This window comes from Streptomyces sp. NPDC093568 (assembly GCF_044764945.1).
Lineage (GTDB): Bacteria > Actinomycetota > Actinomycetes > Streptomycetales > Streptomycetaceae > Streptomyces.
Genome location: NZ_JBIWJD010000001.1, coordinates 1137041 through 1251040, shown reverse-complemented (window position 1 = coordinate 1251040; position 114000 = coordinate 1137041). Strand labels below are relative to the sequence as shown.

Here is a 114000-nt window from a genome sequence, read left to right as displayed (position 1 = left end):
AGACGTCGGTGCTGTACTGGAGGGCGCCGCGAAGGCCGCCCGGGGTGCCGGTCGTGCTGTGGGACTCGGCGAAGGAGAAGCCGAGGTCGAACTTGACGCGGTGGGTCTCCACCGGCTCGTGGTGGACGGTGAGTCCGGGGAGCTTGGCGATCTCGTCCAGGGCCTCGACTGGACCGGCGTTGTTGAGGTTCAGCATGGTCTGGAAGAGGGGGTGCCGGGACAGCGAGCGCTCCGGGTTGACCGCCTCCACCAGCCGCTCGAACGGCAGATCCTGATGCGCGTACGCCGCCAGGTCCGCCGCACGCACCCGCTCCAGCAACTCCGCGAACGTCGGATCGCCGGAGGTGTCCGTCCGCAGGACGAGGGTGTTGATGAAGAAGCCGACCAGGTCGTTCAGCGCGTCGTCCGTGCGGCCCGCGATCGGCGTGCCCAGTGGGACGTCCGTGCCGGCGCCCATGCGGGTGAGGAGCGTCGCCAGGCTCGCCTGGAGCACCATGAACAGGCTTGTGCGGCTGTCGCGCGCCACGCGGGTGAGGCGCTCGTGCAGCTCGGGGGGCAGTTCGAAGGTGATGACGTCGCCGCGGTAGGAGGCCACCGCGGGACGCGGGCGGTCGAACGGCAGGGACAGTTCCTCCGGCAGGCCCGCCAAGGCCTTCTTCCAGTGGGTGAGTTGACGAGCGGCCTCGCTGTCCTGGTCGTCCTCGGTGCCGAGCACCTCCTGCTGCCAGAGGCTGTAGTCGGCGTACTGCACCGGCAGTGGCGCCCACTGCGGGGCCGCGCCCCGCACCCGGGCCTCGTACGCCGTCGTCAGGTCGCGGGCCAGCGGGGTCCGGGACCAGGCGTCGGTCGCGACGTGGTGGGTGAGGAGCAGCAGGACGTGTTCGTCGGCGGCGACCTCGAACAGCGAGACCCGCAGCGGCGGTTCGGTGGCGAGGTCGAAGGGGTGGCTCGCCGCGTCCGTGAGGTCGGCGTGCAGACGGGTGGCGTCGGTGCGGACGACGGTGAGGGCCGGACGTGCCTCGTCGAGCACGATCTGGTACGGGCCCTCGGCGTCCTCGGCGAGGACCGTACGCAGGGTTTCGTGCCGTGCGGTCAGGTCGGCGAGGGCGTTCTCCAGGGCCGTACGGTCGAGAGTGCCGGACAGGCGCAGGGCGACGGGCGAGTTGTAGGCGGCGCTGGGTCCCTCGAAGCGGTGCAGGAACCACAGCCGGCGCTGGGCGTGGGACAGCGGGAGCCGGGCGGGGCGCGGCCGCACCGCGGTGATCGGGGTGCGGGCGACGCCGTTGCCGGTGTCGAGGGCGCCGGAGAGGCCGGCGACGGTGGGGGTCTCGAAGAGCTGGCGGATGGCCAGTTCCGCGCCCAGGACGGTTCTGATGCGGCTGACCAGCTTGGTGGCCAGGAGAGAGTGGCCGCCCAGGGCGAAGAAGTCGTCGTCGATGGTCAGCGACCCGATGCCGAGCACCTCCGCGAACAGGGTGCAGAGGATCTCCTCGCGGGGTGAGCGTGGTGCTCGGCCGATGCCCGTCTGCGGCCCGTAGTCGGGTGCCGGCAGGGCACGGCGGTCCAGCTTCCCGTTCGGGGTGAGCGGGAAGGCGTCGAGGGTCACGAACGCCGACGGCACCATGTAGTCGGGGAGTCGGTCGGCGGCGAGGGAGCGCAGGGCGTCGGCGGTCACGGGGGTGCCCGCGGTGGCCGCGTAGGCGACGAGGCGTTTGTCGCCGGGCTGGTCCTCGCGGAGCAACACTGCGGCCTGGGTGACGTGCTCGTGTCCGGCGAGGACGGCCTCGATCTCGCCCAGTTCGATGCGGTAGCCGCGGAGTTTGACCTGTCCGTCGCCGCGGCCGACGAACTCCAGCTGGCCGTCGTGGTTCCAGCGCAGCACGTCGCCGGTGCGGTACATGCGGGAGCCGGGGGGGCCGTAGGGGTTGGCGACGAAGCGCTCGGAGGTCAGGGCCGCGCGCTGCCAGTAGCCCCGGGCGAGGCCGGTGCCCGCGATGTAGGCCTCGCCGGGGACGCCGGGCGGCACGGGCCGCAGCCCGCTGTCGAGGACGTACAGCTGGGTGTTCCAGAAGGGGCGGCCGACGGGGACCGGGCCGCTCGGCGCGGGCGTGCCCGCGGGGACGCGGTACTGGACGCTGTTGACGGTGGCCTCGGTGGCTCCGTACACGTTGAGGACGTCGGCGCCGGGGCGGCGGGCCCGCCAGCGGTCGGCGACCTCACCGAGGAGGAGTTCACCGCCGAGCATGATCAGCCCGCTCGGGGAGGCCGCGGCGGGCAGTGCCTCCAGCAGGGCGAGAACGCTGGGGGTGCCCTTGAGGAACGTGGCCTCGGGGCCCTCGGCGGCCCGCTCGTCGAGGTCGGCCACGCGTACCAGGCCGCCGGAGACGAGGGTCGTGTAGAGGGCGGTGACGGTGAGGTCGAACGAGATCGGCGAGTGCAGCAGCGAGGTTCCGGTCATCTCCGGATAGGCGTTGCGGGCCCACTGCAGATAGGCGCCGAGCGACCGGTGTTCGATCACCACGCCCTTGGGGCGTCCGGTGGAGCCCGAGGTGTAGATGACGTACGCGGGGTGGGCGGGCAGCAGGGTCACGGCGGGTGCCGTGTCGGGCCGGCCGGCGAGGTCGGCGGTGAGGGCGGCGTCGTCGAGGAGGAGACGCGGTGCGTCGGAGTCCGGTATTCCCGGGGCGAGTTCGCGGGTGGTGAGCAGCAGCGCCGGATCGGTGTCGGCGAGCATGAACGCGATGCGGTCCGCGGGGTAGTCGGGGTCCACCGGCAGGTAGGCGGCGCCGGTCTTGAGGACGGCGAGCAGCGCGACGACGGTGTCGCAGTCGCGGGGCAGGGCGATGGCGACGAACCGCTCGGGTGCGGCACCGTGCTCCGCCAGCAGCCGGGCGAGCCGGCTGGAGCGGGTGTCGAGTTCGGCGTAGGTGAGGGTACGGTCGCCGCTGGTGACCGCGGGGGCCTGCGGGGTACGGGCCGCCTGGGAGCGGAACAGGTCGAGGACGGTGGTGTCCGCGACTTCGTGCGCGGTGTCGTTCCACTCCCGCAGCACGCGGTCGCGTTCCTGGTCGGTGAGCAGGTCGAGGCGACCGGTGGGCTGGTCCGGGTCGGCGACGAGGGCACGCAGGACCCGGACGAATCGGTCCAGGATCCGCTGAGCGGTGGCCTCGTCGAAAACGTCGGGGCGATGGTTCAGCCGGAACGTCATGGTGTCGCGGGCGGACGCGATCAGCAGCAGCGGGTAGTGGGTGGCCTCGCGGTTCTTGCCGGGGGCCAGGCTGATCGCCGCGCCGATGCCGGTGCCGGCGGTGCCGGAACGGTTGACGGGGTAGTTCTGGAACACCATGGAGGTGTCGAAGAGTTCGCCGTGCCCGACGGCGCGCTGGATCTCGGCGAGGCCGAGGTGCTGGTGCGCGGTGAGGGCGGCCTGTTCCTGCTGGACGCGGGCGACGAGGTCGGCGAGCGGTTCGGCGGCCCGCAGCCGCACCCGCGAGGGCAGCGTGTTGATGAACAGGCCCACCATGCGTTCCACGCCGTCGATCTCCGGCGGGCGTCCGGAGACGGTGGTGCCGAAGACGATGTCGTCGCGTCCGAGGTGCTTGCTGAGGGCGATCGCCCAGGCGGTCTGCACCACGGTGTTGAGGGTGACCCCGCGACCGCGGGCGATCTCGGCGAGCGCCGCCGTGTCGTCCTGGGACAGGGACGCCCGGACCTCGGCGCCGGCCACGGCCGTGTGGTCGGCGTCCGGGGCCACGAGAGTGGGCTCGACGAGGTCGGCGAACGTGTCGCGCCAGGCGGTGCGGGCGGCGTCCCGGTCCTGGTTCTCCAGCCACTTGAGGTAGTCGCGGTAGGGGCGCACGCGGGGCAGGGCGCTGTCGTCGCCCGAGGCGTCGTAGAGCGCGAAGAGGTCGCCCATGAGGACGGGCAGGGACCAGCCGTCGAGCAGGAGGTGGTGGTTGGTCAGGACGAGGCGGTGGTGGGCGGTGCCGAGCCGGAGCAGGGTGAAGCGCAGCAGCGGGGGCCGGGCCACTTCGAAGCGGGTGGCCCGCTCGGCGGCGATCAGTTCGGCGGCGGCATCGGCGCGTTCGGCCTCGGGGAGCCCGGTGAGGTCCCGCTCGTTCCAGGGCAGCCGCACCTCCCGCATCACCAGCTGGGCCCAGTCGCCGTTCTTGCGCTGGCGGAAGGCGACTCGCAGGTTGGCGTGCCGGGCCAGCAGCTTCTCGGCGGCGGTCCGCAGGGCCGTGGTGTCCAGCGCGCCGTCGATGTCGAACGACATCTGGACGACATAGGGGTCGAGCTCGCCCTCGTCGTAGACGCTGTGGAAGAGCAGGCCCTCCTGGAGCGGGGCCAGCGGCAGGATGTCCTCGATCTTCCGCGCGGTGCGACTCACTTGCTGGCCTCTTCTTCCTTCTCGAAGTCGTGCGGTTCGTCGTCGAAGTCGTCGAAGTCGTCGAACAGGTCGTCCAGTTCCTCCTCGAACGCCTCGATCTCGTCCTGGCCGATCGAGGACAGCGAGACGTCGGAGGGGGTGAGGCCGCCCGCGTGCGGGTTCTCGGAGTGGGTGACCAGGGCCCCGAGCGCCTGGAACCACAGGTCGGCCAGCTCGCGCACCTCGGACTCGTCGAGGATTCCGTCGGCCCACGTCCAGAACGCGACGAGCTCGGAGCCGTCCGGGCCGTCGTGGGTGCGGGCGTTGAGCTCGAGCGGGTGGGCGAGCGGCAGGTGCGGGGGGTCTCCGGCGACGGCGTCGACGCCGGTGACCGGGGTCCAGTCGGCGGCCCGGTCGCCGGTGGCGGCGGTGAAGCGGCCGAGGTAGTTGAACGCCACATGGGGCGCGGTCAGGCCGTCGAAACCGGGTGCGGTGGCCGGGTTGAGGTACCGGACCAGGCCGTAGCCCATGCCCTTGTCGGGGATGGACCTGAGGTGTTCCTTGACCCGTTTGACCACGGCGCCGGCGGCCGGGCCGCCGGCGAAGGCGCGGGCGAGGTCGGTGCCGTCCGTGCCGAGCCGTACGGGGTACAGGTTGGTGAACCAGCCGATGGTGCGGGACAGGTCGGCGCCCTCGACGAGATGCTCCTCGCGGCCGTGGCCCTCCAGGTCCAGCAGCACGCTCGGCCCACCGTGCCGCCAGCGCGCCCAGGCGAGGGCGAACGCGGCGAGCAGGACGTCGTTGACCTCCGCGTGGAAGGCGGCGGGGACCCGGGTCAGTACGGCGTCCGTGATGTCGCCGGGCAGGGTCATCGTCAGCCGCCCGGCCGTCGCCTGGACGTCCCGTGCCGGGTCCAGCGGGCGCCGGCCCAGCGGGGGTCCGGCGGAGCGCTGCACGTCCTGCCACCAGGCCACGTCGGCGACCCAGGCGGACTTGGCGGCCTCCTCGGTCAGGCGTGCGGCCCAGCGGCGCAGCGAGGTGCCCACCGGCTGCAGCTGTGGTTCGCGGCCGGCGGCGAGCGCCTCGTAGGCCTCGGCGAGGTCGGGGATGAGGATGCGCCAGGACACTCCGTCGACGACCAGGTGGTGGACGATCAGGAGCAGCATTCCGGGGGTGTCCGGCCCGCGGTCGAACCACACGGCCTGCACGACCCGGCCCTCGGCCAGGTGGAGCCGCTCGCAGGCGGCCGCTCCGGCGCTCTTCACCAGGGCGTCGAGGTCGGCGTCGGCCAGGCCGGCGGCGTCCACGCGCCGGACGAGGTCCGTGGCGTCGACGGCTCCCGGTCCGCGGATCTCCAGCCGCCGGCCGGGGGCGGGCGTGAGGCGGGCGCGGAGGGCGTCGTGGTGGTCCAGCAGGGTCTGGACGGCCTGGGTGAGCGCGTCGGCGTCGAGTGCGGCCGGTACCCGCAGGACGGCGGACATGTTGAACGCGTCGAGGTCGTCGGTGCGGGCGAGCAGCCAGTGCTTGATCGGCGTCAGAGGCACCTCGCCGATGCCCGCGCCCGGCTCCTCCACCACCGTCCCGCTGCTCTCGGTGACCACCTCGGCCAGCGCCGCCACCGTCCGCTGCTCGAACACATCACGCACCGACAGCTCCAGACCGGCCCGCCGCGCCCGGCTCACCAACTGGATCGACATGATGCTGTCGCCACCCAGGTCGAAGAACCCGTCGTCGACACCGACCTCCGCCAGCCCCAGCACCTCCGCGAACAGCCCGCACAGCACCTTCTCCCGCTCCGTGCGCGGTGCCGCGGCCGTCGGATCGGTGCCCGTGTCGGGGGCGGGCAGGGCCCGCCGGTCGAGCTTGCCGTTGGCGGTGAGGGGCAGTTCTTCGAGGACCACGACGAACGACGGAACCATGTAGTGGGGCAGCTGCTGTTCGAGGTGGGCGCGCAGCGAGCGGCCCAGTCCCGTGTCGTCGGCCCCGCCGTCGGGCACCACGTAGGCCACGAGCCGGGTCGGACCCCCGTTGTCCGCACGGGTGACGACGACCGCGGTGTCGACGGCCGGGTGGTCGCCGAGCACGGCCTCGACCTCGCCGGGCTCGACGCGGAAGCCGCCGATCTTGACCTGGTGGTCGGCCCGGCCCAGGAACTCCAGCTCACCGCAGTGGTTCCAGCGCACGATGTCCCCGGTGCGGTAGAGGCGGCTGCCGGGCTGCCCGAACGGCGAGGCGACGAACCGTTCCGCCGTCCGGTCGGGGCGGCCGAGGTAGCCGCGGGCCAGCTGGGCACCGCCGATGTAGAGCTCGCCGCGCACTCCGGGCGGCACCGGGCTCAGCCCGGCGTCCAGCACGTACACCGAGGCGTTCCACAGGGGTTGGCCGATGGATGCGGCCGAAGGCCACTCGTCGGTGTCGTCGGGGAGGGTCGCCGTGGTGGCCGCGTGGGTCTCGGCCGGGCCGTAGATGTTGTGTGCCATCCGCCGCCAGTCGCTCGCGCAGAACTCGCGCAGCTCGTGGCTGAGCCGGAACTGCTCGCCGCCCTGGAAGAGGTCGGTGAGGGAGTCGAGTTGCTCGCCGGTGTCGGCGGCCGCCGCGAGAAGGGCGTCGATCACGAGCGTCGGCGCGAACAGCTCGTTGATGCCGTGCTGGGTGATCCACCGGGCCAGTTCGTAGGCGTCACGACGGATGTGTTCCTGCGGGATCACCAGGGTCTTGCCAACGATCAGCGCCTGGAGGATCTCCTGCACGGCGAAGTCGAAGGAGACCGCGAGGAACTGTGCGGTCCGGGTGCCGACGCCGCCGCAGTAGGTGCCGGTGTGCCAGGCGAGCAGGTTGACCAGCGAACTCATCGGCATCACCACGCCCTTGGGGGTGCCGGTGGAGCCGGAGGTGTAGACGACGTAGGCGGGGTGCCGCAGATCCGCCGGGCGGGCCCGGTCGGCGTCGGTCAGGTCGGTGTCCGGGGCCGCGGCGAGCGCCCGGACCGTCTCCTGGGCGTCGAGGACGACGTCCAGGGCGAGACCGTCGCCCAGCGCCGGGCGGGTGGCCGTGTCGGTGATCACGACCCGGGGTACGCAGTCGTCCAGCACGGCACGCAGCCGCTGCTCGGGGGCCGCGGTGTCGAGCGTGAGGTAGGCGGCGCCCGCCTTCAGGGCCGCGAGCAGGGCGATCACCAGATCCGGCGACCGGGGCAGGGCGATCGCCACCACGTCCTCGGCGCCCACGCCCGAGGCGGCCAGGAGGTGCGCCAGCCGGTTGGCGCGGGCGTTCAGCTCGGCGTACGTGAGGGTGGTGTCCTCGCTGATCAGCGCGGTCGCCCGGGGCTCGACGGCGGTCTGCCGCTCGAAAAGCACCGGCACCGGCTCCGGGGACACGTCGTGCGCGGTGCGGTTCCACTCCTCCAGGACCCGCCACCGCTCGGCGGGCGCCATCACCTCCAGCCGGCCGATCGGCCGCCCCGGGTCGGCGACGACGCCTTCGAGCACGCGCAGCAGCCGGTCGGCGAACTCGCGCGCGGTGCCGTGGTCGAACAGGTCGGCGTTGTACTCGACGGCCGCCCGCAGTCCCTCGGGTTCGCCCTGCGGGCCGTACCGCTCGTCGAAGAAGAACGCCAGGTCGAACTTGGCGCGGCCGGTCTCCGGTGCCTGGACGTCCACGGTGAGGCCCGGCAGGCGCAGGACGTCGAGTGCCTCCTGGTTGTTGTCGAAGCCGAGCAGGACCTGGAAGAGCGGATGACGGGCCAGTGACCGGGCCGGGCTGAGCACCTCGACGAGCCGCTCGAACGGCACGTCCTGGTGCCCGTACGCGCCGAGGTTCGTCTCCCGGACCCGGCCGACCAGTTCGGTGAACGTCGGGTTGCCCGAGGTGTCGGTCCGCAGCACCAGCGTGTTCACGAAGAACCCGACGAGGTCCTCGACGGCCTCGTCGGTACGGCCCGCGACGGGGCTGCCGATGGGGATGTCGGTGCCCGCGCCGAGCCGGGTGAGCAGCACGGCCACGGCGGCCTGCGTCACCATGAACAGACTGGTGCCGGTCTCCCGGGCGAACGCGGCCAGCCCCGCGTGCAGTGCCGCGGGCACCTCGAAGGGCACCCGGCCACCGCTGTGGGACTGGCGGGCCGGGCGGGGCCGGTCGGCGGGCAGCTCCAGTTCCTCCGGAAGCCCCGCCAACGCGGTCTTCCAGTGGGCGAGTTGCCGGGAGATCTCGCTGTCCGGGTCGTCCTCGGAGCCGAGCACCCCGCGCTGCCACAGGGTGTAGTCGGCGTACTGGACGGGCAGCGGCGTCCAGGCGGGGGCCTCGCCGCGGGTGCGGGCGGTGTAGGCGAGGGACAGGTCACGGGCCAGCGGGCCCATGGACCAGCCGTCGCCGGCGATGTGATGCACCACCAGGACGAGGACGCGCTCCCCGTCGTAGGCGGAGAACAGCCAGGCCTTGAAGGGCAGTTCGGCGGTGAGGTCGAAGGGGTGGGACGCCGCGGCGCGCACCCGGTCGTCCATCTCGGCGGGGGCGACGTCGGCCTCGGTCAGCTCGGTGACCGCGTGCTCGGCCGGCAGGACGATCTGCCGCGCCCCGTCGGCGTCCTCGGTGAACAGGGTGCGCAGCGACTCGTGCCGGGCGACGAGATCGGTGAGCGCCTGGCGCAGGGCAGGCCGGTCGAGCGCGCCCTTCAGCCGCAGGGCCACCGGGATGTTGTAGGTGGCGCTCGGTCCCTCCAGGTGGTTCAGGAACCACAGGCGTTGCTGCGCGTACGACAGCGGGATACGTGCCGGACGTGCCACCGGGGTGACCGAACGGCGGGCGCCGGCGGCCTCGTCCAGCGCGTCGACGATGCCGGCGACCGTGGGGTTCTCGAAGAGGCGGCGGATGGAGAGCTCCACGCCGAGCACCGCGCGGATCCGGCTGAGCAGCCGCACCGCGGACAGCGAGTGGCCGCCGCGGTCGAAGAAGTCGTCGTCGATGCCCACCGAGGCGACGCCGAGCATTTCGGCGAAGACGGTGCACAGGATCTGCTCGCGCGGGCTGCGCGGCCCCCGGGACCGCGCGGGCCAGACGCCCGCCCCGCCCGTGTCCGCGCCGCCGGCCCCGTCGACGAGCCGCAGCTCACCGGCCGACCAGCGGGCGGACCGGCCGGTGCGGTACATCCAGTCCGCGTCGCCGAACGGGCACGGCAGCCACTCCTGTTCCGCGTCGCCCCCACCCGGCCCGGCCCCCGTCACATACAGGTGCCCCACGACGCCGGGCGGCACCGGACCCAGAGCGTCGTCGAGGACGTACACACGGGCGCCCTCCGCCGTCCCCGGCAGGGGCAGGCCGGCCAGTGCGGCGGCCACGGCGGGCCGGGACGCGTCGCTCCACCCGTCGAGCACGGCCGTACGCTCGGCCGGCTCCAGGAGATCGACCGCGCCGATCGGCCGGTCGGCACCCTCCGCCATGGCGGTCAGCAGGCGTACGAAGCGGTCGGCCACCGAACGGGCCGTGCTCCGGTCGAACAGCTCCGCGGAGAACTCCAGGTCACCGATGACACCGGCGGGCCGGCCCGCGCTGTCGAAGCGTTCCGTCAGCTCCCAGTTGAGATCGAACTTGGTGTCCTCGATCGGCAGCCGCTCCAGCTCGACGGCCACCCCCGGCAGCTGGGCCACCTCGGCGACCGTGGCCCGCGGGTCGGTGTTGTGCAGGGTCAGGCACACCTGGAAGAGGGGGTGCCGGGCGAGCGAGCGCTCCGGATTGACCGCCTCCACCAGCCGCTCGAACGGCAGGTCCTGATGGGCGTACGCCGCCAGGCTCCGCGCCCGTACCCGGTCGACGAGTTCGGTGAACGTCGGTTCGCCGGACGTGTCGGTACGCAGCACCAGAGTGTTGGCGAAGAACCCGACCAGTTCCTCCACCGCCGCGTCGGTACGGCCGGCGATCGGCGACCCCACGGGAATGTCGGTGCCCGCGCCGAGCCTGGTCAGCAGGGCGGCCAGACCCGCCTGCAGCACCATGAACAGACTGGAACGGGTCGTACGGGCCAACTCGGTGAGCGCCTCGTGGAGTTCGCCGGACAGCCGCAGGCCGACCTGACCACCGCGCTGCGTCACCACCTCGCTCCGGGGGCGGTCGAACGGCAGCTCCAGCTGGTCCGGAAGCCCGGCCAACGCCTCGGTCCAGTAGGCGAGCTGGCGGGAGATCTCGCTGTCCGGCTCGTCCTCGGAGCCGAGTACCTCCCGCTGCCACAGGCTGTAGTCGGCGTACTGCACCGGCAGCGGCGCCCACTCCGGAGCCGCACCCCGCGCCCGGGCGGCATACGCCGTCGCCAGATCACGGGCGAGCGGACGCATCGACCAGCCGTCACCCGCGATGTGGTGCAGAAGCAGCAGCAGGACGTGCTCGTCGTCCCCGACCTCGAACAGCGTGGCCCGCACGGGCGGTTCCGCGCCCAGGTCGAAGGGGTACCGCGCCTCGTCCGTGAGGCGGGCACCGAGCCGGTCCTCGTCCACGGCGACGACGTCGAGCCGCACGGCCACCTCGTACGGCTCCAGGATGACCTGGGTGAAACCACCCTCGTCCTCGGCGAAGACGGTCCGCAGGCTCTCGTGCCGCGCGACCACGTCCACGAGCGCCAGCCGCAGCGCCTCCCGGTCCAACGGTCCCGTCAGCCGCAGCGCACCTGGAGCGTTGTACGCGGTACTGCCGTCCTCCAGCAGGCTCAGGAACCGCAGCCGCTGCTGGGCGTACGAGACGGGGATACGGTCGGGCCGCGGTCCGACCGTGAGACCGGGACGCCGTGCGGGAACCGCGCCCCGCTCCAGCGCTGTGGTGATGCCGGCGACGGTGGGGGTCTCGAAGAGCTGCCGGATGGGCAGTTCGGCGCCGAGGACGGTCCGGATACGGCTGACCAGCTTGGTCGCCAGCAGGGAGTGGCCGCCGAGCCGGAAGAAGTCGTCGTCGATGGTCACCGCGTCGACGCCGAGGACTTCGGCGAGGAGGGTGCAGAGGATCTCTTCCCGGGGGGTGCGGGGGGCTCGGCCCTCGCTCGCGTCCCGGTCGATCTCGGGTGCCGGGAGGGCGCGGCGGTCGAGCTTGCCGTTCGGGGTCAGAGGGAGGGCGTCGAGGGCCACGAACGCCGACGGGACCATATAGGCGGGGAGGTGAGCGGCCGCGTGCGCACGGAGCTCCTCCTCGGACACGCCGTCCGCCACCACGTAGGCGACCAGGCGCTGGTCTCCGGGACGGTCCTCGCGCACGACCACGGCAGCCCGGGCCACGCCGGAGTGGGACATCAACACGGCCTGGATCTCGCCGAGTTCGATACGGAACCCACGGACCTTGACCTGATCGTCGACCCGGCCCACATAGACCAACTGGCCATCGGCGGTCCAACGGGCGACGTCACCGGTGCGATACATCCGCGCACCCGCCGGACCGTACGGATCGGCGACGAACCGCTCCGACGTCAGATCCGGACGGCCGTGATACCCACGCGCCAGCACCACACCCGCGACATACAACTCACCCGCCACACCCGGCGCCACCGGACGCAACCACTCGTCCAGCACATACGCACGCGTGTTCCAGAACGGCCGCCCGATCGGCACCGCACCCGACGGCACCTCCACACCCGGCAGGATCCGGTAATCGGTGCAGTTGACCGTCGCCTCCGTCGGACCGTAGGCATTGACTACGGTCACGTCCGGATGCGCCGCCCGCCAGGACGCGAGGGCCTCGCCCAGCAGGGCCTCACCACCCGTGATCAGCGTCCCCGACGGCGACACCTCCCCGGGAAGCGCCTCCAGCAGACCCAGATGCGACGGCGTGACCTTCATGAACGACGGCTGACCGGCAGCACCGGCATCCTCGTCCAGCTCCGACAGCACCACACGGCCACCACTGACCAACGGCGTGTACAACGCGGTCACCGTCAGGTCGAACGCCACCGACGAATGCAACACCGCCGAACCCGACGCATCCCGATACACCTCCCGCGCCCGCTCCAGATACGCCCCCACCGAAGCGTGCTCAACCACCACACCCTTCGGCCGCCCCGTCGAACCCGACGTATAAATCACATACACCGGATCCCGCAGATCAACACCCACCCCCTCAACCGGCGCGTCCGAGAAAGCCTGCGCCTCCCCCACCATCGCCACGTCATCAATGACCAGCACCGGCTCCGCATCCGCCAAAATGTGCGCCACCCGCTCCGCCGGATACTCCGGATCCACCGGCACATACGCACCACCGGCCTTCACCACACCCAACAGAGCAACAACCAACTCCACCGACCGCGGCAACACCACCGCCACGAACGACCCACGGCCAACCCCACGCGACCTCAACCACGAAGCCACCCGGTTCGACCGGGCATCCAACTCCGCATACGACAAGGAGTCGTTGCCGCAGACAACAGCGACCGCCTCCGGCGAGCGCCTCACCTGCTCCCCGAACAACTCCGGCAACGACACCCCACGCACCACACGCGAAGCCCCCTGCCACCCCACCAGAACCCGCTCCCGCTCCCCCGCATCGAGAACCTCGATCTCGGAGACACGACGGGAATCACCGCCCTCGGCCACCCACTCCAGTACCCGCACCAACCGGTCCATGTGGGAGGCGAGTTCGGCGTCCGTGTACAGCTCGGGATGGGCGTCCAGCTCGATCCGTATGCCGGCGCTCGAATCGGCCGTACCGTAAAAATTGATCTTCAGGTCGTTGACGGGGCCCGTGGACAGCGGATGGGCCACGGCCGGGGTGGTGCCGAAGAAGAGCTCGTTGGCGAAGGCCATGATGTTGACGGTCGGGCCGAGGCGGGTCTGGCCGGCGCCGGACAGGCCCAGTTCGTGAATGAGCTCCTCGCCGCGGAAGCGCTGGTGGCGGATCACGTCGGCGAGGGACCGGGACACCCGGGCGGCGAGGTCCGCGAAGGAGGTGTCCGAGGTGATCGTCACCCGCAGCGGCAGCACGTTGACCATGGCACTCGGGGTGGTCAGGGACGTGCGGCCGGTGCGGCCCGCGAGCGGCAGCGAGAAGGTGAAGCTCGTGCGGCCCGTCATCCGGTGGAAGAAGGCCGCTGTGGCGCCGAGCGCCAGCGCGGGCCACTGCACGCCGAGGCGGGCGGCCGTCCCGGCGAGCCGGTGAGCCAGCGGGGTCGGCAGGGTGTGGACGTGGCGGCGGAGGCTGTGGGTGCCGGGAGACGGGCGGCCCGCGAGGGACACCGGGTCGGGCAGGTCGGTGAAGACGTCGCGCCAGTGGGCGCGGTCCTGGCCGTGCCGGCGCGACCCGGCGTAGGCCGCCTCGTCCGCGACGACCCGGTCGAGGGTCGCGAAGCCGGTGGGCGCGGGCTCGTCGCCGGCGAGCATGGCCGAGTAGAGCGCCGCGACGCGGGCGGCGTAGACGGAGTGGCCGAAGCCGTCGAGGACGGCGTGGTGGTAGCCGTGGAAGTACCAGTGCCGGTCGTCGGCGAGGGTGAGCAGAGCCTGTTCGCTCAGGGGGCCGCGGTCCAGGTCGAAGGGCTTGGCCATGCGGTCGTTCATCCACCTGTGTGCGGCGGCCTCCGGGTCGGGGGCCGTGCGCAGGTCGAGGAGCCGCAGGGGGTTCGGTTCCGCGGGCTCGACGATCTGATGGAGAGTCACTTCTCGGCCGCTGTCGGTGTCCCGCTCGTCCTGGGCGAAGTGCGAGCGCAGGGCCTCGGTCTCCTCGACGCCCCGCCGTACGGCCTCGGCGAGGACCGCGGTGTCGAGCGGGCCGGAGATCTCGAAGTAGCCGCCGCAGTTGTAGAGGGGGCTGTCCGCGTGCAAGTGCTGGGCGACCCATATGCCGGACTGTGCGGCGGAGACGGGTCGACGGAGCAGACGGGCTTCGGACATGGAGGTGCGGTCCTCTCGGTTCTGCGGAGGTGGTGGACTGCGGGGGGCTGCGCGGGGCTGCGGCGGCGCGGTCGCTCGTGGGGAGCGACGTGTGTGCGGCGATGGCTCGGTGACCGGGAACGGTCAGTCGCTCAGGGCCAGTTCCTTGACCAGGGCCTTGCTCAACGCGTCGATCGTGGGGTTGTCCCACATGACGGTGGGGTCGAGGGAGATGTCGAGGTGGTCCTCGAGTTCGGCGATGACGGACAGCGCGTACAGCGAGTCGAGGCCGTAGTCGGAGAGCGGCAGGGAGGTGTCGATCGCGTCGGCGGGCCGTCCCAGATGGGTGGCCACACAGTCGGTGAGCCAGCGGCCGAGGCTCTCGGCGGAGTGGGTGTCGACATCGAACTCGGGCATGGGACTGTCCTTTTTCGCAGGGCCGGTCGGAACAAGGGCAGGTTCGGAGGGCGGGATCGGAGGGCAGGTTCGGAGGGCGGGATCAGGGGCGGTCCGGCAGCCGGCGCTCAGCCAGGTCGAAGGAGCGCGCGGTGTCGTAGCGGCGGACGAGGTCCGCGTACAGGCGTTCCTGGACGGCACCCGAGGGCTGCTGTGCCCGCCGTGCAAGGGTCGTGAGGATCCGGCTGGGGGCGGCCGCCATGAACTCGGGGGCGAGGAGCGCGGTGGCCGGCCGGGCCGTGACCAGTTCGTCGAGCGGCAGCGGGCGCGGGGCGGGGCGCGGTCCTCGTGCCGGTGCGAACAGCTCCCGCTGGGTCTCGTTCAGCAGCAGTTGGAAGACGGCGTGCTCGCCCTCCCTGATGTAGAAGCGCGAACCCATCAGGATCGACAGCCGGTCGAGTGCGCCCTGGAGCGCGCGCGGCACCAGATGGCGTACGGCCTGCTCGTGGGCGCCTTCCCGGATGGGCAGCGCGTCCTCGCCCCGGACCGCGAGGGTCGTCAGGACGTCGCACAGCAGCAGGTCGGCGTGGACTCCCGACAGCACCTCGCGCAGGTGCGGGATGTCGACGGCGGCCGCTCCGTAGAGGCGGCGGGCGCGCAGGTGGCGCACGGTGACGCGGAGGGCCGAGTCGAGGGCTCCGACGGCCGCGCCGATGTGTACGGCCGTGGCGCGGAACGCGTCGTCGGGGAGGTCCGGGCGGACGGTACGGCCGAGGCTCGGCGAGCGCCGGTACAGGGCGCGCAGCGCGTGCAGCCATGCCTCGGGGGTGTCACCGCTGCTGTGGAGGGCGGCGGGCAGCGCTTGTCCGACCGCCGGGCGGCCCGCCTGGCCGGCGGCCAGAATCGCCCGGAACCCGTACGGGTTCGCGGTGTCGTACGGGTCGCCGAGGTGCTGTTCGACGGCGTCGGCGAGGGCGGTGGAGGCGGTGACCGTGGTCATCGGGCAGTGCCCTCCAGGGCGTCGAGGAGTGAGGGGACCGTGCCGGGAGCGGCGGACAGCAGGGCGTCCGCGAGGGTGTCGAGGGCGTCGCGGTCGGTCTCCTCGACGGGCTCGCCGAGGTCGGTGAGCGCCTTGACCAGGCAGCCCCGCAGCCAGGCCTCGCGGCTGCGGTCCGCGCGGTGCAGCCACAGCTGGAGGGCGGCGGCCGCGGCGAAGCACAGTTCGAACCGTTCGGCGAGCTCGAAGGCGTGTCCGGGCACGGCACGCGGTGAGAAGCGCACGGCGGCCATGTCCTCGTGCAGGCGGTCGGCGGCCTGCCGCAGCCGTTCGGCCAGGGCGGCGAGACGGTCGGAGACGGCTCCGGAGGCAGCGAGGTCGTGGACGCGGTCCACGGCCGCCGGCAGGCCGGTGACGACGGAGGCGCCGGTGCCGGAGAGCAGGCTGAGCGCCTGCGGGCGGAAGGGCCGCAGCGGGGCGTGTACGTCGGTCGCCTCGGCGAGGCCCTCCTCGTCCCGGCGGCCCTTGCGGTAGCCGCGGGCCAGGCGCGCGAACTGGTCGACCAGGGCGTTGCGGTTGACCAGGCTGCTGCCGTCGAAGATGCCGATGATGCGGTGGTCGCGCTCCAGTTTGGCGAAGCGTCCGTGCGGGTCGGCGTCCAGCAGGCCGTAGGGGCCGAGGGTGTGGAGCAGCCGGGCCACGAGGTCGTCGACCTGGGCGGGCACGTATGCCTTGGCCACGGCGGAGACGACGCTCATCTCGCCGGTGAGGGCGTGCACGGAGCGGACCGCGACCAGACCGGTGGCCTCCGCGAGCAGCAGGCCGGCCACCGCCTCGCCCATCTCCCGTCGGACGTACGGAAGTTCGGCGAGGGGTACGCCGTCGTCGTGGGCGTCGGCGACGAACCGGGCGGCCAGGTCCAGGGCGTGGTCGCCCGCACCGAGGGACATGGCCACACAGCCGGTGCGGGTGAGGTGCAGGGCCTTGAGGATGATCTCGATGCCCTGGCCCACCTCGCCGATGAGCGCGTCGGACGTCAGGAACGTGTCGTGGAACGTCATGCCGCTGATGTCGGCGCCGCGGATTCCGTAGGTGGGCACCTTGGGCAGCGGGGTCAGGGCACCGTGGGCGAGCCGGCTCTTGTCGACGAGGAAGAGGCTGAAGCCGCGCGGGCCGCCGGCCGGGTCGGTGCGGGCCAGGACCGTGACCAGGTCGGCCCGGGTGATGTTGTTGATCAGCCACTTCTCGCCGGTGAGCCGCCAGCCGCCGGCGTCCCCGGCGACCGGGTGGGCGGCGACATCGCCGGCCAGCAGGTCGCTGCCGTGGTGGCGTTCGGTCAGGGCGCAGGAGACGACCGCTCCGTCGCTGATACGCCGGCCCAGTCGCGCCGCCCCGTCCGGGTCGCCGACGATCCAGGTGGAGACGGCCCCGAGATAGGTCTTGCCGTGGGCGGCGGCCACGGTGAGGTCCGCTCGGGAGACCGCTCGCAGCAGCCGCATGACCAGGCCGAAGTCGTCGAGTGCGCCTCCGTGTTCGGCGGGCACGTAGTACCGGGGCAGCCCGAACGTGTCGAGTGCGCGGCATGCCTCGGTGGGGAAGGCCTCCCGCTCGTCGAGGTCGGCGAGCGCCTGCGCGGAGAACGGCTTGCCGGGCGCGGCCAGTTCGGTGAGCAGCCGGGCCAGGGCCGGGACGGGGGCGGAGTCGGGGGCGGAGTCGGGGGCGGGCCGGCTCGTCGCCGTCGCCGTCGCCGTCGCCTGCGGGCCGGTGGCCGGGCCGTCCGGGGTGCCTGTGGTGTGCGGGGTCGTGGTCGTCATGCCGGGGCCTTCTCGCCGGCCGGTGCCGCGGGCAGCAGGTGGGACTGGTATTCGGCGTACGTCGGCTCCAGGGCTCCGGCCCGGAAGAGTTCGCGCATCGCCGACCGCTGGATCTTGCCGCTGGTGGTGCGGCGCACCCCGCCCGGCCGCAGCAGCAGGACGGCTCCGACGGGGGCGCCGAACTCGCGGGCGACGGTGAGCCGCATACCGGTGGCGAGTTCCCTGAGCCGCTCCTCGTCCTTGATGCCGCGGACCTCGTGCGTGACCACCAGGACGTCGTCCTGGCCCTGTCCGTCCGTGCCGGGAACCGCGAAGCAGGCGCCGGCGAGGTTGCCCAGTTCCGGTCGCTGGACCCGCAGTTCGTGCTCGATGTCCTGCGGATGGAGGTTGCGGCCGCGCAGGTTGAGCACGTCCTTGATGCGGCCCGTGACGTAGAGCTCGCCCTGGTGCAGGGCGCCGAGGTCGCCGGTGCGCAGATATCCGGTGTCGCCCTCCGCGGTGGTGGCCCGGAATTCGGCCTCGTTGGTCGCCTCGCGCCCCCAGTAGCCCTGTCCGACGACGGGGCCGCGCAGCCAGAGTTCCCCGACCCTGCCCTCGGGCAGGGTGCGCAGGGTGTCGGGGTCTACGACCCGCACCTCGGCACCGCGCGGCGGTCCGCAGCTGACCACGTCACGACCGGGCTCGTCCTCGGTGGTGGGCCGGATCTCGTTGCGTTCGAGGCCCTCGGCACTGACCCGCAGACTGCTGGGCGGGACGTCGACCGCACCGGAGACGAAGAGGGTCGCCTCGGCCATGCCGTAGCTGGGAGCGAGGGTGTCTGCGCGCAGCCCGCTGTCCGCGAACCGCTGCTGGAAGCGGTCGAGGACGGCGGACCGTACGGGTTCGGAGCCGTCGACGGCGTGCCGCCAGCGGGAGAGGTCGAGTCCCTCGGTCTGGGCGTCGGTGACGCGACGGGTGCACAGCTCGTAGGCGAAGTCGGGTGCCGCGGTGTAGCGGACGTCGAACCGGTCGATCAGGTGCAGCCACAGATGGGGGCGCTTCAGGAAGGCGCCGGGGCTCATCAGCACGGTGGTGGAGCCCGTCAGCAGCGGGGTCATGATCATGCCCATCAGGCCCATGTCGTGGAAGTGGGGGATCCAGCCGCCGCCGCGCATGGTGTCGTCCAGGCCGAAGGCCTCGGCGATGCGAGCGGTGTGGTGCAGCAGGTTGCCGTGGCTGATCATGACGCCCTTGGGGTCTCCGGTGGAGCCGGAGGTGTACTGCAGCACGGCGAGGGTGGCGTGATCGGCGGTGGGCATCGTCCAGTTGTCGGGGACGGGTCCGGCGCCGTCGTCGGTGGCCATCAGGCGTAGATGGCCGAGCCCCTCCTCGGCGAGCCATTCTTCGACTTCACCCAGGGTCGGGGTGTCGGTCAGGACGGCAGCCGCGCCCGCGTCGTCCGCGATGCGCCGGACTCGGTGCCGCTCGTGGCGGTAACGACCGGGCAGCGAGGAGGGCACCGCGACGACGCCGGCGTACAGGCAGCCGATGAACGCGGTCAGGAAGTCGAGTCCGGCGGGGTACAGCAGCACGGCCCGGTCACCGGGCTCGACTCCGCCCCGGTGCAGCCGTACGGCCAGGCGCCGGGCCCGCGCGTCCAGTTCGGAGTACGTCAGCCACCGCGCCCCGTCCTCCCGAAGGGGATCCGTCACAAATGCCGCCGCTTCTTTTTCCGGCTGCTTTTCCGCATACTGCCGGAGCACTGCGACAACGCTGGGGGCGGTGACGATTCCCGCCATATTCATGGCCCTGCCCTTCGAGGTTGCGAACGGGTTTTTCCGCGCACCGAATCGGCACTGCCGTGACTTTCTACCGGCTGCCCCAAGCTCAGGGAAGGCGACTGACAGCAAACTGCACGCAGTGCCCGTCCGCCCCACAGCAACAGGGACAAACCTCCTGAAACGGCAGGCAGTTCGAGGGTGCCGAGGCCAGAACCGGCCAGCCGTCCCCCGGCTCCGGGCCCGTTCGCGGCAGTAGAGTCAAGGGCCTACCGCATTTCAGAAGAACCTTCCAGCCGCCGAGTGCGCTGCGTTTCCGGGTGTCACACCGGAGGCTTCCGCCACTCCCCGACTCCGGGATTCCGATGAATTCCATGTATGGCATTCACTTGCCTTCCGTGCTGGTCACCGGCACCTCTTCCGACGCCCACACCTGGAATCTCGTCTTTCTCCAATTACTGCTGGAGGAATGGGGCCACGACGTCACCAACCTCGGCCCCTGCGCGCCCGACGACCTGGTGGTGCGCACCACCCTCGAACACCGGCCCGAACTGCTCGTCGTCAGCAGCGTGAACGGCCACGGCCACCAGGACGGCCTGCGCCTCATCCGGGCCCTGCGCGCCCGGCCGGAGCTCGCCACCACCACGATCGTGATCGGCGGCAAGCTCGGAACCGAAGGGCTGCGCAATGTCGGACAAGTGCGCCGGCTGCTCGACGCGGGCTACGACCGGGTCTTCGACGACGGGGACATCGCCGCGTTCCGCGACCTGGTGTCCCGGTTGTCCGTCCGAGCGGTGTCGTGACGCAGGTACCCTTCGGCGCCTTCGTGGCCGGGGCGCGGGCCCGCGGCACACTCGTCGTCCAGCCCCGGATGGGCTTCAGCGATCCCCACCGGATGCGCGAGGGGCTGGCCCGCACCCGGGGCGCCGACGCGGTCACGGTGGGGACACTGACCCTGGACAGCTACACCCGGGTGCGCGACCTCGCGGCCGCCCGCCAGGCGCTGGCCGACGGCGTCCCGCTCAACGGCTACCCGATCTGCACCCACCCCCCGGACACCTCGCGCGCCGTGCTCGCCGGCATCCACGACGCCTCCTTCCCCGTCCAGGTCAGACACGGCTCCCCGCAGCCCGAGCACATCGTCTCGGCGCTGCTCTCCCTCGGCCTGGACGCCACGGAGGGCGGGCCGGTCTCGTACTGCCTGCCCTACAGCCGCACCCCGTTGCGGGACGCGGTCGCGAGCTGGCGCACCGCCTGCGAGATGCTCGCCGGGCACACCGGCGACGGCAGGGTGCCGCATCTGGAGAGTTTCGGCGGCTGCATGCTCGGGCAACTGTGCCCGCCGGCCGTCCTGGTCGCGGTGAGCGTGCTGGAGGGCGTGTTCTTCGCCCGGCACGGCCTGCACAGCGTGTCGTTGAGCTACGCCCAGCAGACCAGTTGGCAGCAGGACCTGGAGGCGGTGGCCGCGCTGCGGCTGCTCGCCGGCGAGCTGCTGGGGCAGATCGACTGGCATGTCGTGCTCTACGCCTACATGGGCGTGTATCCGCTCTCGCGCGACGGCGCGCTGGCTCTCCTGGAGGCGGCCGCACGGCTCTCGGTCGCCTCGGGAGCCTCCCGGCTGATCGTGAAGACCGCCGCGGAGGCGCACCGCATCCCCACCGTCGCGGACAACGTGGAGGCGCTGGAGACCGCCGCGCGCGCCGCGACCGCCGCCCCCGCACCGGCCCCCGGCCCACCCGACGCCGACTCCGAGGTGTACGAGGAGGCCCGCACCCTCGTCCACACCGTGCTGGAACTGCACGACGACGTGGGCACCGCCCTGCTGACGGCCTTCCGGCGCGGTCTGCTCGACATCCCCTACTGCCTGCACCCCGACAACGCGGGCCGGGCCAGAAGCTTCATCGACCGCGACGGGCGGCTCCGCTGGGCGGACACCGGTGCGCTGCCCCTCGCCGAAGCGGCCGTGTCCACCGCGCGCAAGGTCACGTCCGCCGACCTGCTCACGGCCCTGTCACGCGTGCAACGGGCCTACGACTCCGGAGGAACCCCATGACCAGCACCTCGCCGCTGCCCACCGCGCCCCTGGCGGCCGGGCCGGGGCCGACCTGGCGGGGCTGCGGCCCCGCGGCGCAGCTGCTGATCCTCACCGGACGATCGGTCAGGGCGAACTTCACGCACCTCAAGGTCGTCGTGCTCAGCATGCTGCAGCCGGTGTTCATGCTGCTGCTGCTCAGCCAGGTCTTCGGCGCCATCGTCGACCGCGGACATCTGCCCGACGGCGTGGCCTACCTGGACTTCCTGCTCCCCGCCCTGCTGGTGACCACCGGCATCGGTCCCGCGGTGGCCTCGGGCATCGGCCTGGTCCGCGACATGGACAACGGCGCGGTGGCGCGGCTGCGTACCCTGCCGATCCACGCCCCGCTGCTGCTGTTCGCCCGCAGCTTCGCCGATCTGCTGCGCACGGCGGCCCAGTTGGTGATCCTCGTCGTGGTGGCGGTGGTGTTCCTGGACGCCGATCCGGCCGGCGGGCTGCCCGGGCTGCTGGCCGCGGTACTGCTGACCTGTGCCGTCGTATGGGCGATGACCTGGATCTTCCTCGCCCTGGGCGCCTGGCTGCGCAACGCGGAGGCCATGCAGAGCGCCGGCTATCTGGTCACGTTCCCGCTGATGTTCGCCTCCAGCGCCTTCGTCCCCAAGGACCGGCTGCCGGACTGGCTCCAGGTGCTGGCGACGATCAACCCTCTGTCGTACGCCATGGACGCCAACCGCGCGCTCGCCCTCGACCAGCCGCTGGGCACCCATGTGTGGTCCGCGCTCGGCGCCAGTGTCCTGGTAGCCGTCGCCGGATCGATCACCGCCGTACGGGCCTTCCAGCGTCCGCCGGCCTGAGAGCCTCCGAACAAACCCCCTGCCCGCGCTGCGACGCCCGGCACGCACTCAAGCGGCGTTGCCGAAACGCCGCTCCGCACCGCATCCCACGCCAACCCTGCGAGAGACGAAAGAGGCACCGCACCATGCCCGGAACCGGAACAGGCCCGCTCGTCCGACTCGACGCGGCCGAGGCACCGCCCGGAGCCGCCGTCGAGTGGCTCACCGAACACCGCCCGGAGATCAGGGAGGCAGTCGCCCGCAACGGAGTGGCCCTGGTGCGCGGACTGCGCCTGGACGACCGGGCGACCTGCGTCGCGGCCGTCGGCCGGATCATCGGCGATCCGTTGATCGAGCGCGAGGGGTTCGCCCCGCGCGACACCTACGGGCAGGGCGTGTACTCCTCCTCGCACTGGCCGGCCGACCAGCCCATGTGCATGCACCACGAGCTCAGTTACGCGCCGTCCGCCCCCCGGCTGATGGCGTTCGCCTGCCTCACCCCGCCGGCCGAGGGCGGGATCACCGCGATCGCCGACAGCCGGGCCGTCCTGGACGAGCTGCCCGCGGACCTGGTCGCCCGTTTCGAGCGGCACGGCTGGCGGCTCACCCGCCACTACAACCCGTTCGTCGGCATCACCTGGCAGCAGGCCTTCGGCACCGGGGACTCCGCGGAGGTGGACCGCTACTGCGCCGAGCACGGTATCGAGGCACGCTGGGACGCCGACGGCGCGCTGCACACCGCGCAGACCCGCCCGGCCGTCGTACGGCATCCGGAGACCGGCGAGCGGTGCTGGTTCAACCAGATCGCGTTCCTCAACGAGTGGACGATGGCGCCCGAGGTCCGGGAGTTCCTGACGGCCGAGTTCGGCCCGGAGGGGCTGCCCTTCAACACGCTCTGCGGCGACGGCACCCCCCTGGACCGCGCAACCGTCGACCTGATCAACGACGTGTACGAGAAGCACACCGTCCGCGAGCCGTGGCGGCAGGGCGATCTCCTGGTGATCGACAACGTGCGCACGGCGCACAGCCGTGAACCCCACCGGGGCGAGCGGGAGATCATCGTGGGCCTCGGCGAACCGTTCCAGCCGTAGCCGCGGCGGCAACCCGAAAGGGGCCGCACCCGGTGTGCCGGGTGCGGCCCCGCTGCGTAGCTTCGGGCTCAGTGGAAGCTCAGGGTGCGGTACACGGTCACGTTGCCGACGAGTTCCTGGCAGGCCTGTGCGGCGGCGGTGAGCCGGCTGTGGAGTTGCGGTGCCGAGGTGTCCAGCAGGATGCCGAGCGTGGTGCCGCTGTGCCCGACGACCACGCCCAGACCGCCCACCTCACGGCAGATCGCGATCATCGGCTCCAGCGACCACTTGTGCCGCAGCACCTGGTTCATCCGTGCGCTGGCGGTCGCCACCGCTCCGACCTCGGCCAGGTCCTGCCGGGCCACGGCTCCTCCGATCCGGTCGAGGAGCCGGACGTACTCCCGCTTGTCCGTGGCCGTGAACGGCTTGGGGATGCTGTTGAAGTCGACGGTGTCCACCGCGCCGCCCTCGTCGACGCTCACCACCGCCATCGACGGAAGCGAGCCGAGCCGGGCGCGCAGCCGCACACTGCGGTGGTGGAAGGCGACCACCGACGGGTACAGCACGCCGTCGGTCGGTTCGATCCTGGCGAGGTACGACTCGATGCGGCGCGGCGGCATCGGCTCTTCCAGGGCGTTGGCGACGGCGCGGGCCGTCGCCACCAGGTCCGCGGACGAGCTGGCCAGCCCCTTGCCCTCGGGCAGGGTGCTGTCGATCCTCAGGACGCCCCCCGCGGGCCGCCAGGAATCCTCCATGATCATCGAAGTCAGCTTCAGGGCCTTCTTCTTGTGCGGCGGCCACACCTGAAGGACATCGGTGTGCGGGTCCACCTCGAAGCGGGCCACGGCCCACCGGGCGACGGGCAGGGTGACCAGGAAGTCACCGTCCGTCTCCGGCAGGACGCCCTGCAGGAGCTCGCCGAACGTACCGAAGGCCGAGCTCACTCCGGTGGCGGCCACCCGACGGTAGTCCGTGTGGAGCGCCGCCGTGTCGATCGTCGTCACCCTGGTCCTCCTAGTTCCGGTGCTCTGGCCTGGGGCAGGCGGCCCGCACCAGCGCGGCGGTGTCCGCAGGTCGTGTGCTGACGAAGTAGTGCCCGCCCTGTTCCAGTTCGTGGAGGGCCACCCGGTCGGAGACGGCCTTCCAGTCCCCGTAGCCCTCGGCGAACCGTGCCGTGGAGGCGTCGTCGTGGGCGACGACGACATCGACCGGGGCATCGATGCGGTGGCTCTCGGAGTCCTCACGGATCCGGATCAGATGGCTGTTGGCGGTGCGTACGTCGTGCCGGTAGGCCCGTCCCACCACGTCCGCCCGCTCCGGCTTGAGCTCGTCGAGTTCGACATAGGCGTTGTCGGCACGCAACCGGGACAGCAGGGTCCGGTTGTCCGCCCGGGAGACGTCCATCGTCTCCGCGCGCAGCGCCTCGGTGTCCTCCAGCAGCAGGGCGCCGACGAAGACCCGTTCGGCGGGGCGGCCCGCCTCCTGGAGCAGCCGGGCGGTCTCCAGGGCCGCGGCCGCGCCGGCGCAGTGGCCCCACAGCAGGACAGGCGTGGTGACCCGATCGGCGATCTCGTCCCGTACCCGCCGGGCGATCTCCGGGACGTCCGCCATCGGCTCGTCGCCGCCCGCGAAGTCGTGACCGGGCAGTTCGACGCCGAGCACGGCGATTCCGTCACGCTCCAACTCGGCGGCGAGAGAACGGAAGTTGACGGAGTTCCCGCCCGCGTAGGGGAAGCACACCAGGGTGCGGTGCGGATGCGGGACGGACGCCAGCGGCTGCAACAGGCCGCCCGTCGCCGCCCGTTCGCCGCCCTGGCCGCGCTCGGTGAGCACCGCCCCGAGGTCGGCGAGCACGGGATGAGCGACCAGGTCCTTCAGGGACAGCGCCCGGTCCAGCTGGACCAGCAGGCGCACCGCGGCCAGCGAGGTACCGCCGAGCTCGAAGAAGTTGTCGGCCCGGCCGATGCGCTCCAGCGGCACGCCCAGCACCTGGGCCCACAGCATGGCCAGCCGCTGTTCGGCCGGAGTGCTGGGGGCGGCGTACGTGGCACCGCCGTGGCCCAGGGTGCCGGCCAGCCGGACCAGGGCCTTCTTGTCGATCTTTCCGTTCTCGGTGAGCGGCAGCCGCTCCAGCTCGTGGAAGTAGGTGGGGACCATGTACTCGGGCAGCAGCCCGGCGAGGAAGTGCCGGGCGCGTTCCGTGGCCTGCTCGGTGCCGTCCTCGGACGCGGCGCGCGCTTGGGACGGGGCCCCGCTCCCGGCGCCGCTGAAGAACGCGACGAGGTTGCGCGGTCCGTCCCCGGTGCCGTCGATGACGACCGCGGCCTCGCGGATGCCCGGCATGCCCAGCAGCTTGTTCTCGATCTCGCCGATCTCGATCCGGAAGCCGCGGATCTTCACCTGCTCGTCCCGCCGCCCCAGGTACTCGATGCGCCCCTCGGGCAGCCAGCGCCCGAAGTCGCCGGTGCGGTACATCCGGGTGCCGGGGCGGAAGGGGTCGGGGACGAAGGCCTCGCGGGTGCGCTCCTCGTCGTTGATGTAGCCCCGGCCCACGCACACCCCGGAGAACGCGATCTCACCGGGCGAGCCGAGCGGTACCAGCGCGAGGTGCTCGTCGAGCACATAGGTGTTGACGTTGCGCAGGGAGCGGCCGACGGTCACGAAGTCGCGGTCCGGCACCCGGTCCAGGACCTCGTGCATGGTGTCGTCGGACACCTCGGTGGCGCCGTAGGCGTTGACCAGCTTGATGTCCGGGTACAGGGCGAACCACCGCTGCACCAGCTCGTACTTGAGGGCCTCCCCGGTGACCGACACCGTGCGCAGCGCCCCGAGCGCACGGGGGTGCTGTTCGAGGTGGGTGAGGAGCACCTCCAGGTAGGAGGGGACGATCTGGGTGACGGTCACCCGGCCCGTGACGATCTCGTCGAGGAAGCCGGCCACGTCGAGCAGGACGTCGGTGTCGACGATGCGCACACTGCCGCCGACCAGCAGCGGTGCCGCGAACTGCCACAGGGAGATGTCGAAGCACTGCGAGGCGGTCTGGGTGACGACCTCCGCGGTCCCGTTCGTCATCTCCATGTCGTCGATCTTCATCTGGAGGTGGTTGAGCATGCCGGCGTGCTCGCACAGGGCTCCCTTGGGCGCACCGGTGGAGCCGGAGGTGAAGTAGATGTAGGCAGCCTGCCCGGGGGCGATCGGAAGGCCAGGGGCCTCGGCGGAGACGTCGGAGGACTGGATCTCCGGTACGGCCAGCACGGTCGGCCTGCGCTCGGCGAGTTCGCCCGCCTTGGTCACCAGGGCCGCGCCGGCGGGCTCGGTGAGCACGAAGGCACAGTCGCTGCGCCGCAGTTGGGCCGCGACCCGGTCGGCGGGGAAGTCGGGGCGCACCGGAAGGTAGACGCCGCCGGCCTTGAACACGCCGAGCGCCGCGGCGATCCAGTCGAGGGTGCGGTCCATGACCACGGCGACGACGTCCTCGGTGCGCACGCCCGCCTCCAGCAGCGCGCCCGCGACCCGGTTGGCCCGCCGGTCGAGTTCCCGGTAGGTCCAGCGGGTGGGCCCGTGCACGGCGGCCACCGCGTCCGGCATCTCGCGCACCCGCTCCTCGAAGTGGTCCACGAAGGTCCGGTCGGACAGGTCGACGCGGGGGCCGGCGAGGCCGTACAGGTGGGTGTCGACCTCCTCGGCGGACAACAGGCTCTGGCGGTGGTGGAGTTCCGTCGGGTCCGCGGCGAGCAGGTCCAGTGCGCGCAGGTGGTATCCGGCCAGCCGGCGGGCGTAGCCCTCGTCGAGGTGAGCCCGGTCGTACACCAGCCGCAGCAGCAACCCGGCGGAATCCCGGGCGACGGCCACCTTCAGGACGACACCGTCGTCGAGACCGCCGTCGGGCTCCGTGGTGTCCTGCGCCGCGAGACCCGACAGGTCGAACACCACCTCGGGCCGGGCGTCCGCGTGGTGCGCGGCGGCCAGCGCCGTACGGGACCGGGCGGCGAGCTCCGCCCAGGTGGAGCCCGCGACCGTCAGCCGCAGGGGCGCCTCGGCCCGGCCGGCTTCGGGTACGAGGCCGATGAGCAGGTCGGGTTCGGAGACCACCGTCGCCAGGACCCGGGCGTGCGCGGCGAGCAGCACGGCGGGCAGTCCGGCGCCGGTGTCGGCAGCACGGTCCTCCAGCGCCCGCGTGAGCGGCGCCGGCAGCGCCTCGCGGTACTCCGCAACCCCCCGCTCGTCGCTCAGCGGCATGGTCCAGGTGGGGATTTTCGTGTACGTGTGCTGCGTGCGGTCCTCGCTCATCGGCCCCCGTTTCCTTCCTCCGGCGTCGCCGGATCCTCCAGCTCGATCCTGATCATTCGTACGGCGGACTCCGCGCGGGATCCCGCCTGCCCGGTGTCCGCGCCGGTGGCGACCACGCAGCCCAGGCGGTCCTGGAACGAGTGCGTGATGCGCACCTGCCGGCCGACGGCCGTGCCGGGCGCGGCCACCACGACCCCCGGGCCCGCGACCGCGTCCTCGACGCCGTCGACGGCCGTGACCCGTCCTTCGCCCGCCGCCATCACGAAGCGCACGGCGGCGTGGCCGGCCGCGGCCTGCGGGTGCCTGGTCCCGGGCGGCTCCGTGCCCTGGCCCGCGGCGCGGGCGATCATGGCGTCCACCAGGTCCGTCCCGGTCGCGGCCCGCACGGCGACGGGGATCATCCCGCCGGCGAGCCTCGGGTTGACCTCGATGACCACGGGGCCCTGGGCGGACCGGCGGATCTCGGTGTGGGCGCCGCCCCAGCCGAGGCCCAGGGCCTTCACCGCGCGCAGGGCCGTGTCGCCCAGCTCTGCGGCGGTCCCGGGGTCCACGGGAGCGGGGATGTCGTGGCCCGTCTCCACGAAGTGCGGCGGGGGGCCGATGTGTTTGCCGACGACGGTGACGACTTCGCCGTCGAAGGTCTCGACCGAGAACTCCGGTCCGTCGACGGCGGCCTCCACCAGGATGCGGGACGGCACCGCGTTGCCCCGCTCGTCCGTCGCCCGGTCGAGGAGCCGGTGGGCCCACGCCTCGGTCTCCGCCCGGTCCCGGCACAGCCGTACCCCGGTCGAACCGGAACCGCTCACCGGCTTGAGCACCACCGGGTGGCCGATGGCCACGGCCGCCTCCACCGCCCCGGCCGCGTCGGAGACCGCCCGCCAGGCGGGCACGGGCACTCCGTGCGCGGCGAGCGCCGCTCGCTGGAGGTCCTTGGCCCGGCAGCGGGCGATCGCGTCGCCGTCGGGCGCGGGCAGCCCGAGCCCGGCCGCGGCGCGGGCGGCGTCCGCCACGAAGTACTCGGAGCTGGAGGTGATCCCGGCCAGTCCGGCGCCCTCGGCCAGGCTCGCGCAGGCCTCCATCACGGCCGCCGGATCAGCGGTGTCCAGGACCAGGGTCTCGACGGCGTCCTCGGTGACATAGGGATACCGGTCCGGGTCCCGGGTCAGCAGCACCGGACGCAGACCGCGGGCCCGGGCGGCCGCGCAGAACTCACGTCCCGTACCGGTCGTGTTGCTCTCCAGGAAGGCGAACCACCGGGGCTCAGTACTGTTCATCTCTCGTCTCCCGTGTCCGGACCGGCCACCACGGCCGCGACCGCCGCGTCGAGGGCCCTGTTCGCCCGCACCGACCGTGCCCGGCGCTCACCGAGCCCCCTGCCGTGCTCCGTGAGCCGCTCGCGCAGCTCGTGGACGACGCCCTCGCAGGCGCCGGGGCCACCACCGCGGTCGTGCGCGGCGACGAGTTCCGGGAGCGGCGGGATCTCCTCGCTCACATCGGCCCGCAGGCCGTCCGGCAGCGCGATCTTCGTCAGCTCGGGCTCACCGGCCTCGATCGCCTCGCGTACGGCGGCGCCCACCACGTGGTGCGCGGTGCGGAACGGAACGCCCTGCCGCACCAGCCGGTTGGCGATCACGGTGGCCGTCACGAAACCCTCCCGGGCCCGCTGTTCCATCCGCCGGCGATCCGGTCGGGCGCCGCTCACCAGTACCTGGGCCAGCAGCACGCTGTCGCGCACGGTGGCCAGCGCCGACCAGGCACCGCCGACCGCCTCGGTGCCGACCTCGATGGAGTTGGTGAACGGCGTGGACTTCATGGCGGCGGCGGACGCGGTCCACGCGCCCACGGCGGCGGCCGACTTGGCCTTCACATGCTCCAGCAGGAACGCGTTGCGCTTCTGCGGCATGGCCGAACTGCCGCCCACGAGCCGCTCGGGAAACTCCACGAACCGGAACTCCTGGGTGCTCCACAGCTGCAGGTCGGTGGCGAGCCGGCTCAGCGTGAGCCCCGCCCCGGCCGCCGCCGCGAGGGCGCGCAGCAGTGTGTCCCGCGTGGCCACCGCGTCGACGGCGTGCAGCGGGGGCCCGTCGAAGCCGAGCAGTTCGGCCGTGCGGGACGGGTCGATGGGCAGGTCCGTGCCGGACACGGCGCCCGCGCCGAGGGGGCACCGGCTCTGCTCGTCGGCGGCGTGCCGCAGCGCGACGATGTCCCGGTCCAGCGCCGTCGCGATCCCGGCGAGGTAGTAGCCGTAGGTGACGGGCATCGCGGGCTGGAAGTGGGTGTAGACGGGCATGACGACGTCCTGGTGGGCCCGTGCCCGGGAGAGCAGCACGGCCTGGAGCCGCAGCAGTTCGCCGAGCAGGTCCGTCAGGTCGTCGCGCAGCCGCATCGCGGTGATGGTCGCCTTGATGTCGTTGCGGGAGCGGCCGGTGTGCAGCTTTCCGCCGACGTCCGTGCCGAGCCGCTCGATCAGATGGCCCTCGTACATGAGGTACAGGCCGCGCGGTGCCGGGCGGTCGTACAGCTCTCGGAAGCCGTCGGCGCGCAGGTGGGCGATGGTGCGCAGCAGGGCGGCGGCCGCGGCCCTGGGCAGCAGCCCGCACTCGGTGAGCATCACCACGTGCGCGAGGTCGATGGTCGAGGTGTGACCGAGTTCCTGGCGGATGTCGTCGGGCCCCGGGTCGCCGTAGACGACGCGGGCGGTGCGGGCGCCGAGGGTGCGGGTGAGCCGGCCCGTGCCGGTCATGACAGCACCGGGTCCGGGAGGGACCCGCCGGAACGCGGCACGGTGCCGTGCACGTCCTCGTAGGTACGCCGTCCCCAGGCCATCCGGGTCCAGCCGTCGTCGGAGTCGGCGTCGGCCGGTGAGTCGACCAGGAGCGGCTCGGTGGGCGGGCGGGGCAGCAGGTGGCCGTTCTCGGCGAGCCAGGCGTCGTCGTAGACGGTCGCCATGTAGCGGTAGCCCTCGTCGGGGAGCATCACGACACACAGTCCGTCGGGGTTCTGCGCGGCCCACCACTGGGCGGCCAGGTAGGCGGCGCCGCTGGTCGGCCCCTGAAAGAGCGCGTGGGTGGCGTGCAGTTGCCGGGTGTACGCGTACGCCTCGGGCGCCGAGCACCAGTGCACCTCGTCGAAGGTGGAGTGGTCGAGGTTGGCCGGCCACAGGCTGTTGCCGAGTCCGCGCAGGGGGCGGGGGCCGTCGGGCTGGCCGAACAGCACGCTGCGGTGGCTGTCGACGCCGATGGCCCGGGTGTGCGGGGTCAGTTCGCGCAGTCCGCGAGTGGTGCCGCACATCGAGCCGCCCGACCCGACGGGCCCGACCAGGCAGTCCACCGTGCCGAGCGAACGGGCGATCTGCTCGGCGACCACCCCGTAGGAGCGCGGGTTGTCGGGGTTGCTGTACTGCTCGGGGCAGAAGGTCGACGGGAGTTCGGCACGGATCTCGGCAAGCCTGCGCAGCCGGGCCTCCTGGTAGCCCCCGACCGGCGCGGGCTCCTGGCAGATCTCCACCTTGGCACCGAGGTCGGTCAGTCTTCGGTACAGATTGGCGTCGATCGCCGGGTCGCTGACCAGGATCAGCTCACGTTCCATCAGCGCGGACTGCATCGCCAGCGCGAGGCCGAACGTGCCCGACGTGGTCTCGACGACCACCGTGTCGGCGTCCAGTTCGCCACGGCTGTGGGCGCGGCGCAGGATGTAACGCGCGGGCAGCAGCTTCATGAGGGAGAAGACCGCGCCGTACAGGTTGGGGGCGAGTCGGACGAGACGCGGCATCATCGTCGCCTCGGTGATCGAGTGGTACGTCGGCGTGATCGCCGTCATGAAGGGCTCCCTGGAGGATCAGAACCGTCGATGGTGGTGCGTGGTGAGGTCTCGGTGTGACGGGCGACGCCCCCGGATCCACCACCGGACCCGTGCGCGCCACGGCGTGTGCGCCCGGGGCTCGCGCGACGCGTCGAATGGGCCGGTGCAAGCGTCGGTCAGCCGGCTGATGGTCCACAGGTTCACTGGTGCGGCTCGGGTACGAGGTGGGGGAGGCGGCCGGCCTCAGGAGTGGACCAGCGCACCGGTCCGCTGTTCGGCGAGGGCGAGATAGACGTCGTCCAGCGTCGGTTCGGACAGCGAGATGCCGGTGATCTCCACTCCCGCGCTGTCGAACGCCCGGACCGCGGCGGCCAGTCCGATGGATCCCTCGACGGCGGCGGTGACCGTGCCCGCGGATTCGCCCGGACAGGGGTCGAGTCCCGCCGTGCGCAGGGCGGTCAGCGCGGCGGCCGTGGCGCCGGGGTCGGCGAGGGTGGCCCGGACCGTGCTGTCGCCCAGCTGTTCCTTGAGCTGTGCGACCGAGCCGTCCGCGATGCATCTGCCCCGACCGAGCACCATGACCCGGTCGGCCAACTGCTCGGCCTCCTCCAGGTACTGGGTGGTCAACAGCACGGTGGTGCCCGCGGCCACCACCTGTCGGACGAGGTCCCACAGGGCGTTCCGGCTGACCGGGTCGAGTCCCGTGGTGGGCTCGTCCAGGAAGAGCACCTGGGGGTGGCCGACGAAGCTGCTGGCGAGGTCGAGGCGCCGGCGCATGCCTCCCGAGTACCCGCCCGCCGCCCGGTCGGCCGCCTCGGTCAGCGCGAACATGTCCAGCAACTGCTCGGTGCGGGCCGCCGCCTCCCGCTTGCCGGCGCCGAGCAGGCGTGCCACGAGCACCAGGTTGGCCCGGCCGGTGAGGCTCTCGTCCACCGCCGCGAACTGGCCCGTCAGGCCGATGCGCCGACGCACGTCACGCGCCTCACGCACCACGTCGAACCCGGCGACCCGGGCCCTCCCGTTCGTGGGGCGCAGCACAGTGGCAAGAATGCTCACCAGTGTGCTTTTACCCGCTCCGTTATGACCGAGCAGACAGAGCACGCGCCCTTTTTCCATTTGGAAGCTGATGCCGTCGAGTGCCTGGGTGGCACCGAACTTTCTGCCCAGCTCCATCGCTTCGATCATTACGTCACTCATCGATGCCGTTCCTCGCAGATAGCGGCCGAGAAGCCTTTTATGGAGGCAGAAATATCCTGCAATCCCGACTGTCCGCACCACAAGGAGAGCTACAACAAGCTGCCAGGCACCTGAGGCTTTCCTCATTGTCAAAGGTCAGGCTGACAAGTTCTTACCCCGCCAGCCGGTCGGGGCCGGCGGACAGCACATCGGCGGAAGGAGGCAGAAGTCCGAGCTCAACGGCGCGGGCACCGGCCTGAAATCGCGAGTTCGCTCCCAGCTCACGCGTAATTTCCGCGACGTTGCGTCTGTATGTGCGCACCGACACTCCCAGTTCGCGGGCGGCCGCCTCATCGGTTCGCCCCGAACTGAGGGCTTGCAGGATGCGTCGGCCGAGCGCGCTGCGCGAGCGTTCGCTCAGGCGCCGGTGGTCGGCGAGCGCCGCGCTGCTCGACCAGGAGACCGTGAACAGGGTGCGCAGATTGCGCAGCACGGCCGGGGCCCGGACGACCACCGCCTCCCGGACCGCGACCCCGTTGCGGATCCACACCGCACTGGCAACGCTGTCAGCGAGCACCATTTCCTGCAGCGGTGCCCTGACCAGGCGGGTGTCGACACCGGGAGCGTACTTGTCCAGGTGCTCGAGGAAGCGGCGGTCCCGCAGGAGGCCGACCCGGCCGAGGAGCTTGACGTTTACTCCGCGCGCCGTGGCCCGGCCCAGCTGGTCGACGATCTGATGGGTCTCGTCCTCCCCCTCCCCCGAGAGGACGACGGCCAGATGATGACGGGCCGAGGCGATCATTTCCTCCGCGGCGAGCCCCACCGAATTCTCGTCCGGCTCCAGTGAGGCCACCAGCCGCTCCACGTTACGGTGGCGGTCGACCGCGATTTCGACGAGTTTCCGGGCCTGCAGCAGCATGCCCTCGATTTCGTCGCTTGAAGGCCGCGATTCCGAGTGGCCCGCTATACCCTCCGGATCGGCGGTTATCTTGGCATTGACTGACGTACTGGGCACAGCTCCCCCTGAAGCTTGACCAATAGGAGTCCCCGTCCGGCTTGCCCGCGCACTCTTGCGTCACAAAGGCCTGGGCACGGGTTGATACTCATGCAAATAGCCAGAGAAAAACCTAGCGAGGCACCGGACAGAGCCCATCGACAGGCTTACGCGCCACAGATGCGATGCGGCAGACATCCCGCATTTCGACCTTCACCCCCGCTAAATAGTCACAGGCGACAAACTGGGACATTCATCCAACGGCTTGTCGGCTCCGCCTGTGCCACTCCCGTAGTTGAACGGTACCCATGGGGCGTTCACATCGTCAAATACCCCTGTCTGATGCAATTACGGAAAACCTCATTGTGATGGCGAGACCTCCACCTATGAACTACCACGGTCCATTTCCGCGCGAGCGCCTCCGGCCGCCCGCACAGCGGTCGGTCCGGAGGCGCCGCCCGGTCACCGGACGTCTGTCACCGCACGTTCAGGCGACCCTGCGATCAGTCCAGGGCCCCGTCGTAGTCGGGCAGTTTGAAGGTCCGCTCCGCGTGGCCTCCCACGAGATCCGTGGTGTTGTTCCCGATGTTGGCGATGATCGTGTAGCCCTTGGCCTCGATGTCGGCCCGCTTGGCCGTCTTGAACTCGGCCTTGTCGCTGAAGAGATCACCGAGGTTCCGCTGGTACAGCCCCGTCACCGGGTACCCGACGGACGTGAGGTTCGCCTTCGTGATGAATTCGATCAGGTCGGGCCGCGCGGTGATGAAGAAGATGGCCGCGCCCCTGCTGTGCGCGTACTTGGCCAGCTCGAGCGTCGGCTTGACGGCGGGGGTCGGCGGGAACAGCTGGAAGTGCGTCTCCAGCGAGGTGTTGTCGATGTCCAGCACGATCGCCGGCTTCTGTCCGGTGCTGTTGTTCAGCCGCCGCTCGACGTAGGGGCGGGCTTCGTCGATCACCTTGCGCACATCGCTCTGCCAGGTGTCATAGTCAACCTCCGCCGCCGCGGAGACCTGGGCCCGCTCGACCGTCGCCCGGTCCTGGCTCGCCGGAGCCGCCTGCGCCTGCGTAACCCCCGCCGCACCCAGAACGAGCGTCGCCGCGACGATCGCAGCCGCGCGTCCTCTCGACGCGTTCCTGGCCATTGGTCCTCCCTCGTGTCCGATACGCGGTGACCGATCGGCCCCCGCCCAGCCGAACCTAAAGTCCGGGACCGAGCCTGTTGGCGCCCGTGACCGCAACCGGTGGGGGAAGCTCTCACCGACGGCGTCCGCCCTCGCGAACTGCTGCGACTTTCCGCCACGGAGGCCGATTCACTGGCAGGTAGCTGCCAGGAGGGAACGCCCGGCCGTGAAGCGAAACATGGATTGAAGCGGGGCATAAGACATGAAGCGGGCGGGGACGTGCACGTCCCCGCCCGCTTCATGTCGGGTCAGACGTGCGGATTGTAGGGGGACTTGGCGCGGGCTTCGTGCAGCGCGGTTCCCCACCAGGCGAGTTCGTCGAGCATCACCTTCACCGCGCCGTTTGCACCCTCGATGTCCCGCGGCGCGCCGTCCTCGTCCTGCGCGACGCCACGCACTGGGACGACGTGGTCACCGAGCTCGGCCACGAGCACCCGCGCCGCCATGATCTCCGGCACACCGGACTGACCTGGTTCGCCGACGCCGGAGTCCAAGTGCACGTCCTGCGCAGGATCGCTGGCCACAGGCCGCCGGAGCGGCCCTCTCCGCACACCTCAACGTGCCGCGAGCACCGCGCTCGCTCCCGAGCCCGATCGTCGTGACCCGCTGACCCGGTCAAGGACGCTGGTCCCCAACTGGTCCCCGAACTGGTCCCCAAGAATGATCAAGGGCCGGTTTCGGAATCCTCCGAAACCGGCCCTGACCTGCGACTGTCTCCAGTCGGGACGACAGGATTTGAACCTGCGACCCCTTGACCCCCAGTCAAGTGCGCTACCAAGCTGCGCCACGTCCCGATGCGTATCGCGCGGTGAACCGCGTGATCGCGCGAACAGCACTTTACCTCACGTCGACGACAACACCGAAGCGGCTGTCGGGCGGGAAACGGGGCGATGGACAATCGGGGTATGGGCAGCACACCGTCAGGACGGCAGGCGAGCGCGCGGGACCGGGACGACGAGGGGCGGGCGCGTAACGCGCGGCCCCGGGACGGGCTCGGGCGTCCCCTGCCGTACGGCGCGGACGGCGTCGCCCGCCAGCCCGAGGGCGTCGTACGCACACCGGAGCAGAGCGTCGCGGAGGCGCAGGAGCTGCTGGACGCGGGGAAGCCGTTCCATGCGCACGAGGTCTTCGAGGACGCGTGGAAGTCGGGGCCGGCCACCGAGCGGGCCCTGTGGCGGGGGCTGGCGCAGCTCGCGGTGGGGCTCACGCACTCGGCCCGGGGCAATGTGACGGGCGGGCCGCGGTTGCTGCGGCGGGGCGCCGGGGCCGTGGAGGAGTGGGCGTCCGGGGCTGGGGAGCAGCGGCCGTACGGGATGGATCTTGCCGGGCTGGTCGCGTGGGCCCGGGAGCTCGCCGGGGTCGTGGAGGACGGCGGCGAGGCTGTCGATGCGCGCGGGTGGGCGCCCAGGCTGCGCGGGCCGGCATAGGGGATCCCGGCGGTGATCCGGGGCTCATGGGCTCGGTCCGCGCCGTCGATGCGGACGCGGTGATCGCGTTGACAGTGGCGTGGGGCAGACTCGAGGCGTGCGAAAGATTCATGTCATCGGGATCGGGGCGGGCGACCCCGAGCAGCTGACGCTTCAGGCGGTCAGGGCGCTGCGGAGTACGGACGTGTTCTTCATCCTCGACAAGGGCGAGGTGAAGGCGGACCTCACGGGGCTGCGCCGGGACATGCTGGACGCGCACATACCGGAGGGGACGTACCGGGTCGTGCAGGCCCGGGATCCCGAGCGGGACCGGTCGGCCGGGGGTGCCGCCTACTCCCCCGCCGTCGGGGACTGGCGCAGTGCCCGCGCCGGGATCTACGCGCGGCTGATCGCCGAGGAGCTGGGCGAGGACGAGACCGGCGCGTTCCTGGTGTGGGGTGATCCCGCGCTGTACGACAGCACGCTCGGGATTCTGCAGGAGGTGCTGGCCGGCGGCTCCGTGGACTTCGAGTACGACGTCGTGCCCGGCATCAGCAGCGTCTCCGCGCTGGTCGCCCGGCATCGGACGGGGCTCAACCGGGTCGCGCGGCCGGTGCAGATCACCACGGGGCGGCGGCTGGCCGAGGGCTTCCCGGCGGACGTGGACGACGTCGTCGTGATGCTGGACGCCCACCAGACGTTCCGGCAGTACGCCGACCAGGACATCGACATCTACTGGGGCGCGTACATCGGCACCCCGGACGAGATCCTCGAGTCCGGCCCGATCGCCGAGGCCGGGCCCCGTATCGAGCGGCTGCGGGCCGAGGCGCGCGAGCGCAAGGGCTGGATCATGGACACGTATCTGCTGCGCCGCAACCCCGAGGAGCAGTAAGAAGGCGGGTGCGGGCATGACACCCGAGCGGACCGCCTCCCGCATGCGGCCCCGGTCCGCCGCTGTGATCGTGTCCCGTTGACGCTCGCCGAGGAATCCGCCCCACCCGCCGGCCCGCAGCCACCCGTGCTGGACACGCCCCGCCGGAACGTCGTCTTCGTGACGATCATGCCGGGGATGCTGCCGTCGGCCCTCGACCAGACGATCGTGGGCACCGCGCTGCCTACGATCGTGTCCGATCTGGGCGGGGCCGAGCACATGTCCTGGGTGGTGACGTCGTACCTGCTGGCCGAGACCGTGTCGACGGCCCTGGTCGGCGAGTTCGGCGACCTGTTCGGCCGCCCTGTGGGCCGCCCGCCGGGCACGGACCTGCGCGCCGCCGTGCGCACCATCGCCGAGCGCCTGCTCGTCGAGGACCTGACCGAGGGGCTGACCGGTCGGATGAAGGACCGCCCGGCTCTGGCCGACTCGCGCTGAGCCGGTCGTCTCAGGTCCCGAGGCCGAGCCGCTCCAGAACTGCGGCCACATCCGGCACCGAGTCCACCGCGTCCGGCAGCGAAGGACGCCGTACGACCACGACGGGGAGGGCGAGCCGGCGGGCGGCCGTGAGTTTCGCCGAGGTCGCGTCACCGCCGCTGTCCTTGGTCACCAGGACGTCGACGCGGTGCCGGCGCAGCAGGGACGACTCGTCGTCGACGGTGAACGGCCCACGCGCCAGGAGCACTTCGGTGCGCGGGGGCATCGGGGGCTCGGGCGGGTCGACGGACCGTACGAGGAAGCTCAGGTCCGTCAGGTGGGCGAAGGCCGCGAGGCCCAGCCGGCCGGTGGTCAGGAACACGCGGTGGCCGAGGCTCGGCAGCAGGGCGGCGGCCTCGTCAAGGGAGGCGACGTCGTGCCAGCGGTCGCCGGGGGCGGGACGCCAGCCGGGGCGGCGCAGGACCGTCATCGGTACGCCGGTCTCCCGCGCGGCACGGGCCGCGTTCGCGGTGATCGACTCGGCGAAGGGATGCGTGGCGTCGACCAGGAAGCCGACCCGCTCGGTCCGCATCCAGTCGGCCAGGCCCTGCGCACCGCCGAAGCCTCCGACGCGCACCTCGCCCGGCACCGCTCCCGGTCGTGACACACGTCCCGCGAGCGAGGTGGTGACCCGGACACCGGGACGCTCCGTGAGCGCGGCGGCGAGTGCGCGGGCCTCGGTGGTGCCGCCAAGGATCAGGACGTGGCGGGGGCACATGGGGCGCGGGCACATGGTCCGAGCGTACGAGGTGGGGCCTGGGGAGGGGGACGCCGGGCGGGATGTGCCCCGTGCACGGCGCCCGTGTGCGGCGCCCGTGTGCGGCGCCCGTGTGCGGCGCCCGTGTGCGGCGCCCGTGTGCGGCCCGGCGAACACTATGAACACAACGGTCAGGGCGTGGTCCCCCGCCTCCTCCCTCCCTAGCATCACGGCGCACGGCTCGACGACGTGCCGACGAGGACGAGGAGCAGCGTCTTGGACTGGACGAGAACGAACGCAGTGATCCGCAGGTCTGTCCTCTCGCCGGACCGGCGGCGTTCGGTGCTGGCCGCCCTGCTGGCCGGCGCGCTCGCCGTCGGCGTCCTCGTCGGCGCCTCCAACGCCCGGGGCGAGTCGGCGGAACCGGTCCTCGCCGAGTGTCCCGCCGACCTCGCGGGCCGGGCCGACTGCTACACCGGTCGCGACGCGGCCGGCGCCTACTACGCGATGGCCGTGCCGTCCGACTGGAACGGCTCCCTCGTCGTGCACGCCCACGGCGGGCCCGACCTCGGCGCGGAGTCCGACCCCGCCCGCAGCCTCGACGACCTGGGCCGCTGGTCGGTGATGGTGAAGGAGGGGTACGCCTGGGCGGGTTCGTCGTACCGCCGGGGCGGCTACGGCACGCGGATGGCCGCCGCCGACACGGAGAGCGTGCGCCGGCTGTTCGTCGAGGAGTTCGGCAAGCCGCGGCGGACGTATGTGCACGGGCAGTCGTGGGGCGGGAACGTCGCCGCGAAGGTGGTGGAGACCTACGGCAGGGAGAAGGGAACGTACGACGGCGCGTTGCTCACCAACGGGGTCCTGGGCGGTGGCTCGCGCGGCTACGACTACCGCGTCGACCTGCGCGTCGTCTACCAGTACTACTGCGGCAACCACCCCCGTCCGACCGAGCCGCAGTACCCACTGTGGCAGGGCCTGCGCGCCGGTTCGACGATGACGTCGGCGGGGCTGCGCGCCCGGCTTCAGGAGTGCACCGGATTCGCCTCCGCGCCGCAGGAGCGGACGGCTCTGCAGCAGCGCAACCTCGACGACATCCTCGCGGTCACGCGGATACCGGAGCGCACCCTGGAGTCGCATCTGCGGTTCGCGACCTTCACGTTCCGCGACATCGTGCACGAGCGTCTCGGGGACCGGAACCCCTTCGGCAACCAGGGCGTGCGCTACACCGGGTCGCATGACGACGAGGCGCTCAACGCCGGTGTCGAACGGTTCGCCCCCGACCCCACGGCCGTACGGGACCTGTCCTACGACAGCGATCTCACCGGCAAGGTCTCGATCCCGGTGCTGACGCTGCACGCCATCGACGACCCGACGGCGTTCGTGGAGCACGAGGCGGCCTACCGGGCCACGCTCCAGGGCGCGCGGCGGGACGGGCACCTGGTGCAGACGTTCACGCGGGAGCAGGAGCACAGCGAGCTGAGCGATGCCGAGTACGCCGCGTCCGTCGCCGCTATGGACACGTGGGTGCGCAAGGGGAGGAAGCCCACGCCGTCTTCGGTCGCGGCGTCGTGCGGCGGGTTCGACGCGAGGTACGGCACGGGCTGCTTCTACGACCCGGGCTTCCGTCCGGGCCCGTACGCCTCGCGCGTCGAGCCACGGCCGGGCGGGCTGCGCTGGCCCGCGATGACGGCGGGTCAGGAGCGGGAGTGGAGCGGGATCGAGGGGGTCGGGATCGCTCCCTGAGGGGCGGTCCCGGGACGTGCGGGGGTCAGCGCAGGAGCAGCTGCAGGCCCCCCACGACCGTCGCCGCGATCACGAGCTGCTCGAACATCCGCTGGTTGATCCGGTCCACGGCCCACTTGCCGATCACCGCGCCCGGCACCACGAAGATCACGAGCGCCGCGTCGAGGAGGAGCGAGGAACCGTCGATCAGGCCGAGTCCGGCGCTGAAGGGCACCTTGGAGACGTTGACGATCAGGAAGAAGAAGGCGGAGGTGCCGAGGAAGCCGAGCTTGCGGAAGCCGGCCGACAGCAGGTACATCGACATCACCGGGCCGCCCGCGTTGGCGACCATCGTGGTGAAGCCGCCGAGCACGCCGTAGGAGCGGGCCTTGACCCGGCCCGCCCGAGTGGTGACGGAGTCCGGTTCGGCCTCCTTGTCCGCCGTGCGGCGGCGCCAGACCGTGACCCCCGCCATCAGCAGCAGGATCGCGCCGATCGACGTCCGGACGATCCCGTCGTCGGCCCACACCAGGAACAGGGTGCCGAAGACGACGCCGGCCGCGACCGCGGGGAACAGGCGCCACAGTGTGGGCCAGTGGGCGTGCCGGCGGTAGGTGAGGACGGCGAGCACGTCACCGGCGATCAGGATCGGCAGCAGAATGCCGGTGGAGGCGCGGGCGGGCAGTACGGCGGCGAAGATCGCCAGGCTGACCGTGTTGGCCCCGCTCACCGCTGTCTTCGAGAAGCCGACGAGCAGGGCCGCGAAGGCGAGCGCGGCGAACTCCCAGCCTGTTATGTGCCAAAGCGTCATCGTGTCCATGCGGAGACCGATGGTATGTGCAGACAACAGGTGGAGGTAAGGACCGTCTCGCCAGATGGGAGATGGCTAGTGCCTCTCCACCAGCACCGCACTCCCCTGCCCGACGCCTACACACATCGTCGCCAGTCCCCGCTCCGCCCCCGTCCGCCGCATCCGGTGCAGCAGCGTGGTGAGGATGCGTGCGCCCGAGCAGCCCAGCGGGTGGCCGAGCGCGATCGCGCCGCCGCTCGGGTTGACCAGGCCCGGGTCGATGCCGAGTTCGTCCACGCAGGCGAGGGCCTGAGCGGCGAACGCCTCGTTGAACTCGGCCTCCTGGATGTCGGCGATCGTCCACTCGGCGCGGGCCAGCGCCTTGCGGGTGGCGGGGACGGGGCCGATGCCCATCACGTCGGGGTGGACGCCGGCGGAGGCACCGGCGACGTAGCGGCCCAGGGACTCCAGGCCCAGTTCGTTGAGGGCCTCCTCGCTGACGAGCAGCAGTCCGGCGGCGCCGTCGTTCATCGGTGAGGCGTTGCCCGCGGTGACGGTGCCGCCGTCCCGGAAGACCGGCTTCAGCCTGGCCAGCTTCTCGTACGAGGTGTCCTCGCGGATGCACTCGTCACTGTCGACGACGACTCCGTCGGGGCGCTCCACCGGCAGGAGTTCGTCGTCGAAGTGGCCGTTCTTGCGGGCCTCGGCGGCCCGTTGGTGGCTGCGCAGGGCGAAGTCGTCCTGCCGCTCGCGCGGGATGCCGTAGCGCTCGGCGACCTCCTCGGCCGTCTCGCCCATGGCCAGCAGGCCGTGCAGTTCCTTCATCGCCGGGTTGACCAGGCGCCAGCCGAGCCGGGTGTCGAAGGTCTCGACGCGGTGGGGCAGCGCCTCGTCGGGGCGGGGCAGGACGAAGGGCGCGCGGCTCATCGACTCGGAGCCGCCCGCCAGCACGATGTCGGCCTCGCCGGCGGCGATGGTGCGGGCGGCGGTCGTGACCGCCTCCAGGCCGGACGCGCACAGACGGTTGACCGTGGCGCCGGGGACGGACTCCGGGAGGCCGGCGAGCAGCGCGGCCATGCGGGCGACGTTGCGGTTGTCCTCGCCGGCCTGGTTGGCGGCGCCCCAGTAGACGTCGTCGACACGCGCCGGATCCAGCGCGGGGACGTCGGCGACGAGACCCTTGATGACGGCCGCCGCGAGGTCGTCGGGCCGCACGGACGACAGCGCTCCGCGCAGCTTGCCGATGGGGGTGCGGCGGGCTGCCGCGAAGTGGACGGGACGCACGACAGGACTCCTGACCGGGCAGTATGAATCGGCACCGCATTAATTAGCACCGCTAGTTTTTGACTATAGACCGACCGCCCGCACCCTGGGAAGATCCCTCGGTCCCCGGCAGGCGGTGTTTCGCGGACGCCGCGTTTGCACCGGTTCGCCCTGGGCACCCGAGCCCGCAGGGAGTGGTCGCTGTGACCTGGAGTGACTCCGGAGTCGCACCGCTCCGCACAGGGCCGTGACCAGGCCAGAAGTAGCCAGGAGAAGGAGGAGCTCGGGATGTCTGTGGTCAAGAGCACGCTCCCGGAACCGGCTCGTCGGGTCGCCGGAGAAGCCCTGCAGGGCACACTCGTCGATCTTCTCGGACTGTCGCTGATCGGGAAGCAGGCACACTGGAACATCGTGGGACCGCGGTTCCGGTCGATCCACCTCCAGCTCGACGAGGTGGTCGCGACGGCGCGGGAGTACTCCGACACCGTCGCCGAGCGGTCCGCCGCGCTCGGGCTGCCGCCGGACGGCCGCCCGGAGACGATCGCGGCCGCCTACACGCTGCCCGGCCCGAAGGAGGGCTGGGTGCGCGACACGGAGGTCGTCCAGGTGATCGTGGACACCCTGGCGGCGGCCGTCGAGCGGCTGCGCGCCCGCATCGACGCCACCGCCGAGGCGGACCCGGTGACCCAGGACCTGCTGATCGGCATCACCGGCGAGTTGGAGAAGCAGCGCTGGATGTTCGACGCGGAGAACTGGCCGCGCGACGAGTAGAGCGCCCGCACATCCGAAGCCGTACGAGGGGCAGGACGCGCGTACGCCAGAAGCGATTCGACGCGCAGGATGCCCATACGCCCGAAGCCGTGACCGGAGAAGGACTACCCGGAGAAGGACTACCGGAGAGAAGGGGCACACCGTGACCGACGCCCTCGAACTCGACGCGCTGTGGGAGGACTTCCACCGCGTGGTGAACATGACCTCGCAGGAGCTGGCCACCTGGCTGCGGGTCAGTGACGCGGACGAGGAGACCGAACCGCTGCCGGACCAGGCCGGCACGCCCACCGGGCAGCACGTCCTCGCGATCCTCCAGAAGCGGCGCACCGACCTGACCGACGACGACGTCCAGGTGATGTATGACGTCGTGGACACCGTCGCCGAGGAGGCGGACCTGGAGAACGAGCCGGAGCCCGAACAGACCCGCCGTCGGCATCAGTTGATGACGATCGGCCACGATCCGCTGCGGCCGTGAGCGACGATCGGAAGGTCGTGCGGGAACTCGTGCGCGAGCACGGGCGGACGTTCGCCGAGGAGGCGGGCATCCCGCTGAAGGACACCCCGCAGCCGCTGTACCGGCTGCTGGTCCTGGCGCACCTGCTCAGCGCCCGGATCCGCGGCTCGATCGCCGTCGGCTCCGCCCGCGCCCTGTACGACGCGGGACTGCGCGACCCGCGCCGGATGGCCGACGCCGACTGGCAGGAGCGGGTCGACGCGCTGGGGCGCGGCGGCTACCGCCGTTACGACGAGCGCACCGCCACCCAGCTCGGCGAGGCCGCCGAGCTGTTGACCGAGCGGTGGGGCGGCGATCTGCGGCGGCTGCGGGAGGAGTCGGACGGCGACGTCGGCGAACTGCACGGGCTGCTGCGGGAGTTCCCCGGCATGGGTCCGGCGAACGCCGGCCAGGGGCCGAGCCTGCCGTGCTCGCCGCCGCGCTGCCGCCGCGCTGGTGCGTGCCTCGCTGGACAAGGAGGTGGCCGAGGACAGCGTGCGCCGGGCCTCGTGAGCCGCCGAGCACAGCGTGCGCCGGGCCTCGTGAGCCCGTCGTGGCTGCCACAGCCATCACGACTCGGTCATCACCTCTCGCATCACGACTCGGTCATCACCTCTCGCATCACGACTCGGTCATCACGACTCGGTCATCAGTACTCGGTCATCACGACTCGCATCACGACTCGCTCAGCCGAGCAACCACCCGCCGTCGACGGCGAGTTCGACCGCATTGACCGACCGGTTGCGCAGCAGGAAGTCCACCGCGTCCACGATGTCCCCCATCGTCGCGAGCCGTCCGGTGGGCGTCCTGGTGCGGACCCCCTCCAGCACCTCCTGGGGCTTGCCGGCCCAGTGCGGGCTGTCGCCCACGACTCCGGGGTGCACGGCGTTGACCCGTACGGGCGCGAGTTCGACGGCGAGGGTGTGCACCAGGCCGCGCACTCCCGCGTTGACGGTCGCCACCGTCGTCGCCCCGGGATACGGGCGCTCCTTGGCCTGGCCGCCGAAGAGCACGATCGCGCTGTCGTCGTGGAACCGCGGCCGGAGGGTGTGCACGACCTCGGTGTAGCCCACGAGTTTGACGGTCACGAGCCGCAGGGCGGCCTCGATGTCGTACGCGGCCACCCGGTTCTCGTCCCGGGAGATCCCGGCGATCACCAGGTGGTCCACCCGCCCGACACCGGCCAGCGCGCCGGCGATCTCGCCCGGCCGGGAGAGATCGAGGGCCAGGCCCCGGGCGGCGCCGACCTCCTTCGCCACCGTGTCGGCGCGATGCGCGTCCCTGCCGGTCAGCACCACCTCGTCGCCCCGTCCGGCGCGCATGCGGGCGAACTCACGGCCGATCCCGGAAGTCCCGCCGACCACCACCACACCGCTCATGACCCCAGGGCCTCCCTCAGATACTCCCAGTCCCGAGTGAACCGGTAGGAGTGGCGGGCCGGCGGCTGCGGCGCCTGCGTCTCCAGCCAACGCACCGGCCCCTGGCCGGCGTTGGCGAACCCGTGCACGCACCCCGCGCCCGCCCAGGCGACGTCCCCCGGCACCATCCGGTACCGGTCGCCGTCGAACGTGGCGTCCACGACGCCCTCCAGGATCAGATACGTCTCCTCGAAGGGATGGTCGTGCGTGCCGGCCACCCCGTCCGGCGCGTACTGGACCATGAACATGGTGGAGGCGACCGCGCCGAGGTCGCTGTCGACCATCATCTTCACGGTGATCCCGCTGTACACGAGCAGCGCGGTCCGCATGCTCGCCGACACCGCCAGCAGGTCCTGCGACTGCTTGCCGGGATCCATCTGCGCGGGCTCGAAGTGGCCGAAGGACCGGGTGCGCGGGTCGCGGACGTCGATGCGGACGGGGTCGGGTTCCGGCAGCGCGGACACGGCCTGGGTGTCGTGGCCGTAGCGGGCGCGCGGCACCGGGGCGAGCATGTCGGCCCAGCGTCCGGCCGTGTCCCCGGCGCCGCGCCAGGCGTGCGGGACACCGGCCGGAAGGAGACCGTAGTCGCCCTCCACCAGGAGATACGCCCCCTCGGGCACATCGAGGACCACCGCCCCGCCGAGCACATGGAAGCTCTCCTCGTAGGAGTGCACATGGGCGGGAACCCGGCCGGCGGGCCGTATCTCGCACAGCCCGAAGCCGGTGTGCACGCTCCCGTCGTCCTCGCCGACCAACTCCCGCCGCCGGTGACCGAGTTCGTCGTACGGCGGCTCCGGGACGTCGGCGGTCCGGCGCACCAGGTGTCGGGTCATGCCGCGCTCTTCGCCTGCTTCGCGGCCAGGAGCCGGTCGCGGGACTCCTGGACCAGTCGCCGCGCCCGGTCCACGTCGGCCACGAGCCGGCCGTCGCGCTTGTGGACCACTCCGTCGACGATCACCGTCTCGACGTTGGAGACGTCCGCCGACAGCGTCACCGCGGCGGCCGGGTCGTGCACGGGGGCGATGTTCAGCGCGGTGGCGTCGATCGCGACGACGTCGGCGCGCTTGCCGGGGGTCAGGGAGCCGGTGCGGTGTTCGAGGCCGGCCACGTGGGCGCCGTTGCGGGTCGCGATCTCCAGCATCTGACGTGCCGTCAACATCGTGTCCGGCACGGGCATGTTGGCCTTCCAGCAGTCCGCGTTGACGCGGGCGCGCTCGGCGCCGAAGGCCGCGCGGATCTGGGTGAACATGTCGCCGGGCACGGTGGTGACGACGTCGATGCTCAGGGAGGGCCGCAGCCCGTACTCGACGGCCTTCATCACGGGCGGCCACCCGTGCCCCATCTGCACCTCGACCTGCGGCGCGATCGACACCGTACCGCCGCTGTCGGCGACCATCCGCCACTCGTCCTCGTGGAGGTAGCAGCAGTGGATGTAGGTGGTGTCGGGGCCGAGGAGCCCCAGGTCGTTCAGCTGCTTGACCATCCCGAAGCGGCCCGCGAGGCGGCCCATGGCCACGTGCACGGTGATCGGGATGTCCAGCTCGCGGGCGAGGGCCCACTCGGCGGTGACGACGTCGTTGACGCAGAAGCCGGGGCCCCGGGTGGCCAGGGCCATGGTCAGCAGGCCGTCGTCGGAGGCGAAGTGGGTGCTCCGGATCCGCCGTACGTCGTCACCCGGGATGGCGATCTTGCTCTCGAACCAGTAGTCGGCGAGCGAGGTGTTGGCGCTGCCGTACGCGTACTGGGCGCGGATCCCGCTCTCCTTCAGTCCCTGGATCGCGGCGTCCGGATGCGCGGGCGTGTTGTTGATGTGGGACCAGTCGACGAGCGTGGTGATGCCGGCGTTCAGGCACTCCAGGGCGCCCGCGAGGTTGGCCGCGTACACGTCCTCGGGGGTGTACAGCGGTGCGAAGGTGTCGAGGATGTCGACGAAGTAGTCGTCCAGGGTGGCGTCGGGGGCGACGTTCCGGATGGACGCCTCCCAGGTGTGGCGGTGGGTGTCGACGAAGCCGGGGATCACGATACGGCCGCTCATGTCGAGCACCTCCGCGTCGGCTCCGATCTCCCGGTCCACCGCCATGATCTTTCCGTCCTCGATGAGGACGTCCCCCTGGGGCAGATCCCCGATCCCGGGGTCCATCGACAGCACGTGCCCGCCTCGCAGGAGTATCCGATTGCTCATCGCCCTTCCTCCCATGGGGTGTTCAGTAGGCGGCCAGGGTGCGTACGGCCGCCACGACCTTGTCGACGGTGGGGATCACGCGTTCCTCCAGCGCGTCGGCGAACGGCAGCGGGACGCACTCCCCCGCCACCCGCTTCACCGGCGCGTCCAGCAGACCGAACCCCTCGTCGGCGACGACCGAGACGAGCGTCGCGCCCCAGCCGCCCTGGTACGGGTTCTCCTCGACGGTGACGAGCCGCGAGGTCCGCCCGAGCGAGGTGAGCACGGTGGTGACGTCCAGCGGCACCAGACAGCGCAGGTCGACGACCTCGGCCTCGACGCCCTCGCCGGACAGCAGCTCGGCCGCCTTCAGCGCGACCGGCACCATCGAGGCGAGGGCGACGAGCGTGACGTCGGCGCCCTCGCGGACGACGGCGGCGCGGCCCAGCTCGACGACGTGGTCCGGGGGCGGGGGCGCGCCCTTGGACGCGAGGAGCCCCTTGTGCTCGAAGAAGACGACCGGGTCGTCGCTGCGGATCGCCGCCGCCATCATGCCGATCACGTCGGCGGGGGTGGCCGGTGCGGCGATCTTCAGGCCGGGCACGGTGAGCGCCCAGTTCTCGGTGGCCTGCGAGTGCTGGGCGCCGAAGCCGAGCCCGCCGCCGTTGGCGGTGCGCACGACGAGCGGGACGGTGACCTGACCGCCCGTCATGTACCGCACTTTCGGGATCTCGTTGGCGAGGTAGTCCCAGCAACAGGCCAGGAAGTCGGAGAACATGATCTCGGCGACCGGCCGCATCCCGGTCATCGCGGCGCCCATGGCGGTCCCGACGATGGCCTGCTCGGAGATCGGCGTGTCCCACACCCGCTCGGACCCGAACTCCTTCAGCAGCCCCACGGTGGTCTTGAAGACCCCGCCCGCCTCACCGATGTCCTCGCCCAGGCAGACCACCGACGGATCGCGGCGCATCTCCCGCGCGATGCCCTCGGCGACCGCGTCCCGGTAGCTGATCACGTCCGCCATGCCGCACCTCCGTCGGCCCACACGTCGGTCAGCGCCTGGTCCGGGTCGGGCGGCGGGGCGGCCTTGGCCGCCTCGACGGCCTTCCGCACGACGGCTGCCGCGCGCTCGTCCGCCTCGCCGACCACCGCCTCGGACACGCCCATCTCGACGAGCCGCCCACGGGCCAGGTCCAACGGGTCGTGCTTCAGCCAGCGTTCGACCTCCTCGGCCGGACGGTAGGTCGCCGGGTCGGACCGGCTGTGCCCGAAGTGCCGGTAGGTCTGCGCCTCCAGCAGGGCGGGCCCGTCTCCTGCCCGGGCCCGCGCCGCGAGCCGGCTCACCGTCTCCTCGACGGCGACGACGTCGTTGCCGTCGACCACCTCGCCGGGGACGCCGTAGGCGGGCGCCCGGTCGGCGGCCGGCCGGGCCACGGCCGTGACGTCGGCGATCGGCGTGTACTCCATGTACAGGTTGTTCTCGCAGACGAACAGCACCGGAAGCTTCCATACGGCGGCCAGGTTGAGCGCCTCGTGGAAGGCGCCGATGTTGGTGGCGCCGTCACCGAAGAAGGCGACCGCGATCTGGTCGGTGCCGCGCAGCCTGGCCGACCAGGCGGCGCCGGCGGCCATCGGGAGGTGGGCGCCGACGATGGCGTAGGAGCCGAGCATGCCGGTGGACGCCTTCGTCAGGTGCATGGAGCCGCCCTTGGCCCCGCACAACCCGGTGGCCCGGCTCATGAGTTCGGCGAGGCACTCCTCCGGGGTGGCGCCGCGCGCCATGGCGTGGTGGTGGCCCCGGTAGGTGGCGAAGACGTAGTCGTCGGGGCGCAGGGCGGCGCTAGCGCCGACGGCGATGGCCTCGTGTCCGGCGGCGAGATGGGTGGTGCCCTTGACGAGGCCCTGGAGGAACAGGTCGTGGGCGGCCTTCTCCGTGCGGCGGATGACGGCCATCTGCTCGTAGGCGGCGAGGAGCGCGGCCGGGTCCATCAGGACGTCCCGGTGTTCAGGTGGGACTGGGACTCGCGGCGGGTGTTCAACTCGCCGCCGACCGTCCAGTATTTGCGGCCCGCCACCAGGAGTTCCTCCGCCGGGAACTTGGTGATGACCTCGCAGCCGTCGGCGGTGACGACGACCTCCTCCTCGATCCGGGCGGCGGACCAGCCGTCGGCGGCCGGCCAGTAGGTCTCCAGGGCGAAGACCATGCCCTCTTCGAGGACCTCGGGGTGCTTGGGTGAGACCAGCCGGCTGAAGATCGGCTTCTCCCAGATGGACAGGCCTACGCCATGGCCGTACTGGAGGGCGAAGGCGGCCGTCTCGTCGGCGAAGCCGAACTCCTCGGCGCGTGGCCAGACCTGGACGATGTCGGCGGTCGTGGCACCCGGGCGGACGAGGGCGATGGCCCGGTCCATGTACTCGCGGCAGCGCACATAGGCGTCCCGCTGGGCGCTGGAGGCGCTGCCGACGGCGAAGGTGCGGTAGTAGCAGGTGCGGTAGCCGAGATGGCTGTGCAGGATGTCGAAGAAGGCGGGGTCGCCGGGGCGGATCAGGCGGTCGCTGTAGACGTGCGGGTGCGGTGAACAGCGCTCGCCGGAGATCGCGTTGACGCCCTCGACGTACTCGCTGCCGAGGTCGTAGAGGACCTTGCTGACCACGCCGACGCACTCGTTCTCGCGCACGCCGGGGCGCAGGTAGCCGTACAGCTCCTCGTACGCCGCGTCGACCATCGCGCAGGCCTGGGTGAGCAGGGAGATCTCGTCCGGGGTCTTGATGCGGCGGGCCTCCAGGAAGACCTGCTGGCCGTCGACGACGTCGATGCCCTCGGCGCGCAGGGCGGCCAGGATCGGCATCTCGGCGACGTCGATGCCGAGCGGTTCGCCGGCCAGGCCGTGCTCGCGCAGTTCGGCGGCGATCTTGGCGGCGACGTCCTCGGCGATGCCCGCGTCCGGGTGGAAGGCCCCTCGGAGGGTGGAGATGCCGGCGCGGGCGCCGGTGGGCGGGCCGCCCTTGCCGTCGCTGTAGTCGAGCCACGGGTTGTACAGCTGGTGGTGGCGGGCCGCGGAGCCGAAGTCCCAGACGACGGGTTCGCCGCCGCGCACCAGCAGCGCGAAGCGGATCAGCTTGTCCATCGCCCAGGTGCCGATGTGCGTGGCGGTCATGTAGCGGATGTTGGCGAAGTCGAAGCTGAGCACCGCGCCGAGCTCGGAGCGGTTCAGGGTCTCGTCGAGGCGGGCCAGCCGCTGCCTGCGCAGCCTGTCCAGGTCGACGCGCTCTTCCCAGTCGACGGCGTTGGGCCCGAATGTGCGGATCGCCATGGCGACCACCCCCACTTCGGAGTGAACGGCTGTCCCACGCGAGTGTCAAGTGTCACTGAACACGAACCAGGTGCCGATGGCCGGTACGTCTCCATCGTTGCGGTAGCGGTGCGGGGTCGTCGACTCGAAGCAGACCGCGTCGCCCGGGCGCAGGGTGTACTCGTCGAAGCCGAGGGTGAGAATCAGCTCGCCCGAGTTCAGATGGCCGTACTCGGTGCCGCTGTGGCGCATGAGGCCGCCGGAGCCGGAGGAGGACCCGCCGGGCCGGTAGGTCACCAGCAGGAAGTCGACGTGGGTGCCCGGAATGTGGCCGAGACGCTCCCACACCACGCCCGAGTCCAGCTCCAGCACCTCCCGCTCGCCGGGTGTGACCAGCGGGCCGATACGGCGGCCGGGATCGGCGGCGAAGACGGCCAGGGCGTGCGGGACCGTGCCGGGCGCCGCGAGCGGAGAGGCGGCGGCGCTCTCTCCGGCGTCGAAGAGGGACTCGACGGAGATGCCGAGGGCCATGGTGATGGCGTACAGCGTGCTCACGGAGGGCTGGCTCTTGCCGGTCTCGATCTGCGAGACCAGGCTCGCCGAGACCCCGACCTCGCGGGCCAGCGCGCGCAGACTCGTCCCGCGCGCCAGGCGCGCCTGCCGGATGCGCGCTCCCACGGGTGGCGCGGTGGTGGGTGGCACGGACGGCTCCTCCCCCGGTTCTGGTGGGCCACTGGGCCGCATCGTGTGCAGCCTCATTGAACAGCCGGGGCCGGTCGTCGCGCCAGAGCGGCAGGTGGGCGGCCCTGGCCGGCGCCTCCGCCTCAGCGCCGCCCCGCCGGGAAAACGGCCCTCACGTGCCACCCGGTCCCACCCCGCGGACCGGCCCGCAGTTCGCCGCCCAGCGCCGACACCCGCTCCTTCAATCCGACGAGCCCGAAGCCGCCCCCGTGCGCGGCCACCGGAAGCTGGGTGCCGCCCCGGCCGTCGTCCGCGACGGACACCTCGAGGCGGCCGGCGTCGTCCCGCAGGTGGACCTCGATGTGCGAGGCGTCGGCCGCGTGGCGGCGGATGTTGGTCAGCGCCTCCTGCACGACCCGGAAGGCGGCGGCCTGCACCTCGTGCGGGAGGTCGTCGCGGACGGCGGGGTCGCGGAGCAGGGTGACCTGCTGCACCGGGCTCGCGAAGCCGTCCGTCAGCTCGGCGATGCCCGCGAGGTCGCCGACCGGGCGGCGGTCGGTCGCCTCGTCGCCGGTGTCCCGCAGCACGCCGACGGTGCGGCGCATCGAGGCGAGGGCCTCGGTGGCGGCGCGTTCGATGCCGGCCAGGACCGGGTCCAGCTCCTGCGGCCGAGTCCGCGCCATCATGCGGGCCACCTGCGTCTGCACGAGAATCCCGGTGACATGGTGGGCGACGAAGTCGTGCAGGTCGGCGGCGATGGCGAGGCGTTCGGAGCGCCGGGTCTCGCTGACCGCGAGGGTCCGCCGGTAGTCCATGGTGCGCAGGTAGACGGCGAGCCCGGCGAACATGCCGACGAGGACCAGGCCGCCCAGCATGTAGCCCAGCACGGCGACGTCCAGCGGCCCGAGCAACCGGACCGGCAACAGCAGCAGCGCGCCCACGTCGAGGGCGCCGCAGCCCCATGCCCAGCGCGGCGGGCAGTGCCGTACCGCGACGAACAGCAGGCACAGCAGGATCAGGACCTCGCCGGGGCCGAAGAGGTTCTCCTTGAAGGCCGGCGAGCCCAGCGAGTACAGGGCCGAGACGAGGGCGGGCACGCCGGTGCGCACCTGCGGGGTGAGCCACCGCGGCCGTCGCCCGGCCGGCCACAGCACCGCGGCGAGGCCCACGAACAGCACGACCAGGGTCGGCCAGACCGGGGGCGCGGTCGGCACGATGCTCGTCCCGTCGACACCCGCGAACAGGACGTCGACGACACAGGCCACGAGCAGGAGGCCCACGGCGAAGCTCCGGGCGCAGCCGCGGGGGGAGGCGGACTTCATGCCGGTCACGGTAGGCGAGCGGGTGCCGGGGCCGGATCGGCCGATCGGCCGAGGCGCCGCCGCCGAAGCCGGACTTGTGGCCGAGGCGCGCGCGGGGGCGGGCGGACCAGGGTGGTGCCGCGGCTGCACGCGATACCCACCTCTCAGCCCAAGAACTCGCCGCCTCCCGCCCGTACCCCTGAGGCATGATCGAGCCATGACCACCCCGCCCCCGTCCAGGGCGCCCATCCGCGTCCTCATCGCCGACGACCAGGAGATGATCCGCACCGGCTTCCGCTTCTTCCTCGACGCCCAGCCCGACATCACCGTCGTCGCCGTGGCCGCCGACGGCGAGGAGGCGGTGGCGCTGGCCCGGCGGGAGCGGCCCGACGTGTGCCTGCTCGACGTCCGGATGCCGAAGCTGGACGGGCTGGAGGCGACCCGGCGGCTCGCGGGGCCCGAAGTCGCCGATCCGATGCGGGTGGTCGTGGTCACGACCTTCGACCTCGACGAGTACGTGTACGGGGCCCTGCGCGGCGGCGCCTGCGGGTTCCTGCTGAAGGACTCCGGGCCCACCCTCCTCGCGGAGGCGGTCCGCGCCGCAGCGGCCGGTGACTCGCTGGTCTCGCCGTCGGTCACGGTCCGGCTGCTCAAGCACCTCACCCCCGCGCCGGACACCGCCGCACCGGCGAGACCGGCTCCCCCCACCGAGCCCCTCACGGATCGCGAACTCGACGTCGTACGCCTGGTGGCCCTCGGCCGTACGAACGCCGAGATCGCCGCCGAGCTGTTCGTCTCCCTCTCGACGGTCAAGACGCATCTGTCCAGCGTCCAGCTGAAACTGTCCGCCCGGAACCGCGTCGAGATCGCCGCCTGGGCCTGGCAGCACGGGTACGGACAGCCCGGCCGCTGACGCTCCGCGGCCCTGTCCGGGGTGCTCACTCGAACGGTCCGGCGCGGCTGGTGGCGTGCGGGGGGCGATGGTGCGCTGAGGGTACACCTGCGTCACGTCTACAGGAGGCAGCCCAGATGACCCCTCGCCCGTCCCGATCCGTCCGTGTTCTCTCCTCGGCCGTGGCCGCCGCCGCGTTGCTGACCACCGCGGCCTGCTCGGACGGCGACGGCAAGGACGTCAACCAGGCCGCGGCCGTCGGCCGGCAGACGCCGTCCGGCTCGCCCACCGGCACGTCGACCGCCTCGCCCGGCCCCACGCTCACCGAGTCCGGCGCCCAGACCGCGCTGATCACCGCGGCGGACATCGAGGACGACTGGACGCAGGTGAAGGACTCGGAGATCGCCACCTGGCACGACAGCCTGCTCATCGGCAACGTCGACGTCGGTGACTTCCTCAGCGGCAAGACGGACGCCGCCGACTGCCAGCGGCTGCTCGACGGCCTCTACACCGACCAGTTGCTGGGCAAGCCGTCCGGGGCGTCCGCGCTGCGCGGCTTCTCGCAGGGCGACTCCCGGCTGCTGTACCAGGTGGCCGCCTACGAGCGGACGGATCCGCAGGAGGCCCTGGAATGGCTGAAGACCCTGCCGCAGGAGTGTGACCAGTTCACCGTCACCGGCGACGGCGGCGGCGAGCGCACCGTCCAGGTCATCGAGACCTCGGTGCCCGACGAGGGCGACGACCGCGTCGGACTGCGCGTCACGATCAAGGGCACCGCCGACGGCGATCCGGCCACCCTCACCGAGGACGTCGCCGCCGTACGTGTCGGCATCAACGCGATCACCGTCACGGCCGGCGGACTCGACGGGGACGAGGACGACTCCGTCAAGCAGGCGGTGACGCTGGGCACCCAGCGGCTGAACGACGTCCTGGCCGGAAAGTCGCCGGCCTCGACCCCCAGCGAGATCGAGTAGCCCGGGCCACGGGCGACTTCCTCCTGCGCGCACGAACGGCCGTGCCCGCTCTGCCGATTCGCGGGACACCGTGATCAACGGGGCGGCACAATGGCGACGATGACCGGTTTCGGTCGTTCGTGCGAGGAGAGGACGAGTCGTGAGTGATGGCCACACCCCGTCGGGCGGGTCGGCGAGGCTGAACACCGGTGTGGCGCACAACGCGCGGGTGTGGAACTACTGGATCGGCGGCAAGGACAACTACGAGGTCGACCAGCAGGTCGGCGAGCACGTCGCCGGCATGTTCCCGATCATCCGGGACATCGCCCGCGCGGACCGCGACTTCCTCGGCCGGGCCGTGCGCTTCGTCGCGCAGGAGCGCGGCATACGGCAGTTCCTGGACATCGGCACCGGGCTGCCCACGGCGGAGAACACCCATGAGATCGCCCAGCGCGTCGCGCCCGACTCGCGGATCGTGTACGTCGACAACGACCCGATCGTGCTCGTGCACGCCCGCACGCTCCTGACCGGCACCCACGAGGGCGTCACCGCCTACATCGACGCCGACGTCCACGACCCGGACGCGATCGTCGAACGCGCCGGGCAGACCCTGGACTTCACCGAGCCGGTCGCGGTGATGATGCTGGGCATCCTCAATTTCGTCCTCGACTACGACAAGGCCCGCGACATCGTGCGGCGCGTCCTGGCCGCGGTCCCCTCCGGCAGCCTGCTGGTCCTGACGCACCCGACCTTCGACTCCGAGCTCGGCGGCGAGGGGCAGATCCCGGCGATGAAGTTCTGGAACGAGAACGCCACCCCGCCGATCACCGCCCGCAGCGGTGCGGACATCGCCGCGTTCTTCGAGGGCCTGGAGCTGCTGGAGCCGGGCATGGTGTCCTGCTCGCAGTGGCGCGCCCCCGACTCTCCCGCGCCGGTGCCGCAGTACGGCGCGGTGGCCGTGAAACCCTGACGCCGAAAGGCACCGCACACCCGGACGAACCGGCGCGGACCGGCAGAGCTCGTCGAGGAGACCGTATGACCACCCTTGCCGACCCCGTCCCGGGCGGGCGTCCCGGTGACGTCGAGCGGGCCGGCGCGCTGAGCGGCGAGCTGTCCGGGCGGGGCGTGCACGGGATCGTGCTGGCCTACGTCGACACGGCGGGCGTCGCCCGGGTCAAGACGGTCCCGACGGCGAAGCTCGCCTCCGCGGCGGCCTGGGGTGTGGGGATGTCGCCGGTGTTCGACACCTTCCTGGCGAACGACTCCATCGTCACCACCGACGTCCTCGGCTCCCCGGACGGCGATCTGCGGCTCTACCCCGATCTGGACCGGTTGGTGGAGCTGGCCGGGCAGCCCGGGTGGGCCTGGGCACCGGTCGACCGGATCACACAGGAGGGCGAGCGGCATCCCGGATGCAGCCGCACCTTCCTGCGGCGGACGGTCCGGGACGCCGCCGAGCGGCACGGCCTCACCTTCAGGGCGGCCATCGAGATCGAGTGGTCCGTCGCCCGGCCGCCGGGCCCCGACGGCGCGTTCGTGCCCGCGGTGACGGGTCCGGCGTACGGCGCCACCCGCCAGGTCGAGTTGAGCGACTGTGCCGCCGAACTGCTGGCGGCGCTCGCACGGCAGGGCGTGGAGGTGGACCAGTTCCATCCCGAGTACGCGGCGGGGCAGTTCGAGCTGTCGGTGGCCGCGCTCGACCCGGTGGCGGCGGCCGACCACAGTGTGCTGGTGCGGCAGACCATCCGGGCGGTGGCCCAACGCCACGGCCTCGCGGTGTCCTTCGCCCCCGCGGTCCTCGGGCAGGGCGTCGGCAACGGCGGCCATGTCCACCTCTCCGCCTGGCGTGACGGGCTCAACCTGCACGCGGGCGGTGACCGCCGCCACGGCATGCGGCCGCAGGCGGAGTCGTTCGTGGCCGGCGTGCTCGCCCATCTCCCCGCCCTCACCGCGGTGACCGCGCCGAGCCCGGCGAGCGGTCTGCGGCTGAGACCCTCGCAGTGGGCCGGGGTGTTCACCGCCTGGGGCCGGGAGACCCGGGAGGCGGGGCTGCGCGTGGTCACCGGCACGGCGGGCCACCGCGACCAGGCCGCCAACCTGGAGGTCAAGCCGGTGGACCTGGCCGCCAACCCGTACCTCGCCCTGGGCTGTCTGATCGCCGCCGGTCTCGACGGTGTGGCGTCGGACGCGCGGTTGCCCGAGGAGATCACCGGCGATCCGGCCCTGCTCGGTGCCGAGGAGGCGGCGGCCCGAGGCGTCCGCAGACTGCCGCCGCTGGGCGAGGCCGTCGAGGAGTTCCGTACGGACCAGGTACTCCGTGCGGCGCTGGGTCCGGTGCTGGCCGACGCCGTGATCGCCGTGCGGCAGGGGGAGTTGGACGCCGTGGCCGGGCTGGACGACGACCAGGTCGCGGCGGCGTACCGGTGGCGGTACTGACATGAGCGCCATCGGACCGGTCCATGAGGCGCTCGCGGAGCTGCCGCTGGTGGACCACCACTGCCACGGGATCGTCACCGCCGATCCGGGCCGGGCCGGCTTCGAGTCCCTGCTCACCGAGGGCGAGCCGTGGGCCGGCGTCTCGCCCTTCGACACCCCGCTCGGCATCGCCGTACGCCGCCACTGCGCGCCCCTGCTGAACCTGCCGCGCCACGCCGCCGCCGACGCCTATCTGACCCGGCGTGCGGAGCTGGGTCCGGACGAGGTGAACCGCCGGTTCCTGGCCGCCGCCGGAACCGAGGCGTTCTGCGTCGACACCGGCTACACGCCCCACCCGATCACCTCGCCCCGGGAACTGGCGGAAGCGGCCGGCGCGGCCGCCTACGAAGTCGTACGGCTGGAATCGGTCGCCGAGGCGGTCGCGGCCGAGGGCGTCGAACCGGACGCGTACACCGCCGCCTTCCGCTCGGCCGTCGAGAAGGCCGTACGACGCCCGGGCGTCGTGGCCGTGAAGTCGGTGGCCGCCTACCGGACCGGCTTCGAGCTGGACCCGGCGCGCCCCTCGGACGCGCTCGTCACGGCGGCCGCCCGGCAGTGGCTGGCGGACGGCGGACGGCTGACCGACCCGGTCCTGGTCCGGCATCTGCTGTGGACGGCGGTGGACCTGGGGCTCCCGCTCCAGTTGCACACCGGGTTCGGGGACGCCGACATCCGCCTGCACCGGGTGGACCCGACCCATCTCACGGACTGGCTGCACCTCACCAACGGCACGATCCCGGTCCTGCTCCTGCACTGCTGGCCCTACCAGCGCCAGGCCGCCTATCTGGCGGCCGTCTTCGAGCAGGTGTACCTCGACGTGGGCCTCACCCTGCACCATGTCGGCCCGGCCCGCTCCCGGGCGATCCTGGCCGAGGCACTGGAGATCACCCCGTTCCGCAAACTGCTGTACAGCTCCGACGCCTATGGTCTGGCCGAGTTGTACCGGCTCGGCGCACTGGCGTTCCGTCGCGGCCTGGGCGAGCTGCTCCAGGAACGGGTGGACGCCGACGAGCTGAGCCTGCCGGACGCGCTGCGGATCGCGGCGTGGGCGGCTGGTGACAACGCCCGCCGCCTCTACGGACTGCCCGACCCCGTCCCCCGTCCCCCTCGCGACTGAGCGTTCGCAATTCCCGGAAAGTATGATCAAGCAATGTCTGACATGACCGAAACCACGCCCGGCTGGCTCAGCACCGACGAGCTGGAGCAGGCACGCGCCAGCATGCCCATCCTGTACGTCGAGGCCGTGCCCGTGCGCGTCGACGACAGCGGAGAGGTCACCAGCATCGGCCTCCTGCTGCGCATCGGACCGGACGGTACGGTCAGCCGGACCCTGGTCTCCGGCCGCGTACTGCACCACGAGCGCGTCCGCGACGCCCTTCTGCGCCACCTGGAGAAGGACCTCGGCCCGGTGGCGCTGCCGCGCGTGCCGACCTCGCTCCAGCCCTTCACCGTCGCGGAGTACTTCCCGACGCAGGGCATCACGCCGTACCACGACCCGCGTCAGCACGCGGTGTCCCTCGCCTACGTCGTCCCGGTCACCGGTGACTGCCGGCCGCGTCAGGACGCCCTCGACCTGGTCTGGTTCAGCCCGCAGGAGGCCCTGTCCCCGGCGGTGCAGAGCGAGATGCCGGGCGGTCACGGAGTGCTGTTGAAGCAGGCGCTGGCCCATGTGGGCTGCGTGATCTGAGCCCCGGAAAACAGCGATAAACAGCGAGGGCAAGGAGGTCGTCGACTCCTTGCCACTCTCAACGTATAGCGCACCGGGGGTCTTGCGGCAAGGCCCCTCAGGTGCAGCACAATCACCGACCGAAGCCAGGACCTGCGGAAACGGGGATTGTGATGATCGACGTCATCATTGCCGGCGGTGGACCGACCGGCCTGATGCTGGCCGCCGAGCTGCGGCTGCACGACGTGCGCGTGGTCGTGCTGGAGAGACTGACCGAGCCGACCAGCCAGTCCCGCGGGCAGGGCCTGCATGTGCGCAGCGTCGAGGTGATGGCCCAGCGCGGCGTGCTCGACCGGTTCGCCGCCGTCAGCGAGAAGTTCCAGTTGGGCGGCCTCTTCGGCGGCATCGTCAAGCCGTGGCCGCAGAGCATGGACACGGCCCATCCGTACACCCTCGCCCACCCGCAGCCGGTCACCGAGCGGCTGCTCAACGAGCGTGCCCTGGAACTCGGCACCGACCTCCGGCGCGGCTGCGAGGTCGTCGGGCTGAGCCAGGACGCCGACGGGGTGACGGTCGAGCTGGCGGACGGCACGCATCTGCGCTCGCGCTATCTCGTCGGCTGCGACGGCGGGCGCAGCCTGGTGCGCAAGACGCTCGGTGTCGGCTTCCCCGGTGAGGCCGCCACGGTCGAGACGCTGCTGGGCGAGATGGAGCTGACCGAGGATCCGGAGACGATCGCCGCGGTCGTCGCCGAAGTCCGCGAGACCCAGCTGCGGTTCGGAGCCGGAGCCACCGGGGACGGGGTCTACCGGGTGGTCGTGCCCGCCGAGGGCGTGGCGGAGGACCGGGCGAGCGAGCCGACCCTGGAGGAGTTCAAGCAGCGGTTGCGGGCCGTCGCGGGCACCGACTTCGGCGCGCACTCGCCGCGCTGGCTCTCCCGGTTCGGCGACGCGACCCGGCAGGCCGAGCGCTACCGGGTCGGCAGGGTGCTGCTGGCCGGCGACGCGGCGCACATCCACCCGCCGACCGGCGGACAGGGGCTCAACCTCGGTGTCCAGGACGCCTTCAACCTCGGCTGGAAGCTGGCCGCCGCGGTCCATGGCTGGGCACCCGAGGGGCTGCTGGACACCTACCACGCCGAACGGCACCCGGTGGGTGCGGCGGTGCTGGCCAACACCCGCGCGCAGATCACGCTGCTGGGCACCGACCCGGGTGCGACGGCGCTGCGGGAGCTGTTCTCGAAGCTGATGGACTTCGAGGAGGTGAACCGGTACGTGACCGGCCTGATCACCGGCGTCGACGTCCGCTACGACTTCGGCGAGGGCCACGAGCTGCTCGGCCGGCGGATGCCGGACGTGAGCCTGAAGCAGGGCCGGCTCTACGAGTTGACGCACGGCGGCCGGGGGCTGCTGCTCGACCGGACCGGGCAGCTGTCGGTGCGCGGCTGGGCGGACCGGGTCGACCATGTCGTAGACGCCGGCGCGGAGCTGGACGTGCCCGCGGTGCTGCTGCGGCCGGACGGCCATGTCGCCTGGGCCGGTGAGAAGCAGGAGGAGCTGCTGGACGGGCTGCGGCGGTGGTTCGGCACGGCCGCCGAGTGAGCCGCTGAGGTTGGCCGGGGTCACACGTACCCGGCCAACCCAAGTCACTTTCCTCATTGCTTACTTCACGTCTTGACGAAAGTGGTCCATACCTTTAGGTTCACGGGTCAGCCAGGCACCCCGTGACGCACTCACCGTTCAGAAGGTGAACGCGGCCCGGTGGCTCACCCCCCACGAAGGGCCTCCGCACATGCCCAAGTCTCTCCCCACCGCGATATCCCTCACCGCGCTCTCCCTCACCACCGGTCCGCTCGCCGCCCCCCAGGCCCAGGCCCTCCCCACCCCGCCGATGGCCATGGCGCCCTACCTCTACAACGGCTGGGGCAGCCCGCCGAACCCGACCACCGTCACCGACGCCACCGGCGTCAAGTACTTCACGCTCGCCTTCGTCCTCAGCAACGGCTACTGCGACCCGCAGTGGGACGGCGGCCGTGCGCTGACCGGCGGCGTCGACCAGCGGACCGTCGAGACCGTGCGGGCGAACGGCGGTGACGTCGTCCCGTCCTTCGGCGGCTGGAGCGGCAACAAGCTGGAGAGCTCCTGCTCCGGTTCCGGCGAACTGGCCGCCGCCTACCAGAAGGTCATCAGCGCCTTCGGGCTCAAGGCCATCGACATCGACCTCGAAGCCGACGCCTACGACAGCCCGGCCGTGCAGGAGCGCACGGTCGACGCGCTGAAGAAGGTCAAGGCGGACAACCCCGGTCTGAAGGTGTACGTCACCATCGGCACCGGCCAGAACGGCCCCGACACCAGCCTGATCAACCGCGCCGCGGAAGCCGGTCTGACCGTGGACGCCTGGACGATCATGCCGTTCAACTTCGGTGGCGTGGGCCAGAACATGGGCGACCTGTCCGTGCGGGCCGCCGAGGGCCTCAAGGGCGCGCTGAAGTCGGCGTACGGCTACAGCGACGACCAGGCCTACCGGTCCATGGGCATCTCGTCGATGAACGGCGTCACCGACCAGAACGAGACCGTCACGGTCGCCGACTTCCGGACGATGCTCACCTACGCCCAGCAACACCACCTGGCGCGGCTGACCTTCTGGTCCGTCAACCGTGACCGCCCCTGCACCGGCGGCCCCGCCGACAGCTGTTCCGGCGTGAACCAGTCCGACTGGGACTTCACCCGCGTTCTCGCCGACTACACCGGCTGATCCAGCCAACCCCCACCAGTGGCCGACCAGTTCGGCGAGGAGAACTCGTGCTCATCTTCGCGCGCCCCGCGCTCAAGCGCCTGCGCAGATCCACCGCCGTCACGGTCGTCACCGTGGCGGCCGCCTCCCTGCTCACCTCGGCACCGGCGCCCGCGAGCGCGGCCGCGCTGCCGGCCGACTTCGCGACCGTCATGAACGCCGCGAGCGGCCGGTGTCTGGACGCCCGGGCGGCGGGCACCGCCAACGGCACCGTCGTGCAGCAGTACTCCTGCAACGGCACCACGGCCCAGCAGTGGAGCTTCACCGCCACCGGCGACGGCTACGTCCGCATCAACAACCGCAACAGCACCGGTCAGGTCGTGGACGTCGCCGACGTCTCCACCGCCGACAGCGCGCCGGTCCATCTGTGGGCCTACGGCGGCGGCGCCAACCAGCAGTGGCTGCCCGTCGACGAGGGCGGCGGCGTCTACCGCTTCGTCAACCGCAACAGCGGCAAGTGCCTGGACGACCCGGGCGCCTCGCTCGCCGACAGCGTGCAGTTCGTGCAGTACACGTGCAACGGCAGCGCCGCCCAGCGCTTCCAGGTGGTCCCCGTGAACCAGTCGACCGCGAATCCGGACCTCGGCCCGAACGTCGTCGTCTTCGACCCGTCGATGTCGTCCTCGACGATCCAGAACCGGCTCAACACCATCTTCCAGCAGCAGGAGACGAACCAGTTCGGCGCGCAGCGCTACGCCGTCCTGTTCAAGCCGGGCTCCTACAGCGCGGACGTCAACGTCGGCTTCTACACCCAGGTCGCCGGGCTCGGTCTGTCCCCTGACGCGGTCACGATCAACGGGGCGGTGCACGCCGAGGCCGACTGGTTCCCGCCGCAGAACGCCACCCAGAACTTCTGGCGCGGAGCCGAGAACCTGTCCGTCAACCCGACGGGCGGCAGCGACCGCTGGGCGGTCTCGCAGGCCTCCGCCTACCGCCGCATGCACCTGCGCGGCAACCTCGCCCTGGACGACGGCGGCTGGTCCAGCGGCGGTCTGTTCGCCGACACCAAGGTCGACGGCCAGGTCAACTCCGGTACGCAGCAGCAGTGGCTGACCCGCAACTCCCAGCTCGGCACTTGGACCGGCTCCAACTGGAACATGGTCTTCGTCGGCAGCCAGGGCGTCCCGGGCACCAGCTTCCCCAACCCGCCGTACACCACGGTCGCGCAGACCCCGGTCAGCCGCGAGAAGCCGTTCCTGTACGTCGACGGTGACGGCACCTACAAGGTGTTCGTGCCGTCGGTGCGCTCCAACTCCAGCGCGACGAGCTGGGCGGGCGGCTCCCCGTCCGGCAGCTCGCTGTCCCTGGACTCCTTCTACGTCGTGAAGCAGGGCTCGACCGCCGCCGACATCAACGCGGCGCTGGCGGCGGGCAAGAACCTGCTGGTCACCCCGGGCGTTTACCACCTCAACCAGACCCTCCAGGTGAACCGCGCCGACACCGTCGTCCTCGGCCTGGGCCTCGCCACGTTCATCCCGGACAACGGCGTCACCGCCATGAAGGTGGCCGACGTCGACGGCGTGAAGATCGCGGGTGTCCTCTTCGACGCGGGCACCACCAACTCGCCAACCCTGATGGAGGTCGGCCCGACCGGCTCGTCCGCCTCGCACGCCGCCAACCCGACCTCGCTGCACGACGTGTACTTCCGCGTCGGCGGCGCGGCCGTCGGCAAGGCGACCACCAGCCTCGTCATCAACAGCGACAACGTCATCGGCGACCACATGTGGATCTGGCGCGCCGACCACGGCAGCGGCGTCGGCTGGAACACCAACACCGGCGACACCGGCCTGATCGTCAACGGCGACAACGTCACCGCGTACGGCCTGTTCGTCGAGCACTACCAGAAGTACCAGACCATCTGGAACGGCAACGGCGGCCGGACGTACTTCTACCAGAACGAGATGCCGTACGACCCGCCCAACCAGGCCGCCTGGATGAACGGCTCCACCCAGGGCTACGCCGCCTACAAGGTCGCCGACTCCGTCACCAGCCACCAGGCGTACGGCCTCGGCAGCTACTGCTACTTCAACGTCAACCCGAGTGTGACCGCCGAGCGCGCCATCGAGGCGCCGAACAGCGCGGGAGTGCGGTTCACCAGCATGGTGACCGTCTCCCTCGGCGGCACCGGCACCATCCGGCACGTCGTCAACAACACGGGTGGACCGTCCAACTCCGGTTCCAACGTGGCCAATCTGACGAACTACCCGTAGCGCGTCCCTGAGCCCTGCCGCCGGCCGTCCCTCGCGAAGAGGGGCGGCCGGCTCACCCCCCGACACCTCAAAGGAGCGTCCTCGACCATGTCCTCGACCCAGCTCAGACCCCGGCTCGCGATCTTCGCGGTGCTCACCGCCGTCCTCACCGCCCTGCTCACCGTGACGCCCGCCCGGGCCGCCGACGGCACGATCACCGGCCTCGCCGGCAAGTGCGTCGACGTGGCGGGCGCGAGCAACGCCAACGGCACCGCAGTACAGCTCTACGACTGCAACGGGACCGGCGCCCAGATCTGGTCCAACTCCGGTGACGGGACCCTGCGCGCGCTCGGCAAGTGTCTGGACGTCGTCGACCGCGGCACGGCGGACGGCGCGGCGGTCCAGCTGTGGGACTGCTCGGGCGGCGCCAACCAGCAGTGGGTGGTCAGCGGTGCGCGTGACATCGTGAACCCGGCCGCGAACAAGTGCCTGGACGTCCGCGACAACAACAGCGCCAACGGCACCCGGCTCCAGATCTGGACCTGCACCGGCACCGCGAACCAGAAGTGGAACGCGCCGGCGAGCGGGGGCGGCGGCAACCCTTCGGGCTTCGTGGTCAGCGAGGCGCAGTTCAACCAGATGTTCCCGAACCGGAATTCGTTCTACACCTACAGCGGTCTCACCGCCGCGCTGAGCGCCTACCCGGGCTTCGCGAACACCGGCAGCGACACCGTGAAGAAGCAGGAGGCGGCCGCCTTCCTCGCCAACGTCAACCACGAGACCGGCGGCCTGGTCCACATCGTCGAGCAGAACACCGCCAACTACCCCCACTACTGCGACTGGAACCAGCCCTACGGCTGCCCCGCCGGTCAGGCCGCCTACTACGGCCGCGGCCCGATCCAGCTGTCGTGGAACTTCAACTACAAGGCCGCCGGAGACGCGCTCGGCATCGACCTGCTCAACAACCCCTGGCGGGTGCAGAACGAGGCCGCGGTCGCCTGGAAGACGGGTCTTTGGTACTGGAACACCCAGTCCGGCCCCGGCACCATGACCCCCCACAACGCCATGGTGAACCAGGCCGGCTTCGGCCAGACCATCCGCTCCATCAACGGCTCCCTGGAGTGCGACGGCAAGAACCCGGCCCAGGTCCAGAGCCGCGTCGACGCCTACAACCGGTTCACCTCGATCCTCGGCGTCTCGCCGGGCGGCAACCTCTACTGCTGAACCGGGAGACGTGATGCGCAAGTCGAGCACCCTCGCGACGGCCCTTCTCGGCGCCCTCACGCTCGTCGCGGCCCTCCCCGCGAGCGCCCACGCGAGTGTCCTGACCCTGCTCCCTCAGAACGCCGACGGCCTGGAGCAGACGTTCTCCCCGGCCTACGACTACGACGGCGACGGCTGCTACGCCACCGCCGCCATCGGCGCCGACGGCACCCTCAACCCGGGCCTCAGGCTCGGCGGCGACGTCAACGGCAAGTGCCACGACTACGCCCAGCTGGCCAACGCCAACACCTACTCGCGCGCGAAGTGCAACAACGGATGGTGCGCGGTGATGTACGCCAGCTACTTCGAGAAGGACCAGATCACCCTCGGTCCGGCGGCCCTCGGGCACACCCACGACTGGGAACACGTCATCGTGTGGATCAAGGACGACCAGGTCGAGTACGTGTCGGTGTCGCAGCACAACACGTATCAGACGGCGGCCCGTTCGGCGATCCGCTTCGACGGCACCCATCCGAAGATCGTCTACCACAAGGACGGTGTCTCCAGTCACTGCTTCCGCTTCGCGGGCGGCAATGACGAGCCGGCCGAGAACGCCACCGGCAACTGGTTCTTCCCGCGCCTGGTCGGCTGGAACGGCTATCCGGCCGGATACCGCGACAAGCTCCTGAGCGCGGACTTCGGCTCGGCCACGATCAAGATCGACGACGGCGACTTCCAGTGGGCCCTCAACTACACGAAGCCGTCCGGGGTCCCCTTCGACGCCTACGCCTGACACCCGGCAGCGCACGGCCCCGCGGGCGAGCGCCCGCGGGGCCGTCCTTTTGGGTGCGTGGCGCTCCGGGAAAACCAAAAGGCCGTATCGGCATTTCCGATACGGCCTCCGACTTGCTGCTTCACAAGTCGGGACGACAGGATTTGAACCTGCGACCCCTTGACCCCCAGTCAAGTGCGCTACCAAGCTGCGCCACGTCCCGATGCCCGCCTGACCTGGGGTTTCCCCCGGCCGAACGCGCAGGAAAACAATACCGCACTCGGGTCGATGGTCGCGCACTCGTTTCTTCGTGCCCGCCCGGTTCAGCGCCGCTCGGGCCGTATCCGCCCGTCCGCCGGCGCCGGGGCCGGCACGGCCGTCGGCGGCGCGTCGGCCCTCACCAGGTTCCGTATCGAGGGCACCGACAGCAGCGAACCCGCGACGACGAGACCCATCGCTCCGGCGACCAGGAGGACATGATCGGTACCGAGGGCCGCGGCGGCGGGTCCGGCGATGGCCTGGCCGACCGGCATCATCGCCAGCGAGCCCGCCACGTCGTAGGCGTGGATGCGGTTGAGGACGTCGGCCGGCACCTGGGTCTGGACGCTCGTCGCCCACATCACGCTCCAGAAGGCCATGCCGGCCCCGGCGACCGCGGCCCCCGCCGCCATGGCCGGGACCCCGAGCCCCGCCCCGACCGACACCGGGAACGCGGCGAACGCGAAGACACCGATCCCGCCGGCCCGCAGCATGCGGCGCGGGCGCAGCCGCAGGGCGAGCAGGCCGCCCACGACGGTGCCGGCGCCGAGCGCGGAGTTGATCAGGCCGTAGGCGCGTGGGCCGTGCTGCTGAACCACCTCCGTGGCCACGAGCGGGACGGTCGGGCCCCACACGGTGATCATGTAGACGCACCAGACGGCTATCACGCCCCAGAGCCAGGTGCGGGCTCTGAACTCCCGCCAGCCTTCCGCCAGATCGGCGCGCAAGGCCCTTGCTCCGCGCCGGACGGCGGCGCCCGCGGGCGGCCGGGTCTGCGGGGGCAGGCGCAGCAGGAGGAGGCACAGGGCGCTGACCGCGTACGTGGTCGCGTGGGCCGTGAACACGCCGCCGGGCGACGCGAAGCCGACGAGCAGGCCCGCGAAGGCCGGACCGGCGAGCTGGGCGACGGCCTCGGCGATCCGTATGGCGCCGTTCGCGCCCTGGACGTCGGTGGACAGCCGGCGGACGGTGCCCGCGACGCCCGGTTGGAACACGGCGCCGGCCACGCCGTTGACGAAGCCGATCGCGCAGATCTGCCAGAGCACCACGTGCCCGGAGAAGAAGAGCACCGCGGCCAGGGACTGGGTGCACAGGCGGACCAGGTCGGCGCCGATCATCAGCCTGCGGGTGTTGAAGCGGTCGGCGAGGACCCCGCCGAACACGATGAGCCCGGCGAAGGCGGCCGACGTCGCGGCCAGGGCGAGGCCGACCGCGCCCGCACCGTAGCCGTGCTGCAGGAGGCCCGCGGCGAGGGCCACGGGCAGCATCGTGTCCCCGAGCTGGGCTACGGCCCGCGCGACGAAGAACAGCCCGAAGTCCCGCGACCACACCGAGCGCGCCTCGGCCCGCGTGCCCTTGCGCATGCCCCTCAAGCCCCTCCCGGACCGGCCGCTCACCCACGACCCCGCTCACCGGCCCTGGGAGCCCCCGTCCGCGCCCCACGAGCCCAGGTGGGAGCCGGGGCCCCCTCCGCCCCGGCTCACACACCTGCCTCGGATCATGGCACGAGGCACTGACAACGCCCCACGGATTTCATTCCGCCGTCGGCAGCCCCAACTCCGGGTGCGCCTCCAGCAGTCGGGGCGGGGCCGCCTGGCGCCAGGAGTCGGCGAGGATGTCGCGCAGTTCGCCCTCGTCCTCCAGGGCGGAGAGCCGGGCCCGCACCCACGCGAACTGCGCCTCGTGATCGGCGATCCAGAACTTCCCCGGCTCGGCGAGGACCAGCTCGTCCCGCTCCTCCTTGGGGCAGCGCACCGCGACGGACGTCTCCTCCTCGGGCAGCGTGGCGAACATCTTGCCCGCGACCCGGAACGTGGGCATGCTCCAGGCGATCTTCTCCGTCGTGTCCGGCAGGGACAGGGCGATACGGCGTACATCTTCGGCATCCGGCATGAGACGCACGGTAGCGGCTGCCGCTGACAACGACCTGGTGAGCGCGGTGGGCGACCGATCAACCGCCCATGCGCTTGAAGTAGATCGTCGTGGGCCGCAGCTCGCCGGCCGGGCTCGCCGCGTAGTCGGGGATCACCCCGGCCCGGGTCCAGCCGGCCGCGTCGTACAGGCGCTCGGCGCGGCTGCCGGTCTCGGTGTCCAGGTGGAGGAGGGTGACGCCCGCGCCGACGGCCGCCTCTTCGGCCGTCCTCAGGAGCCTGCGGCCGAGGCCCTGCCCCCGTGCCTGCCGGTGCACCATCAGCTTGACCAGCTCGGCCCGGTGACCGCTGTTGGGCTTGTCGGCGAAGGCCAGGGCGACCGTGCCGACGGTACGCCCGTCCATGTGTGCCGCCCACACAGCGAGCCGCCCGACGCCGAGGGCCGCCGCACGCTCCGTCCACCAGGCGAGGGCCGCCGTACGGTCGAGGGGCGCGAGGAATCCGACGGACGCGCCGTCGGCCACGGTGTCCACCAACAGGTCGGCCAAGTCATCGACCCGGTCGAGCAGTTGGGCTTCGTACAGTCGCGTGACGATCACGGCAGCACCACCGCCAGCACGTACCGCACCGACTCCGGCCCGGCGCACCTGAACCGCGTGGGCCCCCACACCCGCATCCGCAGACAGTCCCCGGCACCCATGTGGTGCTCGACCTCCTGAACGGTCACGCCCAACACCCCTTCCAGTGCCCAGATGTGCTGCTCAAGCCCCGGTACGGGCGGCCGGTCGTACGCGATGTCGGCGCCGGCGGCGAGCCGCCCCTCGACGAGTTCGGCGCGCAGCCCCGCATGGGGCGGCGACACGGAACGTCGTACGAACCCGGAGGCCCGGTCCTCCCACACCGGCTGCTCGGCCGCCCGCACCAGCAGCGCGGGCTCCGCCTCGACCTCGCTGAGGAGCTGGGACATGGTGCGGCCGTAGACGTGGCAGAGGCGGTTCAGCAGCGAGGCGGTGGGGCTGATCTCGGCGCGCTCCGCCCGGGAGAGCGTCGAGCGGCTGATGCCGGTGCGCTCCGCCAACTCGCCGAGGGACCAGCCGCGTTCGGCCCGTAGCTCGGCGAGGCGGGCACCGAGACGGGTGTCGACCGTGTCCGGGGGTGCGTCGGCGTCCGCACCATCCGCCGTCTGTTTCATATCCGGGACGCTATCCCAGATATGAAACGGCGGTGTTACGGGAGGCTCACTCCCCCGCCACGTCCCCGAGCGCCTCCAGCACCGGCCGGATCAGGGGGTGCTCCTCGGCTCCTCGCCTGACGGCCGCGAAGACCCGGCGCGTGGGCGCCACCCCGTCGACGGGGCGTACGACGACCCCGGCGAGGTCCATGCCGCGCAGCGCCGAGCGCGGTACGAGGGCCACGCCCGCGTCGGCCGAGGCGAGGGCCACGACCGCGCGGAAGTCGTCGGAGGAGTGGTCGAGACGAGGCTGGAAGCCGGCGTTCTCGCAGGCCAGGACGACGACGTCGTGACATGGGTTGCCGGGGTAGGGGCCGATCCAGGTGTCCTTGGCCAGCTCCGCGAGCGGAACCTCGGCCGCGTCGGCGAGACGGTGGCTGATCGGGACGACCGCGTCGAAGGGCTCGGCGTACAGCGGCACGTGGGCCAGGCGGGGGTCGTCGGCGGGCGGTGCCCCGCGGTACTCGACGGCCACCGCGATGTCGACCTGCCGGTCCAGCACCATCGGCAGGCTGGCGTCGCCCTCGGCGTCCTGGACGCGGATGCGGATGCCGGGCGCCGTCTCAGCGAGGCGGGCCACCGCGGGTGCGACGACCAGGGCGATGCCGGTCGCGAAGGAGGCGACCGTGACGGTGCCGGCCGCGCCCGAGCCGTACGCCGCGAGCTCGGCCTCCGCCCGCTCCAGCTGGGCGAGCACGGCGTTGGTGTGGCTGAGCAGGATCTCCCCGGCCGGGGTCAGCCGTACCCCCTTGGAGCCGCGCTCCACCAGGCGGTGGCCGGTCTCCTGCTCCAGGGCGGCGAGCTGCTGGGAGACCGCGGAGGGGGTGAGATACAGCGCGGCGGCAGCCGCCGTCACGGTGCGGTGGTCGGCCACCGCACGGAGGATGTGGAGCCGCCGCGCTTCGATCATGAGATCGATTATCGCAAGGTCCGGACCGGGCCGGACGTCAGCCTTCCAGTTCGGCCCGGGCGGCGACAAAGGCGTCCACGGCACGGTTGACGTCGTCCGTCGAGTGGGCGGCGGACAGCTGGACGCGGATGCGGGCCTGGCCCTGCGGCACCACCGGGTACGAGAAGCCGATCACGTACACACCGCGCTCCAGCAGCAGCTCCGCCAGCCGGCCCGCCTTGGACGCGTCGCCGATCATCACCGGCGCGATGGCGTGGTCGCCGGGGAGGATCTCGAAGCCCTCCTCGGTCATACGGCGGCGGAACAGGGCGGTGTTCTCCGCGAGCCGCACCCGCAGGTCGTCCGCCGACTCCAGCAGGTCGAGGACCTTCAGGGAGGCCGCCGCGATCACCGGGGCGAGGGTGTTCGAGAAGAGGTACGGCCGCGAGCGCTGGCGCAGCAGGGCGACGATCTCGGCGCGGGCCGCGACGTAGCCGCCGGAGGCGCCGCCGAGCGCCTTGCCGAGGGTGCCGGTGATGATGTCCACGCGGTCCATGACGCCGTGCAGCTCGGGGGTGCCGCGACCGCCGGGGCCGACGAAGCCGACGGCGTGCGAGTCGTCGACCATGACCATGGCGTCGTAGCGGTCGGCGAGGTCACAGATCTCGGCGAGCGGCGCCACATAGCCGTCCATGGAGAAGACCCCGTCGGTGACGATCAGCCGGCGCCGCGCCGACTGGGCCTCCTTCAACTGGGCTTCCAGGTCGGCCAGATCACGGTTGGCGTAGCGGAAGCGGCGGGCCTTGGACAGCCGGATGCCGTCGATGATCGACGCGTGGTTGAGGGCGTCGGAGATCACCGCGTCCTCGGGGCCGAGCAGTGTCTCGAACACACCGCCGTTGGCGTCGAAGCAGGAGGAGTACAGGATCGTGTCCTCCTGGCCGAGGAACGCCGAGAGCCTCGCCTCCAGCTCCTTGTGCACCTCCTGCGTGCCGCAGATGAAGCGGACCGACGCCATGCCGTAGCCCCAGCGGTCCAGCGCCTCGTGCGCGGCGGCGATCACCTCGGGGTGGTCGGCGAGGCCGAGGTAGTTGTTGGCGCAGAAGTTGAGGACCTCGCCGGGGCGGCCGCCGGCGCTGACATTGACGGTCGCGGACTGCGGGGTGTCGATGACGCGCTCGGGCTTGTGCAGGCCGGCGGCGCGGATCTCGTCGAGGGTGGCGCGCAGGTCGTCGCGCACGGAGTCGAACATCGGTGAAGCTCCTAAGGTGCTTGCGCGGAAGGGGAGTTACGCGGTCCAGTCGAGGATGACCTTGCCGCCGCGGCCGCTCGCCGCGTCGGCGAACGCCGCCTCGAAGTCGCGGTAGCCGTACCGGCCGGTGATCACGGGCGCGAGGTCGAGGCCGCCTTCCAGCAGCACGGACATCGCGTACCAGGTCTCGAACATCTCGCGGCCGTAGATGCCCTTGATGGTGATCATCGAGGTGACGATCCGGGCCCAGTCGACCGGGAACTCCTGGGCGGGCAGGCCGAGCATGGCGATCCGGCCGCCGTGCGTCATGTTGGCGATCATGTCGCGCATGGCCTCGGGGCGGCCGGACATCTCCAGGCCGATGTCGAAGCCCTCGCGCAGGCCGAGCTCGCGCTGTCCGTCGGCGATGCTCGCTCCGGACACGTCGAGGGCGAGGCTCACACCGATCTTGCGGGCCAGCTCCAGCCGCTCCTCGCTGACGTCGGTGATCATGACGTGCCGCGCACCCGCGTGCCGGGCCACGGCCGCCGCCATGAGGCCGATCGGTCCGGCGCCGGTGATCAGGACGTCCTCGCCGACCAGTGGGAACGACAGCGCGGTGTGCACGGCGTTGCCGAACGGGTCGAAGATCGCGGCGACATCGAGGTCCACGGGGACCCGGTGCACCCACACGTTGGCGGCGGGCAACGCGACGTACTCGGCGAAGGCACCGTCGCGTCCGACGCCGAGGCCGATGGTGGCGCGGCACAGGTGCCGGCGGCCGGCCAGGCAGTTGCGGCACTTTCCGCACACCAGGTGGCCCTCGCCGCTGACCCGGTCACCGATGGCGATGTCGGTGACGTCCCGGCCGGTCTCCACGACCTCGCCGACGAACTCGTGCCCGACCACGAGCGGGGTGCGGATGGCCTGCTGCGCCCAGCCGTCCCAGGACCGGATGTGCAGGTCGGTGCCGCAGATACCGGTGCGCAGCACCTTGATCAGTACGTCGCCGGGCCCGACGGCCGGTTCCGGAACGTCCGCGAGCCACAGTCCGGGCTCCGCCTTCTCCTTGACCAGCGCCTTCAACGCTACGGCTCCTGTGCTCGAGTCCCGGCTGCGGGCACGCCGAGGCGGCCCGCAGCCGCGGAGGGGGGTGGAATCGCGTAGCAATCTGCCGTACGGCGGCGCCGGGGTCCATCGAGGATTTCTTAAGCGGCGCCACAGCTTTCCTTCACGCCCTCGGCCCCGTGCTGCGGATCGGCCTCCCGCACGACATGGTCGTAGTAGGCCACACGACGCCCGGACGGCAGCAAGAATCGACCCGGGGCGCCAGGACCGCCGACACCGGTCCCGACGCCCTCGCCCCGTACTCGGCACACCGACCAGGAGCAGCTGATGAACACGGCACGGGACCTCACGATCGTCGCCCTGGACCAGGCGTCCGACCACCCCGTGGAACAGGGCGATCTGTCGCTCGCGCTCGCGGCGGCCGAGGTGTTCGACCTCCTCGAGGCACAGGCCCTCGTCCTCGACGGCGATCTCATCAGGCCCAGCGCGCAGGCGCCGACCGGTGACCGTCTGCTGGACGAGGCCGCCTCCTCGCTCGTACGGCAGGAGCCGTACGAGCCGGTCGAGGACTGGCTGTGGCGGCGAGGGCGCGGCCTGTCCGCGGCCTATGTGGAGGACCTGGAGAGCGTGGGGCTCACGGACCGGCCTCGCGGCCGCCTCCTGTCGCTGCGCTCCGCGCGTACGGCCCCGGTCGACTCCGAGGCAAGGCGCCGGGCCGAGGAGCGCTGGGCGTCGGGCGAGCCGGTCCTCGCCGCCCTGGCCGCCGCCGCGGGCATCCGGGACGAACCGGCGGACCCCGGCGAGGACTTCGCCGACGAGACGGTCACGACCGTGCTGGCCGCCGTCGGCGACGCGGTGATGGAGCTGGAGGCCGTACGGCAGCGGCGCGCGATCGAGGACGCCGCCTTCGACAACGTGTGGCGCGGCTACTAGGCCTGACACCTCCGAGACGGGTCCGCCGGCGGTACGGCTCTCAGAGCAGGGGCAGCCCGTCGGCCTCCCGTCGCTCCAGCCGGCTGACCAGGTCCGCCGCCGACGCCTTGATGGTGTCCAGACCGGGCCTCCCCCAGGGCCGCGGCTGGACGTCGACCACGCACACCGTGCCGAGCGCCATCCCGGTGGAGTCGATGAGCGGGGCGCCCAGATAGGAGCGGATGCCGAACTCGTCGACGATCGGATTCCCCGCGAACCGCGGATAGTCGCAGACGTCCTCCAGGACCAGCGCCTTGCGTCGCACCACCACATGGGGGCAGAACCCATGGTCGCGCGCCATGTACCGGCCCAGCTCCGGCTTGGTGTCGTCGGCCCGCGTGAGGGTCACCCGGTGCCGCGCGTGCAGTCCGGCGAAGAACTGGCCGTTCTCGCCGATGAAGTTGACCATGGCGTACGGCGCCCCGGTGAGCTCGGCCAGGTGGTCCGCGAAGACGTCGAGCGCCGGGTCGGCATGGTCCCCCAGCCCCAGTCGGTGCAGCCGCCGGGTGCGGGCGGGGGCCTCCTTGTCCTCCGGCGTGAGCAGCAGGCGGGCGACCGGGTGGGGTGGGCCGTGGCTCATGGATGGATTCCGTCCCTGTGGGCGTACGTCATATGCGGCTCCGTGCGGGTGTGTGCGGATGTCACATGTGGGCACCGTGGCTGGGCGCGGGTGCCGGTGTGTGGGCGATGAGGTGCCGTACCAGGGTGAGCAGGGTCTGGACGCCGGAACTGGAGATCCGGGCGTCGCAGCGGACGACGGGGATCTCCGGGTCGAGATCGATGGCGGCCCGGACCTCCTCCGGGTCGTAACGGTAGCCACCGTCGAACTCGTTGATCGCGACGATGAAACCGAGCCCTCGCTGCTCGAAGAAGTCGACGGCCGCGAAGCAGTCCTCCAGGCGCCGGGTGTCGGCGAGGATGACCGCGCCGAGCGCGCCCTCCGAGAGCTCGTCCCACATGAACCAGAACCGTTCCTGTCCGGGCGTGCCGAACAGGTACAGGACGTGTTCCGGATCGAGGGTGATGCGGCCGAAGTCCATGGCCACCGTCGTCTCGACCTTGTTCTCGACGCCCTCGAGGCTGTCGGTCGCGGCGCTGACCGTGGTGAGCAGTTCCTCCGTGCTGAGCGGAGCGATCTCGCTGACCGCGCCCACAAAGGTCGTCTTGCCTACCCCGAAGCCTCCCGCCACCAAGATCTTCAGTGCGGTGGGGAAGGGGTCAGAGCTGTCGTCGTAGTCCATCGAGCACTGCCTCCAGAAGGGCCCGGTCTGTCGGGTTGTGGTGGAACTCGGGGGGCTTGGTGGTGAGCGCCCCGCAGTCGACGAGGTCCGACAGCAGCACCTTGGTGACCGCAGCCGGCAGCTTCAGGTGGGCGGCGACCTCGGCGACCGAGACGGGGGCGCGGCACAGTTCGAGTGCCTGCTCGTGCTCGGGGCCGAGGTAGCCGAGGGGGGTCGCCCCGGTGGCCATCACCTGCGACATGAGATCGAGCGCGACGGTGGGCCGGGTACGGCCGTTGCTGACCGTGAAAGGGCGCACCAGCCGTCCGGCCGCGTCGTCGAGCCAGGGCCCGTCGCCGGCCGCCGCCACGTTCAAGGCCTCAGCGCCGAGGGTTCGACGGAGTGCTGCCGGGGGGCGGTGACCAGGTAGGGGCGGACGCTCTTGACCAGCATGGCCATCTCGTAGCCCAGCACCGCCGCGTCGGCCTCGCGGCCGGCCAGGACGGCGAGACAGGTGCCCGATCCGGCCGTGGTCACGAACAGCAGCGTCGAGTCGAGTTCGACGACGACCTGCCGCACCTCCCCGCCGTCGCCGAAGCGGACCCCGGCGCTGCGGCCCAGGGAGTACAGGCCGGAGGCCAGCGCGGCCATGTGGTCGGCGCTGTCCGGGTCGAGGCCGTGAACCGACTTCACGAGCCCGTCGCAGGACAGCAGGACCGCGCTGCTGGTGTGCGGCACGCGCTGCACCAGGCCGCTCATCAGCCAGTCGAGATCGGAGACATGGGCGGTCGGCGCTTCGCTCGCCATGATGGATCGACTCCTTGAGGTACGAAGGTCTGCGGGAGCGCTGGGGGTGGGGGTGGACTCCCAGGCGGACTTCGAGCTGGTCACGGTCGTGGTCATCCGGCTGGTGCGCTCCCGTCGGGCCAGGTGGTGTGGTCGGTGCCGGGCGTCGGCCCAGGGTGAGGCTCGGTTGCACGGGCCGGGTTCATGGGCGTTGCACCCATGGAGGGGCGGTTGGTCATGGGGGTCACGTCCATGTGGAGTGCATCCAGGGACATCGGCCGAAGATGTGCGCTCTGCGGGCGCACGGACTCCAGATGGGTGGGGTGGGGTGCTGGCGGCCTGGGGCGTGTCGTGGTGTCGGACGTCGTGTGTGGTGCGGGGGTGATCCCGTGCCAGGTGACGGTGTGGGCCGGATCCATGTGGTCCCGATCCATGGAGCCCTGATCCATAGAGCTCTGCTCCATGGGGCCGGCATCCATGTGGCCGCCCTCGCCCAGGTGCCCGGCATCCATGTGCCCGCCGACGCCCACGTGCCCGGTACCCGTGTGCTCGTCCACGCCCACGTGCCCGGCATCCACATGCCCGCCCACGCCCACGTGCCCAGCACCCATGTGCCCGCCCTCCACAGACTCGGCACCCTCTCCCTCCGACTCCATGTGCTGCTGTGTCTCCGCCAGCCCGACACCCCGCTGGAACGCCGCCATCAACCCCGGGTCGTGCCCGGCGAGTTGCTCGGGCTCCTGACGCGGTGCGGGGCCGCCCCGCAGCTGGGGTGCGATGTGCTCCTGGGCCCGGCGGCGGGGCAGGGTCGGCTTGCCCATGGTGCCCCGCACGGTGCTGACCCGGGGGGTCGGCGGAGCGACGGTGTTCTCCTCGACGCGCCGGCGTTCGTCGGGCCTGATGCCGGGCACGGCCTCCGCCGGGTTGGCCCGTTCCCCTTGGGCGCCGCGCACGGGCAGCGGCACCGGTCCGGTGCCATTCGCTCCGGGGGCCGACCCCCTCCCGCCGGCCTGCGGCGACTGCGCCTGCCGATGCGACGCCACCTGCGGCGAATGCGACTGCGGCTGTGATGCCGCCGTCGCCGAATACCGACCCTGCTGAGGCGGCACCGGCGCCTGCGGCGGATGCCCCTGCGCCGGGCCCTGCGCAGGAGACTGCGGCGGCACGGCCGTACCCACCACAACCTGCGGCTCCTCACCCCGCGCCGCGCCGCCACCCGCCCCCGGTTCCGCTCCCAACAGCCCCTGCGGCACGACGAGTACGGCCTGGACGCCGCCGTAGATGTTGGTCTGGAGGCGCACATGGATGCCGTGCCGCTTGGCCAGCTGGGAGACGACGAACAGCCCGATGCGCCCGTCCGCCAGCAGGCTGGCGACGTTGACCTGGTCGGGGTCGGTGAGCAGGGCGTTCATCCGGTTCTGCTCGCCGACGGGCATGCCGAGCCCGCGGTCCTCGACCTCGACGGCGAGACCCGAGGTGACGAGGTTGGCCCGCAGCAGGACCTGGGTGTGCGGGGCGGAGAACACCGTGGCGTTCTCGACCAGTTCGGCGAGCAGGTGGATGACGTCGGCGACGGCGTGCCCGCGCAGGGTGCCGTCGATGGGCGGCACGAGCTTGACCCGCGAGTACTGCTCGACCTCGGCGATGGCCGAGCGCAGGACCTCGGTCATGGAGACCGGGTTGCTCCACTGCCGGCGGGAGACGGCGCCGCCGAGCACCGCGAGGTTCTCCGCGTGACGGCGGATACGGGTGGCGAGGTGGTCGACGTGGAAGAGGCCCTTGAGCAGATCGGGGTCCTCGATCTCGTTCTCCAGCTCGTCGAGGATGGAGATCTCGCGGTGCACGAGCGACTGGAGGCGCCGGGCGAGGTTCACGAAGACTTCGAGCTTCTGTTCGCTGCCGGTCTGGCTGGAGAGCTGGGCCGCCTGGACGACGGCGGTGACGGCCCCGTCGTGGGCGCGGGACAGGTCGGCGGCGAGCAGTTCGAAGTCGTCGGCGTCCTCGGGCGCACCGCTGCGCGGTTTGCGCTTCGGCGGGGCGTCACCGCGCCGCAGGGTCTCCACCAGGGCCCGCAGATCGGCCTCGCCGCGCGCACTGCTGCGGCGCAGGGCACGGATGCGGTCGCTCACGGACCTGGCTGCGCGGTTGGCGGCCACGGCGGCGATCAGGATGCCCGTCAGGGTGACCGAGACCGTGCCGGCGAGCACGACCCACAGGGTGAGGCTCGGCCGCACGCCGGTGGAGCGCAGGATGAACAGCACCGCCGCGCAACCGCTGAGGGTCACCGCGACGGGCGGCAGCACCGCCAGCCGCATCAGTTGGGGCCGTATGTGGGTCTCGGGCAGCGCGGTTGCGGTGCGGGCGGCCGGGCGCCCGTGCCGCCCGCCCTCACGGCGGTCTGCGCGTGCGGCCGGGGCGCGTGTTTGAGACATCGGGGTCCTCGTACTGGTCCGTCGGTCGGGGGCCTGGGGTGCACGCGGTCTGCGCGGCCCGGGGCATGCGCCATCGCGATGTCGGTCGACAGAGTCACGAATTCGGCTCCGTGTCGCCCAACGGACACTCACGGTAGTCGGCCTCGCATCAAGTGCGGCGGGCAGTTGACAAAGTCCCGCAGGCAGCGTCCCGCTCTGGTATGAGGACTCGTACGGCAGATCGATAACCCGGTCCACCATTCGCCCACAAGGAGCAATCGAACGATCGGACCTGGTCAGAAGCGGTCACGGAGAAAAGTCGAGGGGCGGGGCACTTTCCGTGCCCCGCCCCTCGCGGACTCGTCTTTCCCGATTCACGACCGCCCCGGCCGGGACGTTTCAGCACTCCGCACACCCGCACCAACGCCCCCCAGAACGTCACCGCCTGTAGCGGCGCGCGCGGTCGCCCGGGCGACTCCGCGCACTCCCATGCGCCCGGCGCGAATCACGATGCTGGGGCGCGCGGTGAGTGCTCGAGCGCCCCTCAGGCCGCGCCGCGGCCCGCAAGGAAGGGGACAAGGGAAAAGGAAGGGGACAAGGGGACGGGAGGGGGGAGCGGGGAGGAGGGAGGAGTGACGCGACCGCCGTCCCCGCCTCGTCTCACGCGACCGGCGCCCGTCCCCGCCTCACCCGACCGACATCCCGGTCCCGCCCTACGCGACCGCCGCCCCCGCCCCGTCTGACGCGACCGGCGTCCCCGTCCCCGCCTTACCCGACCGGCATCCCGTCCTGCCCTATGCGACCGGCGCCCCCGCCCTGCCTTACGCGACCGGAGCCCGGCCCCCGCCTAACCGGCCGGCCCGCAGCCCCGCCTAACCGCCCGGCACCCAGCCCCCCGCCTACCCGACCGGCACCCAGCAACCGCCTAACCGACCGGCGCCTCATCCGCCCCCGAAGCGACCGGCGGCCAGGCCGGCCACCCGTCGGCGGGCGCCTCCGCCACCTCACGCCACCAGGGCGTCACGGGAGCCACCGACGCCGGCTCGAAGGGCTCGCCGCAGCGTGGAGCCGCCATGGCGACCCCGGCCTTGTGCGTGGCCCGCATCATCCACTCGCCGGGCTCCGCCCAGGGGTGCGGGGCCAGGTTGAAGGTCCCCCAGTGGATCGGCAGCATGACGCCCGCGGTCGGGTCGCCGCCCTGGAGGTCGAGGTGGGCCCGGACGCCCTCGTCCGGGGTCATGTGGATGTCGGGCCAGAAGTCCGAGTAGGCGCCGACCTGGATCATCGTGGCGTCGAACGGGCCGTGGTCGGCGCCGATGTCCTTGAAGCCCTCGAAGTAGCCGGTGTCGCCGCTGTGGTAGATCCGGTGCTCGTCCGAGGCGACGACCCAGGACGCCCAGAGCGTGTGCTGGGTGTTGCGCAGTCCGCGGCCGCAGAAGTGGCGGGCCGGGGTCGCGGTCAGGGTGAGCCCGCCGATCTTGGTGGTCTCGTGCCAGTCCAGCTCGCGCAGCCGGTCTGTGGACACGCCCCAGTGTTCGAGGTGACCGCCGACGCCGAGCGGTACGGCGAAGAGGGTGTCGGTGCCGGCCAGCGCCTTGATCGTGGGCAGGTCGAGGTGGTCGTAGTGGTCGTGGGAGATCACGACGACGTCGACCGGTCCGAGCGCGGCGAGCGGCAGCGGCACGGGGTGCAGACGCTTGGGCCCGGCGAAGGGGAACGGCGAGCAGCGCTCGCCCCACACGGGATCGAAGAGCACGCGGTGACCGTCGATCTCCGCGAGGACGCTGGAGTGCCCCATCCAGGTCAGGCGCAGCCCCGTGGCAGGCGGCTTGGCCAGGTCGGCGTAGGTGGTGGGGTGCACCGGGACGGTGCCCTTGGGGGCGCGGCGGGGCCGGGTGTCCTTGTCGTAGAAGACCTTGGCGAACTCCAGCATCGATCCCGACGGTCTGGTCCGGGCGGCGCCTCCGGGATTCTGGAAGACGCCGTTGCGAAAGTGCGGGGATCTGCGGATGCGCGCCATGCGCTCACCGCTCGGGTCCACGCCGAAGGCCTCGGGCCGCAGGGCGCGCAGCCCGGAACTCGGGAGACGGAAACCGGCCACGGTACCTCCAGGTGGATTCGGTGAGAATTCCATTATGGTCGGCGGCTCCGACAGTCCCAGATACCCCCTGACCCCAACACCGCGTTGACATGTCCTCGCCCGCCTCCGATACTGACTCATCGTTCAGTAGCCGCGCGGGCTCACGACCCCTCGGAGCGGCCCCGACCCCGGAGAACCCATGGCCACCCCCCTGCTGTCGCTCACCTGGACCGATCACGTCACCGGCCGTCAGGGCTTCCTGGTCGTCGACCGACTGGTGCGCGGGGTGGCCAGCGGCGGGCTGCGCATGCGGCCGGGCTGCACGCTGGACGAGGTCACGGGGCTCGCCCGCGGCATGAGCATGAAGGAGGCACTGCACTACGACCCGGAGGCGCGATACGTCCCCCTGGGCGGCGCCAAGGGCGGCATCGACTGCGACCCCCGGGATCCGGAGGCGTACGGGCTCCTGGTGCGCTACCTGCGGAGCATGCGGCCGTACATCGAGAACTTCTGGACCACGGGCGAGGACCTCGGTCTCACCCAGGACGTGGTCGACCGCGCGGCGGCCGAGGCGGGGCTCGTCTCGTCGGTGCAGGCCGTGTATCCGCTGCTCGACGACGAGCAGGCCGCCCGGCAGCGGCTCGCGGAGGCGTTCGCGGTGGAGGTCGACGGCATCGGGCTCGACGAGCTGGTCGGCGGCTGCGGAGTCGCGGAGTCGGTGCTGACCGCTCTGGACCGGGCCGGTCTGCCGTACTGGAGGACGCGCGTCGCCGTGCAGGGCCTGGGCACCATGGGCGGGGCCACCGCGCGCTTCCTCACGCGCGCGGGACTCACGGTCGTGGCCGTCGCCGACATCAAGGGCACGATCGCCAACCCGGCGGGCCTCGACATCGAGTCGCTGCTGGCGGCCCGCGACGGCTACGGCACCATCGACCGCGCCGCGTTGCGCCGCGGAGACCGGGAACTGCCGGGCGACGCCTGGCTGTCGGCCGAGGCGGAGGTACTGGTTCCGGCAGCCGTCTCGTACGCGATCGACGCCTCGAACCAGGGCCGTGTCACCGCCCGCTGGATCGCCGAGGCGGCCAACATGCCCGTACGGCCGGACGCGGAGGATCTGCTGGCGGCGCGCGGCGTCACCGTACTGCCGGACGTGGTGGTCAACTCGGCCACGAACGCCTGGTGGTGGTGGACCCTGTTCGGGGACATCGGCCCGGACGCGGACGAGGCGTTCGACCACACCAGACGCGCGATGCGCGCCCTCACCGACCTCACGCTGACCCGCGCCCAGGCCGACGGAACGACGCCCCGGGCCGCCGCGCACGCCATCGCGGCGGAGCGGCTGCCGTTGATCACCGAGCGCTTCGGCTGGCATCGGTGACGGCGGCCCGACGCGGGCGCGGCAGGGCGGTCGCTCCTGGTGAGGCTTAGGGTTACGGCGTGACAAGAGTGCGGTTGAGCGTGGCGGAGCGGCGGGAGGAACTGCTGCGGGCCGCCGTCGAGCAGATCGAGGAACGGGGCGTGGCGGCGGTCAGGATCTCCGACGTGGCCTCGGCGCTCGGGGTGAGCAACGCGCTGGTGCTCTATCACTTCGCCACGAAGGAGAAGCTGGTGGCGGCCGCGTTCGCGCACGCGGCAGAAGGCGACCTGGCCCATCTGCGCCGGCTCCTCGGCCGCCGTACCACCGCGTTGCGACGACTGCGGGCGGCCGTGCGCTGGTACGCCCCGACCGGCCAGGCCAAGGGCTGGCGGCTGTGGATCGAGGGCTGGGCGGCGGCGCTGCGCGAGCCCGCGCTGCGGGAGGTCACCCGGGACCTCGACCGGCAGTGGAAGGCGGCCATCACCGAGGTCATCGCCGAGGGCGTGGCCGCCGACGAGTTCCGGTGCCCGGATCCCACGGGCGCGGCCCTGCGGCTCACGGCCCTGCTCGACGGCCTCGCCGTGCAGCTCACGTCGTACCCGGGCGCGGTCTCACGCGCGCGTGCCCAGCAGTGGGCGGACGAGGCGCTGGCCCGGGAACTGGGACTGGAGCGGGAGGCGTTGACGGCGTCGACGCGCTGACGCCGTCGCGTCAGAAGTTCCGGGGCGCCCTCCCGGAATGGCGTACGTCCGAGCCGCACCGACCAGACGTCGGTATGGCCCGGACGCACCACGTGACTCGCGCGGCGCTCTCAAGCCACCGACTGGATCCGCATCTTGATGTCGTCCGGGGACAGGGCGCCCTTGGCCGTCACATGGTCCCCCGACGACTCACCGCGCAGCCGCCGGCCGATCCACGGCACCAGGTACTCGCGCGCCCACTGGACGTCGTCCCGGCGGACCTCGAGGGTGCCGCGGGGCGGGAGCGGCGGCCAGGGCTGGTCCGGGTCCGCGGGGACCTCCAGGCCGAGGACCTGGCCCGCGCGGAGCGCCACGCGCGTGTGCCCCTCGGGAGACAGATGGAGCCGGTCGCCGTCCCAGGCCCTGCGGTCCTGAACGGTCTTCAGGGACCACAGGTCGAGCACCGGGCAGCCGTACCGGTCGGCGATGGCCCGCACATGGCCGTTGTACGTGGCGATCTTGCCGCGCAGGTGCTTGAGCACGGGCACGCCACGGGTGTCGAAGCCGGTCGTCACCATGACGGTGCCGACGGCGGAGGTGAGCCGGGAGATGGCCCGCTCGAATCGCTCGGCCACCTCGTCGGGGTCGGTGCCGGGCCGGATGATGTCGTTGCCGCCCGCGCAGAACGAGACCAGGTCCGGGGCCAGTTCGACGGCCTTCGGAAGCTGGTCCTCGACGATCTGGTCGAGCAGTTTGCCGCGCACGGCGAGGTTCGTGTAGTCGAAGTCGCCCTCGGGGCGCCGGTCGGCGAGCAGGACCGCGAACCGGTCCGCCCAGCCGACGAACGCCCCGTCGGGCCCGGGGTCGCCGACGCCCTCGGTGAAGCTGTCCCCCACCGCGACGTACGACCCGATCACTGATCTGCTGTCACTCTTCGAATCGTCTGCCACGTCGGGACATGATTCACCTTTGAATGTGACCTACGCGACCGTAGGAAAGGGTTGACGTGCGGTGAGATAAGCCACTCCCCAAGTGTTCACCAAACCCGGAATAGCCTTTTGAGCAGGGGTGTTGGTGCCCGATCGGGCCGCAGACGCACCGCTCACACTCCGCAGACACACCGAAGGCCGGACCCGGGGATCGGGGTCCGGCCTTCGGCTGCGTGTCAGGCAGGTGGCTTTCGCGCGGGCTGGGGTCAGCCGATGGCGACGCCCTTGGAGCGGAGGTAGGCGACCGGGTCCACGTCCGAGCCGTAGTCCGGGGTGGTGCGGATCTCGAAGTGCAGGTGAGGTCCGGTCACGTTGCCGGTCGCACCCGAGAGGCCGATCTGCTGGCCCGCGGTCACGGTCTGTCCGGCCGAGACGCCGAGGGAGGACAGGTGGGCGTACTGCGCGTAGTAGCCGTCGGCGAGCTGGATGACGACCTGGTTGCCGTACGCGCCTCCCCAGCCGGCCGAGACGACGGTGCCCGCGCCGACCGCCTTCAGCGGGGTGCCGGTCGCGGCGGCGAAGTCGACACCGGTGTGGTAGCCGCTGGACCACATGCTGCCCGCCACCTTGTACGCGGTGCCGACGGCGGCGCCGGAGACGGGGGCGGAGAAGCCGGTGGCGGTGCTCGCGTTCTCGGCGGTCGTGGCCGCCTTCTTCGTCGCCTTCTTCGTCGCCTTCTTCGCGGCGGAGGGCTTCGAGGCGGAGGACTTCGAGGCCGAGGAGTCCTTCGCGGAGGACTTCGACGACTCGGACGCCGAAGAGGAGGAGGACGGCGACGGCTTGGGGGCGCTCGTCGCGGCCTTCTTGCCGCCGATCGAGAGCTTCAGACCGGGGTGGATGAGCGACGGGTCCGAGCCGACGGCCTCACGGTTGTCGGCGTAGAGCCGCTTCCAGCCACCGCTGACGTTCTGCTCGTCGGCGATCTTCGAAAGGTAGTCGCCGACCTTCACCGAATAGGTCCGCACGCCCGTCTTCTTCTGGGCGTCCTTCTTTTCGACGGACTTCTGCCCGGCGACCGGAAGGGACTGAACGGCCTTTTCCGAAACGGACTGAGCGGGAGCGGCGTGGGCGCCGGTCGCTCCCATGAGGGGAAGAGCGAGGGCGGCGCCACCGGTTCCGGCGACGGCTATGGAGCGGGTGAAGCGCAGGGACTTCGGACGGCGATGCTTACCCTTCGCGGGCATGGCGATTTCCTCTCCGGCGCCTGCGAGGTGAGCTGTCGGGTGCGGGCTGGAGATGCCCGGCCGCGTCGGGACGCGACTTGACCCCAAGCCTGTTCCGGAGACCGGAACAGGCGGTTGTACCTGTGGGTCCCCCGCTCCTGCCGTGGACGGGTGAGTTTGCGCGGAGTCCGGTCGGCGGCAGGATTCGGCGTCCGTCCGGATTGGTGGCGAACGTAAGCGAGGAAGACGCATGGGAACAAGTGAGGGGTTCCGTCCGAATGCGTTCCCGTTGATCCCTTGTGGGAATTACCGGTCACACTGCGTGAATTATCGGGACGCCTTCCGACGCAAAGCCCCTTGAAAATCGCGCGAATTACGTGAACATGACGGGCGACGCAACGTCACGGATATGACGCTCCTCACGTGACGTTGCTCCAGCTCCCTTCACTGCAGAGCGAGTTGGAATGAAGGCACCAATTCGGACAGAACTCCTAGATGCGACGGAGGCGAATAACTGCCGCATCGAGGTCGCCCCGCAGGCCGGTTCGCAGTCCGTGATGCACCAGTACGACCCCTCGGTGAATTTCGCCCGTTTCAAGGCATTCGTACGACGCTGTCGGGTCCAGGGCGCGCAGCCGCAGGGCCGGTACGGGCTCGCCGTAGCTCTGGGCCTGGAGCCAGGCCAGGACGACCGTCTCGTCCCCGAGCACGTACTGCACCGCGCTGAGCCCACCGCGCGGGGGCCGCAGCCGGTAGAGGTCTCCACGCTGCACCAGGGGGCGGATCTCCTTGTAGAGTGCGACCCACTTCCCGGCCTCGGCGAGCTCCTCCTCGGTCCAGCGCTCCAGGTTCCCGCCGACCCCGAGCACACCCGCCATGGCACTGACGAACCTGAAGCGCAGCGAGCTGGCCCGGTGGTTGAGCATGGCGTTCGGGCTGTCGGTGACCCAGGCCGCCATGGCACGCGCGGGGTGGATCTGGCTGAAGCCGTGCTGGATGGCGAGCCGGTCGAGGGGGTCGGTGTTGTCCGAGGTCCACACCTGGTCCGTACGGCTCAGCACGCCGAGGTCGATCCGTCCGCCACCGCCCGAGCAGGACTCGAAGGCGACGCCCGGGTGAGCGGCGCGCAGCCGGTCCAGCAGGCCGTACAGGGCGCGCACGTGGTCGGTCCACAGGCGCTGCGGATACGCCTCGCCCGGCCAGCCGGCATCGGAGAAGCAGCGGTTGAAGTCCCACTTCACATAGTCGATCGGGGCGCTGGACAGGAGCCCGTCGAGCTGCTTCCAGAGGTAGTCCTGGACGTCGTCGCGGGCGAGGTTCAGGACGAGCTGATTGCGGAATTCCGTCCGCTTTCGTCCTGTTTGATACTGAACCCACTCCGGATGGGCGCGATACAACTCGCTGTCCGGATTGACCATTTCCGGCTCGACCCAGATGCCGAACTGCATGCCGAGCGCGTGCACGTACTCGGCGAGCGGCTTGAGACCCGACGGGAAGCGGTCGGGGTTGGGCGTCCAGTCGCCGAGCCCGGCACGGTCACTGGTGCGGGTGCCGAACCAGCCGTCGTCCACCACGAACAGCTCGACCCCGATGGCCGCTGCCCGCCGGGCGAGCACGCTCTGCTGCTCCTCGGAGATGTCGAACTCGGTCGCCTCCCAGGAATTGAACAGCACCGGCCGGTCCCGCTCGGCGTCCGGGATCACGTACGCGCGCTGGTACGCGTGCCAGGCACGGCTCGCCCCGCCGAAGCCGCCGTCGCTCCACAGTCCGGCGAAGACGGGGGTCGTGAAGGACTCCCCCGCCGCGAGGCTGAGCAGGCCCGAGTCGTCGTGTCCGGCCCCGCCAGTGATCTGCACGCGCGCGTCCGGGAGTTGGGCGACCGCGATGCGCCAGGAGCCGGACCAGCCGAGGGCGCAGCCGTAGACCTCGCCGCGCTCCTCGGTGGCGTCCGTGTCGAGCGCGACCCAGGGCAGGTGCTGGTGCCCGGTGTGGCCCCGCCGGCTGCCGATGACCTTCTCACCGTAGGTGAGTGGGGCCTGCGCGAGCCGGGACTCGGCGCCCCAGCGGCCGTGCAGCTGGGACAGCCGCCAGTCCTCCCGGTCGGGCAGCGTCCAGGTGGCCGAGTCGGCGCGCAGCACCTCCAGGACGGGCCCCTCGTTGTCCAGGGTCACCCAGCGCTCCACCACGTCGGCGCGCATGCGGTAGTGCAGGGTGACGTGCAGCCCGCCGTCACGGAAGCGCAGCCGCAGCTCGTCGCCGTCGGCCTCGTGGCGTACGAAGCCCCACTCGGTGCCGCGCCGCTCGTCGGTGCGCACGGACAGGGCGGGCCGTACAAAGCGAGGGCCTCCCTCGACGGGGTACTCCTCGCGCCCGTCGAGCGGGGACTCGAAGGGCCAGTACTCCGGCAGCGGACGTACGGCCAGGGCCTCGGCGTCGGCGAGCGCGATCCGCGGCCCCCAGTGCAGGTGCAGCAGCTCGTCGCCTTCCGTCAGATGGACGGCGTAACTGCTGGTCGGCCCGGAGAGGACCCAAGTACGGCCGTTGTCGGAGATCTCCAGCATCAAGCCCCCACAGAGACGAACAGGTGCGATCAAGTACCAACATCATCATGGTCCGAGCGGCCCTGAAGCAACGCCTGTGGACAACTCATTGGCCCAGGAATGCGTGTCGTATGGTCGAGAGCGCACCCCGTCGGCCACATCGCCGAGCCGCGCCGCCGGGGCCGACCGGGAGGAGCCCCCGTGACGCAGCAGATCCCGTCGACCGAGCCCGAGCTGGCCGGTGTTCGCAATTTTCGTGATGTGGGCGGACTCCCGACGGTGGACGGACGACGGGTGCGGCACGGAGTGCTGTTCCGCAGCGGCCATCTCGCGCACGCGACCGCGGAGGACGCCGCCTTCCTCGCCTCCCTGGGGCTGCACACGATCTTCGACTTCCGTAACTCGGCCGACCAGCAGCTCGAGGGCCCGGACGTCGCGCTGCCGGGCGTGCGCAACGTGAACCTGCCGCTGTCCGACCCGGCGGACGGCGCGGAGTTCTGGAAGATGGTCCGGGACGGCGATCTCGACCAGCTGCGGGAGATCCTGGCGGACGGCAAGGGGGCGAACCGGATGATCGTCTCCTACCGCTCGATCATCAAGGAGCGCACCGCCGAACACTCCCAGGTGCTGCACGCGCTGGCCGAGGAGAGCGTCCCGGCCCTGATGCACTGCGCGGCCGGCAAGGACCGCGCGGGCCTGTCCATCGCCGTGACGCTGCTCTCCCTCGGCGTCGAGCGCGAGGCGATCGTCGCCGACTACCTGGAGTCCAACGCCAAGCACCGCCGGTACAAGGTGAAGCGCAACGGCAGCGGTGACTCGGTCTACTCACCCGAGGTCATGGAGCTGCTCAGCCCGCTGTTCGACGCGCGGGCCGAGTATCTGACGGCGGCCTTCGAGACGATCGAGGAGACCTGGGGCGGCGTCGACAAGTACCTGGACCAGGGCCTGCGGATCACTCCGGAGACCAGGGAGCTCCTGCGGGAGCGCCTGCTCGACTGACGCCCGGCCGCCCCGGCGCCTACTTCCCGCCGCCCGCCTCGAACAGGAAGTAGACGAAGGCGGCGAACACGTGCCCCACCGCGATGTAGATGATGAGCCGCACCCACAGGGCGCGCGGGAACTTGTCCTCGATGTTGCTCATGGCGTCTCTCCAGGGGTGGGGCCCAGGCACAGCGTGGCCGTGGGGCTCTGCAGCAGGGTGTGGACGAACAGGAGCTCGACCCCGCCCTCGTCCAGGGCGGCGATCCGGTGCGGGGTGAGCGAGTCGAAGTGCGCACTGTCGCCGGGCGCGAGCCGGTGCGTGGTGTCCCCCAGGCGCAGCCGCAGCCGCCCCTTCAGGACGTAGAGCCACTCCTCGCCGGGGTGCACCCGCACGATGTCGCCCTGTGAGCCGTACGGCACCTGGACGCGCAGCGCCTGCATCCCGCGCCCGTGGGAGCCCGCCTGCCAGTAGGTCCAGCCGCCGGCCGCGGTGGGCTCCATGTCGGTGGCGCGCACCACGGCGTCCCGGTCGGCGACCGTCTCACCGAGCAGTTCGGAAACGGTCGTACCGTAGATACGTGCGAGCGCGAGCAGCATCGGCAGCGAGGGCTGGCGCTGCCCGGTCTCCAGCCGGGAGAGATGGGCGGGCGACAGCCCGGCGGAACGGGCCGCGGCCTCCAGCGTGAGGGAGGCACGGCGACGCAGCGCGCGGAGCTGGGGCGCGACGGCGGGCAGGGCATCGACCAGCCCCGCCGCTTCGGCCGCGACCCCGGGCTCCGGCTCGGTCTCGGGAGAGCTCATGCTCCCCATTCAGCCGCAGGTTTGCCCCTGCGGCAAATTTATTGCCTCATAGGCAAAAATTCTGGCGTCGGCTGTCGGCCCCCCGGTGGGCGAGCCCCGCGGGACCTCACCGGTTGGCGACCGCCTGCTTGATCAACGTCTTCCCGAAGTCCCACATCAGCCCACCCCCGCTGTGCGCGTCGTCCATCACGTCCGTGAAAGCGTCGACGAACCGGTCCACCTCCCGCTCACCGATGATCAGCGGCGGGATGAGCTTGATCACCTCCAGGTGGTCACCGGAGACCTGCGTGAGGATCCGGTGCCGTCGCAGCAGCGGGACGACGACCATCTGCGCGAACAGGCCCTTGCGCGCGGCCTGGAGCATGGTCCAGCGGCCGCGCAGCTTCAGCGAGTCGGGCCGGCCGAACTCGATGCCGATCATCAGGCCCCGGCCCCGGACGTCGGCGAGCAGCTCGTACTTGTCGGTCAGTGCCGCGAGCCGGGACCTCAGCTGCTCCCCGGTCACCCGCGCGCCCGCGACGATCTGCTCGTTCTCGATGACGGACAGCACGGCGAGCCCGGCCGCCATGGCCTGCGCGTTGGAGCCGAAGCTCGCCGAGTGGACCAGCACCCGGTCCATGGACGAGTAGACCTTCTTGAAGATCCAGTCCTTGCCTAGCGTGGCACCCACCGGCACATAGCCGCCGGAGAGCGCCTTGGCCACGCATACCAGGTCCGGCTCGACGCCCTCCTCGTGCTGGTAGGCGTAGAAGTCGCCGGTCCGGCCCAGCCCGGTCTGCACCTCGTCGGCGATGAGCAGCGCCTTGTGCCGGTGCAGCAGTTCCTGCGCGGCCCGCAGATAGCCGGGCGGGGCCTCGTGCACGCCCTTGCCCTGGATCGGCTCGACGATCAGGGCGGCCACGTCGCCCTTCTTGAGCTCCCGCGCGAGCGCGTCGAGATCGCCGAGGGGCAGGGCCGTGTCGGGCAGCAGCGGGGCGAATCCGTCCCGGAAGCCGGACTCGCCGTTGACGGACAGGGAGCCGGTGGTCAGCCCGTGGAAGGCGTGGTCGCAGTACAGGATCCGCGGCCTGCCGGTGGCGAACCGCGCGAACTTCAGCGCCGTCTCCACCGCCTCCGTCCCGCTGTTGCCGAAGAACACCCGGTCCAGGTGCGGGCTGTGCGCGAGCAGCTTCTCCGCCAGCAGGCCGGGCAGCGGCTGGCAGTCGAAGCGGGTGAGGTCGGCGAGCTGGGCGTCGAGGACGTCGTGCAGCGCCTTGCGGACGACGGGGTGGTGGCGCCCCAGGCCCATCACCCCGAACCCGGCGAGCATGTCCAGGTAGTCGTCGCCGTCCGCGTCCCAGAAGTACGCGCCCTCGGCCCGCTCGTACACCTTGTCGAAGCCGATGGTGTGCAGCATGCGCGGGAGCTGGTGGTTCAGGTACTTCCCGTGCAGCTCGTAGCGCTCGGCTCCGCGCTCGGCGATGAGTCTGCCGAGGTCGAACTCCGTGGTCATTCGGCCTTCTCCTTGACTGACACGACGCTACGGCCGTCCTGGCCGCCGTCGGCCGGGCTGTCCTCGGCCTCCTTGAGAGCCAGGCTGGCGCTGATCCGTCCGGCGACCTCGACGGGCGTGAGCCCGATGTCGGCGAGCACCTCGCTGCGCTTGGCGTGCGCGAGGAACTGCTCCGGGATGCCGAACCGCCGCACGGGCACGTCGACCTCGGCGTCGCACAAGGCCAGCGAGACGGCGGCGCCGACCCCCGAGGAGCGGCTGTTGTCCTCCACGACGGCCACCATGCGGTGCTGTGCGGCGAGGGGCGCCAGCGCGGGGTCGACGGGCTTGACCCAGCGCGGGTCGACGACGGTGCAGGTAATGCCCCGGGCCTCGAGCAGTTCGGCAGCCTGGAGGCACACCGGGGCCATCACGCCGACGGCGACCAGAAGCACGTCGGCTTCCCGCGCGGAGCCGTGCAGCACGTCCAGCCCGCCCACCCGGTCGACCGCCGGGATCGACGGTCCGACCGACTCCTTCGGGAACCGCACGAGCGTCGGCGCGTCGTCGCAGGCCACGGCCTCGCGCAGCTGCGCCCGCAGCTGGTCGGCGTCGCGTGGGGCGGCGATCCGGAGGCCGGGGACGACCTGGAGGATCGACATGTCCCACATGCCGTTGTGGGAGGCGCCGTCGGCGCCGGTGACGCCGGCCCGGTCCAGCACGAACGTCACGCCGCAGCGGTGCAGGGCGACGTCCATCAGCAGCTGGTCGAAGGCCCGGTTGAGGAAGGTGGCGTAGACGGCGACGACCGGATGCAGACCGCCCGTGGCGAGCCCCGCCGCCGACACGGCCGCGTGCTGCTCGGCGATCCCGACGTCCCAGACCCGGTCCGGGAAGCGTTCGGCGAACTTGCCGAGCCCGACGGGATGCAGCATGGCCGCCGTGATCGCCACGACGTCCTCGCGCTCCTCCCCGATCCGTACGATCTCGTCGCCGAACACCGACGTCCAGGACGGCCCGCCCGACGGTGCGAGCGGCTCGCAGGTCAGCGGGTCCATCACGCCGACGGTGTGGAAGTGGTCCTCCTCGTGGGCGAGGGCGGGTTCGTAGCCGCGCCCCTTCTCCGTGAGGCAGTGGATCAGCACCGGCCCGTGGAAGCGCTTGGCGCGGCGCAGCGCGGACTCGACGGCTCCGATGTCGTGTCCGTCGATCGGGCCGACGTACTTCAGGCCCAGATCCTCGAAGAGCCCCTGCGGCGCGAACGCGTCCTTGAAGCCCTTCTTCGCACCGTGCAGCGCCTCGTACACGGTGTTGCCGACGACGGGCGTGCGCTGCAGGACCTCCTTGCCCCAGGCCAGGACCCGCTCGTAGCTGTCCGTGGTGCGCAGCGTGGCCAGGTGGTTGGCGAGGCCCCCGATGGTCGGGGAGTACGAGCGTTCGTTGTCGTTGACGACGATGATCAGCGGCCGGTCCTTGGCCGCCGCGATGTTGTTCAGCGCCTCCCAGGCCATGCCGCCGGTCAGCGCCCCGTCGCCGATCACCGCGACGACGTGTCCCTTCTCACCCTGCACCTGGCGGGCCTTGGCGAGCCCGTCGGCCCAGCCGAGCGCTGTGGAGGCGTGGCTGTTCTCGACGATGTCGTGCTCGGACTCCTCGCGCGAGGGGTAGCCGGACAGGCCGCCCTTGCCGCGCAGTTTGGAGAAGTCCTGACGTCCCGTCAAAAGCTTGTGTACGTAGCTCTGGTGACCGGTGTCCCAGACGATGCGGTCGACCGGCGACTCGAAGACCCGGTGGAGCGCGATGGACAGTTCCACCACCCCCAGGTTGGGCCCGAGGTGTCCGCCGGTCCTGGCGACCGCGTGCACCAGGAACTCCCTGATCTCGTCGGACAGTTCACCGAGTTCCGCCTCGGACAGCGCCTTCAGGTCGCGTGGTCCCCGGATGCTCTCCAGAATCGTCACGCTCGGGCCCCCTCTCGGTCCGTGCCTTGCTTCAGTTCACAGTCACTTCTGGTTTCCCCGTGACGATGGAGGCGCCGGTGGCGGCCCCGTCCTGCTCCAGCTGTTCGGCGATCTTCATCGCCTCCTCGATCAGGGTCTCGACGATCTTGGACTCGGGCACGGTCTTGATGACCTCGCCCTTGACGAAGATCTGGCCCTTGCCGTTGCCGGAGGCGACCCCCAGATCCGCCTCTCGTGCCTCACCGGGGCCGTTCACCACGCACCCCATGACGGCGACCCGCAACGGCACCTCCATGCCCTCCAGGCCCGCCGTGACCTCGTCGGCCAGCTTGTAGACGTCGACCTGCGCACGCCCGCACGACGGGCAGGAGACGATCTCCAGCCGACGCTGCCTGAGGTTCAGCGACTCCAGGATCTGGATGCCGACCTTCACCTCCTCGGCGGGCGGGGCGCTCAGGGACACCCGGATCGTGTCGCCGATGCCCCGCGACAGCAGCGCGCCGAAGGCGACCGCCGACTTGATGGTGCCCTGGAAGGCGGGACCGGCCTCGGTGACCCCCAGGTGCAGCGGGTAGTCGCACTGCGCCGCGAGCTGCTTGTACGCCTCGATCATCACGACCGGGTCGTTGTGCTTCACCGAGATCTTGATGTCCCGGAAGTCGTGCTCCTCGAACAGCGACGCCTCCCACAGCGCGCTCTCCACGAGCGCCTCCGGGGTCGCCTTGCCGTACTTCTGCAGCAGCCGCTTGTCGAGCGACCCGGCGTTGACGCCGATACGGATCGGCGTGCCGTGGTCCTTCGCGGCCCGCGCGATCTCCTTGACCTTGTCGTCGAACTGCTTGATGTTGCCGGGATTGACGCGTACGGCAGCACAGCCGGCCTCGATCGCGGCGAACACGTACTTGGGCTGGAAGTGGATGTCCGCGATCACCGGGATCTGGGACTTACGGGCGATCGTGGCGAGGGCGTCCGCGTCGTCCTGCGTCGGACAGGCCACGCGCACGATCTGGCAGCCGGACGCCGTGAGCTCGGCGATCTGCTGCAGGGTGGCGCCGACGTCCGACGTACGGGTCGTCGTCATCGACTGCACCGACACCGGGGCACCGCCCCCGACCGCCACCGGGCCGACCTGGATCCGCCGCGACACACGTCGCTCGGCGACCGGCCGGACCGGTACCTCGGGGACGCCCAAGGAGATGGCGGTCATGGGGTCACTCCCGGTTTCCGGAGACCGTCTCGCGCATGGCGCGCAACGACTCCTTGAGCGAACCCATGGTGGCGAGGACGGCGGTGGGCTCGTAGCCGCAGTGCGCCATGCAGTTGGCGCAGCGCGGGTCCTTGCCCCGGCCGTACTTGTCCCAGTCGGTCTCCTCGATCAGCTCCCGGTACGTCGGGACGTACCCGTCGCTCATCAGGTAGCAGGGACGCTGCCAGCCGAACAGCGAGTAGTTCGGGATCGCCCATGCGGTGCACGGGAAGTCGACCTTGCCCTCCAGGAAGTCCAGGAAGAGCGGGGAGTGGTTGAGCCGCCACTTGCGCCGGTTGCCGCCCGCGAAGGCCTTCTTGAACAGCTCGCGGGTCTGCTCGACGCCGAGGAAGTGCTCCTGGTCGGGGGCCTTCTCGTAGGCGTAGGCGGGCGAGATCATCATCTCGTCGACCTTGAGGTCGTCGTTGAGGAAGTTCAGCACCTCGACGATGGTCTGCGGGGTGTCGGTGTTGAAGAAGGTCGAGTTGGTGGTGACCCGGAAGCCGCGCCGCTTGGCCTCCTTGATCGCCTCGACCGCCTCGTCGAACACGCCCTCCTTGGCGACCGACTCGTCGTGGCGCTCGCGCAGGCCGTCGATGTGCACGGCGAAGGCGAAGTAGGGCGAGGGCGTGAACTTGTCGATCTTCTTGCGCAGCAGCACGGCGTTCGTGCACAGGAAGACGTACTTCCGCTTGGCCACCAGCTGGCGCACGATCTCGTCGATCTGCGGGTGCATCAGCGGCTCGCCGCCGGCGATGGACACCATGGGCGCACCGGATTCGAGCACCGCCCCCACGGCCTGGGCCACCGGCATGCGCTGCTTCAGGACTCCGGCCGGGTGCTGGATCTTCCCGCAGCCCTCGCACTTGAGGTTGCAGGCGAACAGCGGCTCCAGCTCGACGATCAGCGGGAACTTCTCACGCCTGCGAAGCTTCTGTTCGGCCAAGTAAGTAGCGACCTTGATGGACTGACGCAGCGGCATGGCCATCTGGCTCACCTCCTGGGGAGCAGCAAAGAACGGTGCCATTCGTAGAATGCGGGAAGAACGGAACGAAGGACGCGGAAAGCCGATATTCCACCGCGCAACGTGCCGATCCGGACGAGTTCATGTTCTGGAGCGTCCACGACCACCCGGACGGCCGCAACCGGGCGCTCGCCCGTGCGTACGGCGCTCAGGAGCGTGGCCGCGGACTCCATGTCGACCGCGATCGCGCCGGTCGCGAGCAGATCGGACCGTTCCTGACCTCGGACGACATGATCCGAGCCGGTGAGCGGTCCGGTGTGGACGGTGCGGCCCGGGACGGTCCGCACGAGTTCTTTGACGAGTAGGTCGGTCCCGACGCACGGAACGGTTCCCGCCGGATCCCGGGTCTCCTCGGCGACGACCAGATCGCCGGGGTGCATCCCGGGGGCGAGCCCCGCGCAGAAGCCGGTGGCGAGCACGGCGGCCCCGCCGAGGACGGGGTCGCCCAGAACGCGGGTGACGGAGCGCTCGGCGGCCTTCGGTCCCATGCCCGTACGGAGCACGGTGACCGGCCCGCCCGCCCCGCCGCGCTCGCTCGTGCGCAGGGCGAACTGCTCGATGCCGAGCGCGCAGGCGATCAGCAGCGGGGCCGGGGCGGGCTGGGGGCTCATCAGCTCACCTCGGCCCCGGTGACCGACGCGTCGGCCTTCTCGGCGAAGGGCTCGCCGTGGACGTACCGGCCGAGCGCGGTCAGCGGGAAGACCTGGCGGTAGAGGTGGTAGTTGATCGAGAAGTCCCAGGGGAAGCCGGTACCCGTGAAGTACGGCTCGTCCCAGGACCCGTCCTCCATCTGGGTGGTCGCGAGCCATTCGACGCCGCGCTCGACGGCCTTGGAGTCCCTCTCCCCCGCGGCCAGCAGCGCCATCAGCGCCCACGCGGTCTGCGACGCGGTCGAGGCGCCCTTGCCGCTCCACTCCTTGACGTACTTGTAGGAGCGCAGGTCCTCGCCCCAGCCGCCGTCGTCGTTCTGGACGGACTCCAGCCAGGTGACGGCGCGGCGGATCGCCGGGTGGGAGCCCGGCATACCGGCCGCCACCAGGGCGGGTACGACCGACCCGGTGCCGTAGACGTAGTTCACGCCCCAGCGCCCGAACCACGAGCCGTCGGGCTCCTGCTCGGCGAGCAGCCACTGGATCCCGCGCCGGGTGCGCGGGTCGTGCGCGAGTCCCTCCACCGCGAGCATCTCGACGACATGCGCGGTGACGTCCGCCGAGGGCGGGTCGATGACCTCGCCGAAGTCACAGAACGGCAGCCGGTTGGGGAACGGGCTGGTGTTGTCGACGTCGAAGGCGCCCCAGGCCCCGTTGCGGGACTGCATGCCGAGGTTCCAGCGCACCCCGCGCCCGATCGCCTTCTCCACCCGCTCCGGGTCGTGGTGCCTGACCCGGCGCAGCGCGAGGACGACCTCGGCGGTGTCGTCGATGTCGGGGTAGTTGTCGTTGTGGAACTCGAACGCCCAGCCGCCCGGCGGCAGTTGGGGCCGCTTGACCGCCCAGTCGCCGGGCCGGACGATCTCCTCGCCCAGCATCCAGTCGGCGGCCTTGACCAGCTGCGGGTGATCGGCGGGTACGCCCGCGTCCGCGAGCGCGATGGTCGCGAGGCAGGTGTCCCACACCGGGGACTGACAGGCCTCGATCATCCGGGCCCCGTCCTCGCGCCAGACGGCGAAGCGGTCCAGCGACGCCAACCCCTCGCGCATCACGGGGTGTTCGAGGTCGTAGCCGAGCAGCCGCAGCGCGATGATCGAGTACACCGCCGGCGGCTGGATGCCGCCCCAGCAGCCGTCGTTCTCCTGCCGTTCGATGATCCAGCGCGCGGCGCTGTTCATCGCGGCTCTGCGCAGCCGGCGCGGGACGACCTTGCGCAGCTGGTGCAGGACCTTGTCGAGCCGCTGGAAGGCGCCGTCCCAACTGGCCACCGGAGCGAGGGGCCCCGGCGGGTTGGGGTTCGCCGGGTCGGTGTGCAGCTCGTCGAGCGGGAAGGGCGCGGGCCGTACGGGGCGCATCGCGGAGACGATCGTCAGCGGGACGATGGTCTGCCGGGCCCAGCACCCGAAGTCGTAGATGTTGAGCGGCACCCACTTGGGGAAGTAGATGAGTTCCGGCGGGAGTTCGGGCAGGTCCTCCCACTTCCACCAGCCGAACAGGGCCAGCCAGATCCGGGTGAAGACCCGGCAGGCGGCGATGCCCCCCTGTTCGCGGATCCAGGCGGAGGCCTTCGCCATGTGCGGGGCGTCCGGGGCGTCGCCGGCCAGCCGGAGGGCGACGTACGCCTCGACGGTGGCGGAGAGCTCGCCGGGGGCGCCGTAGAAGGTGCCCCAGGTGCCGTCCTCGCGCTGCTCGCCGCGGATGAAGAGCGCGGCGGCCCGCGTGGTCTTCTCGTCCCGGATGCCCAGGAACTGACGGAGCAGAAGGTCCTCGGCGTCCATGGTGACGTTCGTCTCGAGGTCGCCCTTCCACCAGCCCTGGGCGTCCTGCTTGGCCAGCAGGAAGTCAGTGGCGCGCCGCACCGCGCGCAAGGCGGCCTCTTCGACCCCGGCCGCCACGGGGGTCTCGCTGTCGGTGTCGCTGGCCGCGGCTGCCCGGGGCGGCAGTGCCCAGGTGCTTCCGTCGGTCGTCGCTGTCATGGCTTCCCCTTCGTGCAGTGCTACTGGTAGTGCGTCTGCTGTGGGTCCGCCGTCGGCCGGTGCGCTTCATCCAGCGACACCGGCCGGCGACTACGCGAGGGCTATTCGACCGATACTGATCATCTCTTTTCGCCCGGTGGTGATCATCTCTTCCGTACGACGACGAAGTCGGCGAGCGCCGTGAACTGCGCCCGGACCTGGTCGGGCATGTCCACGGTGTCGAGGGCCTCGACGGCGACGGCGTGCTGGCGGCGCGCCTCCTCGGCGGTCCACTCGCGGCCGCCCGCCTCCTCGATGAGGGCGGCGCGGGCGGCGAACTCCTCCTCGGAGAAGTTCTCGAAGTCGCTGCTCTTGGCGTCGGCGGCGAGGATCTCGCCGAGCCGCTCGGAGGCAGGACCGCCCGCCGCGAGCGCGGCCACCACCGGCAGGGACTTCTTGCGCTGGCGCAGGTCGCTCCAGGTCTGCTTGCCGGTCGAGACCGGGTCGCCCCAGATGCCGAGCAGGTCGTCGACGGCCTGGAAGGCGAGGCCGAGGTGGTAGCCGTACTTCTCCAGGGTGTCGGCGGTGTGGTCGTCGGCGCCGGCGAGCACCGCGCCGATGGAGCTGGCGCAGGCGATCAGGGCGCCGGTCTTGTTGCCCTCCATCTCCAGGCACTCCTCGACTCCGACGCGGTCGCGGTGCTCGTAGGAGATGTCCTGCGCCTGGCCGTCGATGAGGGCGCGGGTGGCGGTGATGAGCCTGCGGGTGGCGCGGCCCGCCTCGACGGTGCCGAGCTCCAGCAGGACCTCGTTGGCGAGCGCGAACAGGGCGTCGCCGACGAGGATGGCTTGGGCGGGGCCGTGCACCTTCCAGACCGTGTCGCGATGGCGGCGCTGCTCGTCGCCGTCCATCAGGTCGTCGTGCAGCAGCGAGAAGTTGTGCACCAGCTCGACGGCGACGCCGCCGGGGATGCCCGTCTCGGGCGCCGCGCCGGTGACCTCCGCGGAGAGCAGGGCGAGCGCGGGGCGTACGGCCTTGCCGCCGTCGCCGGCCGTGGGGTTGCCGGCGGCGTCGATCCAGCCGAAGTGGTAGGCGGAAACGGTGTCCATGGGAGGGGCCAGGCGGTCGACCGCCGCCCGCAGTACCGGGGTGGTCAGGGTCCTACCGCGCTCCAGGAGCGCGGCCACGTCCACCGCGGTCTCTCGAGCGGCCTTCTCGGCCGGGGGCACAGTGGGCACAGTCTCTCCTCTTGTTGCGGTACCGGGGGTGCGGGGGCCTGCCGCCGTGCGCTCGTTCAGCATCACGCCGCCTCCTCGACGTCGAAGAGGTGACCGGGGCGGGGCCGGCCCAGGGCGCTCAGCGCGGCGCCGGCCGCACTCACGCCACTGCGGACCGCACTCTCCATGGTCGCGGGCCACCCTGTGGCGGTCCACGCTCCGGCCAAGTAGAGGCCGGGTGCCTTGGTACGGGCGCCGGGCCGCAGCCGCCCGACGCCGGGGGTGGGGGCGAACGTCGCTGTACGCTCCCGGGTCACGAAGAAGTCCTTCACCTCGGCGCCGCGCGTGGCGGGCAACAGCCGCTCCAGCTCGGGCAGATACCGCTCGCGAAGCGCGGCTGCGGGCTCGTCGATCTCGTCCTGCGCGGCCGACTGGGACAGCGCGAGGTACTGGCCGTCCCGCAGCCCGGAGGCCTCGGTGCGGTCGAACACCCACTGCACCGGGGAGCCGAGGGCCGTGAAGAACGGCCTGCTCAGCACCTTGCGGTCGTAGACGACATGGACGTTGAGGATCGGCGCGGTGCCGATCTCGAGGAGCTGCCGCGGAGCGTCGAGGGCACCGTCGGGCAGCAGGTCGTACGCCTCGCGCTGGGCGACCGCGAGCACGACCGCGTCCGCGCGGAGCGTCTCGCCGGGAACCTGAACGCTCCAGCGGCCGTTTTCGTCAGTGGAGAGGGAGGTGACGCGTGTACGGACCTCGGTACGGACGCCCGCGGTGTCGAGCGCCTTGCGGGCCAGCCGGTCGTGCAGTTCGCCCAGCGGGACACGCGCCCATCCGATGTCGGCCGCGCCCGGGTCGGACAGCAGACCGGTCTTGAACACCATCGCGGCGAGCCCCAGCGAGGCGTCGCCCGCGACCGCGTTGAGAGTGGCGACCCCGACCAGGTCCCACAGGGCCTCGACGGCACGCGCCGACTGACCGTGCGCGGTCAGCCAGCTGCCGAAGTCCTGGGTGTCCAGGGTCGGATCGGCGAGGTCGAGCCCCTTGAGCGCGAGCGCGGCCCGCCCGACCCTGGCGCGCTCGGCGAGTGACAGATGCGGATAGGTGGCGAGGCTCCGGCCCAGGTGCAGGGGCACGGGCAGCGCGTCGCGCCGCAGTCTGCCGAGCCGTCGTCCCTCGGGCTTGTCCACGTCGAGTACGGGCACGTCGAGACGATCCTGCAGCGGCGCCAGCGCGGTGCCCTCGATCCGGTCGAGGAACCAGCGGTAGGCGGTGCAGCAGCGCAGATAGACGTGCTGTCCGTTGTCGACGGTCAGGTCGCCGCGCTGGAAGGAGAAGGCCAGGCCACCCAGCCTCGGCCTGCCCTCGATCAGGGTGACGCGGACGCCCGCGTCGGCGAGCGCGAGCGCGGCGGTGATGCCGGCGAGCCCGCCGCCGATCACGACGGCGTCCCTCCCGGAGTGTTTCGGGATGTCCGCGAGCGACCCCTCTGGCCGCGTGCCGTCGGTCATCGTGCACCCTCCCCTGAGCCGCCGTGCCGGTGCTCGAACGGTGCACGGCCGGTCGTCTCAGTCAGGGACGCGAGGAGGCGGCGGAGGGTTGCCCGCCACTTTTCGCCGGTGGAATCACCATGGGCCGCAATGTCCATCAGGCGCGCCTCCTGACGGTTCGGGTGACATGCCGGGTGTCCAGTCCGGACAGGCCGCGCACGGCGACGTAGGCCTTCTCGCGTCCGGGCAGCGAGACCCGGCCGCGCAGCACGGCCTCCGGGTCGCGCTCGATGCGGTCCAGCAGACGGCGGTAGATGCCGGCCATGGCGGCGACACAGGCTCCGCTGCGCCGGTCGAGCATGGGGAGCAGCCGGTAGCCCTCGGCGAAAAGGGCGCGGGCCCGTCGCACTTCGAAGTGGACGAGGCCCGCGAAGTCGGAGCCCTCCGGTGGGGTCGGCCCGCTGAAGCCGGCCGAGCAGCCGAATTTGGCGAGGTCGTCGGAGGGCAGGTAGGTGCGCCCGCCCTCGGCGTCCTCGCGGACGTCGCGCAGGATGTTGGTGAGTTGCAGGGCGAGCCCGAGGGTGTCGGCGTACTCGGGGGCGCGCTCTGCGCCACGCGCACCCGCTTCGGTGCCGAACACACCGAGCGAGAGCCGTCCGATGGCGCCCGCGACACAGCGGCAGTAGACCTTGAGGTCGTCCCAGGTCTCGTAGGTCTCGCCGCGCACGTCCATCAGGACGCCCTCGATCAGCTCGTCCAGTCCGCCGAGCGGGATCCGGAAGGCGTCGGCGGCATGGGCGAGGGCCACGGCCACGGGGTCGACGTCGTCCTCGTCGACGGCCCGGTCACGGATCCGGGTCAGCAGCCGGCGGGTGTCCTCGAGCCTGGCGACCTTGACGTCGTCGGTCAGGGCGCCGTCGCCGATGTCGTCGACACGGCGCGAGAACGCGTACAGCGCCGACATCGCCCGGCGCTTGGGTGTGGGCAGCAGCCTGATGCCGTAGGCGAAGTTACGGGCCTGCTGTCCGGTGACGGCCTCGCAGTAGCTGTAGGCGGCGAGTACCGGTGCGGACGCGTGTGGTGCAGACTCCACGGTCCGGATCACCCCTCTCCTCGCAGAGTCACGCCCACCTCGCGCAGCAGCTGGAGTCTGCTGGCCTTGGGCGGGCCGGGAAGTACGTCGTATTCGGCGGCGGCGATCGCACGGATCGCCGCCCTTCCCCCCGCCACGAAACCCGCCAGCAGCAGCCTGAGCCTGCCGTGGACGCTACCCACCAGGGGGGTGCCTTCATTCAGGAGGTTCCGGGCACGTTCGGCTTCGTACGCGACCAGTGCGCGCACCGATGCGCCCGCTGTTTTCGCCGCGAGATCGGTTTCCTGGACGTGAAAGCGTTTCATGTCCTCGGCGGGCAGGTAGATCCGGTCACGGCCGAGGTCCTCGGCGACGTCCTGGAGGTGCTCGACGAGCTGGAGCGCGGTGCACACCGCGTCGGAGCGGCGGATCCGCTCGGGGGTGGCGGTGCCGGTGACGGCGAGGACGAGCCGGCCGACGGGGTTGGCGGACAGTTCGCAGTAGGCAAGGAGATCGTCGTAGGTCTCGTAGCGCCCGACGAGCTGGTCCTGGCGGTTGGCGGCGATCAGGCCGAGGAAGGGCTCCGGGGTCAGAAAGCGGCGGCGCACGGTCGGCTGGAGGCGGCGCAGCAGGGGGTGACGGGGGGTGCCGTCGAAGACCCGGCGCAGATCGGCCTCGAAGGCGTCGAGCATGACCAGGCGGTCCTCGGCCTGTGCGGCCGACACGCCGAGCAGCCGGGCGTCGGCACCGCCGGGGGCGAGATCGCCGTCGCCGATGTCGTCGACGAGGCGGGCGAAGCCGTAGACGGCCATGAGGTCGGCACGCCAGGCCCTGGGCAGGAAGAACGGCGCCACGGGGAAGTTCTCCGCGGCGGCCTTGTCGAGTGTGCCGCGCTCCGGATCGTCGGCGCGCGGACCGGTCGCGGTCACCGTGGACTGCCCGGGGCGGGGACGGCGCAGGCGGAGGCGTTGAGCTGGGGAGTTTCCGTAGCCATTGCCGTCACATCTCCCGTTCTACACCGCAGACCCAATGCACACTATTTCGGACACGCCGCCCGGCTGTCCGCGCCGCAGCCCGGAGAGTGGGGTGTCGCGCCTTATCGCCCCACTTGCCGCGTTTCGGCACCGGTACAGCTTACGTTGTACAACGCGCCGCGGCCCGTGGGGGTGTCCTGCACATCACAACAACACACCGATTGACGTCAAGATTCCGAAAGCCAGCGGGAGTTGACGTTTCCTTTGCAGACGCGGGCCCCGCCGGGGCAGTTCCGGCGGGGCTCCGGGAAAGGCGATGGGCCGCTTGGCCCATGGCCGGGTCGACTACTTGCCGGTGAACTTCTCGTACTCCTTGAGGACCTCGTCCGTCGGTCCGTCCATGCGCAGCTCGCCGCGTTCCAGCCACAGGACGCGGTTGCAGGTGTCGCGGATGGACTTGTTGTTGTGGCTGACCAGGAACACGGTGCCGGCTTCCTTGCGCAGCTCGCGGATGCGGTCCTCGGAGCGCTTCTGGAACTTGCGGTCGCCGGTGGCGAGGGCCTCGTCGATCATGAGGACGTCGTGGTCCTTGGCGGCGGCGATGGAGAAGCGCAGCCGGGCCGCCATGCCGGAGGAGTAGGTGCGCATGGGGAGCGTGATGAAGTCGCCCTTCTCGTTGATGCCGGAGAAGTCGACGATCTCCTGGTAGCGCTCCTTGATCTGCTCGCGGGACATCCCCATCGCGAGCCCGCCCAATATGACGTTGCGCTCGCCGGTGAGGTCGTTCATCAGGGCGGCGTTCACGCCGAGCAGCGAGGGCTGGCCGTCGGTGTAGACCTTGCCCTTCTCCGGCGGGAGCAGGCCGGCGATGGCCCGCAGCAGGGTGGACTTGCCGGAGCCGTTGGAGCCGATCAGGCCGATCGCCTCGCCGCGGTAGGCGACGAAGGAGACGCCGCGTACGGCGTGCACCTTGCGTACGCCGCGCTCCTCGCCGCGCTTCAGGATCCGGCTCAGCGCGGCGGTGGCGCTGCCCTTGCCGGACTTGGCGCCGTTGACGCGGTAGACGATGTGCAGCTCGTCCGCGATGACGGTGGGGATCTGCGCGTCGGTGTTCTGCTCAGCCACGGCCGTACCTCTCCTCCGCCTTCCAGAAGTACACGAAGCCGCCGACGGCGAACAGCACGGCCCAGCCGGCGGCGGCCGCCCAGACGTGGTCGGGCAGGTTCGAGGAGCCGTAGCCGTCGATGAGGGCGAAGCGCATCAGGTCCATGTAGACCGCGGCCGGGTTCCACTGCAGGACGGTGGAGATCCACTGCGGCTTGTCGGCCAGCATCACGGGGATGGAGAACATCACGCCGGACGCGTACATCCACGTACGCATCACGAACGGCATGAGCTGCGCCAGGTCCGGGGTCTTGGCGCCGGCGCGGGCCATGATCAGGGCGAGGCCGGTGTTGAACAGGAACTGCAGGACCAGCACCGGGAGGATCAGCACCCAGCTGAGCTTCGGGTAGCTGCCGAAGCCGATGGCCACGGCGAACAGCACGATCATCGAGTACAGCAGCTGCTGGAGCTGCTGGAGCGCGAAGGAGACGGGCAGCGCGGCACGCGGGAAGTGCAGGGCGCGCACGAGGCCGAGGTTGCCGGAGATCGCGCGTACCCCCGCCATCACCGAGCTCTGGGTGAAGGTGAACACGAAGACGCCCGTGACCAGGAACGGGATGTACACCTCGCGCGGCATGCCCCGGTCGGCCTCGAGGATCACGCCGAAGATGAAGAAGTACACGGCCGCGTTCAGCAGCGGGGTCGCCACCTGCCAGAGCTGGCCGAGCTTCGCCTGGCTGTACTGGGCGGTCAGCTTCGCCCGCGAGAACGCGAGGACGAAGTGCCGCCGGTCCCACAGCTGGCGGACGTACTCGAACAGCGAGGGCCGGGCGCCGCTCACGGACAGCCCGTACTTGGCGGCCAGCTGGGCCGCCGCGAGTCCCTCGTCGGGCGACGGCGGCGCGCTCACCGCGACCGTGCCGTCGTGCGTTGTCTCACTCACCGGTTGAAACTTTCGTCTTCGAGATGCGCAGCCTGTGCGGGCATGGCATGAACCTGGGGCCGGGGTAACGGTCCGGTCGCTCTCAGGGTCGAGCCTGTCAGATGACAGGAGGTCGGCCCAGTCGAGTCAGCCGCCACACCGTACGCCACTTCATGGGCCTGCGGGGACCGCACGGAGTGGTCCAGCCTTCCCGGAATCCGCCGAACCATGCCCGCAGCGCCGGGCGGGAGGGCCGCCGCAGGAGGGTGAGCAGCATCCAGACGCCCAGGTAGACCGGGACGAGGGGGGCGGGGAGGTTGCGGCGGGCGAGCCAGACCCGGTTGCGGGCGACCATGCGGTGGTAGACCGCGTGCCGCGAGGGCGCGGTCGTCGGGTGGAACAGCACCATGTCGGACCGGTAGTCGATCATCCAGCCCGCGTCGAGGGCCCGCCATGCCAGATCGGTTTCCTCATGGGCGTAGAAGAATGCGTCCGGCAGCCCGCCGACTTCGGCGAGGACCTTGGTGCGCACGGCGTTGGCGCCGCCGAGGAAGGTGGTGACCCGGGAGGAGCGCATCGGGTCGGAGGCGCGCAGCCGGGGCACGTGGCGGCGCTGGGTGACGCCGGTGTCCGGGTCGGCGATGCGGAAGCTGACGATGCCGAGCCTCGGGTCGGTCGCGAAGGCCTCGCGGCAGAGCTCGGCGGTGTCGTGGTGGGCGAGGAGGCCGTCGTCGTCGAGGAAGAGCAGTATGTCGACGTCCCGGCCGCTGGGTCCGAAGGCCTCGATGCCGATGTTGCGGCCGCCGGGGATGCCGAGGTTCTCGGGCAGTTCGACGGTGCGCACGCCCTCGGGGACCTCGGGGACCGGGGAGCCGTTGCCGACGACGACGACCTCGACCGGGTCGCCGTTCTGCTTGGCGACCGAGTCGAGGAGGGAGCGGAGCTCGTCGGGGCGGTTGCCCATGGTGATGACCACCGCGCCGACCTTCATGCCGTTCACTTCAGCCTGCTCGAGGCGAGGATGGACACGAGGTGCAGCAGGGTCTGCAGCAGCGCGATGCCGGCGAGCACCGCGACGCCGAGACGGGAGAAGAACAGGTCGCCGCGGGCCTGGTCGGCGATCGCCAGGACCAGGATCAGCAGGGATGCCTCGATGCCGAGGATCAGCCGGTGGAACTTGAGGGCGGCGGCGGCCTTGCGGGCCAGTGCCATGCCGGAGGTGCGCATCTCGGCGGCGGCCTCCTGGACCGGTGGCTTCCCGGCCTGGTGGCGGGCGACGCCGACGAGGTCGGTCTCGGCCTTGACCAGGATGGCGCCGAGTGCGGCCAGCGTGCCGAGGAAGGCCCACAGCCAGTCGATACGGCCGCTGCCCCACAGGTCGGCGGCGCGCAGCCCGAAGCCGACGAGGACGGCGGCGTCGGTGAGGTAGGCGCCGACCCGGTCGAGGTAGACGCCGCCCAGCGAGTACTGCTTCTTCCAGCGCGCGATCTCGCCGTCGACGCAGTCCAGCAGCAGGTACAGCTGGACCATGACCACGCCGAGCACCGCTCCCCAGATCCCCGGCACGAGGAGCGCCGGGGCCGCGAGGACACCGCAGACGGTCATCAGGTACGTGAGCTGGTTGGGCGTGACCCTGGTGTTCACCAGGTAGCGGTCGACCCGCAGGGACACCTCGCGCATGTAGAGGCGTCCCATCCAGTGCTCACCGCTGCGCCGGTCCTTCACCCCCGCGGGGTGAACGACGGGGCGGAGTTCAGCTACCGATGGCCTTGACATAGTCGGCGTAGATGTCCTTGATCTGGTCGGTTGTCAGGTCGAGGTGTTCGAGGATCGTGTAGCGGCCCGGCCGGGTCTGCGGAGCGAACTCGACGGCACGGACGAACTCCTCGTCCGAGAAGCCGATCTCCTCCGGCAGTACCGGCAGCCCGTGCCGACGCAGCACCTCGGCCATGTAGGCCGACTCCTCGTGGGCTCCGCGCAGGTACATCGCGAACGCCGCGCCCAGTCCGCACTGCTCGCCATGGGCGGCGGCGCGTCTCGGGTACAGCAGGTCGAAGGCGTGGTTGATCTCGTGGCACGCGCCGGAGGACGGGCGGGAGTCGCCCGACACCGACATGGCGATACCGCTGAGCACCAGCGCCTCGGCCAGTACCTGCAGGAAGTCTGTGTCCCCTATGCCGCCGGGGTGGCGCAGGACCGCCTCACCGGCCTGCCGGGCGATGGCGGCGGCGAGGCCGTCGATCTTCTCGCCCGTGACGCGGTTGGCCAGCTCCCAGTCCGCGATCGCGGAGATGTTGGAGATGGCGTCGCCGATGCCGGCCCGGACGAAGCGGGCCGGGGCCTCGTGGATGACGTCCAGGTCGATCACGACCGCGATCGGGTTCGGCACACCGTAGGAGCCGCGCCCGGCGTCGTTGTCGAGTGTGGCGACCGGCGAGCACAGGCCGTCGTGCGCGAGGTTCGTCGGTACGGCGACCAGGGGCAGGCCGACGCGGGCCGCGGCGAACTTGGCGCAGTCGATGATCTTGCCGCCGCCGAGCCCGACGACCGCGTCGTAGTGACCGGCCTTTATGTCACCGGCCAGCCGGACCGCGTCGTCGAGGGTGCCGCCGCCGACCTCGTACCAGGTGGCGCCGGGCAGCGCGGGAGCGAGCCGCTCCTTCAGCTTGGCGCCGGAGCCGTTGCTGACGGCGACGGCCAGCTTGCCGGAGTGCGAGATGCGCTCGTCGGCGAGCACGCCGGCCAGGTCGTCGAGGGCACCCGGGCGGATGTCGACGACGACCGGTGAGGGGATCAGCCGGGTCAGTACTGGCATGCGATCTCCCGTCCGCGGGCGAGATCGTCGTGGTTGTCGATCTCCACCCACTTGACGTCACCGATCGGCGCCGCGTCGATGGTGAAGCCGCCGTTGATGAGCTCCTGGTAGCCGTGCTCGTAGAACTGCTGCGGGTCCTTCTCCCAGACGGTCCGCAGCGCCGCGCCGAGTTCCTCGGCGGCCGAGCCCTCGATCAGGGTGACGCCGATGTACTCACCGGTGGCCTCGGCCGGGTCCATCAGCTTGGTGATCCGCTGGACGCCCAGGTCGGGGTCCACGACGACCTTCATCTCCTCGTCGGCGAGGGTCTTCACGGTGTCCACGGCCAGGATGATCTGCTTGAACTCGTCGCGTGCGGCGAGCAACGTCTTCTCGACGGAGACCGGGTGGACGGTGTCGCCGTTGGCGAGGATCACACCGTCCTTGAGGGCGTCACGCCCGCACCACAGGGAGTAGGCGTTGTTCCACTCCTCGGCCTTGTCGTTGTCGATGAGGGTGAGCTTGAGGCCGTACTTGGCTTCCAGGGCTTCCTTGCGCGCGTACACGGCCTCCTTGCGGTAGCCGACGATGACCGCGACCTCGGTCAGACCGATCTCGGCGAAGTTGCCGAGGGTCAGGTCCAAAACCGTGGGTTCGCCCTCTATACCCGCGGGCCCCACCGGCACCAGAGCCTTGGGAAGGCTGTCGGTGTAGGGGCGCAGACGCCGTCCGGCGCCGGCCGCCAGCACGAGGCCGATCATGCGGGTTCTCCTTCATCGTGTACGGCGGGCGCACCGCCCATGTGGGCGGTCACCCAGAAGCGGATGCTCTCGACGAGCACCACCAGGGCCACGGCCACGGCGAGGGCCGTGAGCGCGACCTCGAACTGCGAGGCGGAGAGCACCGCGGCGAGGACAGCGACGAGCAGCGTCCGTCCTTCGTGCCCCCCGATGACGCGCACCAGCCAGGCCGGCGGCGCTCCGGCGTCACCGCGAATGCGGTACACCGTGTCGTAGTGATGGTAGGCGACGGCGGCCACCAGGCCGAAAGCCGCAGGAAGGGCTCCGTTTACCTCAGCTTTAACCGCGAGGGCGAGCACGGTGCCGTATTCGGCGGCCCGGAACAGCGGCGGGACCAGCCAGTCGAGGGCGCCCTTGAGGGGCCGGGCGACGGCGAGAGCCGAGGTCGCGGCGTACACGAGCGCGGCGACGGCGGTCCAGGGTCCGCCGAAGTCGGTGAGCGCGGCCGTGGCGACGACCGCGGCGCCGCCGAGCAGGGCCACGGCGGGGGCGGCGAAGCCGGGCAGGCGCCGCGAGGGCTTCTTGAACGCCTCCGCGAGGCCCTGCGCGAGCGGCCCGGAGTCCGCGAGGTCGGCCAGCGCGTTGGCGGCGCGGTCGGTGCGACGGGCCTTGCGGGTCAGGGAGCGCAGCACGCGACCGGCCGTGGTGTAGGTGGCGGCGAAGGCGCAGCCGATGAGCAGTGCGTAGAAGGTGATCCGCGGGGTCGTGGCCGCCGTCAGGATCGCGATCATCGCCCAGCGCTCACCGATGGGCAGCACGATCATCCGGCGCACCCAGACCGTCCAGCCGACGCTGTCGAGCTTGTCGGAGAGGGCGGCCGTGGGGCTGGTGTTGGCGGTGGCGTCGTGGTTGGCCTCGTTGAACGAGAAGTCCACGACGTGCCGGCAGGTCTGGAGGACCATCGCGCCGAGGGCGAGGGCCCATACGTCGTCCCCGCCGCGGGCGGCTCCCAGCGCGAGTCCGGCGTAGTAGGCGTACTCCTTGGCCCGGTCGAAGGTGGCGTCGAGCCAGGCGCCGAGCGTGGAGTACTGCAGGGAGTAGCGGGCGAGCTGGCCGTCGGTGCAGTCCAGGACGAAGGAGAAGATCAGCAGCAGGCCGGCCGCGACGAAGCCGCCCCGGGTGCCGGTGGCCGCGCAGCCCGCCGCGACGAGCGCGGTGAGCAGGGAGGCGGTGGTGACCTGGTTGGGGCTCATGCCCCGGCGGGCGCACCAGCGGGCGAGGTAGCGGGAGTACGGGCTGATGCAGAAGGTCGTGAAGAAGCCGTCGCGGGACTTCACGGCCGACTTCAGGCGTACGGCCTCGTCGTCGACGGCGGAGACGGCCTGCCGCGCCTCGTTGCGGGCCTGCGGGTCGGCCGGTACGGCGGCGACCAGGCTGCCGAGTTCGGGGCGGTGCACGTCGCTGCCGTCGTCGTCGAGGGCGGTGACTATGCGGTCGGCGAGGCTGTCGACGGCGACGGCCGTACCGCCGCCCGCCGAGGTCTCGCGCGCCACCGCTCGGGTCAGGGCCTGACGGCCGGCCGCCTGGGCGGTCACGGCGCCCGGGATCGCGGCGAGCGGGAAGCGCGGGTCGGTCAGGCCGAGGCGCAGCGCGTGCAGGTGGCCGACGAAACGGGCGTCGACCACGGCGACCCGCTGGTCACCGGGGACCTGGGCGAGGAGCGTCTCGGCTTCGGCCGGGTCGGCGGCGGCGCGCACGTCGTAGCCGAGGGACCGCAGATCGCCCTCGATCGACGATCCGGGGACCGGCTGACCGGTGAGGATGGCGGTCGGCAACCGAACTCACTCCCTGGGTGCCGGCGTTCCGCGCCGGTCGTGTACGTGGGTGGCAGCGCCCGTTGGCGGTGGCGGCCGGGCGGCGTGTCGGCAGAGGCTATCGGATGATTGGAAGCCAACGTTCACCGGCCGTTTGGCGAAGCGATCAACGTGGTTTGCCCTCGGCTCCGCCGCGATCATCATCACGGATCCCGGGGTCCGCCCACAAACTCGCACCCATAAATAGGGGCATCGGAGACATTGCGCACCACGTCGAAGTCGCCACATAGGGTGGGCCACCATGACATGGCTGATCACAGGCGGTGCCGGCTACATAGGGGCACATGTGGCGCGGGCGATGACCGACGCCGGGGAGCGGGTCCTCGTACTGGACGATCTCTCGACCGGGTTTCCCAGGCGGCTGCCCGCGGACGTCACCCTGGTCGAGGGGTCGTCGCTGGACGGTGACCTGCTGAAGCGGGTGTGCGCCGAGCACACGGTGACGGGTGTGGTGCATCTCGCGGCGCGCAAGCAGGTCGCCGAGTCCGTCGCGCAGCCCACGCGCTACTACAGGGAGAACGTGGGCGGTCTCGCCACCCTGCTGGAGGCCGTCGCGGAGGCGGGTGTCAAGCGGCTGGTGTTCTCGTCGTCCGCCGCCGTCTACGGCAATCCCGATGTGGATCTCATCACGGAGGACACCCCGTGCGCTCCGGTGAACCCGTACGGCGAGACCAAGCTCGCCGGTGAGTGGCTGGTGCGGGCGGCGGGCCGTGCACACGGGATCTCCACCGCATGTCTGCGCTATTTCAACGTCGCGGGGGCCGCCTCGCCCGAGCTGGCCGACACGGGCGTCTTCAACATCGTCCCCATGGTCTTCGACCGGCTCACCCGCGGCGAGGCCCCGCGGATCTTCGGTGACGACCATCCGACGCCGGACGGCACATGCGTCCGCGACTACATCCATGTCGCCGATCTCGCCGAGGCGCACCTCGCGGCGGCCCGGCGGCTCGGCGCCCCGGGCGCGAGCGGTGATCTGACGGTCAACATAGGCAGCGGCCGGGGCGTCTCGGTCCGCGAGCTGATCACCGTCATCGGCGAGGTCACCGGTGACCGGCGCCCCGCCGTCGTCGAGGGCAGGCGCCCCGGGGACGCGCCGCGCGCCGTCGCCTCGGCCGCGCTGGCCGCCGAGGAGCTCGGCTGGACGGCTCGGCGCGGGGTACGCGAGATGGTCGAGTCGGCATGGCGGGGCTGGCAGCTGCACCACGGCCACTGATCATGCGAGCGGCCCTGACCTGCGTCTCGTTTCCGCAGGTCAGGGCACATGACAACGGTGTTCAGTGCCGCGTTGCCCGATACCCCCCACCCGTAGTTCACTGTGATGCCGGGACGGAAGTTCCGATCGTCCGACCGACACTGGAGGCGGCTTTCTCATGGGGGCTGGGCACGATCACGGGCACGGGCACTCGCACGCGCCCACCACCGGTACCGCGGCGGCCGCGTACCGCGGGAGGCTGCGCGTAGCGCTGTCGATCACGCTGGCCGTCATGGTGGTCCAGATCGTCGGCGGCATCACCGCGGACTCGCTCGCACTGATCGCGGACGCGGCGCACATGGCGACCGACGCGGTGGGCCTGGGCATGGCGCTGCTCGCCATCCACTTCGCGAACCGTCCGCCGAGCGCCAAGCGCACCTTCGGTCTCGCCCGCGCGGAGATCCTCGCCGCCCTCGCCAACTGTCTGCTCCTGCTGGGCGTCGGCGGTTACGTCCTGTACGAGGCGATCGAGCGGTTCTTCACGCCGGCGGACACCAGGGGCGGCCTGATGATCGTGTACGGCGCGATCGGCCTGGTCGCGAACATGATCTCGCTGTCGCTGCTGATGCGGGGCCAGAAGGAGAGCCTGAACGTGCGCGGCGCGTTCCTGGAGGTGGCCGCGGACGCGCTGGGCTCGCTCGCGGTGCTGATCTCGGCGGCGGTGATCCTGACCACCGGCTGGCAGGCCGCCGACCCGATCGCCTCGCTGGTCATCGGTCTGATGATCGTGCCGCGGACCCTGAAGCTGCTGCGCGAGACCCTCGACGTCCTGCTGGAGTCGGCACCCAAGGACGTCGACATGGAGGAGGTGCGGGCCCACGTACTCGCCCTCGACGGTGTGGAGGACATCCATGACCTGCACGCCTGGACGATCACGTCCGGCATGCCGGTGCTGTCGGCCCATGTGGTGGTGCGCTCCGACGTCCTGAACGCGATCGGCCACGAGAAGATGCTGCACGAGCTCCAGGGCTGCCTCGGCGACCACTTCGACGTGGAGCACTGCACCTTCCAGCTGGAGCCGGTCGGACACGCCGAGCACGAGGCGCGGCTCTGCCACTGAACGGCGGGGCCACTGAACGGCGGGGCCTCGGAAGGGCGGGGTCAATGAAACAACCGTACGGTCCGATAAGACGTCAGTACGGGCGGAATGCAGCGATCCGGTGGTCCGTGGCGTCCTCATGCTCACAGCCCTCCCACCGACGGTTCCGTGCCCGCCGCGCCGGGCACGATCACTTGCCGGGAGTGTCGGTTTCGTACGGCACACTTGGGGCGCAACACCGATGTGAAGGATGGGTATGCCGACCACACCTGCCACCACGACGCACAGTCCGTCGAACGGCGCCGCTGACGCGATTTTGCTGGAACTCGTCGACGAGAACGGTGTGACGATCGGCACCGCTGAGAAGCTCGCGGCCCATCAGCCGCCGGGGCAGCTGCACCGCGCCTTCTCCGTGTTCCTCTTCGACGAGCACGGCCGGCTGCTGCTCCAGCAGCGGGCCCTCGGCAAGTACCACTCCCCCGGTGTCTGGTCCAACACCTGCTGCGGTCACCCCTACCCCGGCGAGGCGCCCTTCGCGGCCGCGGCCCGGCGTACGTACGAGGAGCTCGGTGTCTCCCCGTCGCTGCTCGCCGAGGCGGGCACGGTCCGCTACAACCACCCGGACCCGGACTCGGGCCTGGTGGAGCAGGAGTACAACCACCTCTTCGTCGGCATGGTGCAGTCCCCGCTGCGGCCGGACCCGGAGGAGGTCGGTGAGACGGCCTTCGTGACCCCGGCCGAGCTGGCCGAGCGGCACGCGAAGGACACCTTCTCGTCCTGGTTCATGACCGTGCTGGACGCCGCCCGTCCCGCGGTGAAGGAGCTGACGGGCCCCTCGGCCGGCTGGTGACGGGCCGGGGGCCCGGCCCGCCGGACGAGCCCTACGGCACGTGCACGGGTTTGAGCGGCACGGCGGCCCAGATCACCTTGCCGCCGCTCGCCGTGTGCTCGACGTCGCACACGCCCCCCGCCTCCCGGGCGACCTCCCGCACCAGGAGCAGCCCGCGGCCGCCGGTCTGGCCGTGGTCGGCCTCCAGGGCGGTGGGACGGTAGGGGTGGTTGTCCTCCACGGACACCCGCAGCCACTCGGCGCCGACGGCCACCTCCACGGCGAGCATCGGCGACAGCAGCGCCGCGTGCCGGACGGCGTTGGTCACCAGCTCCGACACGATCAGCAGCACGCCCTGGACCAGGTCGTCGGAGACCGGCACGCCCTGGCGGTACAGCAGGTCCCGTACGGCGTGCCGGGCCTGCGGGACCGAGGCGTCCACGGCGGGGGCGGTGAACCGCCAGACGCCCTCGTAGGGCAGTGGATTCGGCGGCCGGGGACCGACGGGCTCCTCCGCGCCGCCTGCTGGGCGTGGGCCGGACCCGCGCCCGTGGTTCTCCATCGTCCGGTCGCCACCCTCGCGCTCGATTGTCACCACATGTCGAGTGTTGGTAACGCGCAGGTCCGGGCCGGAGAACTGAACAGAAGTCAGCAGGTATCGAGCGTTTCTGACCGTTGGCGTATGACACGGTCAGTTGTGGGACCGCTCCTGTGCCGCTCGTGCCGACTTGGCGAACTATTCGGGTTGTACGGGTTTGGTGGCGTCCTTGCCCGATCCGTGCCCTGTGCCCGCTTCGCCGGCGACGCGCTCGGAGACCATGCCGACGATCCGCCGGCCGCCGAAGCCGGTGGCGACCAGGCCGAGCCCGTCGAAGAGCAGGGCCAACGAGAAGAGCGTGCCCATGACGTATCTGCTGCTGGGCCAGCTGCTCAGCACCAGGATGCCGAGGAACAGGTCGAAGGCGCCCTGCAGCAGGGTCCAGCCCATCTGCGGGCCGCGCACGACCAGGCTGCCGACGAGCCGGAACAGCCCGCCGGTGAGGAACAGCAGGGCCCCGAACATGGCCAGCGCCTCGGCCGTCGCCTCGGGCCTGCGGATCACTACCACGCCGGCCGCGATGTTGAGGGCGGCGACGACCACGCCGAGCCAGAAGAAGTTGGTGCCGCGCGCCTGAACCGCGTGCCCGAGGCCGATGACGCCGCCGATCAGCAGGAGCCAGCCGAACAGCAGCATCGTGGTCAGCGTGGCGAACGCGGTGTAGAGCAGCCCGATCAGTCCGCCGACGACCAGCAGCACACCGAGGGCGCCGAGCAGGCTGAAGCCCCGCCGGAGTTTGGCCGCCTCGCCCGTGGGTCTGGTGGACTTCGCCATCTGCGCCTCCCGGATCGGCCTTCTTTCGTGTACCCACTTCGAACCCTGTGCCGCCGTCGGCCGCGCGGCCCTCGCTGATCGGCCGTTCGGCCCAGCGGATAGCATCCGCCGCATGGAGCCCCAGCTGCTGCACCGCGTCGCCGACTCGGTCGCCACCGTCGTCATCCACCATCCGGCCAAGCGCAACGCGATGACGGCCTCGATGTGGCGCGCGCTGCCGCCGCTGCTCGGGACGCTGGCCGCCGACCCGGCCGTACGGGTGCTGGTGCTGACCGGCGAGGGCGGGACGTTCTGTGCCGGCGCCGACATCTCCACGCTCCAGGGGTCGCCGAAGGAGGCGCAGTCGCTGGCCGTGGCCGCCGAGGAGGCGCTGGCCGGCTTCCCGAAGCCGACGCTGGCGGCGGTCCGGGGGCACTGTGTGGGCGGCGGGTCGCAGCTGGCGGCGGCGTGCGATCTGCGGTTCGCCGAGGAGGGGTCGCTGTTCGGGGTGACTCCGGCGAAGCTCGGGATCGTGTATCCGGCGTCCTCGACCCGGCGGCTGACGTCGCTGGTGGGGCCGGCCACCGCCAAGTACCTGCTGTTCTCGGGCGAGTTGATCGACGCCGGGCGGGCGCTGCGGACGGGCCTGGTGGACGAGGTGCTGCCCGAGGGCGAGCTCGGCAAGCGGGTCGCGGAGTTCACCCGGATCCTGGCGGCCCGCTCTCAGCTGACGCAGGCCGCCGCGAAGGAGTTCGCGAACGGGCGCACCGACCGCGACGACCACTGGGCGCAGCAGGCGCGCGCGAGCGGCGACACCGCCGAGGGCGTCGCCGCGTTCCTGGAGCGCAGGCAGCCGCGCTTCGGCTGGAACGTGCCTACGTCAGACTGAAGCGGCTGTTGGTCCGGAACTCCTCCACGAGGTGCGCGGGCGCCTTCTGCGGGGAGCCCGCGTCGTAGGGCGGCTGCGGGTCGTACTCGGTCAGCAGTTGCACGGCCTGCGCGTGTTCGTCGCCGGCGATCCTGCCCACCAGGGTGAGGCCCATGTCGATGCCGGAGGAGACGCCGGCCGCGGTGATGTACTTGCCGTCCGGGACGACCCGCTCGCCGGTGGGCTCGGCGCCGTACTGCGGCAGGAAGTCCAGGGTGAGCCAGTGGGACGTGGCCCGGCGGCCGTCCAGGAGGCCCGCGGCGGCGAGGAGCAGCGAGCCGGAGCACACGGAGGTCGTCCAGGTGCTCGTGCTGTCGGCGGCCCTGAGCCAGTCCAGGAACACCTCGTTCTCGATCTGCGCGAAGGTTCCGGGCCCGCCCGGCACCACGACGACGTCGGGGTGCGGTACGTCGGCCAGGGCCTTGTCGGCCGTGATGGCCACGAAACCGGTGTCGGCGCGCACGGGGCCCGCCGTCTCGGCGACGAAGTCGACGTGTGCGTCCGGGAGGCGGCTCAGTGCCTCGTAGGGCCCGATGACGTCGAGGGCGGTGAAGCGGTCGTAGAGGACCATCGCGATCTGCATGGGTTTCCCTTTCGGGTCGGTTGACGGGTCAGCGGGCCGTGGCGGGGCGGAACCGGCGGCGGTACTCGGCCGGGGCAGCGCCGAGCGCCTTGACGAAGGCCCGGCGCAT

The 114000-nt window shown here is 71.5% G+C and carries 93 protein-coding genes, 2 tRNA genes, 4 pseudogenes and 1 riboswitch (2 of these 100 only partly in view); of the genes and pseudogenes, 32 read left to right on the top strand and 67 right to left on the bottom strand.

Features of this window, described 5'->3' with window-relative positions; genetic code table 11:
* The 6 genes from ACIRD7_RS05345 to ACIRD7_RS05320 form a co-directional block, all read right to left on the bottom strand.
* Positions 1 to 4390, bottom strand: the 5' end (the start) of a protein-coding gene (locus tag ACIRD7_RS05345) for a non-ribosomal peptide synthase/polyketide synthase (RefSeq protein WP_403449972.1). It extends 16043 nt beyond the left edge of the window; 4390 of the gene's 20433 nt are visible here — the first part of the coding sequence; the start codon lies at positions 4388 to 4390; the stop codon falls past the left edge of the window.
* A complete protein-coding gene (locus ACIRD7_RS05340) occupies positions 4387 to 14217 on the bottom strand; it encodes an amino acid adenylation domain-containing protein (RefSeq protein WP_403449969.1) in 9831 nt (3276 codons plus the stop codon). Before ACIRD7_RS05340 ends, ACIRD7_RS05345 begins: the two co-directional genes overlap by 4 nt.
* Before the next feature lie 123 nt (positions 14218 to 14340).
* The gene (locus ACIRD7_RS05335; RefSeq protein ID WP_403449967.1) at positions 14341 to 14613 is read right to left on the bottom strand and encodes an acyl carrier protein; all 273 of its coding nucleotides are present in this window, start codon (positions 14611 to 14613) and stop codon (positions 14341 to 14343) included.
* Positions 14614 to 14695: 82 nt separating this feature from the next.
* The gene (locus ACIRD7_RS05330; protein WP_403449965.1) at positions 14696 to 15592 is read right to left on the bottom strand and encodes a hypothetical protein; all 897 of its coding nucleotides are present in this window, start codon (positions 15590 to 15592) and stop codon (positions 14696 to 14698) included.
* A complete protein-coding gene (locus ACIRD7_RS05325) occupies positions 15589 to 17403 on the bottom strand; it encodes an acyl-CoA dehydrogenase family protein (RefSeq protein ID WP_403449962.1) in 1815 nt (604 codons plus the stop codon). The genes ACIRD7_RS05330 and ACIRD7_RS05325 overlap by 4 nt, the downstream gene beginning before the upstream one ends.
* Positions 17400 to 19181, bottom strand: coding sequence for a fatty acyl-AMP ligase (locus ACIRD7_RS05320; RefSeq protein ID WP_403451680.1), 1782 nt, complete (start codon positions 19179 to 19181; stop codon positions 17400 to 17402). The genes ACIRD7_RS05325 and ACIRD7_RS05320 overlap by 4 nt, the downstream gene beginning before the upstream one ends.
* 353 nt (positions 19182 to 19534) lie before the next feature.
* On the opposite strand from ACIRD7_RS05320, the gene ACIRD7_RS05315 reads away from it, so the two are divergent.
* From ACIRD7_RS05315 to ACIRD7_RS05300, 4 genes are all read left to right on the top strand, one after another.
* Positions 19535 to 19963: a cobalamin B12-binding domain-containing protein gene (locus tag ACIRD7_RS05315; RefSeq protein WP_403449960.1), complete on the top strand. Its 429-nt coding sequence runs from the start codon at positions 19535 to 19537 to the stop codon at positions 19961 to 19963.
* Complete coding sequence (locus ACIRD7_RS05310) at positions 19960 to 21213, top strand: methylaspartate mutase (RefSeq protein ID WP_403449957.1); 1254 nt, start codon at positions 19960 to 19962, stop codon at positions 21211 to 21213. Before ACIRD7_RS05315 ends, ACIRD7_RS05310 begins: the two co-directional genes overlap by 4 nt.
* On the top strand, positions 21210 to 22049 hold the full coding sequence (locus ACIRD7_RS05305) for an ABC transporter permease (RefSeq protein ID WP_403449954.1): 840 nt from the start codon (positions 21210 to 21212) through the stop codon (positions 22047 to 22049). The genes ACIRD7_RS05310 and ACIRD7_RS05305 overlap by 4 nt, the downstream gene beginning before the upstream one ends.
* 125 nt (positions 22050 to 22174) lie before the next feature.
* Positions 22175 to 23119 (top strand): TauD/TfdA family dioxygenase, encoded by a 945-nt coding sequence (locus ACIRD7_RS05300; protein WP_403449952.1) that lies wholly within the window; start codon positions 22175 to 22177, stop codon positions 23117 to 23119.
* 68 nt (positions 23120 to 23187) lie between these two features.
* On the opposite strand, the gene ACIRD7_RS05295 is transcribed toward ACIRD7_RS05300, so the two are convergent.
* From ACIRD7_RS05295 to ACIRD7_RS05270, 6 genes are all read right to left on the bottom strand, one after another.
* Positions 23188 to 24102: a kinase gene (locus ACIRD7_RS05295; RefSeq protein ID WP_403449949.1), complete on the bottom strand. Its 915-nt coding sequence runs from the start codon at positions 24100 to 24102 to the stop codon at positions 23188 to 23190.
* Positions 24103 to 24112: 10 nt separating this feature from the next.
* Positions 24113 to 27388 (bottom strand): amino acid adenylation domain-containing protein, encoded by a 3276-nt coding sequence (locus ACIRD7_RS05290; RefSeq protein WP_403449947.1) that lies wholly within the window; start codon positions 27386 to 27388, stop codon positions 24113 to 24115.
* A complete protein-coding gene (locus ACIRD7_RS05285; RefSeq protein ID WP_403449944.1) occupies positions 27385 to 28662 on the bottom strand; it encodes an ATP-grasp domain-containing protein in 1278 nt (425 codons plus the stop codon). The genes ACIRD7_RS05290 and ACIRD7_RS05285 overlap by 4 nt, the downstream gene beginning before the upstream one ends.
* A complete protein-coding gene (gene argH / locus ACIRD7_RS05280) occupies positions 28659 to 30131 on the bottom strand; it encodes an argininosuccinate lyase (RefSeq protein WP_403449941.1) in 1473 nt (490 codons plus the stop codon). The genes ACIRD7_RS05285 and argH overlap by 4 nt, the downstream gene beginning before the upstream one ends.
* The gene (locus ACIRD7_RS05275) at positions 30128 to 31207 is read right to left on the bottom strand and encodes a cysteine synthase family protein (protein WP_403449938.1); all 1080 of its coding nucleotides are present in this window, start codon (positions 31205 to 31207) and stop codon (positions 30128 to 30130) included. Before ACIRD7_RS05275 ends, argH begins: the two co-directional genes overlap by 4 nt.
* Positions 31208 to 31432: 225 nt before the next feature.
* On the bottom strand, positions 31433 to 32362 hold the full coding sequence (locus tag ACIRD7_RS05270) for an ATP-binding cassette domain-containing protein (RefSeq protein WP_403451678.1): 930 nt from the start codon (positions 32360 to 32362) through the stop codon (positions 31433 to 31435).
* Here ACIRD7_RS05270 and ACIRD7_RS05265 point away from each other — a divergent pair.
* On the top strand, positions 32270 to 32500 hold the full coding sequence (locus ACIRD7_RS05265; RefSeq protein WP_403451753.1) for a hypothetical protein: 231 nt from the start codon (positions 32270 to 32272) through the stop codon (positions 32498 to 32500). The two genes, ACIRD7_RS05270 and ACIRD7_RS05265, sit on opposite strands and share 93 nt — an antisense overlap.
* Positions 32501 to 32537: 37 nt before the next feature.
* Here ACIRD7_RS05265 and ACIRD7_RS05260 read toward each other — a convergent pair whose 3' ends face one another.
* Positions 32538 to 33284, bottom strand: coding sequence for a TrmB family transcriptional regulator sugar-binding domain-containing protein (locus ACIRD7_RS05260; protein ID WP_403449935.1), 747 nt, complete (start codon positions 33282 to 33284; stop codon positions 32538 to 32540).
* Positions 33285 to 33862: 578 nt separating this feature from the next.
* A complete protein-coding gene (locus ACIRD7_RS05255) occupies positions 33863 to 34501 on the bottom strand; it encodes an HAD family acid phosphatase (protein WP_403449933.1) in 639 nt (212 codons plus the stop codon).
* A gap of 401 nt (positions 34502 to 34902) precedes the next feature.
* On the opposite strand from ACIRD7_RS05255, the pseudogene ACIRD7_RS05250 reads away from it, so the two are divergent.
* Positions 34903 to 35150, top strand: a pseudogene (locus ACIRD7_RS05250) (site-specific integrase); the annotation flags it as partial.
* A gap of 110 nt (positions 35151 to 35260) precedes the next feature.
* Here ACIRD7_RS05250 and ACIRD7_RS05245 read toward each other — a convergent pair.
* Positions 35261 to 35334, bottom strand: a tRNA-Pro gene (locus ACIRD7_RS05245).
* A 111-nt stretch (positions 35335 to 35445) separates the two neighbouring features.
* On the opposite strand from ACIRD7_RS05245, the gene ACIRD7_RS05240 reads away from it, so the two are divergent.
* The 3 genes and pseudogenes from ACIRD7_RS05240 to ACIRD7_RS05230 all read left to right on the top strand — a co-directional run.
* Positions 35446 to 35967, top strand: coding sequence for a DUF309 domain-containing protein (locus tag ACIRD7_RS05240; protein ID WP_403449930.1), 522 nt, complete (start codon positions 35446 to 35448; stop codon positions 35965 to 35967).
* Positions 35968 to 36064: 97 nt separating this feature from the next.
* Complete coding sequence (cobF, locus tag ACIRD7_RS05235; protein WP_403449928.1) at positions 36065 to 36838, top strand: precorrin-6A synthase (deacetylating); 774 nt, start codon at positions 36065 to 36067, stop codon at positions 36836 to 36838.
* Positions 36839 to 36916: 78 nt separating this feature from the next.
* Positions 36917 to 37186, top strand: a pseudogene (locus ACIRD7_RS05230) (MFS transporter); the annotation flags it as partial.
* A 139-nt stretch (positions 37187 to 37325) separates the two neighbouring features.
* On the opposite strand, the gene ACIRD7_RS05225 reads toward ACIRD7_RS05230, so the two are convergent.
* Positions 37326 to 38087, bottom strand: a complete 762-nt coding sequence (locus tag ACIRD7_RS05225) for a cobalt-precorrin-6A reductase (RefSeq protein ID WP_403449925.1) — start codon at positions 38085 to 38087, stop codon at positions 37326 to 37328.
* A gap of 240 nt (positions 38088 to 38327) precedes the next feature.
* Between ACIRD7_RS05225 and ACIRD7_RS05220 the strand changes: the two genes are divergently transcribed.
* Positions 38328 to 39794, top strand: a complete 1467-nt coding sequence (locus ACIRD7_RS05220; protein ID WP_403449922.1) for a hypothetical protein — start codon at positions 38328 to 38330, stop codon at positions 39792 to 39794.
* 25 nt (positions 39795 to 39819) lie between these two features.
* Here the strand turns inward: ACIRD7_RS05220 and ACIRD7_RS05215 are convergent, their stop codons facing one another.
* On the bottom strand, positions 39820 to 40593 hold the full coding sequence (locus tag ACIRD7_RS05215) for a sulfite exporter TauE/SafE family protein (RefSeq protein WP_403449919.1): 774 nt from the start codon (positions 40591 to 40593) through the stop codon (positions 39820 to 39822).
* Between the two features lie 66 nt (positions 40594 to 40659).
* Positions 40660 to 41847: a thiolase family protein gene (locus ACIRD7_RS05210; protein ID WP_403449917.1), complete on the bottom strand. Its 1188-nt coding sequence runs from the start codon at positions 41845 to 41847 to the stop codon at positions 40660 to 40662.
* Between the two features lie 267 nt (positions 41848 to 42114).
* Between ACIRD7_RS05210 and ACIRD7_RS05205 the strand changes: the two genes are divergently transcribed.
* The 3 genes and pseudogenes from ACIRD7_RS05205 (at position 42115) to ACIRD7_RS05195 (ending at position 43603) form a co-directional block, all read left to right on the top strand.
* Positions 42115 to 42597 (top strand): Dps family protein, encoded by a 483-nt coding sequence (locus ACIRD7_RS05205; RefSeq protein WP_403449914.1) that lies wholly within the window; start codon positions 42115 to 42117, stop codon positions 42595 to 42597.
* Between the two features lie 142 nt (positions 42598 to 42739).
* Complete coding sequence (locus ACIRD7_RS05200) at positions 42740 to 43072, top strand: DUF3140 domain-containing protein (protein ID WP_403449912.1); 333 nt, start codon at positions 42740 to 42742, stop codon at positions 43070 to 43072.
* Positions 43069 to 43603: pseudogene (locus tag ACIRD7_RS05195) on the top strand (endonuclease). Before ACIRD7_RS05200 ends, ACIRD7_RS05195 begins: the two are co-directional and overlap by 4 nt.
* 173 nt (positions 43604 to 43776) lie before the next feature.
* Here the strand turns inward: ACIRD7_RS05195 and ACIRD7_RS05190 are convergent.
* The 8 genes from ACIRD7_RS05190 to ACIRD7_RS05155 all read right to left on the bottom strand — a co-directional run bounded on the left by ACIRD7_RS05190 (position 43777) and on the right by ACIRD7_RS05155 (position 51965).
* Positions 43777 to 44469, bottom strand: a complete 693-nt coding sequence (locus ACIRD7_RS05190; protein WP_403449909.1) for an SDR family oxidoreductase — start codon at positions 44467 to 44469, stop codon at positions 43777 to 43779.
* On the bottom strand, positions 44466 to 45341 hold the full coding sequence (locus ACIRD7_RS05185) for a cupin domain-containing protein (protein ID WP_403449906.1): 876 nt from the start codon (positions 45339 to 45341) through the stop codon (positions 44466 to 44468). The genes ACIRD7_RS05190 and ACIRD7_RS05185 overlap by 4 nt, the downstream gene beginning before the upstream one ends.
* The gene (locus ACIRD7_RS05180) at positions 45338 to 46690 is read right to left on the bottom strand and encodes an amidohydrolase family protein (protein ID WP_403449904.1); all 1353 of its coding nucleotides are present in this window, start codon (positions 46688 to 46690) and stop codon (positions 45338 to 45340) included. Before ACIRD7_RS05180 ends, ACIRD7_RS05185 begins: the two co-directional genes overlap by 4 nt.
* A 22-nt stretch (positions 46691 to 46712) precedes the next feature.
* Positions 46713 to 47693 carry an alpha-ketoacid dehydrogenase subunit beta gene (locus ACIRD7_RS05175; RefSeq protein WP_403449901.1) on the bottom strand — a complete coding sequence of 327 codons (981 nt, stop codon included), beginning with the start codon at positions 47691 to 47693 and terminating at the stop codon, positions 46713 to 46715.
* Entirely contained in the window at positions 47681 to 48658 is a 978-nt protein-coding gene (locus ACIRD7_RS05170; RefSeq protein ID WP_403449898.1) for a thiamine pyrophosphate-dependent dehydrogenase E1 component subunit alpha, read from the bottom strand. Before ACIRD7_RS05170 ends, ACIRD7_RS05175 begins: the two co-directional genes overlap by 13 nt.
* On the bottom strand, positions 48658 to 49983 hold the full coding sequence (locus ACIRD7_RS05165; protein WP_403449896.1) for a M24 family metallopeptidase: 1326 nt from the start codon (positions 49981 to 49983) through the stop codon (positions 48658 to 48660). Before ACIRD7_RS05165 ends, ACIRD7_RS05170 begins: the two co-directional genes overlap by 1 nt.
* Before the next feature lie 45 nt (positions 49984 to 50028).
* The gene (locus ACIRD7_RS05160) at positions 50029 to 50664 is read right to left on the bottom strand and encodes a helix-turn-helix domain-containing protein (protein ID WP_403449894.1); all 636 of its coding nucleotides are present in this window, start codon (positions 50662 to 50664) and stop codon (positions 50029 to 50031) included.
* A 122-nt stretch (positions 50665 to 50786) separates the two neighbouring features.
* The gene (locus ACIRD7_RS05155; protein ID WP_403449892.1) at positions 50787 to 51965 is read right to left on the bottom strand and encodes a sensor histidine kinase; all 1179 of its coding nucleotides are present in this window, start codon (positions 51963 to 51965) and stop codon (positions 50787 to 50789) included.
* Between the two features lie 196 nt (positions 51966 to 52161).
* Here ACIRD7_RS05155 and ACIRD7_RS05150 point away from each other — a divergent pair, with 196 nt between their 5' ends.
* The 11 genes and pseudogenes from ACIRD7_RS05150 (at position 52162) to ACIRD7_RS05100 (ending at position 64908) form a co-directional block, all read left to right on the top strand.
* Positions 52162 to 52857, top strand: a complete 696-nt coding sequence (locus tag ACIRD7_RS05150; RefSeq protein WP_403449889.1) for a response regulator — start codon at positions 52162 to 52164, stop codon at positions 52855 to 52857.
* Between the two features lie 116 nt (positions 52858 to 52973).
* Positions 52974 to 53810, top strand: a complete 837-nt coding sequence (locus tag ACIRD7_RS05145) for a hypothetical protein (protein WP_403449886.1) — start codon at positions 52974 to 52976, stop codon at positions 53808 to 53810.
* A 139-nt stretch (positions 53811 to 53949) separates the two neighbouring features.
* Entirely contained in the window at positions 53950 to 54759 is an 810-nt protein-coding gene (locus tag ACIRD7_RS05140) for an SAM-dependent methyltransferase (protein ID WP_403449883.1), read from the top strand.
* Positions 54760 to 54824: 65 nt separating this feature from the next.
* Positions 54825 to 56225 carry a glutamine synthetase gene (locus tag ACIRD7_RS05135; protein ID WP_403449880.1) on the top strand — a complete coding sequence of 467 codons (1401 nt, stop codon included), beginning with the start codon at positions 54825 to 54827 and terminating at the stop codon, positions 56223 to 56225.
* Between the two features lies 1 nt (position 56226).
* A complete protein-coding gene (locus tag ACIRD7_RS05130) occupies positions 56227 to 57381 on the top strand; it encodes an amidohydrolase family protein (protein WP_403449877.1) in 1155 nt (384 codons plus the stop codon).
* 42 nt (positions 57382 to 57423) lie between these two features.
* On the top strand, positions 57424 to 57951 hold the full coding sequence (locus ACIRD7_RS05125; RefSeq protein WP_403451677.1) for an NUDIX hydrolase family protein: 528 nt from the start codon (positions 57424 to 57426) through the stop codon (positions 57949 to 57951).
* 152 nt (positions 57952 to 58103) lie between these two features.
* Positions 58104 to 59531 (top strand): rifampin monooxygenase, encoded by a 1428-nt coding sequence (gene rox, locus ACIRD7_RS05120; RefSeq protein ID WP_403449874.1) that lies wholly within the window; start codon positions 58104 to 58106, stop codon positions 59529 to 59531.
* 280 nt (positions 59532 to 59811) lie between these two features.
* Positions 59812 to 60684: pseudogene (locus ACIRD7_RS05115) on the top strand (chitinase); the annotation flags it as partial.
* A gap of 113 nt (positions 60685 to 60797) precedes the next feature.
* Positions 60798 to 62933 carry an RICIN domain-containing protein gene (locus tag ACIRD7_RS05110; protein WP_403451675.1) on the top strand — a complete coding sequence of 712 codons (2136 nt, stop codon included), beginning with the start codon at positions 60798 to 60800 and terminating at the stop codon, positions 62931 to 62933.
* Between the two features lie 87 nt (positions 62934 to 63020).
* Positions 63021 to 64136, top strand: coding sequence for a glycoside hydrolase family 19 protein (locus ACIRD7_RS05105; protein ID WP_403449871.1), 1116 nt, complete (start codon positions 63021 to 63023; stop codon positions 64134 to 64136).
* A 13-nt stretch (positions 64137 to 64149) separates the two neighbouring features.
* Complete coding sequence (locus ACIRD7_RS05100) at positions 64150 to 64908, top strand: NPP1 family protein (protein WP_403449869.1); 759 nt, start codon at positions 64150 to 64152, stop codon at positions 64906 to 64908.
* A 128-nt stretch (positions 64909 to 65036) separates the two neighbouring features.
* Here ACIRD7_RS05100 and ACIRD7_RS05095 read toward each other — a convergent pair.
* The 8 genes from ACIRD7_RS05095 to tdh form a co-directional block, all read right to left on the bottom strand.
* Positions 65037 to 65110 (bottom strand) — tRNA-Pro (locus tag ACIRD7_RS05095).
* Positions 65111 to 65210: 100 nt separating this feature from the next.
* A complete protein-coding gene (locus tag ACIRD7_RS05090) occupies positions 65211 to 66509 on the bottom strand; it encodes an MFS transporter (protein WP_403449866.1) in 1299 nt (432 codons plus the stop codon).
* 169 nt (positions 66510 to 66678) lie between these two features.
* On the bottom strand, positions 66679 to 67038 hold the full coding sequence (locus ACIRD7_RS05085) for an MmcQ/YjbR family DNA-binding protein (RefSeq protein WP_403449863.1): 360 nt from the start codon (positions 67036 to 67038) through the stop codon (positions 66679 to 66681).
* A 58-nt stretch (positions 67039 to 67096) separates the two neighbouring features.
* Positions 67097 to 67615, bottom strand: a complete 519-nt coding sequence (locus tag ACIRD7_RS05080) for a GNAT family N-acetyltransferase (protein WP_403449861.1) — start codon at positions 67613 to 67615, stop codon at positions 67097 to 67099.
* Complete coding sequence (locus ACIRD7_RS05075; RefSeq protein ID WP_403449858.1) at positions 67612 to 68208, bottom strand: helix-turn-helix domain-containing protein; 597 nt, start codon at positions 68206 to 68208, stop codon at positions 67612 to 67614. The genes ACIRD7_RS05080 and ACIRD7_RS05075 overlap by 4 nt, the downstream gene beginning before the upstream one ends.
* A 46-nt stretch (positions 68209 to 68254) precedes the next feature.
* Positions 68255 to 69157 carry a LysR family transcriptional regulator gene (locus ACIRD7_RS05070; RefSeq protein ID WP_403449856.1) on the bottom strand — a complete coding sequence of 301 codons (903 nt, stop codon included), beginning with the start codon at positions 69155 to 69157 and terminating at the stop codon, positions 68255 to 68257.
* Between the two features lie 37 nt (positions 69158 to 69194).
* Positions 69195 to 70388, bottom strand: coding sequence for a glycine C-acetyltransferase (locus tag ACIRD7_RS05065; RefSeq protein ID WP_403449853.1), 1194 nt, complete (start codon positions 70386 to 70388; stop codon positions 69195 to 69197).
* A 36-nt stretch (positions 70389 to 70424) separates the two neighbouring features.
* The gene (gene tdh / locus ACIRD7_RS05060; protein WP_403449851.1) at positions 70425 to 71453 is read right to left on the bottom strand and encodes an L-threonine 3-dehydrogenase; all 1029 of its coding nucleotides are present in this window, start codon (positions 71451 to 71453) and stop codon (positions 70425 to 70427) included.
* Positions 71454 to 71762: 309 nt separating this feature from the next.
* On the opposite strand from tdh, the gene ACIRD7_RS05055 reads away from it, so the two are divergent.
* A complete protein-coding gene (locus ACIRD7_RS05055; protein ID WP_403449848.1) occupies positions 71763 to 72368 on the top strand; it encodes a GPP34 family phosphoprotein in 606 nt (201 codons plus the stop codon).
* Between the two features lie 40 nt (positions 72369 to 72408).
* Here ACIRD7_RS05055 and ACIRD7_RS05050 read toward each other — a convergent pair whose 3' ends face one another.
* The 6 genes from ACIRD7_RS05050 to ACIRD7_RS05025 form a co-directional block, all read right to left on the bottom strand.
* Complete coding sequence (locus tag ACIRD7_RS05050; RefSeq protein WP_403449845.1) at positions 72409 to 72987, bottom strand: GAF domain-containing protein; 579 nt, start codon at positions 72985 to 72987, stop codon at positions 72409 to 72411.
* A gap of 61 nt (positions 72988 to 73048) precedes the next feature.
* Positions 73049 to 73648, bottom strand: a complete 600-nt coding sequence (locus ACIRD7_RS05045; protein WP_126396810.1) for an ATP/GTP-binding protein — start codon at positions 73646 to 73648, stop codon at positions 73049 to 73051.
* The gene (locus ACIRD7_RS05040) at positions 73626 to 73997 is read right to left on the bottom strand and encodes a DUF742 domain-containing protein (RefSeq protein ID WP_403451673.1); all 372 of its coding nucleotides are present in this window, start codon (positions 73995 to 73997) and stop codon (positions 73626 to 73628) included. Before ACIRD7_RS05040 ends, ACIRD7_RS05045 begins: the two co-directional genes overlap by 23 nt.
* Positions 73998 to 73999: 2 nt before the next feature.
* Positions 74000 to 74434 (bottom strand): roadblock/LC7 domain-containing protein, encoded by a 435-nt coding sequence (locus ACIRD7_RS05035; RefSeq protein WP_403449842.1) that lies wholly within the window; start codon positions 74432 to 74434, stop codon positions 74000 to 74002.
* Between the two features lie 92 nt (positions 74435 to 74526).
* Complete coding sequence (locus tag ACIRD7_RS05030; protein ID WP_403449839.1) at positions 74527 to 76845, bottom strand: sensor histidine kinase; 2319 nt, start codon at positions 76843 to 76845, stop codon at positions 74527 to 74529.
* 904 nt (positions 76846 to 77749) lie between these two features.
* Positions 77750 to 78925: an MBL fold metallo-hydrolase gene (locus ACIRD7_RS05025; protein WP_403449836.1), complete on the bottom strand. Its 1176-nt coding sequence runs from the start codon at positions 78923 to 78925 to the stop codon at positions 77750 to 77752.
* 178 nt (positions 78926 to 79103) lie between these two features.
* On the opposite strand from ACIRD7_RS05025, the gene ACIRD7_RS05020 reads away from it, so the two are divergent.
* On the top strand, positions 79104 to 80282 hold the full coding sequence (locus ACIRD7_RS05020; protein WP_403449834.1) for a Glu/Leu/Phe/Val dehydrogenase dimerization domain-containing protein: 1179 nt from the start codon (positions 79104 to 79106) through the stop codon (positions 80280 to 80282).
* 59 nt (positions 80283 to 80341) lie between these two features.
* Positions 80342 to 80962 (top strand): TetR family transcriptional regulator C-terminal domain-containing protein, encoded by a 621-nt coding sequence (locus ACIRD7_RS05015; protein ID WP_403449832.1) that lies wholly within the window; start codon positions 80342 to 80344, stop codon positions 80960 to 80962.
* 110 nt (positions 80963 to 81072) lie between these two features.
* Here ACIRD7_RS05015 and ACIRD7_RS05010 read toward each other — a convergent pair whose 3' ends face one another.
* From ACIRD7_RS05010 to ACIRD7_RS05000, 3 genes are all read right to left on the bottom strand, one after another.
* Entirely contained in the window at positions 81073 to 81858 is a 786-nt protein-coding gene (locus tag ACIRD7_RS05010; protein WP_403451671.1) for an SGNH/GDSL hydrolase family protein, read from the bottom strand.
* 278 nt (positions 81859 to 82136) lie between these two features.
* Entirely contained in the window at positions 82137 to 83114 is a 978-nt protein-coding gene (locus tag ACIRD7_RS05005; RefSeq protein WP_403449830.1) for a LysM peptidoglycan-binding domain-containing M23 family metallopeptidase, read from the bottom strand.
* A gap of 4 nt (positions 83115 to 83118) precedes the next feature.
* Positions 83119 to 83277: riboswitch (cyclic di-AMP (ydaO/yuaA leader) on the bottom strand.
* Positions 83278 to 83584: 307 nt separating this feature from the next.
* Positions 83585 to 85654 (bottom strand): alpha-galactosidase, encoded by a 2070-nt coding sequence (locus ACIRD7_RS05000; RefSeq protein ID WP_403449828.1) that lies wholly within the window; start codon positions 85652 to 85654, stop codon positions 83585 to 83587.
* A gap of 180 nt (positions 85655 to 85834) precedes the next feature.
* Between ACIRD7_RS05000 and ACIRD7_RS04995 the strand changes: the two genes are divergently transcribed.
* Entirely contained in the window at positions 85835 to 86632 is a 798-nt protein-coding gene (locus tag ACIRD7_RS04995) for a tyrosine-protein phosphatase (protein WP_403449826.1), read from the top strand.
* A 19-nt stretch (positions 86633 to 86651) separates the two neighbouring features.
* On the opposite strand, the gene ACIRD7_RS04990 is transcribed toward ACIRD7_RS04995, so the two are convergent.
* From ACIRD7_RS04990 to ACIRD7_RS04895, 20 genes are all read right to left on the bottom strand, one after another.
* Positions 86652 to 86774, bottom strand: coding sequence for a DUF6126 family protein (locus ACIRD7_RS04990; protein ID WP_403449823.1), 123 nt, complete (start codon positions 86772 to 86774; stop codon positions 86652 to 86654).
* The gene (locus tag ACIRD7_RS04985) at positions 86771 to 87415 is read right to left on the bottom strand and encodes a helix-turn-helix domain-containing protein (RefSeq protein ID WP_403449821.1); all 645 of its coding nucleotides are present in this window, start codon (positions 87413 to 87415) and stop codon (positions 86771 to 86773) included. Before ACIRD7_RS04985 ends, ACIRD7_RS04990 begins: the two co-directional genes overlap by 4 nt.
* Positions 87416 to 87521: 106 nt before the next feature.
* Positions 87522 to 88907 carry an aspartate aminotransferase family protein gene (locus ACIRD7_RS04980; protein ID WP_403449818.1) on the bottom strand — a complete coding sequence of 462 codons (1386 nt, stop codon included), beginning with the start codon at positions 88905 to 88907 and terminating at the stop codon, positions 87522 to 87524.
* Positions 88904 to 90847: a 1-deoxy-D-xylulose-5-phosphate synthase gene (gene dxs / locus ACIRD7_RS04975; RefSeq protein WP_403449816.1), complete on the bottom strand. Its 1944-nt coding sequence runs from the start codon at positions 90845 to 90847 to the stop codon at positions 88904 to 88906. The genes ACIRD7_RS04980 and dxs overlap by 4 nt, the downstream gene beginning before the upstream one ends.
* Positions 90848 to 90878: 31 nt before the next feature.
* Positions 90879 to 92054 (bottom strand): flavodoxin-dependent (E)-4-hydroxy-3-methylbut-2-enyl-diphosphate synthase, encoded by a 1176-nt coding sequence (gene ispG / locus ACIRD7_RS04970; RefSeq protein WP_403449813.1) that lies wholly within the window; start codon positions 92052 to 92054, stop codon positions 90879 to 90881.
* 4 nt (positions 92055 to 92058) lie between these two features.
* Entirely contained in the window at positions 92059 to 93081 is a 1023-nt protein-coding gene (hpnH, locus tag ACIRD7_RS04965) for an adenosyl-hopene transferase HpnH (protein WP_403449811.1), read from the bottom strand.
* A 5-nt stretch (positions 93082 to 93086) separates the two neighbouring features.
* Positions 93087 to 93728: a 1-hydroxy-2-methyl-2-butenyl 4-diphosphate reductase gene (locus ACIRD7_RS04960; RefSeq protein WP_403449808.1), complete on the bottom strand. Its 642-nt coding sequence runs from the start codon at positions 93726 to 93728 to the stop codon at positions 93087 to 93089.
* Complete coding sequence (shc, locus tag ACIRD7_RS04955; protein ID WP_403449805.1) at positions 93728 to 95743, bottom strand: squalene--hopene cyclase; 2016 nt, start codon at positions 95741 to 95743, stop codon at positions 93728 to 93730. Before shc ends, ACIRD7_RS04960 begins: the two co-directional genes overlap by 1 nt.
* A 143-nt stretch (positions 95744 to 95886) precedes the next feature.
* The gene (locus ACIRD7_RS04950) at positions 95887 to 97023 is read right to left on the bottom strand and encodes a polyprenyl synthetase family protein (protein ID WP_403451670.1); all 1137 of its coding nucleotides are present in this window, start codon (positions 97021 to 97023) and stop codon (positions 95887 to 95889) included.
* Positions 97023 to 98450, bottom strand: a complete 1428-nt coding sequence (hpnE, locus tag ACIRD7_RS04945; protein WP_403449802.1) for a hydroxysqualene dehydroxylase HpnE — start codon at positions 98448 to 98450, stop codon at positions 97023 to 97025. The genes ACIRD7_RS04950 and hpnE overlap by 1 nt, the downstream gene beginning before the upstream one ends.
* Positions 98447 to 98587, bottom strand: coding sequence for a DUF6380 family protein (locus ACIRD7_RS04940; protein WP_403449800.1), 141 nt, complete (start codon positions 98585 to 98587; stop codon positions 98447 to 98449). The genes hpnE and ACIRD7_RS04940 overlap by 4 nt, the downstream gene beginning before the upstream one ends.
* Positions 98587 to 99534, bottom strand: a complete 948-nt coding sequence (gene hpnD / locus ACIRD7_RS04935; protein ID WP_403449798.1) for a presqualene diphosphate synthase HpnD — start codon at positions 99532 to 99534, stop codon at positions 98587 to 98589. The genes ACIRD7_RS04940 and hpnD overlap by 1 nt, the downstream gene beginning before the upstream one ends.
* Positions 99531 to 100430: a squalene synthase HpnC gene (gene hpnC / locus ACIRD7_RS04930; protein WP_403449795.1), complete on the bottom strand. Its 900-nt coding sequence runs from the start codon at positions 100428 to 100430 to the stop codon at positions 99531 to 99533. The genes hpnD and hpnC overlap by 4 nt, the downstream gene beginning before the upstream one ends.
* Positions 100431 to 100820: 390 nt before the next feature.
* On the bottom strand, positions 100821 to 101600 hold the full coding sequence (locus ACIRD7_RS04925; RefSeq protein WP_403449792.1) for an ABC transporter ATP-binding protein: 780 nt from the start codon (positions 101598 to 101600) through the stop codon (positions 100821 to 100823).
* Positions 101593 to 102522, bottom strand: a complete 930-nt coding sequence (locus tag ACIRD7_RS04920; protein ID WP_403449789.1) for an ABC transporter permease — start codon at positions 102520 to 102522, stop codon at positions 101593 to 101595. Before ACIRD7_RS04920 ends, ACIRD7_RS04925 begins: the two co-directional genes overlap by 8 nt.
* Before the next feature lie 97 nt (positions 102523 to 102619).
* Positions 102620 to 103492 (bottom strand): glycosyltransferase family 2 protein, encoded by an 873-nt coding sequence (locus ACIRD7_RS04915; RefSeq protein WP_403451668.1) that lies wholly within the window; start codon positions 103490 to 103492, stop codon positions 102620 to 102622.
* 5 nt (positions 103493 to 103497) lie between these two features.
* The gene (locus ACIRD7_RS04910) at positions 103498 to 104277 is read right to left on the bottom strand and encodes a CDP-alcohol phosphatidyltransferase family protein (protein ID WP_403449787.1); all 780 of its coding nucleotides are present in this window, start codon (positions 104275 to 104277) and stop codon (positions 103498 to 103500) included.
* Positions 104255 to 105316, bottom strand: coding sequence for an iron-containing alcohol dehydrogenase family protein (locus tag ACIRD7_RS04905; RefSeq protein WP_403449784.1), 1062 nt, complete (start codon positions 105314 to 105316; stop codon positions 104255 to 104257). The genes ACIRD7_RS04910 and ACIRD7_RS04905 overlap by 23 nt, the downstream gene beginning before the upstream one ends.
* Entirely contained in the window at positions 105304 to 106056 is a 753-nt protein-coding gene (locus ACIRD7_RS04900) for a sugar phosphate nucleotidyltransferase (RefSeq protein ID WP_403449781.1), read from the bottom strand. The genes ACIRD7_RS04905 and ACIRD7_RS04900 overlap by 13 nt, the downstream gene beginning before the upstream one ends.
* The gene (locus ACIRD7_RS04895; RefSeq protein WP_403449778.1) at positions 106053 to 107870 is read right to left on the bottom strand and encodes a DUF5941 domain-containing protein; all 1818 of its coding nucleotides are present in this window, start codon (positions 107868 to 107870) and stop codon (positions 106053 to 106055) included. The genes ACIRD7_RS04900 and ACIRD7_RS04895 overlap by 4 nt, the downstream gene beginning before the upstream one ends.
* A gap of 280 nt (positions 107871 to 108150) precedes the next feature.
* On the opposite strand from ACIRD7_RS04895, the gene galE reads away from it, so the two are divergent.
* From galE to idi, 3 genes are all read left to right on the top strand, one after another.
* Positions 108151 to 109122, top strand: coding sequence for a UDP-glucose 4-epimerase GalE (galE, locus tag ACIRD7_RS04890; protein ID WP_403449775.1), 972 nt, complete (start codon positions 108151 to 108153; stop codon positions 109120 to 109122).
* Between the two features lie 157 nt (positions 109123 to 109279).
* On the top strand, positions 109280 to 110221 hold the full coding sequence (locus ACIRD7_RS04885) for a cation diffusion facilitator family transporter (RefSeq protein WP_403449772.1): 942 nt from the start codon (positions 109280 to 109282) through the stop codon (positions 110219 to 110221).
* A gap of 235 nt (positions 110222 to 110456) precedes the next feature.
* Positions 110457 to 111050, top strand: coding sequence for an isopentenyl-diphosphate Delta-isomerase (idi, locus tag ACIRD7_RS04880; protein ID WP_403449770.1), 594 nt, complete (start codon positions 110457 to 110459; stop codon positions 111048 to 111050).
* Between the two features lie 31 nt (positions 111051 to 111081).
* Here idi and ACIRD7_RS04875 read toward each other — a convergent pair whose 3' ends face one another.
* The gene (locus tag ACIRD7_RS04875; protein ID WP_403451667.1) at positions 111082 to 111591 is read right to left on the bottom strand and encodes an ATP-binding protein; all 510 of its coding nucleotides are present in this window, start codon (positions 111589 to 111591) and stop codon (positions 111082 to 111084) included.
* Positions 111592 to 111765: 174 nt separating this feature from the next.
* Positions 111766 to 112401 (bottom strand): HdeD family acid-resistance protein, encoded by a 636-nt coding sequence (locus tag ACIRD7_RS04870; RefSeq protein ID WP_403449767.1) that lies wholly within the window; start codon positions 112399 to 112401, stop codon positions 111766 to 111768.
* A gap of 112 nt (positions 112402 to 112513) precedes the next feature.
* Here ACIRD7_RS04870 and ACIRD7_RS04865 point away from each other — a divergent pair, with 112 nt between their 5' ends.
* Entirely contained in the window at positions 112514 to 113269 is a 756-nt protein-coding gene (locus ACIRD7_RS04865) for an enoyl-CoA hydratase/isomerase family protein (RefSeq protein ID WP_403449764.1), read from the top strand.
* On the opposite strand, the gene ACIRD7_RS04860 is transcribed toward ACIRD7_RS04865, so the two are convergent.
* Positions 113256 to 113891: a DJ-1/PfpI family protein gene (locus ACIRD7_RS04860; RefSeq protein WP_403449761.1), complete on the bottom strand. Its 636-nt coding sequence runs from the start codon at positions 113889 to 113891 to the stop codon at positions 113256 to 113258. The two genes, ACIRD7_RS04865 and ACIRD7_RS04860, sit on opposite strands and share 14 nt — an antisense overlap.
* Positions 113892 to 113919: 28 nt before the next feature.
* Positions 113920 to 114000: the final stretch of a GlxA family transcriptional regulator gene (locus tag ACIRD7_RS04855; RefSeq protein ID WP_403449759.1), read on the bottom strand. The gene runs 879 nt beyond the window's last position; 81 of the gene's 960 nt are visible here — the last part of the coding sequence; its start codon lies off the right edge, out of view — the gene reads right to left on this strand; its stop codon occupies positions 113920 to 113922.

What these genes read in the sequence shown, in the direction of transcription:
- ACIRD7_RS05340 (WP_403449969.1), bottom strand. Translation starts at nt 14,217, where the DNA reads ATGTCCGAAGCCCGTCTGCTCCGTCGACCCGTCTCCGCCGCACAGTCC.
- ACIRD7_RS05335 (WP_403449967.1), bottom strand. Translation starts at nt 14,613, where the DNA reads ATGCCCGAGTTCGATGTCGACACCCACTCCGCCGAGAGCCTCGGCCGC.
- ACIRD7_RS05330 (WP_403449965.1), bottom strand. Translation starts at nt 15,592, where the DNA reads ATGACCACGGTCACCGCCTCCACCGCCCTCGCCGACGCCGTCGAACAG.
- ACIRD7_RS05325 (WP_403449962.1), bottom strand. Translation starts at nt 17,403, where the DNA reads ATGACGACCACGACCCCGCACACCACAGGCACCCCGGACGGCCCGGCC.
- ACIRD7_RS05320 (WP_403451680.1), bottom strand. Translation starts at nt 19,181, where the DNA reads ATGGCGGGAATCGTCACCGCCCCCAGCGTTGTCGCAGTGCTCCGGCAG.
- ACIRD7_RS05315 (WP_403449960.1), top strand. Translation starts at nt 19,535, where the DNA reads ATGTATGGCATTCACTTGCCTTCCGTGCTGGTCACCGGCACCTCTTCC.
- ACIRD7_RS05305 (WP_403449954.1), top strand. Translation starts at nt 21,210, where the DNA reads ATGACCAGCACCTCGCCGCTGCCCACCGCGCCCCTGGCGGCCGGGCCG.
- ACIRD7_RS05300 (WP_403449952.1), top strand. Translation starts at nt 22,175, where the DNA reads ATGCCCGGAACCGGAACAGGCCCGCTCGTCCGACTCGACGCGGCCGAG.
- ACIRD7_RS05290 (WP_403449947.1), bottom strand. Translation starts at nt 27,388, where the DNA reads ATGAGCGAGGACCGCACGCAGCACACGTACACGAAAATCCCCACCTGG.
- ACIRD7_RS05285 (WP_403449944.1), bottom strand. Translation starts at nt 28,662, where the DNA reads ATGAACAGTACTGAGCCCCGGTGGTTCGCCTTCCTGGAGAGCAACACG.
- argH (WP_403449941.1), bottom strand. Translation starts at nt 30,131, where the DNA reads ATGACCGGCACGGGCCGGCTCACCCGCACCCTCGGCGCCCGCACCGCC.
- ACIRD7_RS05275 (WP_403449938.1), bottom strand. Translation starts at nt 31,207, where the DNA reads ATGACGGCGATCACGCCGACGTACCACTCGATCACCGAGGCGACGATG.
- ACIRD7_RS05265 (WP_403451753.1), top strand. Translation starts at nt 32,270, where the DNA reads ATGACCGAGCAGACAGAGCACGCGCCCTTTTTCCATTTGGAAGCTGAT.
- ACIRD7_RS05270 (WP_403451678.1), bottom strand. Translation starts at nt 32,362, where the DNA reads ATGGAGCTGGGCAGAAAGTTCGGTGCCACCCAGGCACTCGACGGCATC.
- ACIRD7_RS05260 (WP_403449935.1), bottom strand. Translation starts at nt 33,284, where the DNA reads ATGCTGCTGCAGGCCCGGAAACTCGTCGAAATCGCGGTCGACCGCCAC.
- ACIRD7_RS05255 (WP_403449933.1), bottom strand. Translation starts at nt 34,501, where the DNA reads ATGGCCAGGAACGCGTCGAGAGGACGCGCGGCTGCGATCGTCGCGGCG.
- ACIRD7_RS05240 (WP_403449930.1), top strand. Translation starts at nt 35,446, where the DNA reads ATGGGCAGCACACCGTCAGGACGGCAGGCGAGCGCGCGGGACCGGGAC.
- ACIRD7_RS05225 (WP_403449925.1), bottom strand. Translation starts at nt 38,087, where the DNA reads ATGTGCCCGCGCCCCATGTGCCCCCGCCACGTCCTGATCCTTGGCGGC.
- ACIRD7_RS05215 (WP_403449919.1), bottom strand. Translation starts at nt 40,593, where the DNA reads ATGGACACGATGACGCTTTGGCACATAACAGGCTGGGAGTTCGCCGCG.
- ACIRD7_RS05205 (WP_403449914.1), top strand. Translation starts at nt 42,115, where the DNA reads ATGTCTGTGGTCAAGAGCACGCTCCCGGAACCGGCTCGTCGGGTCGCC.
- ACIRD7_RS05190 (WP_403449909.1), bottom strand. Translation starts at nt 44,469, where the DNA reads ATGAGCGGTGTGGTGGTGGTCGGCGGGACTTCCGGGATCGGCCGTGAG.
- ACIRD7_RS05185 (WP_403449906.1), bottom strand. Translation starts at nt 45,341, where the DNA reads ATGACCCGACACCTGGTGCGCCGGACCGCCGACGTCCCGGAGCCGCCG.
- ACIRD7_RS05180 (WP_403449904.1), bottom strand. Translation starts at nt 46,690, where the DNA reads ATGAGCAATCGGATACTCCTGCGAGGCGGGCACGTGCTGTCGATGGAC.
- ACIRD7_RS05175 (WP_403449901.1), bottom strand. Translation starts at nt 47,693, where the DNA reads ATGGCGGACGTGATCAGCTACCGGGACGCGGTCGCCGAGGGCATCGCG.
- ACIRD7_RS05170 (WP_403449898.1), bottom strand. Translation starts at nt 48,658, where the DNA reads ATGGACCCGGCCGCGCTCCTCGCCGCCTACGAGCAGATGGCCGTCATC.
- ACIRD7_RS05165 (WP_403449896.1), bottom strand. Translation starts at nt 49,983, where the DNA reads ATGGCGATCCGCACATTCGGGCCCAACGCCGTCGACTGGGAAGAGCGC.
- ACIRD7_RS05155 (WP_403449892.1), bottom strand. Translation starts at nt 51,965, where the DNA reads ATGAAGTCCGCCTCCCCCCGCGGCTGCGCCCGGAGCTTCGCCGTGGGC.
- ACIRD7_RS05150 (WP_403449889.1), top strand. Translation starts at nt 52,162, where the DNA reads ATGACCACCCCGCCCCCGTCCAGGGCGCCCATCCGCGTCCTCATCGCC.
- ACIRD7_RS05145 (WP_403449886.1), top strand. Translation starts at nt 52,974, where the DNA reads ATGACCCCTCGCCCGTCCCGATCCGTCCGTGTTCTCTCCTCGGCCGTG.
- ACIRD7_RS05135 (WP_403449880.1), top strand. Translation starts at nt 54,825, where the DNA reads ATGACCACCCTTGCCGACCCCGTCCCGGGCGGGCGTCCCGGTGACGTC.
- ACIRD7_RS05130 (WP_403449877.1), top strand. Translation starts at nt 56,227, where the DNA reads ATGAGCGCCATCGGACCGGTCCATGAGGCGCTCGCGGAGCTGCCGCTG.
- ACIRD7_RS05125 (WP_403451677.1), top strand. Translation starts at nt 57,424, where the DNA reads ATGACCGAAACCACGCCCGGCTGGCTCAGCACCGACGAGCTGGAGCAG.
- rox (WP_403449874.1), top strand. Translation starts at nt 58,104, where the DNA reads ATGATCGACGTCATCATTGCCGGCGGTGGACCGACCGGCCTGATGCTG.
- ACIRD7_RS05105 (WP_403449871.1), top strand. Translation starts at nt 63,021, where the DNA reads ATGTCCTCGACCCAGCTCAGACCCCGGCTCGCGATCTTCGCGGTGCTC.
- ACIRD7_RS05100 (WP_403449869.1), top strand. Translation starts at nt 64,150, where the DNA reads ATGCGCAAGTCGAGCACCCTCGCGACGGCCCTTCTCGGCGCCCTCACG.
- ACIRD7_RS05090 (WP_403449866.1), bottom strand. Translation starts at nt 66,509, where the DNA reads ATGCGCAAGGGCACGCGGGCCGAGGCGCGCTCGGTGTGGTCGCGGGAC.
- ACIRD7_RS05085 (WP_403449863.1), bottom strand. Translation starts at nt 67,038, where the DNA reads ATGCCGGATGCCGAAGATGTACGCCGTATCGCCCTGTCCCTGCCGGAC.
- ACIRD7_RS05075 (WP_403449858.1), bottom strand. Translation starts at nt 68,208, where the DNA reads ATGAAACAGACGGCGGATGGTGCGGACGCCGACGCACCCCCGGACACG.
- ACIRD7_RS05070 (WP_403449856.1), bottom strand. Translation starts at nt 69,157, where the DNA reads ATGATCGAAGCGCGGCGGCTCCACATCCTCCGTGCGGTGGCCGACCAC.
- ACIRD7_RS05065 (WP_403449853.1), bottom strand. Translation starts at nt 70,388, where the DNA reads ATGTTCGACTCCGTGCGCGACGACCTGCGCGCCACCCTCGACGAGATC.
- ACIRD7_RS05055 (WP_403449848.1), top strand. Translation starts at nt 71,763, where the DNA reads ATGAACACGGCACGGGACCTCACGATCGTCGCCCTGGACCAGGCGTCC.
- ACIRD7_RS05050 (WP_403449845.1), bottom strand. Translation starts at nt 72,987, where the DNA reads ATGAGCCACGGCCCACCCCACCCGGTCGCCCGCCTGCTGCTCACGCCG.
- ACIRD7_RS05045 (WP_126396810.1), bottom strand. Translation starts at nt 73,648, where the DNA reads ATGGACTACGACGACAGCTCTGACCCCTTCCCCACCGCACTGAAGATC.
- ACIRD7_RS05035 (WP_403449842.1), bottom strand. Translation starts at nt 74,434, where the DNA reads ATGGCGAGCGAAGCGCCGACCGCCCATGTCTCCGATCTCGACTGGCTG.
- ACIRD7_RS05030 (WP_403449839.1), bottom strand. Translation starts at nt 76,845, where the DNA reads ATGTCTCAAACACGCGCCCCGGCCGCACGCGCAGACCGCCGTGAGGGC.
- ACIRD7_RS05020 (WP_403449834.1), top strand. Translation starts at nt 79,104, where the DNA reads ATGGCCACCCCCCTGCTGTCGCTCACCTGGACCGATCACGTCACCGGC.
- ACIRD7_RS05005 (WP_403449830.1), bottom strand. Translation starts at nt 83,114, where the DNA reads ATGCCCGCGAAGGGTAAGCATCGCCGTCCGAAGTCCCTGCGCTTCACC.
- ACIRD7_RS05000 (WP_403449828.1), bottom strand. Translation starts at nt 85,654, where the DNA reads ATGCTGGAGATCTCCGACAACGGCCGTACTTGGGTCCTCTCCGGGCCG.
- ACIRD7_RS04990 (WP_403449823.1), bottom strand. Translation starts at nt 86,774, where the DNA reads ATGAGCAACATCGAGGACAAGTTCCCGCGCGCCCTGTGGGTGCGGCTC.
- ACIRD7_RS04985 (WP_403449821.1), bottom strand. Translation starts at nt 87,415, where the DNA reads ATGAGCTCTCCCGAGACCGAGCCGGAGCCCGGGGTCGCGGCCGAAGCG.
- ACIRD7_RS04980 (WP_403449818.1), bottom strand. Translation starts at nt 88,907, where the DNA reads ATGACCACGGAGTTCGACCTCGGCAGACTCATCGCCGAGCGCGGAGCC.
- ispG (WP_403449813.1), bottom strand. Translation starts at nt 92,054, where the DNA reads ATGACCGCCATCTCCTTGGGCGTCCCCGAGGTACCGGTCCGGCCGGTC.
- hpnH (WP_403449811.1), bottom strand. Translation starts at nt 93,081, where the DNA reads ATGGCCATGCCGCTGCGTCAGTCCATCAAGGTCGCTACTTACTTGGCC.
- ACIRD7_RS04960 (WP_403449808.1), bottom strand. Translation starts at nt 93,728, where the DNA reads ATGAGCCCCCAGCCCGCCCCGGCCCCGCTGCTGATCGCCTGCGCGCTC.
- shc (WP_403449805.1), bottom strand. Translation starts at nt 95,743, where the DNA reads ATGACAGCGACGACCGACGGAAGCACCTGGGCACTGCCGCCCCGGGCA.
- ACIRD7_RS04950 (WP_403451670.1), bottom strand. Translation starts at nt 97,023, where the DNA reads ATGCTGAACGAGCGCACGGCGGCAGGCCCCCGCACCCCCGGTACCGCA.
- hpnE (WP_403449802.1), bottom strand. Translation starts at nt 98,450, where the DNA reads ATGACCGACGGCACGCGGCCAGAGGGGTCGCTCGCGGACATCCCGAAA.
- ACIRD7_RS04940 (WP_403449800.1), bottom strand. Translation starts at nt 98,587, where the DNA reads ATGGACATTGCGGCCCATGGTGATTCCACCGGCGAAAAGTGGCGGGCA.
- ACIRD7_RS04915 (WP_403451668.1), bottom strand. Translation starts at nt 103,492, where the DNA reads ATGAAGGTCGGCGCGGTGGTCATCACCATGGGCAACCGCCCCGACGAG.
- ACIRD7_RS04910 (WP_403449787.1), bottom strand. Translation starts at nt 104,277, where the DNA reads ATGTCAAGGCCATCGGTAGCTGAACTCCGCCCCGTCGTTCACCCCGCG.
- ACIRD7_RS04905 (WP_403449784.1), bottom strand. Translation starts at nt 105,316, where the DNA reads ATGCCAGTACTGACCCGGCTGATCCCCTCACCGGTCGTCGTCGACATC.
- ACIRD7_RS04900 (WP_403449781.1), bottom strand. Translation starts at nt 106,056, where the DNA reads ATGATCGGCCTCGTGCTGGCGGCCGGCGCCGGACGGCGTCTGCGCCCC.
- galE (WP_403449775.1), top strand. Translation starts at nt 108,151, where the DNA reads ATGACATGGCTGATCACAGGCGGTGCCGGCTACATAGGGGCACATGTG.
- ACIRD7_RS04885 (WP_403449772.1), top strand. Translation starts at nt 109,280, where the DNA reads ATGGGGGCTGGGCACGATCACGGGCACGGGCACTCGCACGCGCCCACC.
- idi (WP_403449770.1), top strand. Translation starts at nt 110,457, where the DNA reads ATGCCGACCACACCTGCCACCACGACGCACAGTCCGTCGAACGGCGCC.
- ACIRD7_RS04875 (WP_403451667.1), bottom strand. Translation starts at nt 111,591, where the DNA reads ATGGAGAACCACGGGCGCGGGTCCGGCCCACGCCCAGCAGGCGGCGCG.
- ACIRD7_RS04870 (WP_403449767.1), bottom strand. Translation starts at nt 112,401, where the DNA reads ATGGCGAAGTCCACCAGACCCACGGGCGAGGCGGCCAAACTCCGGCGG.
- ACIRD7_RS04865 (WP_403449764.1), top strand. Translation starts at nt 112,514, where the DNA reads ATGGAGCCCCAGCTGCTGCACCGCGTCGCCGACTCGGTCGCCACCGTC.
- ACIRD7_RS04860 (WP_403449761.1), bottom strand. Translation starts at nt 113,891, where the DNA reads ATGCAGATCGCGATGGTCCTCTACGACCGCTTCACCGCCCTCGACGTC.